The following is a 112896-nucleotide window of genomic DNA, read 5'->3' on the forward strand; positions in this document are numbered from 1 at the left end:
GTCATGCGGTTGCAGGTGGCGTTGGATGTTGTGGATTTGGGTTCGGCGTTGGGGTTGGCGCGTCGGGTGGCGGAGTTTGTGGATATTTTGGAGTTGGGGACGCCGTTGGTGAAGGCGGCGGGGATGGGTGCGGTGTCGGCGGTGAAGGCGGCGCATCCGGACAAGGTGGTGTTTGTGGATTTGAAGACGGCGGATGCGGGGGAGTTGGAGGCGGGGTTGGCGTTTGAGGCGGGGGCGGATGTGGTGACGGTGATGGGGGTGGCGGATGACGACACGGTGCGGGGTGCGGTGGCGGCGGGGCGGAAGTATGGGAAGGAGGTGGTGGCGGACATGATCGCGGTGACCGAGGGGCGGGTGGCGCGGATGCGGGAGGTGGCGAAGCTGGGGGTGTCGTTCGTGGAGATTCATGCGGGTCTGGATGAGCAGGCCCGGCCGGGGTACAGCATTGACCGGTTGCTGGCGGATGGCCGGGAGGCGGGGGTGGCGTTCTCGATCGCGGGTGGGGTGAAGGCCGCGACGATCGGGGCGGTGCGGGACGCCGGGGCGAGTGTCGCGGTGGTCGGTGGCGGTATCTACAACGCCCCCGACCCCGCCGCCGCCGCCAAGGAACTCAAAAAACTCGCCGCCTGACGGCGAAAACGCCCGATCAGCGAAGAGGAAGGGAGTCGGCGTGGAAGGCCAGAAATCAGGCGCTCGAGACGGCCGGGCACCGGCCGCGGGCGACAGCTACGGCTCGTTGATGCTTCAGGCCGCGGGCGTGCTGCGGCTGCGCTACGTGAAATGCGGCCGCGACACCGCTCTGTCGGCGGAAGCGGCGACCGAGCTGGCGACCGTCTTCGAGGGCATCGCCCAGGGGGCTCCCGCGTTCGACCACATCGATCCGAAAGAGGCGATCGCGCTCGCGCACCGCCTGATCGACGACGACAACCCCCAGCTTTCCCATCTGTGGCCGCAGACCTGACCCGCGGCGGCCGGCCGGCCCGGCCGCACCGATGATCAATCGCAACTCAACGAGGAGTACACGATGACCACTGCCGAAGCCACCGAGGCGCCCACCCGGGCCTTGCCCGAGGGCGACCCGTCCCTGATCGGCGTGCCGACCTTCATCGTCGGCGCGACCGCACTCGGCCTGGTGCTGACCGGATACGTCCCGGCCGGTGCCGTCGGCGCCTCGATCGCGATCATCCTGCCCGCCACCGGCCTCGGCCAGCTCGTCGCCGCGGTGTGGGCCGCGGCGCTGGGCCAGAGCGCCGTCGCCGCCGTGTTCGGCATCTTCGCCGGGTTCTGGCTCAGCTACGCGGTGCTGGTCCTCGGCCTGACCCACAACTGGTTCGGCATCGCCCCCGACGCCGCGGTGTCCACCCAGGGCCTGTTCCTGATCGCCTGGCTGATCATGATCGTCCTGCTGACGCTGGCCAGCCTGCGGCTGCCCGCGACGTTCACGCTGCTGTTCGGCCTGATCGACCTCGCTCTCGCGCTCGTGCTGTTCGGCACCGTGAACGGGTCCACCGGCCTCACCACCCTCGGCGGCTACGTGGTGTTCGCCTTCACCGCCGTCGGCATGTACCTGTTCGCCGGCGCGCTGTCCGCCGCGACGGGCGGCACCCCGCTGCCGCTGGGCCGCCCGGTGCTGACCTGAGCGGATCCGGGGCGGGCGGCCGGTTTCCGGGCGCCCGCCCCGCATCCGTACGTATCGCCAAAGGAGTTCATCTGTGACCTCGCCGACGTTCCTCATCATCGGCGCCGGCCTGGCCGGGGCGAAAGCGGCAGAAGCTTTGCGGGACAAGGGTTTCGACGGCGGGATCACCATCGTCGGCGACGAAGACCACCTGCCCTACGACCGTCCGCCGTTGTCGAAGGACTATCTGGCCGGCAATGCCGCCCGTGACAGCCTGTACGTCCACGACGCGACCTGGTACGCCGAGCAGGGGGTCAGCCTGCGCCCGGGCGTCCGCGCGACCGCCATCGACCGGGCGTCCCACCGGGTGCGGCTCTCCGACGGCACCAGTCTCGGCTACGACAAGCTGCTCCTGGCCACCGGCGCGAGGCCGCGCACGCTGCCGGGCGCCGCCGGGGTCCATTACCTGCGCCGGGTCGAGGATTCGGACTGGCTCAAAGGCCTGTTCACCACCGCCGCCAGCCTGGCCGTGATCGGCGCCGGCTGGATCGGGCTGGAGGTCGCGGCCGCCGCCCGTCAGGCCGGGCTGGACGTGACCGTGGCCGAAGCGCTCCCCTTGCCCCTGCTCCCCGCGCTCGGCCGCGAGCTCGGTGCCGTGTTCGCCGACCTGCACCTTCAGCACGGTGTCGACCTGCACCTCGGCGTGCGGGTCGAGCACATCGAACGAGGCAAGCGGGCCAAGCTCTCCAACGGCTGGGAGTTCGAGGCCGACGCGATCCTGGCGGGCATCGGCGCCCAGCCCAACACCGGTCTCGCGCGCGCCTGCGGGCTGCGGGTCGACAACGGCGTGCTGGTCGACGCGAGCCTGCGCACCAGCGATCCGGACATCTTCGCCGCCGGGGACGTCGCCAACGCCTACCATCCGCTGCTGGGCCGGCATCTGCGCGTCGAGCACTGGGCGAACGCGCTCAACCAGCCCGTGGTCGCGGCGGCCGGGATGCTCGGCAAGGACGAGGTCTACGAGAAACTGCCCTACTTCTACACCGACCAGTACGACCTCGGCATGGAATTCGTCGGCAGCATAGACGGCTACCACCGCGTCGTGTACCGCGGCGACGTGCCCGGCCGCGAGTTCATCGCCTTCTGGCTCAAGGACAATCGCGTCGTCGCGGGGATGAACGTCAACGTCTGGGACGTCATCGAACCGATCGGCGCGCTCATCCGCTCCGGCCGCCCGGTCGATCCGGACCGCCTGGCCGACACCGGCCGGCCGCTCGACGAGATCGGCGCCGCCTGACCGGGCCGGCCGGGCAGTCCGTTTCGGACAGTCTGTTTCGGACGGTGCCCGGCCGGTCCGCGGCTCAATGCCCGCGCGCGATCCAATCCGAGAGGTGCGGCGCCTCGTCACCGATGGTCGTGCCGTCGCCGTGTCCGGTGTGGACCTTCGTGTCGCCGGGCAGGGCGAGCAGCCGGTCCCGGATCGAGGAGATGATCGTCGGGAAGTCCGAAAAGGACCTTCCGGTCGCGCCGGGACCGCCCGAGAACAAGGTGTCGCCGGAGAACAGGGCACCGGCTTCGGGCAGGTGCAGGCAGATCGAGCCGGGCGAATGCCCCGGGGTGTGGACGATCCGCAGCTCCGTGCCCGCGACCGCGATCCGCTCGCCGTCCTGCGCGGACCAGAACTTCTGCTCGGGATGAGTGAGCTCCCAGAGCGCCTGGTCGCCGGGGTGGAGCAGCACCGGGGCGTGCAGGTTCGCGCCGAGCGCGGGCGCGACCGTGACGTGGTCGTTGTGCCCGTGCGTGCAGACGACGGCCACCACATCGCGGCCGTTGACGGCCTCGGTGATCGCCTTCTCGTCGTGGGCGGCGTCGACGATCACGACGTCGTGGTCATCGCCGATCAGCCAGATGTTGTTGTCGACCTCCCAGGTGCCGCCGTCGAGCTGGAAGACGCCCGAGGTGACGACCCGTTCGATCCGCAGCGCCCCGCTCACAACACCACCACCGAGCGCAGCACGTCGCCCGCGTGCATCGCGTGGAACGCCTTCTCGACGTCGGCGAGGCCGATGCGTTCGGAGACGAATTTCTCGAGCGGCAGCCGGCCGCCCTGGTGCAGGTCGACCAGCATCGGGAAGTCCCGCTCCGGCAGGCAGTCGCCGTACCAGGAGGATTTCAGCGCGCCGCCGCGGGAGAAGAAGTCGAGCAGCGGCATCTCCAGCCGCAGCTCCGGTGTGGGCACGCCGACCAGCACCACCGTGCCGGCCAGGTCACGGGCGTAGAACGCCTGCTTCCAGGTCTCCGGACGGCCGACCGCGTCGATGACCACGTCGGCGCCGAAACCCCCGGTGAGCTCCCGCACCGCGGCGACCGTGTCGGTTTCCGACGCGTTGACGGTGTGCGTGGCGCCGAGGTCGCGCGCCCACTCGAGCTTCCGCTCGTCCCGGTCCACCGCGATGATCGTGGTCGCCCCGGCCAGGCGGGCGCCGGCGATCGCCGCGTCGCCGACTCCCCCGCAGCCGATCACCGCGACCGAGTCGCCGCGGCCGACCGCGCCGGTGTTCACCGCGGCGCCGAGGCCCGCCATCACGCCGCAGCCCAGCAGGCCCGCGACCGCCGGGTCCACGGCGGGATCGACCTTGGTGCACTGCCCGGCGTGCACCAGCGTCTTGTCCGCGAACGCGCCGATGCCCAGTGCCGGGGTCAGCTCGGTGCCGTCGGCCAGCGTCATGCGCTGCGTCGCGTTGAAGGTGTCGAAGCAGTACTGCGGGCGCCCGCGCCGGCACGCCCGGCACTGGCCGCACACCGCGCGCCAGTTGAGGATGACGAAGTCACCGGGCCGGACGGAGTCGACGCCGGCGCCGACGCTTTCCACCGTGCCCGCGGCCTCGTGCCCGAGCAGGAAGGGGAACTCGTCGTTGATTCCGCCCTCGCGGTAGGTCAGGTCGGTGTGGCAGACCCCGCAGGCCGCCACGTCGACGACGACCTCACCGGGCCCGGGGTCCGGGACCACGACGTCGACCAATTCCACCGGGCTGCCCTGCGAACGGGCGATCACACCGCGCACCTGCTGTGGCATTCCTCTTCCTTCGTGCCGAGCGACAAACCGTGCGCCGGAGCGCATACGATCTCGAAGCTAGTCCGGCTGCGGCCGGCGGCGGCCCGCCCGACAGTCGAGGATTTACTGGTCTTCCGACCAGGTAGCCGCCGGGTTAGGCTGACCGGGATGCCCGCTGACCAGCACTCCCCCGCCGCCGTCGACCTGCCCGCGCTCCGCGACGTCGTCGACGGCCCGCTGCACGAAATCGCCGGGCGGTTCTCCCGTTTCCTCGCCGACGTCTGGCCGCACCGCGCGCTCGTCATCTTCACCCGGGAGTGCACCGGCCGGCCGCGCAAAGTCGCCGGCGAGGCCGCGTTGACCGGCAAGATCACGATCGCCGAGCTCGAAGAGCTGAAGGCCGCCATCCGGCCCGGCCCCGCGGTCGGCACGACCGCGCGCCTCGGCGGCGGCGCGGCCCGCACGGTCTGGTCCGCGCACGATCCCGGTGGCACGCTGCTCGTGCTGCTCCCCCGGTCGGCACCGAAACCGGTCCCGCGGCCCGCGCTGCTCGCCGGGCTCTTCGGGATCGTCGCGACCTCCATCCGGCAGCAGGTCGCGCAGGCCAGCCCGGACTACCTCACGGAATCCCTCGCGGCGTCGAGTGAACGCGCACGCACCATCGTCGAAATGGCCGCGGCACAGGAAAGAACGCTGGTCACCGTCCTGACCGCGTTGCGCTCGACCAAACTGGACGCCGAGGGCGCCCGCCGCGCCGCGACCGAAGCCGCCTCCGACGCGCTGGTGGCACTGCGGTCCGCGCGCGCCGCCGATCTCGCCGTGTCGGAAGAGCCCGCCCACGCCGCCTTCACCCGGCTGCGCCGGGAAGTCCGGCAGGTGCTGCGCCACCACGACGCCGAACTGGAGTTCGTGCCGCCGGCCAAGGACGCGGGCCCGCTGACCGGCGAGCTCGCGCACGCCGCGCGCGCGATGACCGGCACCGCGGTGCTGGCGTTCACCGCGCAGCCGGCCCTGGCCCGGCTGCGCATCGCGTGGTCGTGCGACGATTCGTTCCTGCGCTTGGACATCCGCGACCAGGAGTCCGGCCGCCTCGACGCCGACGAGCTGCGTTTCCAGCTGGCCGGCCGGGCGAAAGCCCTCGGCGCCACCGTGGACGTCGACGCGGTGCCGGGCTGGGGAAGCCGCGCCACGATCGCACTCCCCCTCGCCGTCGCCGCCGAGAGCACCGACGCCCCCGGACTTTCCCGGCTCAACCGGCGCGAGCTCGAAGTCCTGCGCCACGTCGCCCAGGGCTTGCGCAACAAGGCGATCGCCGCGCGCCTCGGCATCACGGAGAGCACGGTCAAATTCCACGTCGCCAACGTGCTGAAGAAGCTGGAAATCAGCTCTCGCGGGGAAGCCGCGGTAGTGGCACTGAGCGCCGGGATCACTTGACGGCGAAGCGTTTTTTGCCGGACAGGGCGCCGTCCGCCGCCACTCTCAGCCCGGCGAGAAACGACCTAGGCACCCTCGGGCCTTGGCCGAGAAAGGCATCGCCTTAGATCAGCCTCCGTGCTCGATGAGATCCTTCACTGCCTGCAGAAGCCAGGAATTGAAGTCGGGGAAGCGCGGACCACGTTGTTCCCACCCCACAGCGGCACCCATGTGGACGACGGCGACATCTCCCAGGTCCAGGTCCCAGCATGCCACGTCATCCCGGTCCTCACGCTTGGCGAACAGGACCAGACGACGTGACGGGTAAGCGGAAACAAGCCCGTGCACAAGGGTTCTCAGCAGTGTTCCGTCGATGATCCACCACGGCTCCAGGCGCGTGAGACCGAGTTCGACCACCCGAAGAAATTCCGGTGGGTAGGCGAAGTTCGCGGGCAGTTCCCCGTCGGTCAGCAAGTCCATCGCCGTTGCCACTCCATCCTGTCCACGGTGATCCCATGGGAAACCTCCCCATCGGGCATCCGAACTGTGTCGATCCGGGCCCCCGGCCCAGCCTTCCGCAGCCACGACGCCACGGACGCACCGGTCCCCTTCGTCCTTGCGGTACCGTCCGGAAATGGCCGACGCGCCGAAGGAGACCGGCCGCCGGGGTCCCGCGCCCACTGGGCGGCCGACGATGCGTGACGTCGCGATGGCGGCGTCGGTGAGTGTGAAGACCGTCTCCCGGGTCGTGCACAACTACCCGTTCATCAGCGACGACGTCCGCGGGCGGGTCCAGGCCGAGATCCGCCGCCTCGGGTTCCGGCCCAACGGGTACGCCGTGGGCCTGCGGCGGACCGACCGGATCGGCGGTGGGATCGGCGTGCTCGCCGCGGACCTGGCCGACCCGTTCTACGCGGCGATGGTCAGCGCCGTCGAAGAAGTCAGCACCGGGCGGTCGTTCACCACGCTCGTGGCCGGTTCGGGTGAGGATCCCGCCCGTGAACGCGCGCTGCTGACCTCCTTCGTCGAACGCCGGCTCGACGGGCTCGTGGTCGTTTCGGCCGACCGCGCGCACGATCACCTGCGCCCCTACCTCGATGCCGGGACCCGGATCGTGTTCGCCGACCGGCCACCGCGGCGGCTGCCGGTGGACTGCGTCCTCGCCGGGCACGCGGCCGGAGCCGCGCAGGCAGTGCGGCACCTGCTCGGGCAGGGGCACACGGCCATCGCCTACGTGGGGCACTCCCCCGCGGTGCACACGGCCGCCGAACGCCTGCGGGGTTTCCGCGCCGAGCTGGGTGCGGCCGGGCTCGAGCCGCACGCCGTCCACACCGACGCGATCGACTCGGCGGCGGCGTTCCGGGTGACCGCCGGACTGCTCGCCGCCGGCGCCGCCCCGACCGCGATCTTCGCCGACAACCCCCGGATCGTCGGCGGCGTCGCCCGGGCCATCGCGGCGTCCCGCGCGCCGGAGACGGCATTGGTCGCCTTCGACGACTCCGAGCTCGCCGAAGCACTGGGCGTGACGGTGGTCGCCCAGGACGTCCGCGAGCTGGGCGGCCAGGCCGCGCGGTTGTTGTTCGCGCGTCTCGACGGCGAACGGTCACGCCCGCGCCGAGTCGTCCTGCCGACCACGCTCGTCCCCCGCGGCTCGGGGGAAGGCCGCGGCACAACCCTGCGCTGATCCAGGCCGATCCGGCGACCTTCCCGAAGCACTGTTGGCCAGGTTTCTGTCCTGTTCAGAGCGTTGACAACGCTGACAACCGCGGCCGACACTTAGCGCCGCTGCCAACGTTGTCACCCCAGCGGGCCGACCGCCCGGCTGATCCACGAGGGAGCCCGCCGTGGCCGTTGTCCCCCACCGACCGCTGGTTGCCGCCGCGGCGGCCCTGATCGTCTCGAGCCTGCTCGCCGCGACACCGGCCGGCGCGGCCGGCTCCGCCTTCCGGTCCTCGTTCGAGGCCGGGGATCCCGCGCTGTCCTGGGAAAGCACTCCCGAACCGGGCGCGCACGACGTGGTCCCGGGCGCGGCTCTGCCGGCGGCGGCCGCGCCGGCCGCGGTGAGCGGCGACGGGACCGCACCCGGAGCCGCGGTCGACCACGACCCCGCCACCAGCTGGCAGGTTCCCGCCACCGGCGGCACCTTGACCCTGGCGCTCGGCACCACGACGGCGGTCGTCACCTACACCCTGACCTCCGCCGGGGACACCCCGGCGCGCGACCCGAAGGCCTGGACCCTGCAGGGCTCGGCCGACGGCACCCGCTGGCAGACCGTCGACGACCGGCGCGACCAGGACTTCACCCAGCGCGGCCAGACCCGGGTGTTCGCCGTCGCGCACCCCGGGGCCTACCGGCAGTACCGGCTCGCCGTGACCGCGAACCACGGCGACGCACACCTCCAGCTGGCCGAAATCGCGCTGGGTGGCCAGGGCGGCACCCCCGGGATGACCGCGGAAGTCGGTGACGGTCCGGCGGCCGGCCCGACCGTCAAACCGCACCAGGGTTTCAGCGGCACCCGCTCCCTGCACTACGAGGGCTGGCAGACCGGCGCCGGCGGGACCGTCACCGACCGGCTCTACGACGTCCGGGTGCCGGTGGGGCGCACCACGCGGCTGTCGTACGTGGTCTTCCCCGAGTTCACCGGCAACGACACCACCTACCCGAGCACCTACGCCGCCGTGGACCTGCAGTTCACCGACGGCTCGAAGCTCAGCGGCCTGCCCGTCACCGACCAGAACGGCGTCCGGCTCACCGCGCCGGCCCAGGGCGCGGCGAAGACCCTCCACACCGGACAGTGGAACCAGGTCACCGCCGACCTCGGCGCCGTCGCGGCCGGCAAGACCGTCGTCCGGATCCAGCTCACCTGGACCGGGCCGGGCGACCGCGCCCACTTCGCCGGCTGGGTCGACGACCTCGCCATCGCGGACGGCCCGGCCGGGTCGTGCGCCGACCGGCACGTCACCGAGTGCGCCGTGACCACCCGCGGCACCAACTCCTCCGGCGACTACTCCCGCGGCGCCACCATCCCGGCCACCTCGCTGCCGCACGGCTTCAACTTCTGGACGCCGATGACCGACGCGTCCTCCACCGGCACCCTCTACCAGTACTCCCGCGACAACACCCCGGCCGGACGCCCCGCGCTGCAAGCCTTCTCCGTCAGCCACGAGCCGAGCCCGTGGGTCGGCGACCACCAGACGTTCCAGGTCATGCCGTCCACTTCGGACACTCCCGGAACCGCCGACCGCGCGAAGCGGGCCCTCACCTTCAGCCACGACCACGAATCCGCGCGTCCCGACCGGTACGGCGTCACCTTCGACAACGGCCTGAGCACCGAGATGACGCCGACCGACCACGCCGCCGTCTTCCGGTTCCGCTTCCCCGCGGGCGGGGACAGCCTGATCTTCGACAACGTGGACGGCCGCTCGGGCCTCACCCTCGACCGGGCAGCCGGCGTGGTCACCGGGTTCTCCGACGTCAGCGGCTTCTGGGGCGCGCCGCGGATGTTCGCCTACGCCACCTTCGACCGCCCGATGACCGCGTCCGGCTCGCTGGCCGGCGGCGGTGGCCCCGCGGCCTACGCGGGCTTCGGCCTCGGCGCCGACCGCACCCTGACCATGCGGATCGCGACTTCGTTCCTCAGCGTCGACCAGGCCAAGCACAGCCTGGAGCTGGAGGTCGGCGCCCGCGGTTTCGACCAGGTCCGCGCCGACGCCCAGCGGACGTGGGACCGGCAGCTCGGCGTGATCACCGTCGACGGCGCGACCGAGGACCAGCTGACCACGCTCTACTCGAGCCTCTACCGCCTCAACCTGTACCCGAACGAGCTGGCCGAGAACACCGGCGACGCGCGACGGCCCGATTACCGTTACGCCAGCCCGTATTCCGGCAGCGCCGGGCCGAACACACCGACCACGACGGGGTCCGCGATCAAGAGCGGGCGACCGTACGCCAACGAAGGGTTCTGGGACACCTACCGCAGCGCGTGGTCGCTGGACTCGCTGCTCTACCCGAGCCTGACCGGGCAGATGATCGACGGGTTCGTGCAGCAGTACCGCGACGGCGGCTGGGTCGGCCAGTGGACCGCGCCCGGCTACCTCGGCTTCAGCGGCACCAGCTCGGACGTCGCCATCGCCGACGCCTACCTGCGCGGCGTCACGAACTTCGACGTCGCCTCGGCCTACGAAGCCGCGGTGAAGGACGCGATGGTGCCCTCGTCCGGGCTGACCGGCCGCCCGGACGTGCAGCACACGACGTTCCTCGGCTACACACCGGCCGAAACGGGCTCGAGCGCGTCGGCGTCGCTGGAAGACTGGATCGCCGACTACGGCATCGCGCAGATGTCGCTGAAGCTCTACAACACCGCCAAGCCAAGCGATCCGCGGCGCGACGAGTACCTGACCAACTACCACTACTTCCTCGACCGCTCCTCCGGCTACGCGAAGATCTTCGAGCCCCAAACCGGTTTCTTCCAGCCCAAGAACACCGCCGGTGAGTGGGCCCACGCGCCCGGGACGTACAACCCGCTCGACTGGAACGCCGGCGACTACACCGAAGGCGACGGCTGGACGTACGCGTTCTCCGTCCCGCAGGACGGCGCCGGCCTGGCCGGGCTCTACGGCGGTCAGGCGGGACTCGCGAAGAAGCTCGACCAGTTCTTCGCCACGCCGGAAACCGCGCAGTACGGCGGCGGCTGGGGCGGGCCGTACCACGAGATGTTCGAGTCCCGTGACGACCAGTTCGGCCAGTGGGCCTACAACGACCAGCCCGCCATGCACGTGCCCTACATGTACGACTACGCCGGGCAGCCGTCGAAGGCCGCCGGTCTCGTGCGGTCGATGCTCGCGCGCTCGTTCACCGGCAGCGGCATCGGCCAGGGCTACCCCGGCGACGAGGACAACGGCTCGATGTCGGCGTTCTACGTGATGAACGCCCTCGGGTTCTACCCGCTGCAGAGCGGTGCGCCGACGTTCGCGATCGGCTCGCCGCTCTACGACCGGGCGACCCTCCACCTGGAGAACGGCCGCACGCTCACCATCACCGCGTCCGGCAACTCCGCGCGCAACGTCTACGTGCAGGCGATGTCGGTCAACGGCCGCCCGAGCAGCCGTACCTGGGTGAACCACGACGACCTCGCGAACGGCGGCCGGATCGACTTCCTGATGGGTCCCCAGCCGTCGCGGTGGGGCACCGGGCCGCAGGACGCGCCACCGTCGGCGGACGCCGCCCCGCAACAGGACTTCGCCGCGCCGGGCACCACGACGACCGCCGCGGTCACGGACAACACTTCCGCCACCGTCGCCGATCTGCCCGCGACGGGCGGGAACGTGAGCTTCACGCTCCCGGCCGCGCACCGGGTCGAGCAGTACACGGTGACCGCGGGCCCGGCCGACGGTGTCGATCCGGCGACGTGGACCCTGTCCGGCTCCGCGGATGGCGTCCACTGGACGACGCTCGACCGGCGTCAGGACCAGAAGTTCCTGTGGCGCAACCAGACCCGCGTCTTCACGCCATCGCAGAGCGGCGCCTACCAGTACTACCGGCTCGACGTCGCCGCCGCGCCGGGCGCCGCCAAGACGTCGATCGCCGAACTCGAACTGCTCGGGCACCGCTGACCACGGAAAGGACCGGCCCATGATCGCCCGCCGCACCCTGGCGCTGTGCGCCGCCCTCACTGTTTCACTCGGCCTCGCCGGGCCGGCCGCCGCGACCGGCCGGCCGCTGCGGATCGTCGGCGCGCAGGCCGACACCGCGCTCACCCAGCGCTGGCAGGATTTCGGCCGCCGCCCCGGCGTCGGCTGGGCGGCCGCGGACGGCACCTACTCGACCCGGCTGCCCTCCGGGCTGGTCGCGTGGCTGTTCAACGACACGTTCTTCGGACCGGTGCGCGCCGACGACAGCCTGCCGGAGTCGGCGCCGTTCACCCACAACTCGGCCGTACTGTCCACATCGGACGCCAAGCACCTGCTGACGACCATCGCGCCGGGCCCGCCGGGACACCCGCAGTCACTCGTCGGCCCGACCCCGCAGAGCCCGGGCGCGCCGAACGACCACTGGTACTGGAACGGCGACGGCATCGTCGACGGCGGGAAGCTGCGCGTGATCGAGTTCGAGCAGGCGCCGACCGACGGCCCGCCGCCGTTCAACTTCGCCTGGACGCGCACGAAGCTGGCGACCCTCGACCCGTTCACGTTCCGGCTGGAGAAGCTCGCCGAAGTGCCGTCGGCCGGCGGGGTCCAATGGGGCACCGAGCTCATGCGCGACGGCGCGTGGACCTACATCTACGGCGTCGAGGGCGACGGCTTCACGAAGTACCTGCACCTCGCCCGCGCCCCGCTCGGCCGGCTCGACGGGCCCTGGCAGTTCCGCACCGCGACCGGCTGGACGGGCGACCCGGCGGCGTCGGCGCGGCTGCTCGGCAACGTCGGCAGTTCCTTCGGCGTGACCCCGGTCGGCGGCGAATACCTGCTCACGACGTTCGACTCGGGCCTGACCAGCACCATCCACGCCTACCACGCGCCCAGCCCGGCCGGCCCGTTCACCGGCGGCGAGACGGTCTACACCGCGCCGGAGGCCGGCAACGGCCGCTACACCTACAACGTCGCCGCGCACCCGGAGATCAGCCGCCCCGGGCACCTGGTCATCTCCTACAACACCAACAGCGAAAAGCTCGCCGACCTCTACGCGAACATCGACAACAACCGGCCGCGGTTCGTCGACCTCCAGCTGTCCCGATAAGGAGTCCCGCCCCGTGAGCGATGTTTCCCGCCGCCGGTTCCTCCAGTCCAACGCCGTCCTGCTCGCCGGCCTGGGCATCCCGGCCGCACTGCCCGAAGCCGCCGAAGCCCGCCCGCCGGCCACCGACCTCGCGCGCTACCGGCCGGTGTCGGTGTCCTCGACCGCGTACGCGCCGACGCCGGCGTGGTTCGCCGTCGACGGGCTGGCCGAGACCGGCGTCCGCGGCTCTGGCTGGCGCGCCGGCGCGGGCGACCCGCAGTGGCTCGCCGTCGACCTGCAGGCGCCTTGCACCGTCGAGTCGGTGGTCCTGGTGTTCGAGGCGACCGCCACCGACCCGGCCTTCACGCCCGCTTCGGGCATCAACCCGTTCCTCGACACCACCGGCTGGGAAGTGCTCTCCAGCTCCGCGGTCGCGTTCACCCTCGACGTCTCCGCCGACGGGCGCGCCTGGCAGACCGTCCACGCGGCCACCGGCAGCCCCGGCGGCCGTGTGGTGATCACCCTCGACAAGCCGGTCACCGCCCGTTGGGTACGGCTCTCCGCCACGGCACAAGCGAACGTCAATCCGCTCGGGGTCAACGCGTTCGAGGTCTACGGGCGCACCGGCCGCCCCCGCCCGGCCGCCACCGGGTGGACCGACTGGGGCCGGCACCCCGGCCCGCCGCCCGCGTTGACCACAGCGGACGACGGCACCGTCCCGCTGGAGTCGGGCTGGGCGCTGACCATGGACTCCCGCGTGAGCGCCGACGGGCCCGCGCTCGCCCGCGCCGGTGCCGACACCTCGGCCTGGCTGCCCGCGACCGTGCCCGGCACCGTCCACACGGCACTGGTCGAGCAGGGCAAGCTGCCCGAGCCGACCAACGGGTTCGGCAACATGCGTGCGCCGGAAGCACTGTCGCGGCACAGCTGGTGGTACCGCCGGGAGTTCACGCTGCCCCGCGGGTTCGACGCGGGCCGCCGCGTCTGGCTGGAGTTCGACGGCGTCGACCACCACGCGCAGGCATGGGTGAACGGGGTCTCCGCCGGCGAGCTGACCCACCCCGTGGCGCGGGCGGCCTTCGACATCACCGCGGCCCTGCACGGCCACGGCACCCACGCCCTCGCCGTGCGGATCGACCCGATGCCGCACCCGGGCAACCCCGGCGACAAGGGCCCCGACGGCGTCTCGACGTTGAACTCCAACGCCGAGCAGAAGGACCTGCCTGGCTACATCTCGATCAGCGGCTGGGACTGGATGCCCGGCGTCCGCGACCGCGGCGCGGGCATCTGGAACCACGTCCGGCTGCGCTCGACCGGCGACGCCGTGCTCGGCGAACCCCGCGTCGACACCAAGCTGCCGAACCTGCCCGACACCACGGTCGCCGAAGTGACGGTGGTCGTCCCGGTGCGCAACGCTTCGTCCGGGACTCTCTCGGTGACCGTCGCCATCGAGCTGGCCGGCGCGCGGGCCGACCGCCGGGTGGACGTCGCGGCGGGCGCCTGGGCCGACGTCACGTTCAGCCCGGCGACCGACCCGGCGCTGCGGCTGGCCCGGCCGGAACTGTGGTGGCCCAACGGTTACGGCGAACCGACGCTGCACCCGCTGACGACGACCGCCACCGTCGAGGGCCGGGTCAGCGACCGCCGCACGGTACGCACGGGCCTGCGGCAGTTCGGCTACGCCGCGACCCAGCCGATCGTGATCGACCCGGCCACCGACCACTCCCCGCCGCAGACGGTCGAATTCGACCGGACCACCGCCCGGCACGTGCGGATCCAAGGCGGGAAGCGCGCGACCGGCTACGGGATTTCCCTGTGGACACTGTCCGTTGTGGACGGTTCCGGGCCCGATCTGGCGCGCTCGAAGACCGCGACCGCGTCGTCGGAGGACAACGCGAACGACACCGCCCCGAACGCCGTGGACGGCCGCGACGACACGCGCTGGTCTTCGGGGTACTCCGACGACCAGTGGATCCAGGTCGACCTCGGCGTGCCGACGGCGTTCGACCGCGTCGTGCTCACCTGGGAGACCGCGTACGCGCTGACCTTCACCGTGCAGGTGTCCGACGACGGCGGCACCTGGCGTGACGTCAAGCAGGTCAGCAACGCCGGCACCCCGCTGCAGATCAGCGTCAACGGGGTGCGCGTGTTCGCGAAGGGCGGCAACTGGGGCTTCGACGAGCTGCTGCGCCGCGTGCTCCCCACCGGATGGCCGACACCGTCGAACTGCACCGCGACATGAACTTCACCATGATCCGCAACTGGGTCGGCGCCAGCAACCGGGAAGAGTTCTTCGCCGCCTGCGACGAGAACGGCATCCTGGTGTGGAACGACTTCTGGGCCGGTGACGCGATCTTCCCGCCCGACAACGACGTCTTCCTGGCCATCGCCGCGGACACCGTCGTGCGCTACCGGCACCACCCCTCGATCGCGGTGTGGTGCGCCACCAACGAAAGCGACCCGCCGGCGGCCATGGACGCCGGGCTGCGCGCCCTGCTCGCCCGGGAACAGCCGGAGCTGTGGTACCAGGGCAACTCCGCGGGCGGCGTCGTCACCGGGCACGGGCCGTACTCCTGGATCGACCCCGCCCGCTACTTCGACGGCGACACGTACTCGATCGGCAGCTACGGCTTCCACACCGAGATCGGCCTGCCGACCGTGCCGGTCGCGGAAAGCATGCGGCACCTCGCGGGCGATCAGCCGGCTTGGCCGATCGGACCGGTGTGGTTCAACCACGACTGGTGCACCCGCGGCGGCCAGAACCCCGACACCTATCGCGCCGCGATCGAAGACCGGTTCGGGACCGCGTCCTCGCTCGAGGACTTCTGCGCCAAGGCCCAGCTGGTCAACTACGAGAGCATGCGCGCCATTTTCGAGGCCTACAACGCGGCCCTGTGGAACGACGCATCGGGCGTGCTGCTGTGGATGTCCCACCCGGCGCACCACAGCACGGTCTGGCAGACCTACGACTACGACCTCGACACCAACGGCAGCTTCCACGGCGCCCGCAAGGGCTGCGAACCCCTGCACGTCCAGGCGCGGCTGTCGGACTGGCAGGTCCACGCGGTCAACCAGACCGCGCAGCCCCTCGACGGCGCCACGGTGCACGCCGAGCTGCTCGACCTGCGCGGCCGGTCGCTGGGCGCCCCGCTGACCGCGCCGCTGTCGGTACCGGCATCCTCGGTTTCGGCGGCGTTCACCGTGCCCTTCACCGCGGCCCTGCCACCCCTGCACCTGTTGCGGCTGCGCCTGGTCGGGCACGACGGCACCGAGCTCTCGCACAACGTCTACTGGCGCTACCGGACCCCGGCCGACGCGCGGGAGCTGGCCCGGACCCCCACCGACGTCGACCTGCGCACCGGCCCGGCCCGCCGTGCCGGCGACCGTTCCGAAGCGGTGGTCACCGTGCGCAACACCGGCCGCGCGGTCACCGCGGGCCTCCGCCTTTCGGCCCGCGACGCGCGGACCGATCAGCGGGTGCTTCCGTTGCGCTGCAGCGAGAACTACCTATGGCTGCTCCCGGGCGAGACCGCCGCGGTGACGGTCTCCTGGCCCAGCCGGGCCCTTTCGTCCGGGCGGCCGCGCTTCGTGGCGGAAGGCCTCAACCTCCCGCGTCGCACGACCTGAACAATCCGCGGTTCCCGGCGACCCGAAGGAAGACCGAAATGAGAAGAGCATTCGCAGCGGTGGCCGTCGGCGTCACCGCGTTTTCGCTGGCGGCCGCCGTTCCGGCCGACGCCCGGCCCGCGGTCCCGGCGGTGGGCGCCTGGGCGGCGGCACCGGTCGCCGGGCAGACCCTGTTCGGCTGCCCGGGCGGTGACGGCGGGCTGCAGGACCAGACCGTGCGCAACGTCGTCTACCCGAGCGTCGACGGGTCGAAGGTGCGGGTCCGGCTGAGCAACCAGTTCGGCACGTCGCCGCTGGTCGTCCCGGCCTCGTCGATCGGCGTGGTCCTCTCCGGTGCGCAGCTGGTGCCCGGTTCGAGCCACCCGCTCACCTTCGGCGGGAGCAACGCGGTGACGATCGTGCCCGGCTCGTCGGTGGTCAGCGACTGGCTCGAGATGCCGGTGCGGGCGCGCCAGGAACTCGCCGTGAGCGTGTACGTGCCGCGGTTCAGCGGCCCGGCCACCGAGCACCCGTCGGCGCAGCAGGACAACTTCGTGTCCAAGACCGGCGACTGGTCCGCCGCCGAGGACTCCAGCGGCTACCCGGCGACGATCCCGTGCTGGTTGTTCGCCAGTGGGGTCGACGTAGCGGCACCGTCCACTGTGGTCGGTTCGGTGGTCGGTTTCGGCGACTCGATCACCGACGGCGCGAACTCGGCGATGAACGCGAACGACCGGTGGCCGGACGAACTGGGCCGGCGGCTGCACGAGCGCAAGGGCAAGACGCTGTCGGTGGTGAACGAGGGCATCGGCGGCAACCAGGTGCTGCAGGACTCGGGACTGTCCGGGGTCAGCGCACTCGCGCGGTTCGACCGCGACGTGCTGGGCCAGCCGGGAGTGCGGGCCGTCATCTTGCTCGAAGGCGTCAACGACATCGGCGCCAGCGATCTCGGTACCCGGCCGCACCTCTCGCCGGCCGACCTGATCGCCGGCTATCGGCAGCTGATCGCCCGGGCGCACGCCGCCGGCGTCCGGATCTACGGCGCGACCCTGCTGCCGTTCAAGGGCGCCCTCTACTGGTCGGAGGACGGCGAACACACCCGCGCGGCAGTGAACGACTGGATCCTGCACAGCGGCGAGTTCGACGGCACGGCCGACTTCGCCGCGTCCGTGGCGAACCCCGCGGACCCCCAGGTATACGACCCCCAGTACGACAGCGGCGACCACCTCCACCCCAACGACGCCGGCTACCGCGCAATGGCCCAGGCCGTCGACCTGTCCATGCTGGTGCGCTGAGAGTCTCGATGGTGACAGTGCCATTGAGGGTGACCGTGCCGTGCATGGTGCCACCGAGACCGGAATCCAGATCGAAGTCGATCCCGTCGGGGACAGCAGGCGGCGCGGTGGTGGCCGGGCCGAACTGCTGGACGGCGGCGCACCACTCGTCGGAGTCATGGCGATGGACGACACCGCGGCCGGCAACCAGCACGACCGACGTCAGCGTGACGACACTTCGTTTCGCTACCCAGGTTTCCACGGCGCAGACCCAAACAGCCGGAACGCCGACGTTCGGGGCCACCGAGCCGAGGCTCCCTCAGCGTGCATCCGCACTGATTGCCCGGCGTCACCCACCGCAGCAACCGCGGCGACACGACCCGCGATCAGGCATCACCAGCCGGGCCACCGAATCCCGCAGCCCTGAGAGGCAGCGCGGGGCCTCCGTTCCGAGAACCCGTGAACTCAGTGCTGGGTACCGGAAGGCGTGGCCATCCCGGCGCCCTCCAGAGCCGTGGCGGCAGCAGCGCGCATGCGACGCAACAATCGCGTCGTGACCGGCCGGACGAGCGGATGCTCGCCGCCGTGGGAGGCGGCCTCGTCCTGCCAACGCCGCAGCCTCGCCTCGAACGTCGCCGAGTCGGCCAGTTCGGCGCAGTCGAGTGTGTCGTGGTCGAGGTCGACGGTGATCGTGTCCCCGTCCTCGATCAACGCGATCGGCCCACCGAGAGCGGCCTCCGGCCCGACGTGCCCGATGACCAGGCCGACCGATCCGCCGGAGAAGCGCGCGTCCGTCATCAGCGCGACAGAGATCCCCTTCTGCCGGCACAGGGCGGTGATGCGCGAGGTCGGATCCAGCATCTCCGGCATTCCGGGCGCGCCGCGCGGCCCCTCGTAGCGAATGACGACCATGTCCCGATCCGCGAATACGTCCGGCGTGTCGATCAGGGCCCCCAGCAGGTCCTGCTCGCTGTCGAACACCCGTGCCCGGCCGACGAACCGGTTGTCCACGATGCCCGTCTCGACACCGGCCAGCTTGATCACCGCACCGCCGTTCGGGGCGAGATTCCCCGAGAGCAGGCGGAGGCCACCGGTCGGTTTGAACGGCGCGGCCACGCTGAGGACGACCTCGCCGTCCGGCGCCGGCGGGTCGAGGCGCGTGACCTGCTCGGCCAGGGTCTCGCCGGTGCACGTCAGCGTCGAGCCGTCGAGAACGCCGTTGCCGAGGAGTTCCTTGACGATCACCGGAAGACCGCCGACCGCGTCGATGTCCACCATGCTGTACTTCCCGAACGGGCGGGCGTTGATCAGCACCGGCACGGTCCGGGAGAGCTGGTTGAACTCCTGCTGGGACATGACCTCGGCCCAGAAGTCGATCCCGGCGGCCCGGGCGATCTCGGGCGCGTGCAGCAGCACGTTCGTCGATCCGCCCATCGCGATGGCCACGATCGTGGCATTGCGGAACGCGGCGGGCGTCGCGAGGTCGCGGGGAGTGATGGCCCGCTGGGTCATGATCTCCAGGCAGTCCACGAGCTGCTCGGGGAACACCTCGGTCCGGCGCGGGTCCTCGGACGCGGGCGACACCATGTGCAGCGGTTCGAGCCCCAGCAGCGCGATGAAAGTCTGCATGGTGTTGTAGGTGAACATCCCGCCGCAGCTGCCGTGCCCGGGGCAGGCATTGCGGGCCCAGCGCTCGCGCTTCGCCGCATCCGGGTCTCCCGCGACCTGGAAGCAGCTGACGAGGTCGATCGTCTCGCCGGTCAGCGGATCCGTGCCCGGGCGGATGGAGCCGTCCGAGAGCACCACGGCGGGAACGTTGCGTTCCATGATCGCCGCGGTGGTACCGACGGGCGGCTTGTCACAGGCGACGACGGCGACCACGCCACGGATGTCGCTGCCCTCGAAGTGCAGTGACAGCCCGTCGTTGGTCGTCTCCCGGCCGATCAGGGAGTAGCGCATCTGCGGTGTGCCGTTGCGCTGCCCGTCCGAGATCCCGCCCGAGTAGTTCGGCGCCAGCAACCGGACCGGCAGGTCCCGCTCCGCGATCCGGCGCCCCATGGCGGCGTGGATGGCATCGACCTTGTCGTTCACGCCGACATAGCAAATGCTGTCACCCAGGGTTCCGACCACACCCCACGGCGCTCCGTGGATCCGATCCACGTCCTGGCCCAACGCCAGCGCCGTGGCCACGGCCTGACAGTCCTGCCCAGGCCGCCAGAGGTCACGACCGCTCGACTCGCTCATCCGCACGATCTCCTCGTTTCGCGTAGTTGTCCGCGAACATACCCAGGTCCGCCCGGCGACACCGCACGAACCCGGACAGCAAAAAAGCCCAGGCCATTGACCTGGGCTTTGCTCCCCCGCTTGGACTCGAACCAAGAACCCTCCGGTTAACAGCCGAATGCTCTGCCAGTTGAGCTACAGGGGATCATCGCTCTCAGTCGGATCTCTCCGGCTGATGGGAAAACTTTAGCGCACGCCCTGAGCCGGCCGGACAGGACCCCCCACCGAAGCCGATCACCCCCGCCGGGGGCGGTTTGCTGGACAATGGGGGGCGGGAGTCCGACTGAGGAAGAGGTGTGGCCGGCGATGAAGAAGTTCCTGCTGGGTGTGGGCCTGGGGTACGTGCTGGGCACCAAGGCCGGCCGGGGACGGTACGAGCAGATCGTGCGCACCTACCGCAAGCTGGTCGACCATCCCATGGTCCAGGGCGCCGCCGGGGTGGCGCGCGCCAAGGTGAGCGAGAAGTTCGGGCGGCGCTGAGGGCCTCAGCGCGGCGGGGTCTGCGCGACGAAGAAGATGCGCCGGAACTCGAACCACGTGGTGCCGTCCGGACGCGGCGGATAGGCGGCGTCCAGCAAGGGGGCGAGCTGCTCGCGGAAGGCGGCCCAGTCCGTGTCGTCCAGTGCGGCGCGGACGGGGCGCAGCGCGGTGCCCGTGATCCACTCCAGCACGGCGCGTTCGCCGGACAGCCGTTGCAGGTACGTGGTCTCCCAGGCGTCCACCGCGCAACCCTCGTCGGCCAGCAGAGTGGCGTAGGCCTGCGGATCCGCGACGGCCTCGTCTTCGCGCAGCACCAGCGTGCCCAGCCGCGAGGACCACTCCGGCGAGCCCGCCAGCTCGCGCGTGATGCGGTGCGACGGCGCCCCGAAGTTGCCCGGCACCTGCACGGCCAGGAACGCGCCCGCCGGCAGCTGCCCGGCCCACCGGCGCAGCAGGTCCTGGTGCCCGGGCACCCACTGCAGCACCGTGTTGGACACGACCACGTCGGTGTCCGGCCGCGGCGTCCAGTCGCGCACGTCGAGCACCTGGGCGTCGACGCCGCGTGAGCGGGCGGCCGCCACCATTTCCGGGGAGCTGTCGGACGCCTCGAGCACCGCGTCGGGCCAGCGTTTCGCCAGGTCGACGGTCAGATTTCCGGGGCCGCAGCCGAGATCGGCGACCCGGCGGGCGGGAGTGGCCGGGATGCGCGCGATCAGGTCGTGGAACGGCCGCGCGCGCAGGTCGGCATAGTCGAGGTACTTGGCCGGATCCCACATGGAACGTCCACCTCCGCAGTAAACAGTACAGCCGTACTAAGTACGAGCGTACTGCTAGTTCCGCGGGCCCGCCAGCTTCTCCGCGACCTCCTCGGCGATGGCCGAGACCAGCGCCGGGTCCGTGCCCGGGTCGGGGCGCACCTGCAGCACCGTGCCGTCGTGGCCGGGCACCTTGCGCTGCACGAACCAGGCGCCGCCGCCGGGCAGCTCGTGGCGGTGGCGCGTGCGCACCGAGCCGTCGACGCGCAGCCGCACCTGCTGCGGCACCTTGCCCGGGTCCGGCAGCCGGAACCGCACCGGCTCGAGGTCGCTCAGCACGACGACCCCGCCGGCGCGCTCGGCCTCCACCGACTCGGTCAGGGTGAAGACGCCGTCGGCCCAGGTCGCTTTGGCCACGAGGTGCCAGCCGACGCGCCGGGCGCCTTCGCCGTCCGGGAGCCACAGGCCGAGCGAGGTGACGAGCAGGTGCCCGCCGCCCTCGACCGCCGCCGCGGCGATCACGTTCTCCCCCGGCTCCGGGCGCGCCGGGAACCCTTCGGGGAGCCCGTTTCCGAAGATCCGGCTCAGCCAGCCCATCTCAGTCCCATCCGCTGGCGGCCTGCTGCCGCAGCGCCTTCCGGTACTGCTCCAGCGCCACCAGGTCGCCGAACAGCGCGCGGTAGTCGTCCGGCGCCTCGACCGGCGAAAGCCGCTGCAGCTTCGATTTGATCTCGCCGATCTGACGGCCGACGAGGCTCTCCTGCACGCCCGCGAGCACCCCCGAGATGTACCGGGAGTCCACTTCGCCCAAGGCGCGCAACGGTTCCACGGACAGCTCGCTGAGCACCCGCCGGACCGTCCCTTCCGGACAGTGCTGCGCCGCGGCGTCCAGCAGCGCCGGGCCGGTGAGCCCGGATGCCGCGCCGCCCGCCTTCAGCACGGCCAGGTGGATCGCGACGTACACCGGGTGCGTGAACGCCTCCTCCGGCAGCGAGTCGTACTCCGGGCCGGCGATCGCGGGCTGCTGCAGCGCGGCCTTGAGCGCCTCGCGCTGGCCGGTGAACCGCGGGTCGCCCGGCGCGGGCCGCGGCAGGTCCTGCTCCTTGGCCTCCGGCTCGGGCGCCTGCCTCGAGGCCGCCTGGCGCAACGGCGGCCCGCCGCGTTTCGCCGTGGCGCCCGCGCTGCCGCGCACCCGGTTCACCACCTGGGCCACGTCCTGCCAGCCCACCCACCAGGCGAGCCTGGAGGCATAACCGTCGCGCGCGGAGCGGTCCTTGATCGAGGCGACCATCGGCACCGTCTTCTGCAGCGCGGCGACCTGACCGTCGACCGAATCGAGGTCGAACTGCTTGAGCATGCTCTTGATCGCGAACTCGAACAGCGACGTCCGGCGCGCGACCAGGTCCTTCACCGCGGCGTCGCCCTTGGCGATGCGCAGCTCGCACGGGTCCATGCCGTCCGGCGCGACCGCGATGTAGGTCTGTGCCGCGAAGGTCTGGTCGCCCTCGAACGCCTTGAGCGCGGCCTTCTGGCCGGCCGCGTCGCCGTCGAAGGTGAAGATGACCTCACCGCGGAAGGCGTCGTCGTCCATCATCAGCCGGCGCAGCATCTTGATGTGGTCCTCGCCGAAGGCGGTGCCCGAGGACGCGACCGCGGTGGGCACGCCGGCCGCGTGCATCGCCATCACGTCGGTGTAGCCCTCGACCACGACCACCTGGTGCCGCTTCGAGATCTCCCGCTTGGCCTGGTCGAGGCCGAACAGCACCTGCGACTTCTTGTAGATCGGCGTTTCCGACGTGTTGAGGTACTTGGCCTCGATCCGGTCGTCGTCGAACAGCCGGCGCGCGCCGAAGCCCACCACGTCGTTGCCGAGGTCGCGGATCGGCCAGACCAGCCGCCGGTGGAAGCGGTCCATCGGGCCGCGCTGGCCCTCCTTGGACAAGCCCGACGCGAGCAGCTCCTTGACCTCGAAACCGTGGTTGAGCAGGTACTTCGTCAGCTTGTCCCAGCCGCCGGGCGCGTAGCCGCAGCCGAACTGCTTCGCGGCCGCCGCGTCGAATCCGCGCTCCGACAGGAAGTCGCGGGCCGTGCGGGCCTCGTCGGTGCCCAGCTGCTCGATGTAGAACGCGCTGGCCGCCCGGTGGGCCTCGATCAGCCTGGCCCGGGTGCCGCGGTCGCGCTGCACCCCCGGGCCGCCGCCCTCGTAGGTCAGCCGGAGGCCGATCCGGTCGGCCAGCCGCTCGACCGCCTCGACGAACGAGACGAGGTCGATCTTCTGGATGAACTTGATGACGTCGCCGCCCTCACCACAGCCGAAGCAGTGGAAGGTGCCGTGCGAAGGGCGCACATTGAACGACGGGGTCTTCTCGTTGTGGAACGGGCAGAGGCCCTTCAGGCTGCCTCCGCCGGCCCGCCGCAGCGCGACGTAGTCCCCGATGACCTCGTCGATCCGGTTGCGCTCACGCACCTCCGCGATGTCGCTCTCCCGAATCCGTCCTGCCACGGCATCCACTCTAGTTCTCCCGCCCCGGCGGCCGTGCGGCACACTCTCCCCTTATGCGCACACCTTCGGCTCTGACCGGTTTCGCCGACGAGTTCGCGACGCACCGCGGGCACCTGCTGGGCGTGGCCTACCGGCTCACCGGCACGCGGGCGGACGCCGAGGACGCCGTGCAGGAGTCGTGGCTGCGGCTGGCCGGGCTGGACGACGCGGGCCGCGCGGCCATCCGCGACCTGCGCGGCTGGCTGACCACGGTGGTCGGCCGGATCTGCCTCGACCGGCTGCGCTCGGCGGCGGTGCAGCGCGAGCGGTACGTGGGCCAGTGGCTGCCGGAGCCGATCGTGACGCCGTTCGGCATGCCGGTGAGCGAGGACCCGCTCGAAGCCGCCGTGCGCGACGACGGCATCCGGATGGCCGCGATGGTGGTGCTCGACAAGCTCACGCCGGAGCAGCGCGTCGCCTTCGTGCTGCACGACGCGTTTTCGGTCCCGTTCGGCGAGATCGGCGGGATCCTCGGCTGCTCGCCCGACGCCGCGCGCCAGCACGGCTCGCGCGCGCGGCGGGCGCTGGCCCAGGCGGACCCGCCGCGGCGCGTCGAGCTGGCGGAACAGCAGCAGCTGCTGGAGAAGTTCGTCGCCGCGCTGCTGGCCGGCGACATCCGCGCGATGACCGAGCTGCTGCACCCCGACGTCGTGATGGTCGGCGACTCGGACGGCAAGGGCCGCACCACCCGCCAGGTCATCGTCGGCCCGGACAAGCTGGTGCGCTTCCTGCTGGGCCTGCTGCAGAAGTACGAGCCGGGCGCGTTGACCCGCGGTGCCCCGGTGCTCGTCAACGGCGACCTCGGCCTGTGGCTCCCGCCGCTGCCGGGGCGCGACGGCTTCCTCGCCGTCGACGAGCACATCCAGGCCATGAGCATCCGCGACGGCCGCATCGTCGCCGTCTACGACATCGTGAACCCCGACAAGCTCACCCGCATCACCCGCCCCGCGCTGTCCTGAACCGGGTCAGGGCAGCGGGACGCGGCAGGCGTCGCCCGAGGTGAAGCCCTGGTCGACGATGCCGAGGGCGCTGTTCACCCGGGCGCGGGAGTTCTCCAGGCCGATCTGGTAGGTCAGCTCGACCACCCCGTCCCGGCCGAACTCGGCCTCCAGCTCGGCCACCTGCTCGTCGGTGACGGTGACCTGCGCGCCCGTCATCGCGTCGGCGTAGGCCAGGGCCAGGCGCTCGGGGCGGGAGAACGCGGGCGAGTCCGCGTAGTCGTCGATGTGCTTCAGGCGGTCGATGTCGAGGCCTTCGTGGAGCTGCAGCATGGTGCCGAAGTCGACGCACCACGAGCAGCCGATGCTCGTGGCGACGCGGTACACGGCCAGCTCGCGGACGTTCGCGGGCAGCCGTTTCGACGCCTTCTCCGCGAGCAGCTCGTGCAGCACGCTCGCGCGCAGCAGCTTCGGATGGTGCGCCACCACGGCCATCGGCGCGGGCACGGCACCGTACCGGCGGCCCGCGATGCGGTACATGAGCTTCAGCAGCGGGCCGGCCTCGGTGGTGCGCTTCGCCGGGATACGGGACATGGTCGTCTCCTCCTCTGGGGCGGTTCGGGAGGAGGACGGGACAGCGGCGGGGAATGTGACGCCTCAGCGGGCGGCGGTGATCGGGCGCACGTCCCAGATCCACACCCCGTCGACGAACTCCGCGGGCTTGCGCAGCAACAGGTCCACGGTGGCGCGGTAGGCGTCGGAGTGCTCACGCGGGATCAGCACCAGCACGCTGGCGTGCCAGTACCGCAGGTCGTCGATGGCCTGGTTTCGGGCGGCGTCGTCGACGGCCGCGGCGGTGCCCGAGTCGCGGATCTGGTCGAGCAGCGCGGAAGTGGGCCGCTGGACGGCGCCGTACCGGCCCCGCTTGTCGTCCGGGCCGCTCGGGCCGACGAAGTAGCCCTCCGGCATCGCGTAGCCGAGGCCGGCGTCGACCTGCCAGTGCAGCGGCTCCGACTCACCCGAGCTGGGCAGCGGCACGGGGACCACGGTGCCGCCCGGCGCCACGTACGTCCGCCAGGTGCCGTCGGCGAAGAACGCCGGGGTGGGCGGCCGGTCCTTCACCAGCAGCTGCGTCGGCGCGATCGGCAGCAGCACCGCGATCACGGCGCCCAGCCACAGCAGCCGCACGGGCAGCCGCCGCTGGCCCTCCCCCGGCTCGGGCAGCGCGGCCGCCGCCGTGAACACCCGGTCGGTGGCGATCGCGAGCAGCGCGCCGATCGCCGGCACACAGGCCATCGCGAGCCGCGACTCCAGCAGCGACTCGAACAGCGGCAGCTTCGCCAGCAGCTGCCACGGGCCGGGCACGCCGGTGTCCACGTGCACCACCACGAGGTCCACGCCGAGCGAGAGCCAGGCCATCAGGAACATCGAGATCGCGATCGAGCGCGCGACGACCTCCCGCCACAGCCAGATCGTCACCACGACCATCAGCACGATCAGCGGCCAGCCGAAGAACGCGTTCTCCTCGGTGCGGTTGAGCGACACGTCGGCGGCCTCGGCGGGCTGGCCGGCGATCGACTGCGTGGCGAACCGCGTGAACGCCGCGGTGTCGTTGCCGACCTGTCCGTGCTCCAGCGCCGTGTAGCTCTGCGGGCCGAAGAACTGCCACCACAGCGGGAAAGCGAGGAGCGCGAACGCCAGCACCACGGCGATCCCGCCGCCGAGCAGCGTCGGCCGGACCATCGCCTTCAGCTCGCGCGGGCGGGAAGCGCAGTAGGCGACGGCGAAGATCACGAAGCTCAGCGCGAAGATCAGCAGCGGCTCCTCGCCCAGGAAGATCTGGTACGCGGTGAGCACGCCGAGCCAGATCCCGTTGCGCACCGGCTTCACGCCCTGGGCGATCCGGATCACCTTGAGCGCCAGGAACGGCAGCAGGAACCAGGCGACGAAGTTCGGGTGCGCGTTGGCGTGCGAGATGATCGGCGGCGAGAACCCGGCGACGGCGCCGCCGATCGCCGCGGAAACGCGGTGGCGCACCAGGTGCCGTGAGAACACCCAGTACCAGGCGGCCGCCGTGCCGGCGAGGCTGCCGGTGAGCGCGATCGCCCAGGTGGCGGTGGGGCCGAACGTCAGCGTGATCGGCGTGAGCGGGATGGAGACGCCGAGCATGGCCGTGTTGGCCATCATGTTCACGCCGAGCGGGTAGTTCTGCAGGTCGGTGGTGAACGGGTTCTGCAGGTGCAGCACGGACTTCGCGGTGACGGAGAAGAACCACTCCCACATGTTCTGGTCCGACGCGCTGTTCCACAGGTAGCCGTGGCCGAGGTCGGCCCACAGCCCGCCGAACAGCACCACGGAGAACGCCAGGTACGCGCCGATGATGCCCGCGTCGGCCCAGGACCGGCGCAGCCTCGGCTCGGCCGCGGGCGGGCCGGTCACGACGGGGATCAACTCGGTCCTCGCCTCCGGTTGGAAAAGGCTCACTACGGGCGCACCACCCGCGCGAAGAAGTACACCGCACCGGTGCCGTCGTGCCGGACCAGCAGCAGGAACGGCCGGTCGACCGCGACGTCGACCGGGTCGGACATGTCCAGCGCCAGGGTGCGCATCGTGATCGCGGTGGCGGCGGCGCCCTCGAGGCCCTGCTCGTCGAGGCGGAGCACGGCCTGGTGCAGCACCTTGTCCACCCAGAACGGCTTGGTGGCGGTCAGCCCGGTCAGGTCGGCGGTGTCCTTGAACATCTCGCGGACGCCGAGCGACTTGAGCGCGCCGTCGAGATCGGTGCGGACGTCGAGCGAGATCTTGGGCAGCGAGAGGCGGACCTTGGTTCGCCGAGTGCCCGCCAGCAGCGCGGCGAGGGCCTGCTCGTCCAGCGCGGCCTCGGCGGGTTCGAGGTCACCGTCCGGGAGGAGGACGACGGCCTGGACGCCGCCGGCCGCGTTCAGCGTGACGACCTGCCAGCCGTCGGCCTGCTGGTAGCCGACGGTTTCCTGGAGGTGCATGGTCGGCACCTGGCGCGAGCCGCCGGGGCTGTGGAACGCGGCGGGCGCGGTGGCGCGTTCGGGGAACGGGAAGCGCCAGGCGGTCTTGAGGTAGAGCGCGTTGACGATGCTGGCCCGGGTGTCGATGTCGAGGGAGCCGAAGGGCAGCAGCTCCGGGATCAGGCCGCGGGTGGTGCGGCGGACGTCGGTGTTGATCAGCTCGCGGGCCGCTTCGGGGTCGGTCTCGAACGGTGCGGTCTCGGCCTTGCTGCCGGGCCAGGTGGCGAGTTCGGCCCGGAAGCCGTCCTCGACGGTGATGGCGTCGGAGGCCCAGAGCGTGTTCGCGACGGCCAGAATCGCGGCGTCGTCGTCCAGCTCCGCGGCTTCGCGCAGGAGACGAGCGTGGGGTTCGAGGCCGGCGGCTGCGTTCGCGACGCTTTCGCCGGTCTCGGCACCTTCGCCGGTGGCGGTGTTTTCCCCAGCCACGGTCAGCAGGGCGAGCAACTCGTCGCCGGTGCGCCCCCGCGCAGCCCGGCTGACCAGCCCCAACGCGCTGGCCGCGGAGTACGGCGAGAAACACGCATCAACCCCGCCTGCCACAGCGGCCCGGTGAAGTGCGAGCGTGAACCTCAGGTGGCTGTCGACGGCCATGCGGCGACCGTACCGGACCGCCCCCAGCCCGCGGCGCGGAACCGATCGGCTGGTGCCCGTCTCCGCCTGCCGGCCACCCCGGCGGCCGAGTCAGCCGGGTCACCCCGATCAACCTGGCCACCCCATCAACCCGGCAATCCAGCCAGCCCGGTCAACCGAGCCACCCGACTACCGCGGCTACCGGACCACCCGACCACCCGCTCAGCCCGGCCAGCCCGGCCAACCCGGCGACACGGTCAGCCGGACCGCTCGCTCAGCCAGACCACCCAGCGGCCGGACCACCCGGTCAGCCAGACCACCTGGGTCGCCGGTCCACCCGACCAGTCGGGCCTGCAGCGCAGCCCGGTCAGCCGGGCCACCCGGCCACCTGATCAACCCGGCCACCCAACCAACCCGATCAGCCGGACCACCCGCCGACCCCGGCCACCCGATCAGCCAGACCACCGGGCCACCCGGCCAACCGGACCACCCGATCAGCACGCTCAGCCGGACCAGCCCGACGGCCCCGGTCAGCCGGACCGCCCGACCACCGGGCCATCCGGTCAGCCAGACCACCCGATCAGCACGCTCAGCCGGACCACCCCGACGGCCCCCGGCCACCCGGACCACCCGGCCACCCGATCAACCCGGCCAACCCAGTCAGCCGAGCCCGCCGGTCAGCCGGACCACCCGGCCACCCGATCAACCCGGTCAACCGAGCCCGCCGGCCACCCGGTCAGCCGGACCGCCCGACCACCCGATCAACCCGGCCAACCCAGTCAGCCGAGCCCGCCGGTCAGCCGGGCCGGCCGACGTGCCAGCGGTGCCATTCGTGGGCTTGCGCGTCGGTCAGGGAGGCGACCTGGTCGACGAGCACGCGCAGGCGCGCGGCGTCGTCCGGGGCCGCGCGCCAGGCCGGGGCGAAGAGCGGGTCCAGTGAGTCCGGGGCCCGGCGCCCGAGCGCGGTGACCAGCTCGACGATCAGCTCGCGCTGGCCGTCCTGCATGGCGAGGCGGCGGCGGTCGCTCATGACGTACCGCAGGGCCAGCGCCTTGAGCAGCGCCACCTCCGCCGCGACCTGGTCCGGGACCGCCAGGCGCGCGCCGTACCGGGTGAGCGGGCCCTCGCCGTACACGCCGCGGGTGCCGGTGACCACGGCGGAGGCGAAGCGGCCGACCAGCTCGCTGGTCAGGCGTTTCAGGGCGACCTGCGCGCGCAGCGACCCGTCCGGGGCCGTCCGCACCAGGTCGGCGACCACGGGCAGGTCGAGCAGCTCCTTCGCCGCACCCTCCAAAGTGGACGCCGACTGCGTGGAGAAGTGCCGCGCCGCCGCCTCGGCCACGGCCGCGCGCTCGTCCGGGTCGGCGAGCACGCCGAGGCGGATGCGGCCGGCCAGCACACCGTCCTCAACGTCGTGGACCGAGTACGCCACGTCGTCGGACCAGTCCATGATCTGCGCCTCGATGCATCGCCGCTGCCCCGGCGCGCCCGCGCGGATCCACTGGAACACCGGCACGTCGTCGGGGTACACGCCATACTTCTGCTCGCCAGGGCGGCGCTCCCACGGGTACTTCATCGTCGCGTCGAGGCAGGCGCGCGTGAGGTTCAGCCCCGCCGTGGCACCGTCCTCGGCGACGGCTTTCGGCTCCAGCCGGGTGAGGATGCGCAACGTCTGCGCGTTGCCCTCGAAGCCGCCGCAGTCCTGCGCGACCTGGTTCAACGCCTTCTCGCCGTTGTGCCCGAACGGCGGGTGGCCGATGTCGTGCCCGAGCCCGGCCGTGTCCACCAGGTCCGGGTCCACGCCCAGCTCCTCGGCGATGCCGCGGCCGATCTGCGCGACCTCCAGCGAGTGCGTGAGCCGGGTCCGCGGCACGCCGCTGACCTCGGCGCCCTCACCCGGCCCGACCACCTGGGTCTTGCCCGCGAGCCGCCGCAGCGCGGCCGAGTGCAGCACCCGCGCGCGGTCACGGGAGAACGCGCTGCGCCCGTCCGGCCGCGCACCCGCCAGTGCCGCGCCCTTGGGTGTCTCGGCCAGCACCCGGGCGCGGTCGTGCTCGCTGTACCCGTCACTCACCCCGCCAGCTTAGGCGCGGGGTCCGACAATTCAGCCGAGCATCGTGTCGAACAGCTCGTCCGCCGGCGACTTCGTGAGCTTGTAGAACAGCAGCGCGCCGGTCTCGCGGAAGATGTAGCGGATCTGCGTCCCGCGCTCCTGCACGATCGGCCCGCTGTGCGTCGGCGCGGTCCAGGCGTCCAGGCCGAGGTCCTCGGCCATGGTGCGGCTGCGGAACGAGTGCCACGGGTCGCTCACCAGCACCGCCGTGTGCCAGCCGCGCGCCTGCACCTGGTCGGACACCGCGCGCAGGCTGCGCAGGGTGTCGCTGCCCTCGCCGACGGCGAGCGTCGCCGACTGCGGCACGCCGTGCTTGGTCAGCCACAGCACGCCCGCCTGCGCCTCGGTGTAGTTGTCCGCGGCCTTCTTGCCGCCGGCGGTGACGATGGTCTTCGCGACGCCCGCGTCGTAAAGCTGCTTCGCCTTCTCCAGCCGCGCGGAGAAGATGTCCGACGGCTTCCCGTTGTACTGCGCCGCGCCGAGCACCACGATCACGTCGGCCTGCGAACGGTCGTTCCCGCGCGCCACCTGCCACACCCGGAACGCCGTGCCGCCGACGACGGCCAGCAGCACCAGTACGGCGCCGAACGCGAACCGGCGCAGCCAGCTCGCGCGCGTCGGCCTCGTTCTCGGTGCGGCGGCGGAACTCATGCCCGCCATCCTGGCAGAACCACGAACGGGTGAGACGCAGACACCCCGGGCACTACAGCCAGCCGCGCTCCTCGGCGAGCCGGACGGCCTCGGCCCGGGTCCGCGCGCCCGTTTTGCCGATCGCCGCCGACAAGTGGTTGCGCACAGTGCCTTCCGAGAGGAACAGCGCCTTCGCGATGTCGGCGACGGTTCTGCCGTCCTTGGCCGTGCTGAGTGCGTCACGCTCTCGCGCGGTCAGCGGGCTCGCGCCCGTGGCGAGCGACTCCGCGGCGAGCGCCGGATCGACCACCCGAAGTCCACTGTGGACGCGGCGGACGGCCTCCACGAGCTGTTCCGGCGGAGCGTCCTTCACCACGAAGCCCGCCGCGCCCGCCGCCATCGCGCGCGCGAGGTACCCGGGGCGGCCGAACGTGGTGCAGATGATCACCCGGCAGGACGGCAGCGCCTGGCGCAGCTCGGCGGCCGCGGTCAGGCCGTCCTTGCCGGGCATCTGGACGTCGAGGAGCGCGACGTCGGGCTTCGCCTCCCGGGCCGCGGCGACCACCTCGTCGCCGGAGCCGACCTGTCCCACGACCTCGATGTCGGCTTCCAGCCCCAGCACGGTGGCCAGCGCGCCGCGCACCATCGCCTGGTCGTCGGCCAGCAGTACCCGGATCAAGCCAGTCCCCCCGCGGTCTCGGCGCGCACCGCCGGGGCGGCCGCCAGGTCCGGTTCCGGGACCTCCGCCCGGACGGCCAATCCTCCCCCGGGCCGCACGGTCGTGCGCAGCGTCCCCCCGACCGCCGCCAGCCGCTCGGACAGCCCGCGCAGGCCGTTGCCCGCCACGACTTCGGCCGCGCGGCCGTCGTCCTCCACTTCGAGCCAGCCGCAGCCCATCCGGACCTTCACCCGGCTCGCACCCGAATGCCGCAGCACGTTCGTGACGGCCTCGCGCAGCACGTAACCGAAGGTGCTCCGCAGCTCGGCCCGCACGTTGTCGACCGCGTGCGGCAGGTCCGCCTCGATCTCCGCCGCCCGCAACGCCGCCCGCGCACCGGCGATCTCCGCGGGCAGCGACACCTCGCGGTACTCCGTGACCGTGGCCCGGACGTCCGAAAGCGCGCTGCGGGTGAGCCCCTCCACCTCGCGGATCTCCTGGACCGCGTGCGGGATGTCGCCGGAGCTCTCCAGCATCCGCCGCGCGAGGCCGGCCTTCACGGTGATCGTGGTCAGGCTGTGGCCCAGCAGGTCGTGCAGGTCGCGGGCCACCCGCTCGCGCTCGGTGGCCACGGCGAGCGCGCCGATCTCCCGGTTCGCGATCTCCAGCCGCCGGATCGCGCGGATCAGGTTGGACATGAAGAACATCGCCGCCGTGACGCCCGCGACCGAGCCGAGGTCGTCGGTGCTTTCCGCCAGCCGCCCGGCCGCGAACAGCAGGGCCACGGCCAGCAGCATCCCGCCGACGTCGAAGATCAGCGCCCACGCGGCGGGCAGCAGAAACGCGATCGTGGCGGTGGCGTAGAGCAGGACGAACGAGCTGGCCCCCGGCACCATCACCGTGACGATGCCCGTCACCAGCATCGCCAGGCCGAACAGCAGCTTGGGCCGGCGCTCCTTCTCGAACATCAGCGGGAAGGCCAGGTAGAAGGCGCCGTAGCCGTAGAAGAGCAGCCACTCCAGCGCGGTCCGTGCCGTGAGCGCGGACCGGAGGAGGTCCTGCGTCGCCGGGATCAGGAACGGCAGGAGGAAGAGGATCCCGCCGACCCACCACCGCCGGCCGTTCGGCCTGCCCTCGTGCGACTCGCCGATCGGGTCGGCCCACCAGGTGTCGCGGTCGGCCAGCACCGACCGCCCCCGGCTCTGCGTCTCCGCCATGTCGGCCCCGCCCCCTCTGGTCACACCCGCGCGCTGTCCTTACGGTAACGCCTGATCACCAGCGCCCCGAGGACAACGGTCCAGGCCCCGAGCACCGCGACCGCCGCCGGGAAGCCCACCAGCATCTCGTTGCTCACGGCGGGGCGCACCAGGCCGAGCACCCAGTACGTCGGCATCGCCTGCGCCAGCTGGTGCATCCAGCCCGGCATGGTCTCGATCGGGATCCACAGCCCGCCCAGGAAGCCCATGCCCAGCATCACGATCATGTTCACCGGCTGCATCGACTCCGGCGTGCCGAACTGGCCCAGCAGCAGGCCGAGCAGCACCAGCGGGATGGTGCCGAGCCAGATCCCGGCGATGACGCGGACCCAGCCGGCCGCGTCGAGGTGCACGCCCTCGGCGAAGACCGCGAGCAGCGGCAGCAGCACCAGCGCGGGCAGGCCCACGAGCAGGCCCGACAGCGCCTTGCCGCCGAGGTAGCCCGCGCCCGAGAGCGGGGTCAGCCGCAGCTGCCGCTGCCAGCCGGTGGCGCGTTCGACGGCGAGCTTGGCGCCGTTCATGGTGGCCGCGGCGAACGCGCCGAAGGCCATCATGTTGACCATGACCCCGGCGACGATCGCCGCGTGGTCCGGGTCGCTGGCCTTCGTGAAGACGTTGGCCTGCAACAGGAACATCAGCACCGGGAAGGCGACCACGAACACGAGGAACCGCGGGGAGCGGAACAGCCGCCGGACTTCGACGGTGAGGTAGCTGAGGTTCATCGGCCTGCTTCTTCCGAGGTGGTTTCGCTCGCGGTCAGGGAAAGGAAGGCGCCTTCGAGGCCGACGGCGCTGATCTCGATGTCACGCACGTCCGGCACGGCCGCCATGAGCGCCCGCAACGTGGTGTCGGAGGCGGAACTGGAAACGGCGGCGCGCTCACCGCGCAGCTCGAACTCGGTGACGCCGGGCAGCCGCCCCAGCAGCCGGCCGGTCTCGTCGTCCGCGCCGGGCAGCACGGCGCGGATGGTGCGCCCGCCGGCCAGCGCGCGGACCTGCGCCACGGACCCGTCGGCGACGACGCGCCCGGAGCGCATCAGCACCACGCGGTCGGCGAACTCCTCGGCCTCTTCGAGGTAATGCGTCGCGAACAGGACCGTCCGGCCGGTCTCGGTGAAGGCGTACATGGACTTCCAGAACTCCCGCCGCGTGCCGACGTCCATCGCGGCGGTCGGCTCGTCCAGCACGAGCAGGTCCGGGTCGGACACCAGCGCGACGGCGAACCGCACCCGCTGCTTCTGCCCGCCGGAGAGCTTGTTGGCCCGCCGGTCGGCCAGCTCGGTGATCCCCGCGCGCTCCAGCGCCTCGGCGAGCGGCATCGGCCGCCGGTGCAGATTCGCGACCATGCCGACGGTCTCGCGCACGGTCAGGTCGTCGAGCAGCGTGCCGCCCTGCAGCATCGCCCCGATCATCCCGGCCCGCACGGCCTGGCCTGCCGTTTTGCCGAACACCCTCACGTCACCCTCGTCGGGCCGGCTGAGCCCCAGGATGAGGTCGACGCTGGTGGACTTCCCGGCGCCGTTCGGCCCGAGCAGCGCCACCACCTCGCCTGGTGCGATCGTCAAGTCGACCCCGTCGACGGCCCGCACGTCGCCGTACTGCTTCCTCAACCCGGTCAGGTGTACGGCCGCCCCTGCCGCGACGTCCTGCGTCCCGCGGTCGGCCTGTGTGGTTTCCATGACCTGAAGCCTGAGGCTTGGAGGGGACCGGGCCACAGGCCTTGCGTCATGACGTGGGCATGACAGGTGTCAGGGGTGGGTTCTCGGGCCTGCGCGGTGCCGACACAGAGAGAAACAATCGTCTTCGCGTCGGGTAGGTGCTTCACCTCCTCTGGAGCGGCTCGGCGCAAGGTCGGGACCTGGCTTTTACCACGTGGATACTGGCCGGGCAACATCATGAGGACGAATCGAATCCAACCGCGAGTTCGAACATACCGATACTGCAAGTCTCAGGGGCCCTCTGCGTGCAGTGGTTGAGCCTGCATGATCACCCGCAGCCAATTCCAGCCCGTTCGCCGAGGTCTGGCGGCGGACCTGCGAAGGCTGTCCTCGATTACCGAGACCCGAGCAGCTCAGGAAATGGCGTTGTCCTCGAACTCGAAGTTCCCCAGCCAAGCCAGTTGAACTCCGACACCGGCGTAGGTCGGCGCCTCGATCTTTTCGATCTCCGTGGTGATGAACTCCTTGATCCGCACCATGTCCGCCGAATCCACGATCACCAGTGAACGCCCCATCAGGAACCCCTCGCGAGCCACCGCCGCCTGCAGCGCCTTGGGCGTGCACACGGTGAACTGGATCAGCTCCTCAGCCTTCGCGTCGTCAGCCGGGCCGACGATGACCTGAATCGGGACCCAGAAGTCCTCCGGGTCCTCGGGACTGAAGTCGTCGAGGTCGGCATCCACCGCGTCGAAGTAGCGCACTTTTGGCTTCATGGCATGTCCGTAATGTTGAGGTGAAGGTTCTTGTACTGACCACTTTTTGTCGGCCGCCATAGGAAGTTGGCTTGATACCGGGGCCCGCCGTACTGAGGATCGAGGCTGGCCTTGAACGTGGGCGGCCGGTAAACTCGCAGCCCACTTTCACTCACCATCGCCTTCCCGTCTTTGGAGAACGTCCAGCCTGGACCGAGCCAGGTTTCTCCCATTTTAGCGGCCTCGTCCTTAGTCGCAAAACCCATCAAGTCAACCTTCTTGGTGTTGCGCGCAGCATCTTCCAGCATGCGGTCCAGCTCCGCCGCACGAGCAGCCGCCGGGCCGGTTGCCGCTCCGGCCTCCTCGGCCAGCTGGCCGACTTCAGCGGCCGATATCTCGGCCAGGTTCGCCGCCTCGCCGGCTTTCGCTGCAGCTGCGGCGCTCGCGGCGTCGAGGACACCGGCTCCCTCACTCGCCGCCTCAGCGGCTCCCAGCGCAGCATCTGCGCCGATCCCTCCGAGTTCTGCCGCGGCACCATCGAGCAGATCCAGAAGGCCGCATTCCGGGCATGCCAGAAGAGCCACGACGCCCAGCAGATTGAGGAGGTTCGAGTTCTGACCAGAGGTGACGTAGTTCGTGAAGCCGTCTCTCAGATCCGCCATGAAGTTGGGATCGAGGAGGTTGTTCGGGTCCAAGCACCGCTGCAGGGTGGGATCGTTCTGCGCGATGTGCTGACGACAGACGCCTTCGAGATTCGACAGGATCCGTTGCTGATCGGCTTGGTTCCCGGTGAAGAGCAGAACACAGTCTTGATTACTGAGGAGATTGACCGCCTCGGGATTTCGAGCGTTGTCGTCACAGTCCGACTTGCGCTGCTCAACGAGCTTCTGCTTCTCGACGTCCACCTTGGCGGCGACGCTCTGCCAGGCGGTCTGCGCGGCCTCGTAAGCCTTCTGGGCATCGTCACCGGCATCGACAGCTGCTTGGTGCGCGATACGGGCCGCCGCAGTCGCCTCTTGCGCCGACGCAGCAGCCACCGCAGCGGAGTGCTGGGCCGAGGCGGCGGATCGGGTTGCCTGGTCAGCCGAGGACACGGCTGAGGCTGCCGCCCTGGAGGCAGTGTTGGCAGATTGCTGCGCCTGGCTGGCGGACGAGGCGGCCCTGTCCGCTGCCGCCTGGGCAGTGCGCGAGAAGTCGGCCGCCTGAGCTGCGGCCGTCGCTGCTTGCTGCTCGAAACCATCGGCCTCGTCGGCGGCCTGCCGGGCACGAGCTGCTTCTGCTTGCGCGTCTTTGGCGTCGTGGGTCGCGGTAGCCGCTGAACTCGACGCTTGGGCCAGCAGAGAGTCGACGGCCGCGTTGTGCGCCGCGGTGTTCTGGTCCCGTCGCTGCGCGGCGTACTGGCCGACAGACAAGAATTCGCGCAGCAGGACGGGTGGACCGTCGAGTGCCGCTTGCGCACCGGCGACGACTTCTTGCTCGCCTGCGGCCCGAGCGGCCGACATGACCTGGTTGACCTTCAGGTTGTCGTCGATACCGAGGGCGGTGTACTGACCGGTGCCGAGGAAGTCTCGCAGTGCGACGTCGGTGTTGGCGTCGAGTGCCTTCTGGGCCTGTTGCACCACCACGGTTCTGCCGGCCGTTTGCGCAGCGGACATGATCCGGTTGACCTGCAGGGCATCATCCTGCTCACGGCCGGGGTAGCCGCGCGTGCGAAGGAACGTGCGGACGTCGGTATCTGTTCCGGCGAGGACGGCAGCTGCCCCGGCCTTGAACGCGTCCGATCCGGCGTCGCTCAGGCTGCGGAGGACGACGCGATCGTCCTGGCCCGCGGCGGCGATCAACCCGGAGGTGACGTAGTCGACGGCCTCGTCGTCAGTGCCGCTCAACGCGGCGTCCGAAGCGGCCTTCGTCCACGGACCGGCTGAGCCGTCGAGGGCAAGTGCCACCTTGCGGGCGTCCGCGACGACCGTAGCGCGGGGGATACCCGCGGTGGCGGCCTCGGCGATCAACCTGGTGGTCTCCGCGTCCCAGGTGCTGGCTTGGTCGGCGTCCCAGCGCTTCGGGGCCGGCTCCGCGGCGGATGCATCGAGGGCGGCTTTGGCCGCGTCATCCGCCGCCTGCGCCGCGAGCGCCAGCCGGTCATCATCGGCCTTGCGCGCGGCCTGCGCGATCTGTCCGGCCTGATTCGCCGCTGCGACGGCTGCGTTGGCTGCCGCCGTGGCGGCATTCGCGTGCGCGGTGGCCAGTTCTGCCGCGTTCGCAGCCTCTCCGGCGTGTGCGGCCGCGTCGTCGGCCGCCTGGGCGGCGGCGCTCGCGTCAGCCGACGCCGCCTGGGCAGCGTCCGCGGCCTGACCGGCCGCGATACCGGCCTGGTGAGCCCACGACTGACTCGCGTTCGCGGCAGCGACCGCCCGCGCGGCTTGCGCTCGAGCCGTGGCAGCCGCCGCCTGGGCCTGATGAGCGTCGGCGCCTGCGGCTGCGGCATTGTTCGCCGCATCGGTCGCGGCCGCTGCCGCGTTGCTGGACTGCAAAGCGGCCTCATGCGCATTGGCGCCGGCGTTCTCGGCCTGCTGGGACGCCGTCTGGGCGGAACGAGCGGCATTGGCCGCCAATGCAGCGCCCTGCGCGGCATCGCGAGCAGTCGATGCTGCCGCCAGCGCTATGTCAGCACCCCCCTTGCTGCGCACCGCCAGCGCAGCGGCGTCGTATGCGTGAGACGCAGCCTGCCCGGCCCGTGAAGCAGCCGCCGCCGCACGCGAGGCCGCACCCGCAGCCGTATGAGCCGCACTAGACGCGGCGTTGGCCGCACCGATCGCCTGGCGAGCGGTGACCGCCGCCTGCTCGGCGGCGAATGCCGCACGCGACGCCGCGTCCGTGGCCTGACCCGAATGCCCTTGCGCGGCAGCGGCGGCGTCTTTCGCGGCCTGCGCCGCCTTGTTCGCAGCCGCGGCTTCGGTGACCGCGCGATCAGACTCCCGCTGCGCCTCTTGCAGCTCGCTCGCCGCTTGCTCGGAAGCAGCCTTGGCCGTGGACACCAGTTGGGTGATCGTCGCCGTCTCGGCGTCACGGGCCTGCGCCACAGGCAAGTCCGTGACGAGGAACTGGTTGAGCGCGTCGACGCTGTTCGCGTCCAGCGCCTGCTGTGCCGCCTTCTGTACCTCCGGCCCACCAGCCGACATGGCCTGGTTGACCTTCAGGCTCTGGTCCATCTCGAAAGGGATCTGCCAGCCGGAGGCAAGGAAAGCCTCGAGCGCATCGTCACTGTTCGCGTCGAGCGCCTGCTGCGCGGCCTTCTTCACCTGCGGCCCGCCGGCAGCCATGATCTGGTTGACCCGAAGGCTCAAATCGTTGCCGTAAGGACCCTCCCAGCCGGAGTACAGGAAGTCCCGCAGCGCGTCGTCCGTGTTGGCATCAAGCACTTGCTGTGCTGCGGTCTTGGTCGCGGGCCCACCCGCGGACATCATCTGGTTGACGTGGATGTCCCGGTCGATGGATGCGTCCACGTCCTTCTGCGTGGCCAGGAACTGCGCGACGTCCGCGTCCGTACCGGTGAGCGCTACGGCAGCGTCGCGTTTGGTCGCCGGGCCGCCGAACTTCCACAGCAGCAAGACTCCGGCACGGCTGGAGCCTCCGTTGCCCGCGGCCGGGTCCGTTCCCGAGGACAGCGCAGTGTTCACAGGCCGTGCACCAGCCGGCGGCACATCGAGGAGGCCGACGAGCAGAACGGTGACCAGGAACACGACCAAAGCGGCGTGAATGCGGGTCTTGGCCCGGGTGTTCTTCGAGTTCCTCTGGAACCACCTCAACCTGCAGCTGTTCACCGCCGCGCTGACCGCCGTCGCGCTCGCCTGCACCTTCTGGTACGCGCCCTACGTCTTCTCCGACCCCTACCTCGTCGACCCGCTGAACAACCTGCTCTACATCGCCGCACTGTGGTTCGCGTTCAGCCGGCGCCTGACGCTGTTCACCCTCGCGGTGATCATCGGCTCGGCCAACAAGGAAACGACGCTGCTCCTCGCGCCGCTCTACCCACTGCTCGCCTGGACCCGCCACCGCTCACTGCGCCATCGCGAAGTCATCACCGGCCTCATCGCGACGGTCGTCTCCATCGCCGCCTACCTCGGATACCGCATCTGGGCCCAGCACCTCATCGGCGGCAACTACGGCCTGGGCGCCGGACAAGGCAACGGCAGCCTGCTGGAAAACTTCCGCTTCGCCCTCGCCGGCACCAAAGGCACCGTCCAGCTCAGCCTGTTCATCACGTTCCACTTCCTGTGGATCCCCTTCGCCTACGGCCTTTACCGCTTCTACCGACGCGAAGGCCTCCGCAACCAACTCCTCGTCGCCAGCCTCTGGCTGTTCGCCTGCTGCCTCGCAGGCCGCCTCCTGGCCACCGATACCGAGCGCGTGTTCATCATGATGGCGCCCCTCGTCCTCGGCGTCACCGCTGTCGTCCTCGACCGGCAACGCGGTGAAAACCGGCGCCTCTGGGCCGGGCTGCTCATCGCCACCTACATCGGACTCCAGCTCCGTTGGGCCCAGCCGCCGGGAGCACTCATCGCCGACCTCGCCGCCGCCATCGGGTTCGTACTGCTCATCCGCGAAACCCGGCCGAGTCTCCGTATCGGGAAAACCACATCGGACGGTCAGCGGGACACCGACATCTTCCTGCCGGTCCGTTCCCACGAAGAGCCGCCGAAGCACCAACCCGCGGGACGGGGCTGACGCCCGGAAGCGCCGAACGGCCCTCCCCCGATCCGGGGAAGGGCCGTCAGCGGAAAAGCGTCAGCAGCCGATCAGCCGCGCGCCCAGGTAGGACTCCACCTGGTCGATCGCGATGCGTTCCTGCTTCATGCTGTCACGCTCGCGGATCGTGACCGCGTTGTCTTCGAGGGTGTCGAAGTCCACGGTGACGCAGTACGGCGTGCCGATCTCGTCCTGGCGGCGGTAGCGGCGGCCGATGGCCTGGGCGTCGTCGAAGTCGACGTTCCAGTGCTTGCGCAAGGTGGCCGCGAGGTCGCGGGCCTTGGGCGAGAGGTCGGCGTTGCGCGACAGAGGCAGGACCGCCGCCTTGTACGGCGCGAGGCGCGGGTCCAGGTGCAGGACCGTGCGCTTGTCCATGCCGCCCTTGGCGTTCGGGACCTCTTCTTCCTCGTACGCGTCGACGAGGAACGCCATCATCGAACGGCCGACGCCCGCCGCCGGCTCGATCACGAACGGGCGGTAGCGCTGGCCCGAGGCCTGATCGAAGAACGACAGGTCCACACCCGAGTGGTTCGAGTGCGTGGTGAGGTCGAAATCGGTGCGGTTCGCGATGCCTTCGAGCTCGCCCCACTCCTGGCCCGCGTTGAACGCGAAGCGGTACTCGATGTCGACGGTGCGCTTCGCGTAGTGCGAGAGCTTTTCCTTCGGGTGCTCGAAATGGCGCAGGTTCTCGGCCTTGATGCCGAGGTCCTTGTACCACTCGGTGCGCGTGTCGATCCAGTACTGGTGCCAGGTCTCGTCCTCGCCCGGCTCGACGAAGAACTCCATCTCCATCTGCTCGAACTCACGCGTGCGGAAGATGAAGTTGCCCGGCGTGATCTCGTTGCGGAAGGACTTGCCGACCTGGCCGATGCCGAACGGCGGCTTCTTCCGCGACGCCTGCTGCACGTTGTTGAAGTTCACGAAGATGCCCTGCGCGGTCTCCGGGCGGAGGTAGGCCAGGCCCTCCTCGGACTCGACCGGGCCGAGGTAGGTCTTCAGCATCATGTTGAAGTCGCGCGGCTCGGTGTACTTGCCGCGGGTGCCGCAGTTCGGGCACGGCACGTCGGACAGGTCGTCCTCCGACGTCTCCTTGCCGGTGCGCTCCGAGTACTCCTCGGCGAGCTGGTCGGCACGGAACCGCTTGTGGCACGAAAGGCACTCGATCAGCGGGTCGGTGAACACGTTCACGTGACCGGAGGCGACCCAGACCTGGCGCGGCAGGATGACCGACGAGTCGAGGCCGACCACGTCCTCGCGGCCCTGCACCATGGTCTTCCACCACTGGCGCTTGATGTTGTCCTTCAGCTCCACGCCGAGCGGCCCGTAGTCCCACGCCGACCTGGTGCCGCCGTAGATCTCCCCCGACGGGAAGACGAAGCCACGGCGCTTGCACAGACTGACGACGGTTTCGATGGTGTTGGCGGGCACTCCACGCTCCGGACGCATGCGGGGACGGTTATCGGACTTAGAACGTCCAGCCTATCCGGCCGCCCCCGCGGCACCTCCGGCGGTGCTCAGGAGGGCTCAGGGCCGGGTCACCAGCTCGGCCGTGGCGACGCGGTTGTCGTCGTAGCCCTCGGTGCCGCCGACGTAGTCGCCACCACAGGTGACGAGCACCAGCCGGTGCGGCCCGTCGGGGGAAAACAGCTTCTCCGACTCCGCGGCGAGGCCCGACTTGTGGATCGTGCGGACGTCGTCGACCCGGTAGCCCCACTGCGCGCCCGCGGTGTCCGTGACAGTGACCGTCTGGCCCGCCTTCACCTGCCACAGCTGGTCGAACGGGCCGGTCTTGCCCTTCCAGTTGACGTGGCCGGAGAACAGCGTGACGCCCTTGTCCGCGCCCAGCCCGGAGCCCCACCACGCGGCCTCGTCCAGGCTTTGCGGGATGACCAGCGCGCCGTCGGCGCCGACGTCCTCGGCCACCAGCTTCGCGCTGCCACCGGCGGGCAGGCGGACCGTGCCGGGCGTCGTCCCGGGGTCGGCCTGCGGCTGCTGCCCGCCCTGGCCGGCGGGCTGCTGCTGTGACGACGGCGTGGGTCCGGCCGCGGCGACCTGGTCGGCCTGCCCGCACCCGGTGGCCAGCGCGGCCACCACCGCGGCCCCGATCGCCAGCCGCGCCCACCGCCGCGAGCCCGTCACGGCCTGTTCCTGTGTCCCCTGCATCGTGCTCCCTGGTTCGGCGTGTACTCGCCGGGAGACATGCCGCGGGACGCGCGGCGGGTTGCACCGAGTTGGCGCGCCGCGCGGGTCTCAGTCCGGGCGCGACACCAGGTTCGCCGTCACGATCCGGTTCTCGTCGTAGCCCTCGCTGCCGCCGACGTAGTCCCCGCCGCAGGTGACGAGTACCAGGCGGTGCGGGCCGCTTTGCGCGAACCACTGCGGGGCCTGCGCGGGCAGCTGGCCCTTCCCCACGGTCACGGCGCCGGTCACGCGGTAGAGCCACCGGCCGCCGGAGGAGTCGACGATGCTCACGTTGTCCCCGGTGCGGATCCGCCAGAGGACGTCGAACGGCCCTTTCGTGCCGGCCCAGTTGACGTGGCCGGACAGCACGGCGGCGCCCTGCTCGGCGCCGAGCCGGGCGCCCCACCACGCGGCGTCGCCGAGCCCGCGCGGGATCGGCAGCACGCCGTCGTGGGTCACCTCGGTGCGCACCAGCCGCGCCGCGGAGCCGTCCGGCAGCTGGACGGTGCCGGGCCGCTGCTGCCCCACCGGGGAGTTGTCGGCGGGCAGCACGGCGGGCGCGCCGTCTTCGCCGGGCAGCGAGCCCGGTGGGGGCTCGGCCGCCGCGACCGGCGCCGGGGCGGGGGCCCACGTCAGCACCACCACACCCGCGGCCAGCGCGAGCACGGCGACCACCGAGAACACCACGGTGAGCGCGCGGTGCAGCACGGCTACTCGCCGCGGGAGCGGGCCACGCGACGGCGGCCCAGCCAGATCGCCAGCGCGCCGAACACGAGGCCGCCGCCCAGCAGGCCGATGCCGATCGGCACCCGCGGGTCGCTCCGCGGCGCCGCCGCGGCACTGCCGAGGTAACCGGCCGGGACCTCGGTCGGCACGGACGGCTGGTTCACGGTCGCCCCGCCGCTGGTGCCGCCGGAGGCCAGCGCGACGAAGTTCTTCGGGATCGAGCAGCTGACCCCGCCCAGCACCATGGTCGTGGACACGTCCTGCAGCTGGGCGTTGGCCGCGTTGCGCACGTGCGTGGTGACCTCGACCCGCCAGCCGGCCACGGCCGTGACGTCGCCGCCGCGCCAGCCGTCCTGCTTGATCAGCTGGTCGAACGTCGACACTCGGGACACCTCGATGTCGGACAGCGTGGTGGCGTGGTCGGCCTGCGGGACGGCGCCGGGAGCGCCCAGGCGGAGATTGCTCACGCGCAGCGCGGCGGTGCCCGCGGGCATGGCGACCTGGCTCAGGGCGTCGTCCTGGCCGCGGACCCAGAGCCGGGCGACGTCCGTGGTGCCGCTGAGCTTCTTCGGCGCGGTGCAGTCGACGGCGCTGCGGGCGCCTTCGAGCACCAGCACGGTTTTGTCGATCGGATTGGCCCCGCCCCGGGCGTTGTCACGCAGCGCGTAGTTGGTCTCGGCGACGGCCGTCGGCACATCGGTGGCCTGCAACGCGGCGACGACGTTGTGGCTGCGGCTGGCGATGCCGGCCGGATACGGGCTCTGGCCGGCGTTGTAGGGGCCGAGGTCGATCTCGTAGTTCGGGCCGAGGGTGGCGCGCTCCCCGTCGTTCTTCGGCACGGACACGCGGTCGGCGCCGAGCTTCGACTGGCCGGGGGTCAGCGGTGAACGCTGGGTCTCGGTGATCAGCGCGCCGCCGTGCTGGGCGTCCGCGCCGAGCCGCACCGATGCGATGTTGGCGAACGAAACCGGGCCGGTTTTTTCGTCGACCCCTTGCCCGGTCTGGGCCGAAGCCGCGGCCGGCGCGAGCACCGGCAGCGCCAGGCAGACCGCCACCGCCGTCTTGGTCACGAAACGAGTCATGCTCTCCCCACTGCTTCCGGCTCACCACACGGCGGGTCGTCAGCGTACGAGAAGCGACGAAACGCCCCGCGACAACCTTGCACCGTCGGAGACGAGTTGCGAAGACGCAGTACCGGTTCGCCCCTGTCAATCCTTCACGAACTCACCCGGTCGGGTGAGCCCGGCCGGCGGGACCGGTGACTGCGCGCCGTCGCGAGGGGGAACACTACGATGGCGGTGACCGTTAGCGGTAATGACATCCGGCTTCGGAATCCGTCCCCCGGGTTCCCGGGTGACGAGACGTGACTGGAGGCAGCGATGGCCACGGCGACTTCGGGCGCTCTCTCGGCCGGCCCGATCCCCCCGGAGGCCGAGCCGCACTCGCCCGGCCGCCCCGCCGCCGTCCCGCCCGGCGCGCCGGCGGGCATCCTCGCCGACGCCGGCGACCTGCTGCGCGCGCTGGCCGCGCCGGTCCGGATCGCGATCGTGCTGCAGCTGCGGGAGTCGGACCGCTGCGTGCACGAGCTGGTGGACGCCCTCGACGTCGCGCAGCCGCTGATCAGCCAGCACCTGCGCGTGCTGAAGACCGCGGGCGTGGTGGAGGGCGAGCGGCGCGGCCGTGAGGTCGTGTACCGCCTGGTGGACGACCACCTGGCCCACATCGTCGTCGACGCGGTCGCCCACGTGCAGGAAGGAAAATGACGATGACCTCGGCTCCGGCCCCGGTGCCCGGCCGCCGCTCGACCAAGCAGCGCACGGCGGTGGTGGATCTGCTCAACACCGTCGACGACTTCCGCTCGGCCCAGGAACTGCACGACGAGCTGCGCAAACGCGGCGACGGCATCGGCCTGACCACGGTCTACCGCACCCTGCAGTCGCTCTCGGAGGCCGGCGAGATCGACGTGCTCCGCACCGACTCGGGCGAGGCCATCTACCGCCGCTGCTCCTCCCACCACCACCATCACCTGGTCTGCCGCGTGTGCGGCCGCACGGTGGAGGTCGAGGGCCCCGCCGTCGAGCGCTGGGCCGAGAAGATCGCCTCGGAGAACGGGTTCTCCGACATCAGCCACACGGTCGAGATCACCGGCACCTGCGGCGAGCACGCAGTCAGCGCCCGCTAGACCCGGCCCGAGCGCCGCGAGAGTCAGTACTCGTACGGGTCCTTCGGCGCCGGGATCCGCTCGACCGTCGCCAGGGTCAGGTCCGGGGTGTAGCTGTTGGCCTCGCTCGCGGTGCCGGGCACGACCTGGCCGGTCACCTGAAGCCAGGTGTCGCTCGCGAAGCGATCGGCCTCGCCGCCTTTCAGGTGGACGGTGACGGGTGAGGCGTCCGCGGCGCAGCAGCTGATCACCAGCCGAGCGAGCAGCGTCTGGCCGCCGGCGTGGACGACGAACCCGGTCATGGACACGGTGCGGCCGTTCAGCGTGCCGTTCGAATCCCAGCCGGCGCGGCTGACCACCTCGTTCATCGCCATCGGCACCACCGCGCCCACGGGCAGCGGCGGGAACGCGGCGGCGGACGTGCTGGCGGCGCTCTGCGGCACCCGGGCTTCCGTGCGGGTCACCGAATCCGCGCCCAGCGCGGGCGGCGCCACCAGGAACACCGCGAGCACCGGCACCACCAGCAGCCACGCGGACCGCACGGTGTGGCTGTGCCCGTGGCCGTCGTCGACGTGGGGACCGTGGGCGTGGCCGTCCTCGGCACCGTGGTCCGGGCCCGCCGCGGCGGCCGCACGGGCCGTGGCGCGCGCCGACAGGACGTCACTCACGATCGCGACGCCGCCGAGCACCAGCATCACCGCGCCGCCGAGGATGATCCACGCCTGCTGCGAAGGCTTGACGTAACGCAGGTAGTCGCCGTTCAGCGCGATCTTCACCAGCGCGCCGCCGAGCAGGATCAGCAGCACGTTCTGCGTCTCGCGCCTCATCGCCCGCCCCCCAGCACCAGCAGCCCGGCCACCGTGCCGCAGGCCAGCGCCACAGCGAACGTCACCGGCGCGAACCGCGCGGCGAACGAGCGGCCGAAAGTGCCTGCCTGCAAGGCGAACAGCTTGACGTCGATGGCCGGACCGACCACCAGGAACACCAGCTTCGGCAGCATCGGCACGGCCGTCAGCGAAGCCGCCACGAACGCGTCCGCCTCACTGCACAGCGCGAGCACCACGGCCAGCACCGCCATCACCAGCACCCCGACCACGACCTGGTCCGACAGCACGCCGAACCACTTCTGCGGCACCAGCACGTTCAGCGTCGAGGAGATCAGCGCGCCGAGGACCAGGAACCCGCCGGCCTCCACCAGATCCGTGCGCGCGGTCTCCGCGAACACTTTCCAGCGCTGTCCCGGCTCGACGTCCGGCAGCCGCCGCAACGCGCGCTCGGTGATCCAGGAAAGCTTGCCCCAGCGGGCCCAGATCCAGCCCATCACCATCGCGGTGGCGAGCGAACCGCCGAAGCGCGCCAGCACCATTTCCGGCCGCCCGGGGAACGCGACGGCCGTGGCCACCAGCACCACCGGGTTCACCGCGGGCGCGGCCAGCAGGAACGTCAGCGCGGCCGCGGGCGCGACGCCCTGGCCGATCAGCCGCCGCGCGACCGGCACCGAAGCGCACTCGCACCCGGGCAGCGCGACCCCGGCCAGCCCGGCCACGCCGACCGCGGCACCCGCCTTCTTCGGCAGCACCCGCTCCAGCACCCGCGCCGGCACGAACGCCGCGATCGCGCCGCTGATCAGGACGCCCAGCACCAGGAACGGCAGCGCCTGCACGCACACGGCCACGAACACCGTGGAGCCGGTGCGCAGCGCGGGCACGTTGAAGACGTCCTGCAGCCAGCCCTGGGCGAGGATGGCCACGAGCAGCACGGCGCACAGGATCTCGATGGAGCTGATCCGGAACCGACGGGCGCGCCGAGCCGGCTCGGTCGCGGTGTTGGAAAGGGTTTCCACGAGGCCCGATGATGCCAGTGCGTACCGACAAGATCACAGCCGCACACGTCGTGAACGGCCCCTTCACGACCGTTTTAGCGGTTTTCCGCCACAGAACACCGGTTCCGCGGGCGGCAAACCGAGCGAATCCGGACTCAGCCCTCGCTGTTCGGGAGCCCGGGCAGCTCCGCCCGCAGCTGCGACGCGGTCGACACCACGAGCATCAGCAGGGTGCCCAGCGGCGAGGGCTCCATGCCCTCGGCCGGGAACGCGTACCGCAGCGTCACGTCGAGCCCGTTGTCGGTGTGGCCGACGCCGAGCGTGCCGAACAGGCCCTGGCCCGCCCGCTCCGCGATCGCGACGGCGAGCGCCGGGTCGTCGGGCAGGTCCCAGGCCACCACACAGGTCAGGCTGAGCACCGTCAGCCCCTCCGCGAGCCGCGTCGCCTGGATGACACACGGCACGTCGGCGTGGGAGAAGGTGATGGCGCCGTCGTCGTCCACGTGCACGTCGATGTACCGCTCGAGCGCCTCGCGGGCGCGGGTGAGCAGCTCACCGGTTTCGGCCGCTTCCGCGGTACTCATGACGCCTCGCCTCCGGCGGCCTCGGCCGCCTGCTTCGCCTGTTCCGCTTGGTCGACCGCCGCGCCGAACCGGCGGTCGCGCTTCGCGAACTCCAGGCAGGCGCGCCACAGGTGCGTCCGGTCGAAGTCCGGGAACAGGGTGTCCTGGTAGACCATCTCGGCGTACGCGGACTGCCACAGCAGGAAGTTCGACGTCCGCTGCTCGCCCGAGGGCCGCAGGAACAGGTCGACGTCCGGCATTTCCGGCTGGTACAGGTACTTCCCGATGGTGCGCTCGTCGATCTTGTCCGGGTTGAGCTTGCCCGCGGCCACGTCCTGGCCGATCCGGCGCATGGCGTCGCCCAGCTCGGCGCGGCCGCCGTAGTTGACGCACATGGTCATGTTGAGCGCCGTGTTGTCCTTGGTCTTCTCCTCGGCGACCTGGAGTTCCTTGATCACGCTCGCCCACAGCTTCGGCCGCCGCCCGGCCCAGCGGATGCGCACGCCGATCGAGCCGAGGTAGTCCACCTGACGGCGGATGGTGTCGCGGTTGAAGCCCATCAGGAACCGCACCTCTTCGGGGCTGCGCTTCCAGTTCTCCGTGGAAAACGCGTACACCGAGAGCCACTTGACGCCGATTTCGACCGCGCCGCTGGCCACGTCGATCATCACGGCCTCACCGCGCTTGTGCCCCTCGATCCGGGGCAGGCCGCGCTGGTTGGCCCAGCGGCCGTTGCCGTCCATCACGAGCGCCACGTGCTTCGGGACCAGATCGCGTGGGATCTCCGGGGGCCTGGCCCCCGACGGGTGCGGCTCCGGCGCCCGCAGCTCGTAGCCCGACGCCCGGTTCTCGCGTCCCCTGCGCAGCACTTCGCGCCTCCCTGAAGAGTGAACTTCGTACCGACAGGACCCTACTTGCCCGGTGCCGCGACCTCCCGGGCGCGCCGCTCCACCAGCGGCAGCGAACGGAGCTGGCGTTCCAGATGCCACTGCAGATGGGCCGCGACCAGCCCGGACGCGTCGCGGCGGGTGACGCCGGGCGCCGCCTCGGCCACCGGCCACTCGCCGTGCAGCAGGGCTTCGAGCAGGATCAGCACCTCAGGCGCGGGGTGTACCGAGCCGGCCAGCCGGCAGTCCGGGCACATCGAGCCGCCCGCGGCGACGTTGAACGCGGCGTGCGGGCCCGGCAGCCCGCAGCGGGCGCACTCGGTGATGGCGGGCGCCCAGCCGGCGTAGGACATGGCGCGGAGGAAAAACGCGTCGAGCACCAGTGAGGGGTCGCGTTCGCCGCCCGCGAGCGCGCGCAGGGCGCCGACGGCCAGGAGGTACAGCTTGAGCACCGGCTCGCCCTCTTCGGCCGAAAGCCGGTCCGCCGTCTCCGCGATGGCGCTGGCCGCGGTGTAGCGCTGGTAGTCGGCGACCAGCGGCAGCGCGAACGCGTCCACGGTCTCGACCTGGGTGATCACATCGAGCGTGCGGCCGGTGTAGAACTGCACGTCGACGTGGCCGAAGGGCTCCAGCCGGGCGCCGAACCGCGACGAGGTACGGCGCACGCCCTTGGCGACGGCGCGGACCTTGCCGTGCCGCCGGGTCAGCAGGGTGATGATCCGGTCGGCCTCACCCAGCTTGTGCGTGCGCAGCACCACTCCGGTGTCGCGGTAGAGGTTCACCACCCCGACATCGTCCCACTTCCGGGCGACATCGAGGTGGTGACACCCTGGTTCAGCAGTAGTAGCCGCTGCAGTACGTGCTCACCGACGCGGCGGCCACGATCGAGATGATGATCATGATGATCGCGAACACCCAGCCGACCGCGCCGATGATCGTGGCGATCAGGCACAGCGTCTTCGTGCTCTGCGACGCCTGCTGGGCCATCGCGTAGTTGCCCTGCATCTTGTAAGTGCGGACCTCGTTGGACTTCATGATGGCGAAGATCGCGATGATCCACATCAGGAAGATGCAGCCGATCGCCCAGCCCTTGTAGTCCTTGATCTCGTTCATGTCGCCGCCGGGCATGCCCATGCCCGGGCCGCCGCCGTACGCGGGCTGGCCGAACGGAGCCGGCTGGCCGTACTGGCCCTGCGGGGCGCCGTAGGGGGCGGGCATGCCGCCGGACGGCGTGCCATAACCCGGCTGCTGCGGCTGCTGGCCGTAGGGCGGCTGCTGGCCGTAAGGCTGCTGCTGACCGTAGGGATTGGTCATGACTGGATTACCCCAACTTCTCGTGGTTCCCCGGCGAGCTCCCCCCGCCGCGGGTCTTCGGGTGGACGCGTCAGTGCTGGCCGGGCTGGCCGGGCTCGCCCGGCGGGATGTTCGGCGCCTGCTCGGACTGCCCCGGCCTCAGCATCTGCGTCCGCTCGGCCGCGTCGGACTCGCTGCCCGCGGGCTGGCCCGGCTTGATCATCTGGGTCGGCTCGGCCTGCTCGAAGCCGGACGCGCCCGGCTGCTCGAACCCGCCGCTCGGCGGCTGCTGCGGGGCGAACGGCTGCGGGGCCTGCGGCTGGCCGAAGCCGCCGGACTGCTGCGGCTGACCGTACGGCGGCTGACCCGGCTGACCCGGCTGCGGCTGACCGGGCTGCCCCGGCTGGCCGAATCCGCCCGGCTGCTGGCCGTACGGCTGACCCGGCTGCGGCTGGCCGAAGCCCGGCTGCTGGCCCGGCTGACCGGGCTGACCGGGCTGACCCGGCGGCGGGAACCCGACGGCGCCGAGCGGCTGCGGTCCCGGCTGGCCGAAGCCCGGCTGCCCGTACGGGGCCGACGCCGACGCGGCGTCCGCGGGCACGACGATGGTGCCGATGATCTTGTCGGAGAAGGTCTGGGACTTGGCGTCCCACAGCGGCCAGAGGAAGCCGAGGTAGCAGATCGCGTTGTCGAGGATGTGCGCGAGATCGCGGACGAACGCCATGCCGGGCCCGACCGGCTGGCCGCTGTCCTCGCGGATCAGCTTGATGCCGAGTATCCGCTTGCCCAGCGACTGGCCGGTGGTGCCGGCGGTGATCCAGCGGTTGTAGACGGTCCAGCCGAGGAAGCCGAGGATCGCGACGAAGTAGACGATCGTGCCCGCGGTGGTGCTCGCGATCATGACCAGGACGGCCACGATGATGCCCACGAGCAGCGGCGCGACGTCGATCAGGTAGGCGCCCGCGCGCTGGCCCCAGTTGGCGTAACCGCCGGGCGGCGCGAACTGGGTCGGTGCCCCGTACGGCTGGCCGAACGCCGGCTGCCCGTAACCCGGCTGCTGGCCGAAGCCGCCGGGCTGCTGGCCGTAGCCCGGCTGTCCCGGGGCCTCGGGCTGGCCGAAACCGCCCGGCTGGCCGTAACCACCCGGCTGGCCGGGGGCTTCCGGCTGGCCGAACCCACCGGGCTGTCCCGGCTGGGGGAAGCCGCCGGACGGCGGTTGCTGGCCGAAGCCACCCTGCTGCTGGCCGTACGGCGGCTGGGCCGGCGGCTGGCCGAAGGGCGGCTGGCCCTGCGGCTGGCCGGTGGGCTGGCCGTAGGGATCGGTCATCGGGTACTCCCCCTCGCTCGTCGTTCGCCCGCGCGGTGCCTCGCGCGCCGGGCGCCGGCCGTGCTCGCCCGAGTCCCTGGTGGACAGGCCGGTGCGCGGGAGCGTACTCGGTCCCGGCCCGGACGGCCCGGGTAGGCGCCCGCAGCCGCGGACGTGTCGGACTCCTGCGACGGGCGCGGGCCCGCGCCGGTTCCACTCGCGGGGAAACTTCAGACGAACAAGCCGGTGAACGGCGGAAACGGCAGGTTGCGAACGACGAACCAGAGGCAGAACACGATGCCCACCACCAGCGGGGTGCGCCGCCAGTGCAGCCACGACCGGACGGCGCGGCCGCGGAGCCTGCCGAGCGTCCACGCGGCCCCGCTCCAGGCGAGCAGCACGAGGAACACCAGCGAGACGGCGTTGTAGTGCAGCGCCCCGGCGAAGTCCCCGTGCATCACGCTGTACGCCATGCGCATGCCGCCGCAGCCGGGGCAGTCGATCCCGAACAGGTACTTGGTGGGGCACACCGGGAGCGGCCCGCCCGGGGTGGTCGGGTCGCCCAGCCACACGGCCGCGCAGCAGACGCCAAGGCCCGCGATCACGGCGGCCGGCGGCGCGAGGGCTCGCGCTTTCGCACGCAGCCCCCGCGCCGGGAGTCCTGTGTAGACGGTCGTCATGGCGTGTAGGTCGAAGCCGAGACACCGACGATGACGACCATCACCACGATGAAGACGATGTACAGCAGCAGGAGGATCCCGGTCGTGATGGCCGACCACATGGCCCACTTGCGCGCGTCGGCCGCTGCCTTGTGCGCCTCCGCGTGGAACCCCTGGAACCACAGGCTGTTGACCTGGCTGGACTTCACGATCGAGACGATGCCCAGCGGCAGGCAGCACAGCACCGTGCTGAGGATGGCCCACACCAGGTTGTTGTCCGGTGGCGGGCCGTAGCTCGGTGGTCCGTAGCCCGGCGGGCCGTAGTACGGGCCGCCGGGCGGTGGGTACGGGCCGGTCATGGGAATCCCCCTGCTGCTGTTCGCCGTCAGTACGTGGAGACGCTACCGCCGAAGGTGAGTGCACCCGTGACGGACAGGATCACGGCGATCACGATCCAGATCACGCCGATCACCGCCGAAATGATGGCCCATTTCTTCGCCGACTGCGCGGCCTCCTGCGCCGCCGCGCCCTGTCCCTGCGCCCACAGGCCGTTCACCTTCGCGGCCTGGACGATCGACACGATGCCGAACGGCAGGCAGCAGAAGATGGTCGTGAGAATGGCCCACACGAGGTTGTTCGACGGCGGCGGGCCGGGCTGGTACCCGCCCTGCTGGCCGCCGGAGTAAGGGGGCAGGCCCTGGTCACTGGTCATGATGGGTGCGAACCTTCCTGGTGCTTCGGTGGTTGCCTCCGCCGTTGCCCGATCAACGGCTTTCGGCACGAAGCTGCGACGTTAGGCGCCGCTGCCCGGTTCCCGCCGAGGAAAGCCGCACTCGCGATCGAATCGAGACCCGGTGGTCATCGATCGTTTCGCGCACCGGCTCAGAAGCCGAGCCGCCGCAGCTGGCGCGGGTCGCGCTGCCACTCTTTGGCCACCTTCACGTGCAGGTCGAGGTAAACTTTCGAGCCCAGCAGGCCCTCGATCTGCCGGCGCGCCGAAGCACCCACTTCACGCAGCCGCTCGCCCTTGTGGCCGAGGATGATGCCCTTCTGGCTCGGCCGCTCCACGTAGAGGAACGCGTGCACGTCGATCATGTCGTCGCGGCCCTCGTGCGGCAGCATCTCTTCGACCGTGACGGCGATGGAGTGCGGCAGCTCGTCGCGGACGCCCTCCAGCGCGGCCTCGCGGATCAGCTCGGCCACCAGCGTCTGCTCGGGCTCGTCGGTGAGCTCGCCGTCCGGGTAGAGCTGCGGGCCCTCGGGCAGCCGGGCCACGAGCAGGTCGGCCACCGTCTGCACCTGGAAACCGTCCACAGCGGACACCGGCACCAGGTCGGCGAACTCCATCACCTCCTGCAGCGCCAGCAGTTGCTCGGCGACCTGCTCCGGCGGCACGAGGTCAGTCTTGGTGACGATGCCGATCACCGGCGTCCGCTTGGCGATCTTCGTCAGCTCGGCGGCGATGAACCGGTCGCCGGGGCCGACCTTCTCGTCCGCCGGCACACACAGGCCGACAACGTCCACTTCGGACCAGGTCGAGTGCACGATGTCGTTGAGCCGCTGGCCCAGCAGGGTTCGCGGGCGGTGCAGGCCGGGCGTGTCGATGATGACCAGCTGCGCGTCCTCACGGTGCACGATGCCGCGGATCGCGTGCCGGGTGGTCTGCGGCTTGCTGGAGGTGATGGCGACCTTCGAGCCCACGAGCGCGTTGGTGAGCGTCGACTTCCCCGCGTTGGGCCTGCCGACGAAGCAGGCGAAACCCGAGCGGTGCGGCGCGGCCATCAGGCGAGCACCTCGACGACGTTGCCGTCCGGGTCGGCGAGGACGATCGGGGCCGTCTTCGCGAGGTCTCGCACGGCGTTCACCGAAGCCTCCTGGACCAGCGCATCGGCGGTGACGACGGCAGCCGCTTCGAGTCCTTCGGCCCCGCTCGACAGCGCCGCGGCCACGGCGGCCTGCAGCGCGGTCAGCTTGAACGAGGGCTGGTCGACGGTCGCGGCCGCATACGTCCGGCCGTCGGTGTCGCGCACGGCGGCACCTTCCGCCGTGCGCACGCGGGCCCGCGACGACCGGGCCAGTGTGACGAGCTTCTGGTCCTCGGCGTCGAGGTCAGGCATGTTCGACTCTCCTGTCGCGTTCTTCGGGCTGGGGCACCCTGGTGCGGCGGCGCGCACCGGATTCGGTCACCGCCTCGGCGTCGGCCGGGTGCACCACCACCGAGGTGATCCGCATCCGGCCGCGCCGGTCCTTGCCGCCTTCGGCGAACAGCCGGAGGCCGGCGACCTCGGCTTCGGCCCCCGGCAGGGGGACGCGGCCCAGCCGCTCCGCGAGCAGGCCGCCCACGGTCTCCACGTCGTGGTCTTCTTCGAGGTCGATCCCGAACAGCTCGCCGAGGTCGTCGATGCCGAGGCGGGACGACACCCGCACGGCGCCGCCGTCGAGCTCCTCGACCTCGGGGCGCTCGTCGGTGTCGGACTCGTCGGTGATCTCGCCGACGATCTCTTCGAGGATGTCCTCGATGCTCAGCAGGCCCGCGGTGCCGCCGTACTCGTCCACCGCGATCGCCATGTGGTGGTGCGTGCGCTGCATTTCCTTGAGCAGCTCGTCGAGCCGCTTGGAGTCGGGCACGAAGCTCGCCGGGTTCATCACCGCGTCGACGACCGTGCTCGGCCCGTCCGGGTCCATGAACGCCGGCATCAGGTCCTTGATGTTGACCACGCCGACGATGTCGTCCACCGACTCGCCGATCACCGGCACGCGGGTGAACCCGGTGCGCAGCGCGAGCGCGAGCGCCTGGCGGACGGTCTTGGTGCGCTCGATCCAGACGATCTCGGTGCGCGGCACCATCACCTCGCGCGCGACCGTGTCGCCCAGCTCGAACACCGAGTGGATCATCTCGCGCTCGGAGTCCTCGACGACGCCGCGCTCCTGCGCCAGGTCGACCAGCTCGCGCAGCTCGACCTCGGAGCTGAACGGGCCTTCGCGGAAGCCCTGGCCGGGGGTGATGGCGTTGCCGATCACGATCAGCAGCCGGGACAGCGGCCCGAGCACCGAGCCGAGGACCCGCACCAGCCCGGCGACGGCCGTGCCGACGCGGTACGGGTGCTGGCGGCCGATGGTGCGCGGGCCGACGCCGATGAGCACGTAGCTCACCACGACCATCACGACCGCGGAGAGCAGCACGGCGAGCCACAGCTCGCCGAACCAGTGCACGAACGACACCGTGACCAGCACCGTCGCGGTCAGCTCGCAGCTCAGCCGCAGCAGGAGCAGCAGGTTGATGTGGCGGCGGCGCTCGGCGACCACGGCGGCGAGCTGGCGCGCGCCGGCCCGGCCGATCCGGACCAGTCCGTCGGTGCGGGCCTGCGAAACGGTGCTGATGGCCGCGTCGGCCGCCGCGAACACCCCGGCGAGCAGCACGAGCGCGATCGCGATGACCAGCTGTGCCGTGGGACTGCCCATGACCGGCTGCCTAGGACGTTTCCCCGGCCGCGGGGGCGTCGAGGCCCGCGATGCCGAGCACGCGGTCGTCGGTGTTGCGCTGCGCGTTCTGCCGCTCCAGCTCGGCGACGGCCGCCTGGAACTCGGTGAGGATCCGCTTCTGCAGGCCGAACATCTCGCGTTCCTCGGCCGGCTCGGCGTGGTCGTAGCCGAGCAGGTGGAGCACGCCGTGGACGGTGAGCAGGTGCAGCTCGTCGATCAGCCCGTGGCCGGCCGTTTTGGCCTGGTCCTTCGCGAACGCCGGGCACAGCACGATGTCGCCGAGCAGGGCCGGCGAGGCGTCGGGTGCGTCGGGGCGGCGGGAGGAGTCCAGCTCGTCCATCGGGAAGGCCATCACGTCGGTGGGACCGGGCAGGTCCATCCACCGCTCGTGCAGGTCCTCCATCACCTCGAGCGTGACGAGCAGGATGGACAGCTCGGCGAGCGGGCTGACCTCCATCTTGTCGAGCGCGAAGCGGGCGGCCGAGACGATCGACGCCTCGTCGACGTTGACCCCGGACTCGTTGGCGATCTCGATGCTCATCGGCGGTTGCCCTTCCAGCCGCCGGCCGGCTGGTCCTGGCTGTCCTGCACGGCCTGCCACTTCTCGTAGGCGTCGACGATGTCGCCGACGAGCCGGTGCCGCACCACGTCCTGGCTGGTCAGCTCGCTGAAGTGCAGGTCTTCGACACCCTCGAGGATGTCGCGGACCACCCGCAGCCCGCTGCGCTGGCCGTTGGGCAGGTCGATCTGGGTGATGTCGCCGGTGACCACGATCTTGGCGCCGAAGCCGAGCCGGGTGAGGAACATCTTCATCTGCTCGGGCGTGGTGTTCTGCGCCTCGTCGAGGATGATGAACGCGTCGTTGAGCGTGTTGTGCGTGAGCAGGTAGTCCTCGGTGACATAAAGCGAGTCGGCCGCCGCCACCTGGATGCACACCGCCTCCGCACGACCGGCCGGTTCGATGCTCTCGATGAACCGCATCGGACGGCCCCCACCGCCGGCCTCCTGATAGCGCTGCCGCTTGCGGGTGAGCCGGAACGGCAGGATCCCGTCGGGAAGCCGGATCTCGACGATGTACGCATCGTGCCGGTATGCGACCTCGCGCCCCTTGGCCCGGCCCGGCGTGCGCCCCAGCGCCGCGCGGCGGCGAACGTAGGCGACCCCTCCGAGCGACTGCACCAAGCGGATGACGTCGTCCTTCAGCCGCGCCGAGGTGGTCGTGTACTGGATACGGCAGGTGCGGCCACGCTGTGCCACCGGCCCGCCGTCGGAGTCCAGCAGGCCTTGCAGGACGGCGAGGCGGACCTCCGCCGAGTTCTGGAGGTACTGCTCCGGAACGAACTTCGAATGCGACCGGGTGCCGATGAGCTCCAAGGCCCGCAACGCCTCGGTGACCGGGTTTTCGAGGGTGATGACCTCGCCCGGCTGCCGCACCCGGTTGAGGACGTAGTCGACCCCGCCCTTGTTGCGTACCCGCACTCCGGGCAAGGCCGCTTCCAGGGCGAAGGCCAGCTCCGGATCTTCGGTGGAGAAGCCCGGTGTCGTCGCGCCGGTGAGGCAGCCGTCGCCGAGCAGCAGCCCCAAGGCGTACGGGTCGAGGGGGACTTCTTGCTCGGGATGGCACACCGGCGCCGTGAGCATCGGGAGCTCGTACCGCCGGGCATGCGCGGCCCGGAGCCGGCCGATCATCTCCTTGGTTTCAAGCACTCGCCACGGCTTGTCGCGGCGCTTGTCGGAGGCGGTCCTGACCGTCCAGAGGTGCTCGCCGCAGCAGAGCGTCGAAGACCCGTCGCTCGCGGTGACCCGGTAGATGTCCTTCTCGCCCTGCGGGTACACGCCGAGGACGAGCGTCGGCTCCCCCCTCGAGCCGATGACCAGGTCGCCGATCCGCAGGTCGCCGATGGGACGCCAGCCGTCCGGTGTCAGCACGGGCGTGGTGGTCGGCTGCGCGCGGCCGCGCATGTAGGCGAGCGGGGCGATCTCGATGGTGCCGGCCTGCATCAGCCGCGGGATCGATTCGGGCTCGACCATGTCGTGCAGCGCGTCGTAGAGCGGGCGCAGGTACGGGTCGATCTTCTCGTTGAGCGTGCCGGGCAGGTAGCCGAGCCGCTCGCCGGCCTCGACCGCGGGGCGGGTCAGCACGATCCGGCTGACCTGCTTGGCCTGCAGCGCCTGGACGGCCTTCGCCATGGCGAGGTAGGTCTTGCCGGTGCCGGCCGGGCCGATGCCGAAGACGATGGTGTGCTTGTCGATCGCGTCGACGTAGCGCTTCTGGTTCAGCGTCTTGGGCCGGATCGTCTTGCCGCGGCGGGAGACGATGTTGAGGCTGAGCACCTCGGCCGGGGACGCGTCGCCGGTGGAGAGCATGCCGACGGTGCGGCGCACCGTGTCCGGGCCGACCTGCTGGCCGCCACCGGCGAGCTGCACCAGCTCGGTGAACACACGCTCGGCGAACGCGACATCAGCGGGCAACCCGGTAAGCGTCACCTCGTTGCCACGAACATGCACGTCCGCGGCGAGCAGCTCCTCGGCGACGCGCAAGTTCTCGTCACGCGAGCCCAGCAAGCTCAGCGCAGCGGCGTCAGGGATGGGAAAACGGGACTGAGCCTGAGCCACGCCGCCCTCGGCGGCAGCGGCGCCCTCATTCTTCGATGCCGAACTCTTCGACACCTTCGACGCGGGAACGTCGGGTCGGGCGGCTCCACCCTGTGCGGTTCCGGCCACGTGGCCTCTGGCCTGCTTTCTGCGCTTCTGGGACTTCTCGGACTACGGACTGATCTGCCCACGATGCTACTGGCTGCCGCCCGCCGCCCGCAGGTCGGTTTCCCTACACCCCAGGTTTGCCGAACAGCCCCAGCTGCTCCCCACCCAACACATGCGCATGCACGTGAAAAACCGTCTGCCCCGCATCCCCATCGGTATTGAACACAACCCGATACCCGGACTCCGCGATCCCCTCGGCCTCAGCCACCCGCCGACAAGCCCCCACCACATCCCCCAACAACCCAGGATCCGCTTCCGCCAACTCCCCCACATTCCGATACCGCACCCGAGGCACCACCAACACATGCACCCTGGCCTGCGGATTTATATCCCGAAACGCAAACGTCTTCTCATCCTCATACACCACATCAGCAGGAATCTCCCCACCGATAATCCGCTCGAACAACGTCTCCGCATCACTCATCCCCCCCACCCTACAAACCACCCCGCCCCCCACGCCGAAGGCGACCCTAAAACCCAACCACGCTGGTTCAGCGACAAACCGCACCGTGGGGGTCCGGGGGCTCGGCCCCCGGGAAATACGCGGAAACCGCTGCGGCGAAGGAGGTGCGCCAGCACCTACGAAGACGCCGCGGGCGGTGGAGCCTGGGGGTCGCTCCACCGCTCCGCGGCTCCGCCGGACCGAGGGGGGAGGTGCCCGGCGGGGTTTTCGGGTACGCGCACACCGGTATTCCCACCCAGTTGCGCGCCGAAACCTTGGTTTTCTTGCGCGTTGGTCACGAGCGTAGCTGCCCGGAGCGTGATCACGCCATAACTCGCCGCAAAATCCGCGCGTTTTTTCCCTGGTCCGGCTCAGTGCCAGCGGCTGGTCAGGGCGCCCAGTGCGCCCAGGGCGACGGCGGCAGCAGTGGAGGTGCGGAGCACTGCCGGGCCGAGGCGGACGGCGATGGCGCCGGCGGCGCGCAGGGTGGCGAGTTCGTCGTCGGTGATGCCGCCTTCGGGGCCGACGACGAGCAGGATGTCGCCGGTGTCGGGCAGGTCGACTTCGGTGAGGCGGCTGGTGACGCCGGATTCGAGCACGAGGGTGCGGGACATGGTGGCGGCGAGCTGGGCGAGTTCGCGGGTGCCGACGGGCTCGGTGACGTCGGGGATGTGGGCGCGGCGGGCTTGTTTGGCGGCGGAGCGGGCGGTGGCGCGCCAGCGGGCGAGGGCTTTGTCGCCGCGGGCGCCGTCTTCCCAGCGGGCGACGCTGCGGGCGGCGCGCCAGGGGACCACCGCGTCGGCGCCGGCCTCGGTGGCCAGCTCGACCGCCAGCTCGCCGCGGTCGCCCTTGACCAGTGCCTGCGCGACGTGCACGCGCAGCGCGGGCGGCTCCTCCGTCCAGCGTTCGACGACGGCGAGGGTGAGCTGGGCGTCGCGTCCGGCTTGGACGGCTTCGACGGTGCAGCGCGCCATCGCGCCGGCGCCGTCGGAGAGCACGAGCTGCTCACCCACGCGCAGCCGGCGGACGGTGGCGGCGTGCCGGGCCTCCTCGCCGTCGAGCACCGCCCGGCCGCTCTCGGGCAGGGCGGTGGCGAGGAAGACCGGCAGCGTCGTGTCGGGCACTTTCCGGCTCGGCCTAGCGGTTCTTGGCGCGGAGCTTGGAGAACAGGCCGCCGTGCTTGCTGCCGTTGGAGGCCAGCGTCGGCACCTCTTCGCCGCGCTGCTGGGCGAGGTCCACGAGCAGGTCCCGCTGGGCCTCGTCGAGCTTGGTCGGCACCACGACGTCGACGTGCACGTGCAGGTCGCCGCGGCCGTCGACGCGGCCGGACGAGCGCAGCCGCGGCATGCCCTTGGCGGTGAGCACCAGCTCGGTGTTGGGCTGGGTGCCGGGCTCGATGTCCAGCTCGTAGTCGCCGTCGACCAGGGTGGTGATCGGCACGGTGGCGCCGAGCGCGGCAGTGGTCATCGGGATGCGGAAGTTGCAGTGCAGCTCGTTGCCCTCGCGGATGAACACCTCGTGCGGCGTCTCGTCGATCTCCACGTACAGGTCGCCCGCCGGGCCGCCGCCGGGGCCGACCTCGCCCTGGCCGGACAGCCGGATGCGCATGCCGTCGCCGACGCCCGGCGGGATCTTCGCCGTGACGTTGCGCCGCGCGCGGATCCGCCCGTCGCCGCCGCACTGGCGGCACGGGTCGGGGATGACCTCGCCGAGGCCGCGGCAGACCGGGCACGGCCGGGCCGTGACGACCTGGCCGAGGAACGAGCGCTGCACCGACTGCACCTCGCCGGCGCCGCCGCAGGTGTCGCAGGTCTTCGTGGTCGTGCCCTCCGCGGCGCCGGCGCCGCGGCACAGGTCGCAGACCACGGCGGTGTCGACCGTGATCTCCCGGTCCGCGCCGGTGGCGCACTCCTCCAGCGTGAGCGCGAGCCGGATCAGCGCGTCGGAGCCGGGCTGCACGCGGCTGCGCGGGCCCCGTCCGCGGCCGCCTCCGCCGCCGGCCGCGCCGAAGAACGCGTCCATGATGTCGCCGAGCCCGCCGAAGCCCGCGAACGGGTCGCCGCCGCCCCCGCGCGCACCCGAGTCCATCGGGTCGCCGCCGAGGTCGACGACCTTGCGCTTCTGCGGGTCCGAGAGCACCTCGTAGGCGGTGGTCACCTCGCCGAACCTGTGCTGCGCGTCCTCCGACGGGTTCACGTCGGGGTGAAGCTCACGGGCCAGCTTGCGGTACGCGCGCTTGATCTCCTGATCGGACGCGTTCTTGGCCACCCCGAGGATCCCGTAGTAGTCCCTCGCCACCGTCTTCGCCTTCTCCTTCTGCTCCGCCCGGCCCGCTGCTGATCAGCGGGCGGACAGGATCTGCCCCACGTAGTTGGCCACCGCGCGGACCGCCGCGATGGTGCCCGGGTAGTCCATCCGGGTCGGTCCGACGATGCCCATGCCCCCCAGGATCATGTCGTCGGCGCCGTAGCCGATCGACACCACGGAGGTGCTTCGCATCTGTTCGTCCTCATTTTCCTCACCGATGCGGACCGTCACCGCACCGGGGTTGCGCGCCGCCGCCAGCAGCTTGAGCACGACCACCTGCTCCTCGAGCGCCTCCAGCACCTGCCGCAGCGAGCCGGGGAAGTCCGCGACGTTGCGGGTCAGGTTGGCCGTGCCGCCGAGCACCAGCCGTTCTTCCGGGTGATCGACGAGCGACTCCACCAGAACCGTACAGATACGGGTGAGGCTGTCGCGCAGGTCGGCCGGTGCCGCCTCGGGCAGCTCGGCGACGCGGGCGGCGGCCTCGGCCAGCCGGCGCCCGGCCAGCGCGCCGTTGAGCACCGTGCGCAGCCGGAGCACGCCCTCCTCGGTGACCACGTCGCCGAGGTCCACGGTGCGCTGGTCGACCCGGCCGGAGTCGGTGATCAGCACCAGCATCAGCCGCGCCGGCGTGAGCGGGACCACCTCGAGGTGGCGGACCGCCGCGTTGGTCAGCATCGGGTACTGCACCACCGCGACCTGGCGGGTGAGCTGCGCGAGCAGCCGGACCGAGCGGCGGAGCACGTCGTCGAGGTCGGTGCCGGAGTCGAGGAAGCTGATGATCGCGCGGCGCTCGGCCGGGGACAGCGGCTTGATCTCCGAGAGCCGGTCGACGAACAGCCGGTACCCCTTGTCCGTGGGGATCCGGCCGGCGCTGGTGTGCGGCTGGGCGATGTAGCCCTCTTCCTCGAGCGCCGCCATGTCGTTGCGCACCGTGGCGCTGGAGACGCCGAGGTTGTGCCGTTCGACGATGGTCTTCGAGCCGACCGGCTCCTGGTTCGAGACGTAGTCGGCGACGATCGCGCGAAGAACCTCGAAGCGACGTTCGTCCGTGTTCGCCACCCGCACCTCCCTGGTCTGGCCCCGCTACTCACAACGAGTTTACGGAAGCCTGAGTGCCCGGCGCTCAACCCGCCGGGGTCACCGCGGCCGGCCGGACCGCCCGCACTTGTTAAATGGTTGGCAAACGACACTTAATAAAGGCGAATCGGACAAATCAAAACTTCGCTTGCCGAGGGAACCGTAACCGGGTTTGCTGCCTCAGAAAGACCATGGTGGAACCGAGGACCCGAGGGCAGTTGTGGACATGAATGCAGGCGCACCCAATACCTCCGATATCGCTGAAATCGGGCAGCGGGCCGCCGAGGCCCAGGAACGGCTGAAGCACGTCGCCGCGACCGCGACGAGCGCCGACGGGGCGGTCACCGTCACCGTGAACACCGCCGGAGCACTGCAGCAGCTGTCCTTCGGCCCGCGGTCCGAGGAGATGCCGCGCGCCGCGCTGGCCGCGGCCGTGGTCGCCACGGCCCAGCGCGCGCAGGCGCAGGCAGCCCACCAGCTGACCGCGATCATGGCGCCGGTGATCGGTGAGAACAGCGACGCCATGAAATTCCTGGAAGAGCAGATCCCGGCGCCCGAGGTCGAGGAGGAAGCGCCGCCCGCCGACCCGCAGCGGCAATTCTTCAATCGCGAGGACGAATTCCCGCCGCCCCCGCCGCCGGCCCGTCCGGGCCCGCCCTCGGCCCCGCCGCGCCCGTCCCGGCCCACCCGGCCGCCGGCGGGCAACATCGATGACGACGACTACTACTACAACGGCGGCTCGATCCTGGGGAGGGGCAACTGATGCCAGATCAGAAGGTCAGTCTGGAAGCGCTGCAGACGCACAAGGGCGAGGTGCAGAGCATCGGCGACGGCGTCAAGGCGGCCGCGCAGGCGACCGCCGGCGCCGGCCAGGCGATGAGCGACAACTCGTTCGGGCTCGTCGGGGCGCCGTTCGGCGCGGCGATGGAGATCTGGACGGCCATCGCGTCGTCCTTCATCAGCGACGTCGCGAGCTCGGCCGAGGACATCGCGAACAAGCTCCAGCAGGCCCACGACCTGTACAGCGATCACGACAAGCAGACGGCCGGGCACATCAACGGCATCGGCAAGGAGCTGTAGGCATGACCGAGACGCAGGAGAACCCCCTCGTCGCGAAGTCCGAGTCGCCGACCGGCTTCACCACGAACATGGGCTCGGCGCCCAAGGAGATGGACAACCTCAACGCCCAGACCTCGGGCGCGGGCATCCTCAACGACGTCGCCTCGACGATCACCGACGCCCGCAACGGCGACTGGCTGAACTTCGGCGTGGACGTCGCCACGGACGGCCTCGACCTGCTCGGCGCGGCGATGGACCCGCTCGGCACGCTCGCGAGCGCGGGCGTCGGCTGGCTGATCGAGCACATCAGCTTCCTCAAGGAGGGCCTCGACCAGCTCGCGGGCAACCCCGAGGCGGTCACGGCGAAGGCCACGACCTGGGAGAACGTCTCCAAGCAGCTGGAGCAGAGCGCCGGCCAGTACGAGCAGGCCGCGGCGAAGGTGGCCCCGGACTTCCAGGGCCAGGGCGGGCAGGCCTACCAGGACACGGCGAAGGGCTACGCGGCGACGCTGCGCGGTGCCTCCGGGCAGGCGCACGCCGCCTCGATCGGCATGAACGTGGCGGCCGCGCTGGTCGGCACCGAGCGCGGCCTGATCCGCGACATGATCTCGTCCTTCGTGGGCGAGCTGATCATCAAGGGCCTGGCCGCGCTGGCGGCGTCGTGGTGCACCTTCGGCGGCACGATCGCGGCGTTCATCGCCGACACCGTGGTCGAGGGCGGCATCTTGGCCGAGAAGATCGGCACCCGCATCGCCAAGGTCGTCGAGCAGCTGGAAAAGCTCGCCAAGAGCGCCGGCAAGTCCAAAGCGGCCATCGAGGACGCCGCGAACGCGCTGAAGAAGCTCGGCAAGGCCGCGGACAAGGTGACCGACAAGAGCGTCGACCTGGCCGCGAACATCGAGAAGAAGGGCAACGAGCTCACCGACTCCGCCCGCGCCGCCGGGAAGTCCCATGTGGACGAAAGCGTCGGCGACAAGGCCGAACGCTGGAAGGAATCGACTGCGGAGAAGGTGCCCTTTCACGACAAGCTCGAGGGGGCGGGCGACAAAGTCTCCGAGCACGGGCGCAATTTCCTCAGCCCCGAAGGCTGGCAGAAGGCCGGCGGGGACGTGCCGAAGCCGAGTTCCGCGGACTGGGTCGGCGCCGGCACGGAGGCGCGGCGTCAGGAGAACGAGCAGGTCGACCGTCAGCGTGAAGGCGCAGAGGCCTACAAGAAGGAGCACGAAGGCGAAAAGCCCGAAGGGGGCGAAAAGCCGCAGGGCGGCGGCGAAGGAAAGCCCGAGTGACGGTAGAGCAGGATGAAGTCGCCCGCTTCAGCCGGAGTGGGCGGCTTCACTCTTCCCCGCGCAGCTAAGGATCCTGATGAATCTGCCGTACAGCAAGCAAGGCTCACCGGAAGGTTGCGGCGCATGACGACTCCGGTCAGCCCCGCGGAGGTGGCCGCGGCCAATCTCGCCGGCCGACTGCACCCGTCCCAGCGCGGCAAAGTGCTGGACGTGGTCTTCTGGATCCTGCTCATCGTGGGTGTCGCGATGGTGTTGCTCGCTGTCATCCTTCCGCTCACCACCGACGTCTTTTCCAGCGCAAAGTCCGGGCAGTCTCTGGCAGCCATGCCCTTTGTCGTCCTGCTGGCGGTGCTGTGCCTGTTCTTCTGCTGGCGGCGTTACCGAGATCTCCACCGGCCTTTGATTCTCATCACCGGCTGGACTCACGACTTCGGGAAAGCCAGCTGCACGGACGAGTACCCCATCGGCATGAGGTTCCAGAGCCAAGGCATCATGACGGCCGAACGCCGAGAACTGCGAGCAGGTGGGAAAACCTACCTTCCGAGCAGGGAAATGTGGGCACTGATCCAACCCAACCGAAACAACACGCTGTGCCTCCTGCCCAGGAGCAAGGTGCTGGTCAACGTCATTCCCTCCTGAATCCTCCGCACAGCAAGGAAAAGCCCGAATGACGACGAGCCCGGACGTGGAGTTGGCCAATCGCAACGGCCGGCTCCACCCGTCCCAGCGCTGGAAGATTCTGGACCTGAACTTCTGGGCGGCCGCTGTGCTCGTGGTCGCCGGGATCGTCGGAATGGTGGCTCTTGCGGTCAAGGCCGTCGGCGACGTCGGCGATGCGAATCAGCTGAACGAAGTCACCGGCAAGACCACCATTTCGCCGGTGTTCATGCTGATCCCCGATCTCCTGCTGATGGTCCTCGCGCTCGCGTTGACCGGCTGGTTCGCCTTCGTCTGCCGGCGGAGGCTGGCGGAGGTGCGTGACGGGCGGCTCGTCGTGGTCACCGGCTGGACACACGACTTCGGGAAGGTCTCCGTCAGGCCCACGGCACCGGAGCAGTACCCGATCTACCTGTATTCGATGATGAAGCGGATCTGGTTCACCTACCTCGTCGTGAACGGACACAGCTACCGCATCGACGACATGAAGCTGCAGGGCCGGCTTCAGGGCGAGCGCACCAACATCGTGCTTTCCACGCCCCGCACCAAGATCCTGATCAACGTGCTGCCCGCCTGAACCGCTCAGGAGTTGCCGGGAAACCCGAGGTTCACCCCCGCGTGCGAAGTGTCCGGCCACCGCGAAGTGACCACCTTCGTCCGCGTGTAGAAGTGGAAACCCTCCGGCCCATACGCGTGGCTGTCGCCGAGCAATGAGTCCTTCCAGCCGCCGAAGGAGTAATAGCTGACGGGGACCGGGATCGGGACGTTGACGCCGATCATGCCGACCTCGGCCTCGTTCTGGAAGCGGCGGGCGGCGGCGCCGTCGCCGGTGAAGATGGCGGTGCCGTTGCCGTAGGGGTTGGCGTTGATCAAAGCCAGGGCGTCGTCGTACGAAGCCGCGCGCGCCACCGACAGGACCGGGCCGAAGATTTCGTCGGTGTAGATCGACATTTCGGGGCGGACGTGGTCGAACAGGGTGGGGCCGAGCCAGAAGCCGTCGCCGGGCACCTCGATTCCGCGGCCGTCCATCACCAGGGCGGCACCCGAGGCGACGCCGGCGTCCACATAGGACTTCACGCGCTCGTGGTGGGCCTTCGTGACCAGCGGCCCCATCTCCGACGCCGGGTCCCGGCCGTCGCCGACGCGCAGGCGGGCCATCCGCTCGGTGATCTTCGCGACCAGCTCGTCACCCACCGGGTCCACGGCGACCACCACCGAGACCGCCATGCACCGCTCCCCCGCCGAGCCGAACCCGGCGGACACGGCGGCGTCCGCGGCCAGGTCCAGGTCCGCGTCGGGCAGCACGACCATGTGGTTCTTCGCGCCGCCGAGGGCCTGGACGCGCTTGCCGTGCCGGGTGCCGGTTTCGTAGACGTAGCGCGCGATCGGCGTCGAACCGACGAAGGAGATCGCCTTGACGTCGCGGTGCTCCAGCAGGCCGTCGACCGCCGCCTTGTCGCCGTGCAGCACGTTCAGCGCGCCCGCGGGCAGCCCGGCTTCGGCGAACAGCTCCGCGATGAACACCGCGGCCGACGGGTCCTTCTCACTCGGCTTGAGGACCACGGTGTTGCCGCACGCCAGCGCGTTCGGCACGAACCACAGCGGCACCATCGCGGGGAAGTTGAACGGCGAGATCACGCCGACCACGCCCAGCGGCTGTGCGATCGAGTAGACGTCGACACCGGTGGACGCGTTTTCGCTGAAGCCGCCCTTGAGCATTTGCGCCGCGCCGCACGCGTACTCCACGTTCTCGAGCGCCCGCGCGATTTCGCCGGCCGCATCGGATTCGACCTTGCCGTGCTCGGCCGTGACGATCTTCACCAGCTCGTGCTTACGCGCGGAGAGCAGCTCCCGGAAGGCGAACAGCACACGCGTGCGCCCGGCCAGCGACGTCCCGCGCCAGCCCGGCAACGCGGCCGCGGCGGCGGCCACCGCCTGGTCCACCTCCGACGGGCCTGCGAAGTCCACCTTCGCCCGCACCTCGCCGGTCGCGGGGTCGAACACGTCCCCGCTGCGCCCGGCCGGGCCGGTGAACGGCTTGCCGTCGATCCAATGGCTGATGCGGTCGGTCACGGCGTGCGCTCCTTCTCGTCCCGGGCTCGCTGTCCACCCGAGTCTCCGGGCGGGCGCCACGCGGGCGCCATCGGCAACGTGTACGGACTGCCCGGCCCGGCCGTACAGTCTGTGCCTGCCGTCCGGAAGGAGGCCCGGGAACCCGATGTACCCGACCGTCGCCGAGGTGCTCGCGCTGCCGGTGCTGCGCCAGGGCCGTCCCCACGTCGTCGCGGGCAGCGCCGGGCTGGAGCGGGCCGTGCGGTGGGCGCACGTCGCCGAGATCGCCGAAATCGCGCCCCTGCTGCGCGGCGGCGAGCTGGTGCTGACCACCGGCGTCGCGCTGCCGGACGACGGCGCCGCGCTGGCCCGGTACGTCACGGACCTGGCCGAGGTCGGCGTCGCCGGAGTGGTGGTGGAGCTGGTGCGGCACTGGAGCGACCGGCTGCCGCGCGCGCTGGTCGAGGCCGCCGAGAAGTGCGGGCTGCCGCTGATCACGCTCTCGCGGGAGACCCGCTACGTCGCCGTCACCGAGGCGGTGAACGGGCTGATCGTCGACGCGCAGGTGGCCGAGCTGCGGGCGGCGGAACGCGTGCACGAGACGTTCACCGCACTCACCGTCGCGGGCGCCGAGCCGGGGGTGGTGCTGGGCGAGGTCGCGCGGCTGACCGGGCAGCCGGTGGTGCTGGAGACCCTCGAGCACGAGGTGCTGGCCTACGACGCGGCCGGCCTCGACCCGGGCGAGCTGCTCACGGGCTGGCCGGCGCGCTCGCGCGTGGTGCAGCTCGGCGAACGCACGGGCTATCACGCGGCGGCGGGCTTCCTGGTCACCGTCGTCGGCGCGCGCGGGCACGACTGGGGCCGGCTCGTGCTCGTCTGCGCGGAGCCGCCGCCGCACCGATTTCGCGTGGTCGCCGAGCGGGCCGCTTCGGCGCTGGCCGTGCACCGGCTCGTGGCCCGCGATTCCGACACGCTCGAACGCCAGGCCCACCGCGCCGTGCTGACCGAGCTGCTGGCCTCGCCCGCGCCGTCGGCCGAGGCGCTGGCCCGGGCCTCGGCGCTGGCCGTGCCGCTCACCGGACGGCGGCTGATCGGGCTGGCCGTGCGGCCCCGGGTCACCGCGACCACCCGGCCCGCGCTGTCCACCCCGCCGCTGCGGCGTGAGCTGGCCGAGGCGACCGCATTGGCAACGCGGCGGGCGAAGGTCTCCGCGCTGGTGTCCACGGACGAAACCGGGGTACGGGCGTTGATCGCGCTTTCCCCCGAGGCCGCGGCCGAAACGGTGCTGTCGCGGCTGGCGACCGACATCCACGAGGCCCGCGCGAGCGCGCCCTGCGTGATCGCCGTCGGCACGACCGTGACCGGCTCCGCGGAGGCGCGCCGCACGCTGGTCGAGGCCGCCCAGGTAGCCGCCGCCGCGCTGGGCGAGGGCGTCGAACGGCCGCTGCACCGGCTGCGCGACGTCCGGCTGCGCGGGCTGCTGCACCTGCTCGAAGGCGACGAGCGGGTGAGCGCGTTCGCCGCTCGTGAGCTGGGGCCGCTGTTGCAACGGGACACCGCCTCGGGCAGCCGGCTGGTGCAGGCATTGCGGCACTACTGCGAACAGGGCGGCAACAAGTCGGCCGCCGCCGTCGCCGCGCACACCTCGCGCACGGCGTACTACCAGCAGCTCGCGCGGATCGAACAGGTGCTCGGCGTGCGACTGGAGGACCCGGAGTCGATGCTGTCGCTGTACGTCGCGTTACTCGCGCACGACCTGGCCGCGGCCACCCGTACGAGCGAGGAAAACTCACCCGGAAGAGCAGCACAGTGAGCGGCTTCCGGCTGCCGATATCCGAAGTATGGTCTTCTCTTCTTTCGCTCCGATCGCCGCTTGTGTGCTCGGCCTGAGCGGTGTCGTCTCGCCGGTATCCACCGTGCCGATATCCACTGTGCCGGGGTCGATGCTGCAGCTGAGCACGCACGAAACGTCCGGCCGGACCGCGGCCGCCTCGCTGACCTGCCGGCCCACCGGCGGCAGCCACCCGGAGCGCGAAACCGCGTGCGCCGCGCTGATCGCCGCGGACGGCGACTTCGCCCGGATCAAGCCGCGGCTGCAGCGCTGCACGATGCTCTACGCGCCGGTGGACGTGTCCGCCGTCGGCACCTGGGCGGGCAAGCCGGTGTCGTTCCGCACGACTTACCCGAACCGGTGCACGGCGGACGCCCAGTCGTCCAGCGTCTTCGCGTTCTAGCGGCAGTCCGCCGCGGGCAGGCGGACCTCCCGCGCACTGGCCCGGCTGAGATTCCAGCCGGGCCAGTGCTCGTCCGGCAGGTCCCGCAGCACCGGGCGGAGCACGCAGCCGGCGTCCGGCAGCCGCTGCGCCACCACGGGCACGATGTCGGCGGAGAACCCGCCGAGGTAACGGGTGTCGAGCGGCTTCCCCTGCGCGGCCCGGTCGATGTCGGCCCCGGCGATCAGCGCCTCCGGATCGGCCACGGCCAGTGCGAGCAGCGCGGCCGCCGCGGTCGCGATCGCGGCCCGCGGCAGCCAGGCCGAGCGCAGCCGCACCAGTGCGACGCCGACCAGCAGGAACACACAGCCGAGCCAGATCTCGCAGACCTCCACCAGCAGCCGCAGCACGGTGAAGCCGTACGCCTCCTGGTAAGTCCACATGCGACTCAGCGCGGAGAGCACCAGGACCAGGCTCAACGCGGCCAGCGCGCCGAGCAGGATCCGCTGGCCGATCCGGTCGCCCTTCAGCTCACGCGGGCCCCAGCGCAGGGCGGCGGCGATGATGCCGAGCGTCAGGACCGTGCACGCGCAGAGCTGCCAGAAGCCGCCGCGGGCGTACTCGGCGGAGGTCAGTCCCCCGGTGCGGAGCACGTAATCCTTGCCCCCGAACAGAACCACGATCCGGACGGCGACGAAACCGGCAAAGATCACCACCAGCGTGGCGAGCGGGAGTGTCCACAGCAGACGGTCACCCCGCGCGGTCCGCGGCCCGTCCGTGGCGGGGAACGGCGGCGACGCGAGCAGGTAACACGCCCCGGTGACACCGAACAGCGCGACGCAGAACAGGAAGCCCCAGCGGAAGATCGCGCCGGCCCCCAGGTCGGGCACCATCTCCCCGACGAAGTGCGCGAAGGTCGCGTCCGCGCTGGTCAGCAGCGGCAGGAACACCACGATCACCGCCAAGGCGGCGAGCACGGCGCCGAACACCCGGCCGCGCTGCCGGCCCGCCCCGCGCAGCCCGCGAGCCACCCACGGGATCGAGCCGAAGGCCTCGATCGGAACCGCGAGCACGTCGTAGAACGTGGTGTTCATGGTGCGCCGCCCGACCACCGCGAGCGACCCGGTGACGGCCGCCGCTAGTCCACAAAGGATGAACAGCCAGCCGGACGCCCGCACCGCGCCCACGGCCAGCAGCGCCAGCGAAAGCGCGGCCCACCCGGCACTGGCCCGGGTGAAGTGCCGGGGCGCGTCACGCGGCCGCGCCCGCCGGTCCACCGCGAAGATCGCCCCGGCCAGCACCGCACCGGTCAGCACCCAGCCGATCCCGGGCCGGTCCAGCGGCACCACCACCGCGGCCACCAGCCCGGCCGCCCCCGCGGCGGGCAGGACCGCCGACGCCATCGGCACCACCTCGGACCTCGGCGGGGTCGCCGGGAGCAGCAGCACCGGGACCCGTGGCCCCGTCGCCGCTCGGGGATCGGTCCCGCCTTCCGCCGCGTCCTGCGTCTTCGCGGCCTGCAGCACGGACTCGGCCCAGCCCCGCGCCGTCCCCGCGGCACCCGGCGGAACGGCGTGCGCCGGACGGCGGGTGGATTCGGGATCTGTTTCGGACAAGGGTTCCTGCCTTTCTCCACAACAAACTCACGCGGCGTCGAATCGGACGCGGCGTTGTTCGCTTTCGCGAATTCACGACGGCAGAGCCGGCAAACCCCAGCGATACAGCGAAGTCAGGCGGGCAGGGTCACCCGGATCCGGCAGCCGTCCTGGCGAGCGTCCGGGGAAACCCCTTCCGCGCCAGCGGAAGCCGGCCCTGAAACGAGGGCGGGCGTCTCCGGCGCGACGACCGCGATCGAGCCGCCGTGCAGTTCCACCACCCAGCGGGCGATGGCCAGGCCGAGGCCCGTCCCGCCGCCGCCGGCGCGTTCGCCGCGGGTGAAGCGTTCGAACACCCGCGCACGGTCCGCCGGCGGGATGCCGGGGCCTTCGTCGCGGACCTCGATGTGGGCCACGCCCGCGTCGACCACCGCGCGGACCTCCACCGAACTGCCCGCGGGGCCGTGGCGGGCGGCGTTCTCCAGCAGGTTCACCACCACCTGGTACAGCCGCGCGCGGTCCGCCGTCAGTGCCGCGCCCGGCGGCGACACCGACACGTCGAACCGCACGCCCCGGCCCGCCGCGGCGGCCATCGCCTCGGCTTCGGCCGCGACCTCGGCGAGCAGTTCCGCCAGGTCCACCCGCGCGAGGTCCAGCGAAAGCGTCCCGCCGTCGATGCGCGAGAGGTCCAGCAGCTCGGTGACGAGCCGGCCCAGCCGTTCCGTCTGGTGCAGCGCCGTGCGCAGGGTGGCCGGGTCCGGCGAGGCGACGCCGTCCACCAGGTTCTCCAGCACCCCGTTCAACGCGGTGATCGGCGTCCGCAGCTCGTGCGACACGTTGGCGATCAGCTCGCGGCGCTGCTGGTCGGCGGTGGCGAGGTCGGCCGCCATCTGGTTGAACGCGTGGGCCAGCGAGCCCACCTCGTCACGGGCGGTGGCGCGGACGCGGCGGGTGTAGTCGCCCCGCGCCATCGCGCGCGCCGCCGCCGTCATCTCACGCAGCGGGCGGGTCATGCCGTGGGCCAGGATCTGCGAGGTGGCCAGCGCGATCAGCATCGCCGTGACCGTGGTCTTCGGCGGCAGCCAGCCGATCCGCCAGTTGAAGAAGGCGAACGCGATCCCGCCCGAGGCGAGCAGCAGGATGGCCAGCTTCAGCTTGATCGACCGGATCGGGTCGAGCGGGCGCGGCAGCAGGTCCACGAGCTTGCCCAGGAACACCCTCATGCCGGCACCTCCAGCGCGTAGCCCACCCCGTGCACCGTCCGGATCAGGTCGGCGCCGAGCTTGCGCCGCAACGCCTTGATGTGGCTGTCCACCGCGCGCGTGGTGGCGCCGCCGGCGTGCACGTCCCAGTCCCAGACCTCGGCCAGCAGCCGTTCACGCGGCTGCACCGAACGCGGCCGCCGCGCGAAGTGCACCAGCAGGTCGAACTCGATGGGCGTCAGCTGCGCGGGCTCCCCGGCGCGGGTCACCCGGCGCTCGTCGATGTCGATCTCCAGGTCCCCCAGCACGATCCGCTCCGGCCCGCGCTGGGCGGACAAGCGCTCCACGCGCCGCAGCAGGGCGTGCACCCGGGCCGTGAGCACGCGCATGGAGAACGGCTTGGTCAGGTAGTCGTCGGCGCCGACGCCGAGCCCCACCAGCAGGTCGGTCTCGTCGGCGCGCGCGGTGAGCATCAGCACCGGCACCGCCCGCCGCGCCTGGATCCGGCGGCACACCTCGAGCCCGTCGAAGCCGGGCAGCATCACGTCGAGCACCACCAGGTCCGGGCCGGTCGCGGCCTCCGCCGCCACCGCGGCCGGCCCGTCGTGGGCCAGCTCCACGGTGAACCCCTCGGCCCGCAGCCGGGCGGCGATCGACGCGGCGATCGTGAGGTCGTCCTCGACGACCAGCACCCGCCGTCCCCCTCTGTCCATGCCGACGACTCTAGGGAACCACCGTGGAAGCCATCCGGGTGAGCTGTGGAGATCCTGTGGAGAACGCGACCGTGTTTCGCTCACTTTGCGCCGACGCTACCGGCGGATTGTGACGCAGGTCATGCACCGTCGGGGCCGTTCGCGCAATCGACAGACTGCGCCGAGGGCAGCCGAACGGTGAACAGTCTGCCTCTGCCACCCGCCCGCACCCGGCGCGCAGGATTCCGCAATGGAGCCGACCTCACAGGTGCACGCCGACGGGCGGGTGGAGCTCGCCGACGTCCGCTCCCTGCACGGCAGCCGGTTCTTCAACGAGGAACTGGCCCCGGTCCCGATCGGAAAACGGACCTGGAGCACGTACAACTACTTCGCGCTCTGGATGGGGATGGCCCACAACATCCCCAGCTACGCGCTGGCGGCGTCGCTCATCGCGCTCGGCATGAACTGGCTGCAGGCACTCATCACGATCACCATCGGCAATCTCGTGGTGCTCGCCCCGATGCTGCTCAACAGCCACGCCGGCACGAAGTACGGCATCCCGTTCCCGGTGTTCGCGCGGGCCTTCTACGGCCTGCGCGGCGCCAACCTGGCCGCGCTGCTGCGCGCGTTCATCGCGTGCGGCTGGTTCGGCATCCAGACCTGGGTGGGCGGCGAGTCGATCTACGTGATCGTCGGCAGGCTCGCCGGGTCCGGCTGGCGCGATTCGACCGTGGTGCTCGGCCAGCACTGGACGCTGTGGCTGAGCTTCGCCGTGTTCTGGCTCGTGCAGATGCTGATCATCTGGCGCGGTATGGACGCGGTCCGGAAGTTCGAGAACTGGACCGCGCCGCTGGTGTCGGTCGGCTTCCTGATCCTGCTCGGCTACGTGCTGGTGAAGGCGGGCGGCTTCGGCCCGATCCTGGCCGACCCCGGCAAGCTCGGCTGGGGACCCGGCTTCTGGAAGGTGTTCGCGCCGTCGCTGATGGCGATGATCGCGTTCTGGTCCACGCTCTCGCTGAACATGCCGGACTACACGCGCTTCGGCGGCAGCCAGCGCAAGCAGGTGCGCGGGCAGATCCTCGGCCTGCCGACCACCATGACGTTCATCGCGGTCGTGGCCATCCTGACCACTTCGGGCGGGCACGTGCTCTACGGCCAGGACATCTGGGACCCGGCACAGCTGGCGGACAAGTTCTCCAGCCCGGTCGTGGTGGTCGTCGCGCTGGCCGCGCTGGTGCTGGCGACGATCTCGGCGAACCTCGCGGCGAACGTGGTCAGCCCGTCCTACGACTTCTCCAACGCCTTCCCGAAGCGCATCACGTTCGCGCTCGGCGGCCTGATCACCGGTGTCGTCGGCATCCTGATCCAGCCGTGGCGGCTCTACTCCGACCCGAGCATCTACATCTTCGCCTGGCTCGGGTTCTACGGCGGCCTGCTCGGCGCCGTGGCCGGTGTGCTCGTGGCCGGCTACTGGGTGATCGCCCGGACCGAGCTGAAGCTGAAGGACCTCTACACACCCGATGGGGTGTATTGGTTCGCCGGGGGCTGGAACTGGCGCGCGGTGGTCGCGACGCTGGTCGGCGCGGTGCTCGCGGTCGGCGGGGCCTACGGCGGCCCCTTCCCCGCGAACGGCCTCATCCCCTTCCTGAAGCCGCTCTACGACTACAACTGGGTGGTGGGCCTGGTCGGCGCGTTCGCCGTCTACGCCCTGTTCTCCCGGTCCAGCACGAAGGAGGAGACAAGTGAGCGACCTGGTCCGAGCCGGATTGATCCAGCAGCGGTGGACGGGTGACAAGGAGTCGATGATCGCGAACGCCGTCGAAGCCATCGGCAAAGCGGCTTCGCAGGGCGCCCAGGTCGTCTGCCTCCAGGAACTGTTCTACGGCCCGTACTTCTGCCAGATCCAGGACGCCGACTACTACTCCTACACCGAGGGCATTCCCGACGGCCCCACCACGAAGCTCATGCAGGAGGTGGCCGAGCGCCACGGCGTGGTGCTGGTGGTGCCGATGTACGAGCAGGAGCAGCCCGGCGTCTACTACAACACCGCTGCGGTGATCGACGCCGACGGCACGTACCTGGGCAAGCACCGCAAGAACCACATCCCGCAGGTGAAGGGGTTCTGGGAGAAGTTCTACTTCCGGCCCGGCAACCTCGGCTACCCGGTGTTCGACACCGCCGTGGGCCGCATCGGCGTGTACATCTGCTACGAGCGGCACTTCCCCGAGGGCTGGCGCGCGCTCGGCCTGGCGGGCGCGAAGATCGTGTTCAACCCGTCGGCGACCAGCCGGGGACTCTCGGAGTACCTGTGGCGCCTGGAGCAGCCCGCGGCCGCCGCGGCGAACGAGTACTTCGTCGGCACGATCAACCGCATCGGCGTGGAACCCTTGGGCGACAACGACTTCTACGGCCAGTCCTACTTCGCCGACCCGCGCGGGCAGCTGGTCGGCGAGGCCGCTTCGGACTCCGAGGAGGAGATCGTCGTCCGCGACCTGGACATGGGCCAGCTCGCCGAGGTGCGCGACCTCTGGGCGTTCTACCGCGACCGTCGCCCGGACAGCTACGGCCCCCTGACGGAGGCCTGATGACCACCCTTATCAAAGGCGGCCAGGTCGTCTCCCCCGCCGGCGCCGTCGAGGCCGATGTGCTGGTGGACGGCGAGCGCATCGCCGCCGTCGCCGCGCCCGGCGCGCTCACCGGCGACGAGACGATCGACGCCACCGGGAAGTACGTGCTGCCCGGCGGCATCGACGCGCACACGCACATGGAAATGCCCTTCGGCGGCACGCATTCCGTGGACACCTTCGAGACCGGCACCGTCGCCGCGGCCTGGGGCGGCACGACCACGATCATCGACTTCGCCGTGCAGGCCAAGGGCACCTCGCTGCTGTCCACACTGGACAAATGGCACAGCAAGGCCGACGGCAACTGCGCCGTGGACTACGGCTTCCACATGATCGTCTCGGACGTCAACGACGCCTCGCTCAAGGAGATGCGGGCCTGCGTGGACGCCGGCGTGGGCAGCTTCAAGATGTTCATGGCCTACCCCGGCGTCTTCTACTCCACCGACGGCGAGATCCTGCGGGGGATGCAGCAGGCGCGCGAGATCGGCGCCACGATCATGATGCACGCCGAGAACGGCATCGCGATCGACGAGCTGGCCGCGCAGGCGTACGCCGCGGGCCGGGTCGACCCCGTGGAGCACGGGCGCACCCGGCCGCCGGAGCTGGAGGCCGAGGCGACCTCGCGCGCGATCCGGCTGGCCGCCGTCACGGGTGCGCCGCTCTACATCGTGCACCTGTCCGCCTCGCAGGCGCTGGCGGCGGTGGCGGAAGCGCGTGACGACGGGCAGAACGTGTTCGCCGAGACCTGCCCGCAGTACCTGTACCTGTCCATTGAGGACTTGGCGAAGCCCGGCTTCGAAGGCGCGAAGTACGTCGCTTCGCCGCCGCTGCGGGAGAAGTCGCACCAGGCCGACCTGTGGCGCGGGCTGCGCACCAACGACCTGTCCGTGGTGTCCACCGACCACTGCCCGTTCTGCTTCAAGGACCAGAAGGAGCTGGGCCGCGGCGACTTCCGGGCGATCCCGAACGGCATGCCCGGCGTCGAGCACCGGATGGACCTGCTGCACCAGGGCGTGGTCGCGGGTGAGATCTCGCTCGGCCGCTGGGTCGAGACGTGCTCGGCGACGCCGGCCCGGATGTTCGGGCTGTACCCGCGCAAGGGGGTCATCGCCGCGGGCTCGGACGCGGACATCGTGGTCTACGACCCGGCGGCCACGCAGACGCTGTCCGCCGAGACGCACCACATGAACGTGGACTACTCGGCGTACGAGGGCTTCGAACTGACCGGCAAGGTCCACACGGTGCTCTCGCGCGGCCGGGTCGTGGTGTCGCCGTCGGGTTTCAGCGGCGGGGCCGGCCACGGGAAGTTCCTCGCCCGCGCCCTGAACCAGTACCTGAACTGAAGGGCGGAAGCGTGGACTTCGGGATCGTGCTGCAGACCGACCCGCCGGCGTCCGACGTCGTCCGGCTGATGAAGGCCGCCGAGGACCAGGGTTTCCGCTACGGCTGGACGTTCGACTCGGCGGTGCTGTGGCAGGAGCCGTTCGTGGTCTACTCGCGGATCCTGGCGGAGACCTCGTCGCTGGTGGTCGGGCCGATGGTGACTTCGCCGGGCACGCGGGACTGGTCGGTGATGGCGTCGACCTTCGCCACGCTGAACGACATGTACGGCAACCGCACCGTGTGCGGCATCGGCCGGGGCGACTCGGCGCACCGGGTGGTCGGCAAGCCACCGTCCACATTGGCCACGGTGCGGGACTGCATGCGGGTGGTGAAGGACCTCGCCGAGGGCCGCGAGGTCACGATGAACGACACGGCCGTGCGAATCCCGTGGGTGCGGGGCGGGCGGCTGGAGATGTGGATGGCCGGCTACGGCCCGAAGGCGCTGAAGACCGTCGGCGAGCACGCCGACGGCTTCATCCTCCAATGCGCCGACCCGGCCATCGCCCGCTGGACCATCGGCGCGGTCCGCGACGCCGCCCGCGCGGCCGGCCGCGACCCGGGCGGCATCACGATCTGCGTGGCGGCCCCCGCATACGTCGGCGAGGACCTGGCCCATCAGCGTGAGCAGCTGCGCTGGTTCGGCGGCATGGTCGGCAACCACGTCGCGGACCTCGTTTCGCGCTACGGCTCCTCGGGCGCGGTCCCCCGCGAGCTGACCGACTACATCCGCGAACGCGAGGGCTACGACTACCGCCACCACGGCCGCGCCGGCAACCCGTCCACGGATTTCGTCCCGGACGAGATCGTGGACCGCTTCTGCCTGCTGGGGCCCGCTTCCGCTCACATCGCCCGCCTCCAGGAACTCGCCGAGCTGGGCGTCGACCAATTCGCCCTGTACTTGATGCACGACGAACGGGAAGCGACGCTGGGCGCGTATGGGAACCAGATCGTCGGCAAGCTGACGGCTTGAATTCGGCTTGGCTGCGAACAGATCTGCTCCCAGGCAAGGACATCGCGGAGCGCGCTCAGGCATTGGCACTGAAGATCCGCCAGCACAAGAGCGTGATCTAGACCGAGGAGGCGACCAAGAATGCCTTCGTCATGCCGTTCATCAGCACGGTCCTCGGCTACGACGTCTTCAACCCCGCCGGGGTGATCCCGGAGTTCACCGCGGATGTGCCGGAACTGGCGAAGCTGACCAAGGAGTCCTTCGACCTCGACTCGGTCATCAGCGCCGCCGGCGAGCTGAAGGCGCCTTCACCCAGCGCGTACGGGAGCAGTTCGTGCCGCTCGTCGAAAAGGCGACCCGGCAGTTCCTGAACGAGCAGGTCAACGATCGGCTCAAGAACGCGCTCGGTGCGCCGGACTCCTACACCGAGGAGGAGCTGGAGGGTTACCGGGTCATTCGCGCGATCGTCTGCGCGGAGGTGCCCGCCTCGCGGATCACCGCGCGGGACAACCAGACCTATTTCGGGGTGCTCCTCGACAACAACAACCGGAAGCCGATCGCGCGGCTGTGGTTCAACCGGGCTGCCCCAAGCCGAACCCGCCGCGCAGCCCGTCGACGCCAAGGCCTCCTAAGCCGAGGGCAACGGGACAACCGGGGGGAAACCACCACCGCCGGTTCCCGTCGCTTGCGGTAAGCCGACAGAAAGTCCCAACCATCTATACAAACGTGTGAAAGATTCGTAGTCTCGCCTCGCCGCCGCTGTCCTGTCCGCATCGTCGCGACGAGGAGTCCCGTCATGGGCGTGTCCCGCCGTACTTTCCTGTCTCTGGCTGCCGCCGGTTCCGCGGCTGCCGCACTGCCGTCGCTGGGCGCCGGGCCCGCGTCGGCGGCCAGTCCGCCCGGTGACGTGGTCGGCAAGATCACCGTCGGCTACCAGGGCTGGTTCGCCTGCATCGGCGACGGCGCGCCGATCAACGCCTGGTGGCACTGGGCGCACGACGCGAGCAAAGCGCCGTCGCCGGACAACACCGGGATCAAGTCGTGGCCCGACGTCCGCGATTACGACCACACCTACAAAACCGCGTACGGGAACCTCGGCAACGGGCAGACCGCGAACCTGTTCTCCTCTTACGACCAGCAGACCGTCGACACGCATTTCGCCTGGCTGCAGCAGTTCGGCATCGACACCGCGGCGCTGCAGCGGTTCAACCCCAACGGCGCCGAGGGCCCGACCCGCGACGCGATGGCGCAGAAAGTGCGCAGCGCCGCCGAATCGCACGGGCGGAAGTTCTACGTGATGTACGACGTCACCGGCTGGACGAACATGCAGCAGGAGATCAAGGACGACTGGACCTCGAAGATGTCGGTGCACACCGCGTCCGGCGCCTACGCCCGCCAGAACGGCAAGCCGGTCGTCTGCGTCTGGGGCTTCGGCTTCAACGACGGCAACCACCCGTGGGACGCCGGCCCCTGCCTCGACGTGGTGAACTGGTTCAAGGGCCAGGGCTGTTACGTGATCGGCGGCGTGCCGCGGGAATGGCGCGTCGGCGGTTCGGGCACGCGCACCGGGTTCTCCGACGTCTACCACGCGTTCAACGCGCTCTCGCCGTGGATGGTCGGCGCGATCGGCAACGCGGGCGACTCCGACAACGTCTACAACACCATCACCGTCGGCGACCAGGCGGACTGCAACTCCCACGGCATCGACTACCAGCCCTGCGTGCTGCCCGGCGACACCCAGGAACGCCAGCGCGTGCACGGCGACTTCATGTGGCGGCAGTTCTACAACATGGTCCGCGCCGGCGCCCAGGGCATCTACATCTCGATGTTCGACGAGTACAACGAGGGCAACCAGATCGCGAAAACCGCCGAGGACTCCTCGATGGTCCCCGCGGGCTCCGGCCTCTGGGCCCTCGACGAGGACGGCACGCGCTGCAGCTCCGACTACTACCTCCGGCTCACCGGCGACGGCGGCCGGATGCTGCGCGGCGAAATCGCCCTGACGCCCAACCGGCCGACCCCGCCGGTCGCCTGAACGAGCCCCGCGTACGTCCTCAATGGACGTACGCGGGGTCAGTCGTTCGGCTGAACCGGCGGGCTCAGCCGACCAGCGCCTGGTAGACCAGCTGACGCAGCTGCTGCCGGATCGGGTGGGTGCTCGACGGCAGCAGCTGCGTGTAAAACGCCGCGGTGAGGTCCTCGTCGGGGTCCACCCAGAACGCGGTGGACGCCGCGCCGCCCCAGGCGTACTCGCCCGCGCTGGAGAGCGTCTTCGCCTTCACCGGGTCCTCCAGCACCGAAAAGCCCAGCCCGAAGCCGAATCCGTTGAACGGCATCTCGGCGAACAGCGGCCGGCCGTAGGCCTCGAGGTCCACGTGCCCGGGCAGGTGGTTGCTCGTCATCAGCTCCACCGTGCGCGGGCCGAGCACCCGCGCGCCGTCGAGTTCGCCGCCGCGCAGCAGCATCTGCGTGAAACGGTGGTAGTCGCCCGCGGTCGAGACGAGGCCGCCGCCACCGCCGAGGAACTCCGGGCGGGCGGTGCCGAGTTTGCCGAAAACGTCGTTGCGCACGGCCCGCTTGGTTCCCGGCTCCGGCAGGTACAACGCGGCGAGCCGGTCGGTGTCCGGGGTCCAGAAACCGGTGTCGGTCATGCCGAGCGGGCCGAAGACCCGCTCCGCCAGCACCTCGTCCAGCGGCTTCCCGGCCAGCACCTCGACGAGCCGGCCCAGCACGTCGCTGGACACCGAGTAGTTCCACTCGCTGCCGGGCTGGAACACCAGCGGGAATTCCGCCCACTGGCGGCAGCACGCGGCGAGGTCCAGCCCCTTCGGCGTGCCCCACTCGTGCCCCGCCGCCCGGTAGATCGCGTCGACCGGGTGCGTGTGGTGGAAGCCGTAGGTCAGCCCGGAGGTGTGCGTGAGCAGGTGCCACAGCCGGATCGGCTCGGTCGCCGGCTCCGTGACCGGGGCCAGCGCCGAGCCCTTGACGTAGACCCGCGGCGTCGCGAATTCCGGCAGCCACTGGGAAATCGGGTCGGTGAGGTCGATCAGGCCCTCTTCGACGAACGTCATCGCGGCGACCGAGGTGATCGGCTTCGTCATCGAGAAGATGCGCCAGACCGTTCGGGCTCCACCGGCGCGCCCGCCTCGACGTCGCGGCTGCCGTGCGACGCGACGTGCACGATCCGCCCGTGCCTGCTCACCACCGCGAGGTAGCCGGGCAGCAGCCCATCGTCGACATACCGGGCGAAATGCCGGTCGATGCGCTGCAGCCGTCCACTGTCGAACCCGGCCTCGGCCGGGTCGATGTCCACCTTCACCTCAGTCGCCATGCGGCGAGGTTACGCTGATTCGCGCGCCCGTTCGGCCGCCTTCTCCTCGCGCCAGGCCTCGTCGTTCTTGCCCTCGCGCCAGTATCCGGACAGCGACAGCGAGCCCCGCGAAACGGCGCGCTCGTCGAGCAGGTACCGGCGCAGCTCCCGGACGAAACCGGCCTCCCCGTGGACAAACGCCTGCACTTCGCCTTCGCGCCACGGCAGCGCCTTCACCGCCGCGGTGAGGTCACCGCCGTCCGCCCGGTGCAGCCAGGTGATCTGCGCGTCCGCCTTCGTGACGAGCGGCTGCTCCTCACCGGCGTCCGCCACGAGCAGGAAAACGTGCGCGGGCACGCCGGCGGGCATGGCCTCGAGCGCCGCCGCGATGGCCGGCAACGCGGCCTCGTCGCCGACCAGCAGGTGCCAGCCCGCGTCGGCACGCGGCGCGTAACCGCCGCCGGGACCGCCGAACAGCAGCTCGTCACCGGGCTCGGCGCGCATCGCCCACGGCCCGGCCAGCCCCTCGTCCCCGTGCACGACGAAGTCGATCACCAGCTCGCCGGCCGCCTCGTCGTAGGAGCGGACGGTGTAGGTGCGCTGCCGCGGCGCGTGCTCGCGCGGCAGCTCGGCGCGGATCCGCTGCAGGTCGAACGGCTCCGGGTACTCGACCCCGGGCACCTTGAAGATGACCTTCACGTACGCGTCGGTGAACTCGTTCGGCGAAAAGTCCCGCAGGCCTTCGCCGCCCGCGACGATGCGGATCATGTGCGGGCTGAGACTTTCCTTGCGGAGGACCTGGAGCCGCACCGCCGGCCTCCCCTTGCGCGCCGGAGCATCGGCCATCGAAAACCACCCATTCAGTAAGGGTTACCTAATCTGGGTTCCACCGTACGCGCCTGTCACCCGTTCCGCCTAGGGGCTGTCCGGTAAGCCATCGGAGCCAGAGGACGATGGCCGCGATGGCGAGTTCGGCCTGGTGGCAGACAGCCCACCTGATCCGCCAGTCTCGTCTGGCACGGCGGGCCGAGGGATGAGAGCAGGCCCTGTCCGCGATCACTGACCAGGCGTGAGCAGGAACAGCATCGGCAAGCCACGCCGGTCGGCAGCGAGGTGGAACTCGGCACTCAGCCCGCCCTGGGACCCCTGAGCTCTTTTAGGATCCGATCCCAGGTGCCGTCCTCGGCCCACACGACTACCGGACGCACAACCCAACCACTTACAGGACGCGGCCTAGTACTGCAACGGCAGTTGGTGTGCGTGTGGTAGATCATCGTTGTGGTGGTTGATGTGGTGATGGAGCAGCTGGACCGGGTGCATGAGCGGATCGGTGGCCGGTTCGCGCGGTCGGAACCGCGGGCCCGTGCGCGGGAGTACGTGTCTGGGCTGGTCGCGGGGTTGGAGCGGAAAAACGGGTGGACGCTGGCCGAGCAGGCCGGTGAAGTTTCGCCGGATGGGATGCAGCGGCTGCTGCGCTGGGCGGACTGGGATATCGACGGTGTCCGCGATGACGTTCGCGACTACGTCGTCGAGCACCTCGGCGAGCCGGGTGGCGTGCTGATCGTGGACGACACGGGCTTCCTGAAGAAGGGCACGCGCTCGGCCGGGGTGCAGCGGCAGTACTCAGGAACCGCCGGCCGGATCGAAAATTGCCAGATCGGGACGTTCCTGGCCTATGCGTCTCCTCGTGGGCATGCGCTGATCGACCGTGAGCTGTATCTGCCCGAGCCGTGGATCGCCGATCCCGCTCGGTGTCGGCGGGCGGGAATCTCGGAGGGCACAGAGTTCGAGACCAAGCCGCGCCAAGCGATGGCGATGCTGGCGCGGGCGTTTGAGGCGGGGGTGCCGTTCGGGTGGGTCACCGCTGATGAGGCGTACGGGCAGGTCAAATACCTGCGGTTGTGGCTGGAAGCCCACGATGCCGCACACGTGCTGGCCACCAAGGTCAACGACACCCTGGTCACCACCGGCGGTCGCGAAGCCCGAGCCGACGAGCTGATCGCCGGCCTGCCCGCCCGGGCGTGGCGGCGGTTGTCGGTCGGGGCCGGCGCGCACGGGCCCCGCGAGTACGACTGGGCGCGGGTGCCGATCCGGATCGGCTGGCAGCCTGGGCGCGGGCATTGGCTGCTCGCCCGCCGTTCACTCTCGGATCCGACGGAGGTCGCTTACTACGTCTGCTACGGACCGCGGCGCTCGACGCTGCTGGACCTGGCCTGGGTCGCCGGGACACGGTGGCGGATCGAGGAGTGTTTCCAGCAGGCCAAGAACGAAGCCGGCCTCGACCAGTACCAGGTCCGGTCCTGGCGGGCGTGGTATGCCCACATCACCTTGTCGATGCTCGCTCACGCCTGGCTCGCGGTCTCTCGTTCCCTTGCTATAAAAGGGGAACTGGTGCCGACGAGCCGGGCATGATCGGATTTACGCTACCGGAGATACGGCGCCTGCTCACCAGGCTGGTCCTGCGTGTCACCGACGCCGCCGATCACGTCTGGGCCTGGTCCCGCTTCCGCCGCCGACGACAACATCAAGCCCGTCTCAGCCACTACAAACGCCGCGGTTACCCACTTGCTTAACCGCCGTTGCAGTACTAGGCGATCCCTTGATCCAGCTCGGCCAGTAGCGCGGCGAAGCCGGCCCGGACGCGGGGCCGGAAGCCGATCAGGAACCGGTTGGCCGGCAGCACTGCCCACCACTGGCCCTCGGCGGCGTTGAGCACCCGGTGGGTCACGCGCGCGCCCGCCGGGTCGGCCGTGACGTGGTACTCCCCGCGGTACCACCAGCCGCCCTGCGACACGAGCGTTCGCCGTTCCCGGTCCGCTTCGGCAGGCGCCGAGTGCTCCTTCAGCCACCGCTCGATCCCGGCGAAGGCCTCCGGCGCCGTGGTCGCGACGACGCCGGAGACCTCCACGATCGTTCTCACGCCGCGCGCGGATCGGACACGCGGGTGTTCTGGAACGCCGTGATCAGCCAGCCTTCGTCACCGCGCACGAGCACGAAGGTCACCGTCACTTCCCGGCCCTCCTCGACGACGTCGCCGCCGGACAGCGAGGAACCGCCGCCGGAGACGACGATCGCGACGTCCTTCGAGGGGAAGCGGACCCGCGCCTCGCCGTAACCGTTGACGAGCTTGGAACCCCGCAGCGGGCCCTCGAACAGCGCGCGGTGCGAACTCTCGATCAACTCCCGGCCCGGGAACTGCATGCCGAAGAACGTCACGTAGTCGGCGTCTTCGGTGAAGAGCCGGCCGTACGCGGCGGCGTCGCCGGCATTCCAGGCGTCGTTGAGGCGGCCGAGGACGGCGAGGACTTCTTCACGGTCAGTCATGGTTTCTCTCCTTAGCGAACGCGGTTCGTTAAGTTCAGTTGTACTCACGAACGTCGTTCGCGTCAAGGACCGCGCGCGTCTAGGCTGAGCGGCATGACCGTCCCGCCCCCGCCCTGGCGCCGAACCCCCAGCCCGCGGCGGCGCGCCGCGAAGCCCCTGCTCTCCCAGGAGCTGGTGGTGAAGACGGCGCTGGAGATCCTGGCCGCCGAGGGCATCGAGGCCGTGACGATGCGGAAAGTCGCGCAGCGGCTGGAAACGGGCCCGGCCTCGCTGTACGCGTACGTGTCCAGCAAAGAGGAGCTGGACGAGCTGATGCTCGACGCGGCGCTGGGCGACGTGCCGCTGCCGGCGCCGGACGCCGAGCGGTGGGACGAGCAGGTGAAGGACCAGGTGCGGCTTCAGGTACGCGCGATGATGGCGTACCCCGGCATCGCGCGGGTCGCGTGGAACACACCGGTGCCGGTCACGCCGAACGCGCTGCGGCAGGCCGAGGCGATGCTGGTGCTGCTGCGCGCGGGCGGGCTGAGCCTGGAGCAGGCGATGTTCGCGGGTGACGCGCTCAGCCTGTACGCGAAAGCGCACGCGTACGAGGCGAGCAGCTGGACGTTCGGCGACTTCGACCAGGCCGAAGTCGCCGGACGCAGCCGTCAGATGGACGAGTACATGCGGTCGCTGCCCGCCGGCGCCTTCCCGAATCTGCTTCGCTCCGGGGAGTTCTTCAACGCCGAGACGAGCGAGCCCCGCTTCGAATTCGCCCTGGAGATGTTCGTGGCCGGGCTGAGGACCCTGGTCAGGGCTTGAGCACGATCTTGCCGCGGGTGTGGCGCTCCTCCAGCTCGCGGAAGGCGTCCTGCACCTGCGCGAGCGGGTAGACGGCGGCGATCGGGACCTCGAGCAGGCCCTTGTCGACCAGCGCGACGAGGTCGCGCATGACCTCGGCGGACGCGGCCTCGGTGTTGCCCTCGGACTTCACGCTGTACGTCTCGGCGGCGGCGAAGTCGATCACGGTGTTGATCCGTCCCGTGTAGACACCCAGCCGCAGCGCCAGCTCGACGTAACCGTCGCCGAAGTTGTCGATGAAGGAGTCCACTTTTCCGCTCGTGGCCACGCGGATCCGCTCCTCGACGCCTTCGCCGTAGGCCACCGGGATCACGTCCTGCTCACGCAGCCACGCGTGGTTCGCTTCGCTCGCGAGGCCGACGACGGTCGCGCCGGTGAGCTTCGCCAGCTGCACCGTCAGCGCGCCGACGCCGCCCGCGGCGCCCGAAACCACCACGGTGTCGCCTTCGCGGACGCAGACGGCGCGAACCGCGGCGTACGCAGTGGTACCGGCGACGAACAGCGCGCCGGCCGCCTCCCAGGAGACGCCACTGGGCTTGGGAACCAGGTCCGCGGCCTCGGCCACGACGTACTCGGCGTGGCTGGAGCGGCTGTTGACGAAGCCGACGACCTCGTCGCCCACCTCGATTTCTTCGACCTCGGAGCCCAGCTCGACGACCACACCGGCCAGGTCACTGCCCTGCCCGGACGGGAAGTCCGACGGCCACCGCCCGGCGAACGCGCCGCGCCGGATCATGGCCTCGCCGGGGTTGATGCCGGCGGCTCTGACCTCGACGAGCACCTGGCGGGGTCCGGGTTGGGGGCGGGGCACTTCTTCCACCCGCAGCACGTCGATCCCGCCGTGTTCGCTGTACCTGACCGCCTGCGGCATGCGCGACTCCCTCGCTCGTGGACACTTGCATCAACCAACCATCGGCCCGGTTTATGCCCGCGAAGCGAAAATTTCCGCGTGATTCCCGCCGGTTCAGCCGGCCAGGCGACGCACGACGCCGTCGGCGAGCAGCCGTCCGCGATCGGTCAGCACGGCCCGGCCCGGACTGTCCAAAGCGGACTCGTCCAGCAGCCCTTCCGCGGCGGCGGCGCGTGCCTCGGCCACCCCGGCGGCGTCGAGAGCCGACAGCGGGAGCCCTTCCGCGACACGGAGTTCGAGCATGATCCGCTCCAGGTGGCGGTCTTCGCCCGTGAGCAGCTCACGGCCCGCTTCGGGGCTTTCGCCCGCGGCGAGCTGGGCCGCGTACCGCGCCGGGTGCTTGACGTTCCACCAGCGCACGCCGCCGACGTGGCTGTGCGCGCCGGGGCCCGCGCCCCACCAGTCGCCGCCCTGCCAGTAGCCGAGGTTGTGCCGGCAGCGCGCGGCTTCCGAAGACGCCCAGTTCGAAACCTCGTACCAGCCCAGGCCCGCCGCGGCGAGGGTGGCGTCGATCAGCTCGTAGTCGGCGGCCAGCACGTCGTCGTCCGGGGCGGGCAGCTCGCCGCGCCGGACGCGCCGGGCCAGCGCGGTGCCCTCCTCGACGATCAGCGCGTACGCCGACACGTGGTCGACCCCCGCGGCGAGCACGGCGTCCAGCGACGCCCGCAGGTCCTCCGTGCGCTCGCCGGGAGTGCCGTAGATCACGTCGAGGTTCACGTGCTCGAAGCCCGCGGCCCGCGCCTCGCGCGCGGCGTCCACCGGCCGTCCCGGCGTGTGGACGCGGTCGAGCACCTGCAGCACGTGCTGCGCCGCGGACTGCATGCCGAGCGACACCCGGGTGTACCCGGCCTCGCGGATCCCGGCGAAGAACTCCGGCGACGTCGACTCGGGGTTGGACTCGGTGGTCACCTCGGCGCCGGGCGCCAGCCCGAACGCCCCGCGGACGATCTCGAGCACCTCGCCCAGCCCGTCCGCGCCGAGCAGCGAGGGCGTCCCGCCGCCGACGAACACGGTCTCCGCGGCGGGCGGCGCCTGCAGCACCCGGGCGGCCAGCTCCAGCTCACGGCGCAACCCGTCCAGCCACGACCGCGGCGACGCGCCCGAGCCCAGCTCACCGGCGGTGTAGGTGTTGAAATCGCAGTAGCCGCAGCGGGTGGCGCAGAACGGCACGTGCACGTAGACCCCGAACGGCCGGGTCCCCAGCCCGTCGAGGGCGCTCTCGGGCAGTCCGGTGGCGGTGGGTTCGGTGGTCTGGCTGGTCACGGGCACGACGTCCATTGTCCACCGGCTCCCGCCGGGCCCGGCACAGGGACTCGGCGGCGAAGCGCGCTTGTACCGCCCCACCGCACCGCATTGTCCCCTCACAGTGAGCCCTCTCCCACCATCCGGGCAAGCCTGGACCACATTGTGGACGCGTGGCACCCTCAGGCCTGTGAGTCCTGCCGGTGTCCTGCTCGTGGCGCGCCGCCACGTCGACCTTGTGCGCGTCGCGAGCGCGCTCTGCCGGCCGGTCCGCTGACTCCCGACGCCCGACCAGCCCACCACACTGGACCGCCGGCGCCGGACCCGCCGCGAACCAGCCTGCCCGCCGGAAACTCCCCCGGGCGTCGCGGTGGCCCCGGTGCCACGACCGCCTCCCGGAGGACCCCCAAATGGCCTCACCCACGCGTGAAACCCCCGCGCCCGGCCGCGCCCCCCGTGCCCGGCAGAAGCGCGGCGAGGGCCAGTGGGCGCTCGGCTACCGGGAACCGCTGAACCCGAACGAGCGCTCGAAGAAGGACGACAACCCGCTCAACGCCCGCGCGCGCATCGAGAACGTCTACGCCCACCGCGGCTTCGACTCGATCGACCCCGGTGACCTGCGCGGCCGGTTCCGCTGGTTCGGCCTCTACACCCAGCGCAAGCCCGGCATCGACGGCGGCCGAACCGCCACGCTGGAGCCCGAGGAGCTGGACGACCGCTATTTCATGCTCCGCGTCCGGCTCGACGGCGGCATGCTCACCACGCAGCAGCTCGCCGTGCTGGCCGAGATCTCGCAGACGCACGCACGCGGCACCGCCGACATCACCGACCGGCAGAACATCCAGTACCACTGGATCCGGATCGAGGACGTGCCGGCGATCTGGCAGAAGCTCGAGAACGCCGGGATGACGACGATGGAGGCGTGCGGCGACAGCCCGCGCGTGATCCTCGGCTCCCCCGTCGCCGGCATCGCCGAGGACGAGGTGATCGACGGCACCCCGGCGATCGAGGAGATCAAGCGCCGCTTCATCGGCGACCCGCGCTACTCGAACCTGCCGCGCAAGTTCAAGACCGCGATCTCCGGCCAGGCGGACGTGGCGCACGAGATCCACGACATCGCGTTCGTCGGCGTCGACCACCCCGAGCACGGCCCCGGCTTCGACCTGTGGGTCGGCGGCGGCCTGTCCACCAACCCGATGATCGGGCAGCGGCTCGGCGCCTGGGTGCCGCGCGACGAGGTGCCCGACGTGTGGGAGGGCGTGATCAGCGTCTTCCGCGACTACGGCTACCGGCGGCTGCGCGCGCGGGCCCGGATCAAGTTCCTGGTCAAGGACTGGGGCGCCCAGAAGTTCCGCGAAGTGCTCGAATCCGAGTACCTCAAGCGCAAGCTCGTCGACGGCCCCGCGCCCGAGGTGCCGCCCGCCCCGATCGACCACGTCGGCGTGCACAAGCAGGTCGACGGCCGGTTCTACGTGGGCGCCGCGCCGGTCGCCGGCCGGGTCAACGGCGAGACGCTGCTGGCCGTGGCCAAGGCCGCCGAGCGCGCGGGCTCCGAGCGCGTCCGGCTGACGCCGCAGCAGAAGCTCGTGGTCCTCGACGTGCCCGAGCCCGAGGTGCCCGCGCTGGAAGCCGAGCTGGCCGAGCTGGGCCTGCACACCCGGCCCTCGCCCTGGCGGCGCAGCGTGATGGCGTGCACCGGCCTGGAGTTCTGCAAGCTCGCGATCGTCGAGACGAAGGCCCGCGCGCAGGCGCTGGTGGCCGAGCTGGAAACCCGCCTGGCCGACATCCAGGGCGACCTCGACACCCCGGTGAGCGTGCACCTCAACGGCTGCCCCAACTCCTGCGCCCGGATCCAGACCGCGGACATCGGGCTCAAGGGCCAGATCGTCACCGACGGCGAGGGCCGGCAGGTCGAGGGCTTCCAGGTGCACCTCGGCGGCGGCCTCGGCCTCGACGCCGGGTTCGGCCGGAAGCTGCGCGGCCACAAGGTCACCACGACCGAGCTGACCGCGTACGTCGAGCGGGTGGTCCGCGCGTACATCGACGGCCGCGAAAGCGGAGAGCGGTTCGCGCAGTGGGTCGCGCGGGCCGAAGAAAGCGTGCTGCAGTGACCTCGACCGAACGGGCGGTGCCGTACTACTGCCCGTTCTGCGGCGATGAGGACCTGCGTCCCGAGGAGAGCGGCGGCTGGCTGTGCACCGGCTGCCGCCGGACGTTCTCGGTGAAGTTCCACGGACTGTCCCTACCGGAGGTGTCGCACGGATGACCGCCACAGCGGATTACCGGACCCTGGCCGAACGAGCGTCGAAAGAGCTGGCCGAGGCCACGGCGGAGGAAGCCCTGCGCTGGACGGCCGAGACCTTCGGCGACGACTTCATCGTGGCGTCCAACATGCAGGACGCGGTGCTGATCGACCTGGCCACCAAGGTCAAGTCCGATGTGGACGTGCTGTTCCTGGAGACCGGCTACCACTTCGCGGAGACCATCGGCACCCGTGACGCGGTGCAGACCGTGTACCCGGACGTGACGATCGTCAACGCCCAGGCCGAGCAGAGCGTCGCCGAGCAGGACGCGGAGTACGGCGCGAAGCTGCACGACCGCGACCCGACGCTGTGCTGCAACCTGCGGAAAGTGGTGCCGCTGCGCAAAACCCTCGCCGGCTACTCCGCGTGGGTCACCGGCGTCCGCCGCGTCGACGCCCCGACCCGCGCGAACACCCCGATCGTCACCTGGGACGAGCGCAACGGCCTGGTCAAGATCAACCCGATCGCGCCGTGGACCGACGAGGAGTTCGCCGGCTACATCCGCGAGCACGGCATCCTGGAGAACCCGCTGGTCTCGGTCGGCTACCTGTCCATCGGCTGCGCGCCGTGCACCGCGAAGGTCGCGCCGGGGCAGGACCCGCGCAGCGGCCGCTGGGCCGGCCAGGCGAAAACCGAATGCGGGCTGCACGGCTGATGGCGGAGGCAGAAGGAAGCATGACCACTCTCGCTGAACCCGCGGTGGACGCCGCGCAGGACAATCTGGCGGCGCTGGAGTCCGAGGCCATCCACATCTTCCGCGAGGTCGCGGGCGAGTTCGACCGCCCGGTGATCCTGTTCTCCGGCGGCAAGGACTCGACCCTGCTGCTGCACCTGGCGATCAAGGCGTTCTGGCCCGCGCCGGTGCCGTTCCCGCTGCTGCACGTCGACACCGGGCACAACTTCGACGAGGTGCTCGACTTCCGGGACCGGGTGGTGGAGAAGCACAATCTGCGCCTGGTCGTGGCGAAGGTCCAGGACTGGATCGACGACGGCCGCCTCGAAGAGCGCGCCGACGGCCTGCGCAACCCGCTGCAGACCACGCCGTTGCTGGACACCATTTCGGGCAACAAGTTCGACGCCGTGTTCGGGGGCGGGCGCCGCGACGAGGAGCGGGCCCGCGCCAAGGAGCGCATCTTCAGCCTGCGCAACTCCTTCGGCCAGTGGGAGCCGCGCCGCCAGCGCCCCGAGTTGTGGAACCTCTACAACGGCCGCCACCGCCCCGGCGAGCAGGTCCGCGTCTTCCCGCTGTCCAACTGGACCGAGGCCGACGTCTGGAACTACATCGCGCGCGAGAACGTCGAGCTGCCCTCGATCTACTACGCCCACCAGCGCCCGGTCTACCAGCGCGACGGCATGTGGCTCACCGAAGGACCCTGGGGCGGGCCCCGCGACGGCGAAGCGGTCCACGACCTCACCGTCCGCTACCGCACGGTCGGCGACGGCTCCTGCACCGGCGCCATCGAGTCCACCGCGGCCACGGTCGCCGACGTGATCGCGGAGGTCTCCGCGTCCCGCCTCACCGAGCGCGGCGCCACGCGCGCCGACGACCGGATGTCCGAAGCAGCCATGGAAGACCGTAAACGAGAGGGCTACTTCTGATGTCCAGCCTCCTGCGGCTCGCCACCGCCGGCAGTGTCGACGACGGCAAGTCCACGCTCGTCGGACGGCTCCTGTACGACACCAAGTCGGTGCTCGCCGACCAGCTGGACGCCGTCACCCGCGCGTCCGTCGACAAAGGACTGTCCACCCCGGACCTCTCCCTGCTGGTCGACGGGCTGCGCTCGGAGCGCGAGCAGGGCATCACCATCGACGTGGCGTACCGCTATTTCGCGACGCCGAAGCGCTCGTTCGTGCTGGCCGACACCCCGGGCCACGTCCAGTACACCCGCAACACCGTGACCGGCGCCTCCACCGCGCAGCTCGCCGTGCTGCTGGTCGACGCGCGCAAGGGCGTCATCGAGCAGACCCGCCGCCACGCCGCCGTGCTCGCGCTGCTGGGCGTCCCGCAGCTGGTGCTCGCGGTCAACAAGATCGACCTCGTCGACTACGACGAGGCCACTTTCGCCGTCATCGCCAAGGAATTCGCCGCCCACGCCGAATCACTCGGCTACCGGACCGGCTCCGTGACCACCATCCCCGTCTCCGCGCTGCAGGGCGACAACGTGGCCACGAAGTCCGGGCGGACCCCGTGGTACACCGGTCCGACGCTGCTGGAGCACCTGGAAAACGTGCCGGTCGCGCCGGACCCGCACGAGGCCGCGTTCCGCTTCCCGGTGCAATACGTGATCCGGCCGCGCACCGCCGAATACCCGGACTACCGCGGGTACGCCGGGCAGATCGCCGCGGGCACCGTGCGGCCCGGCGACGAGATAGTCGTTCTCCCGCAAGGACTCCGCACTCGCGTGGAGGGAATCGACACCGCCGACGGGCCACTGGCCGAAGCGGGTGCGGGCACCTCGGTCACCCTGCTGCTCGCCGACGACCTCGACATCTCCCGCGGCGACCTGATCGCCACGGCCGACCGGCCGCCGCGCGTTACCGACGAGCTGGCCGCCACGCTGTGCTGGCTGTCGGCGAAGCCGCTCAAGGCGGGCGCGCGGGTGCTGGTGAAACACGGCACGCGCACCGTGCAGGCGATCGTCGAGGAGCTGACCGCCCGCTTCGACGAGCAGACCTTGTCCAGTGTGGACTCGCCGGACTCGCTGGCGCTGAACGACATCGGCCTCGTGGAGCTGCGGCTGGCCGAGTCGCTCGGCGTCGACGACTACACCGACAGCCCGCGCACGGGGGCGTTCCTGGTGATCGACCCGAAGGACGGCGACACCCTCGCCGCCGGCCTGATCGGCGAACGGTTCCGGTGACCGCCCCCCTGGTGCCCGTCGCGCACGGCAGCCGCGACCCCCGTTCGGCGGCGACCGTGCGGGGGCTCGTGGAGCGGGTCCGCGAGCAGGCACCGGGCGCCGGGGTGTACGAGTCCTTTTTGGACCTTTCCGAGCCGCGGGTCACGGACGTGCTGCGGCGGCTGTACGAGCAGGGCCACCGCTCGGCCGTAGTGGTACCGCTGCTGCTCGGCAGCGCCTTCCACGCGCGAGTGGACCTGCCCGCGCTGGTCGCCGAGGTCCAGGCGGACTGCCCGGGCTTCGACGTGCGGGTGTCCGACGTGCTGGGCGTCGACCCGGTGCTGGAGGAGGTCGCACTCGACCGGCTGGCCGGCGCGGGCCTCGGCGGACCGGGCAGCGGCCTGGTGGTGAGCGCCGTCGGCTCGTCGAACACGGGTGCGAACGCGGCCGTCGCGGACCTGGCCGCGCGGTGGGAGGCCCGGCTGGGCATCCCCGTGACCGAGGCCTTCGCCAGCGCGGCCCAGCCGGACGTCCCGGCCGCCGTCGAGCGGCTGCGGGCCCGCGGGGTCGAGCGGATCGCGGTCGCCTCGTGGTTCCTGGCCCCCGGGCTGCTGCCCGACCGCGTCGCCGCGCTGGCCCGTGAAGCCGATCGGGGTGTCTACCTCGCCGCCCCGCTCGGGACGGAGCCCCGCGTCGCCGCCGCCGTGCTGCGCCGCTACGAGGCGGCACACCGCCACGTGCCGGCCTGACGCACGTCACACCGGACCGCCCGCGCGGATATGCGAGGGTGATCGCATGGCTGACGAACTGGTGCACTACGACGTGGTGGGCGGCACCGCCACGATCACCCTCGACTCCCCGCACAACCGCAACGCGCTGTCCGCGCAGCTTCGCCGCGAGCTGGGCGCCTCGCTGGAGAAGGCCCGCGACGACGACGCCGTGCGCGTGGTGCTGCTGACCCACACCGGCCCGGTCTTCTGCGCCGGCATGGACCTCAAAGAGGCGCGCGGCGCGGGGGCGGGCGACCAGGGCGTCAACGAGTTCCCGAAGATCCTGGACCAGCTGTGGACCAGCCCGAAGCCGGTTGTCGCGTGCCTGGCCGGGCCGGCGCGCGCGGGCGGCATCGGCATGGTCGCCGCGTGTGACATCGCGGTCGCCGCGACCGAGGCGACGTTCGCCTTCTCGGAGGTGCGGATCGGCGTGGTCCCGGCCGTCATCTCGCTGACCGTGCTGCCGCGCCTGAACCCGCGCGCCGCGCACGAGCTGTTCCTCACCGGCGAGGTGTTCGACGCCCGGCGCGCGGTGGAGATCGGCCTGCTCAACGCCGCCGTCCCGGCCGAAGAGCTGGACGCGAAGGCCGCGTCCTATCTGAAGTCCCTCACTCTGGGCGGCCCAAAGGCGTTGGCCGCCACCAAAACACTGCTCAGCCGGCCCCGCCCGGCCACTCCCGGCGACGGCTTCGCCGCGATGAACGAGCTGTCGGCGGGCTTCTTCGCCAGCGCGGAAGGACAGGAAGGAATCCTGGCCTTCGCCCAGAAACGCAAGCCGGACTGGGTGCCCGCCGGCGAATGAGCCGTCAGGAATCCGTCAGCACCACGGTCAGCCGACGGGCGCCGGGCATCCCGGCGTCGGGCCCCAGCGCCCGTTGCGCGTCCGACAGCACGCTCCGGATCGCCAGGTACGTCTTGGGCTCCGCCCCCCGCAGCCCCTCGGACCCGGTCCAGATCAGCACGTGTTCCCCGGCGGGCAGCCACGAGAGGTCGGTGAGCATGTCGTACAACGCGTCGAGATTGCGCCCGAAGTAGTCCGGAAAGGACATCGCCTCGGCGATCGCGGCCAGCGTGCCCGGCTTGTCGAGCGTGCGGCTCCCGTCGACGTAATGCGGGTAGGCGCCTCGCGCGAAGGCGTCGTCCGCGGCGGCCTTCGCCTCGCTGCCCGCGGTCATCGGCTCGGGTCCACGACGACGAACGACGCGTAGTGGTCGCCGGTGTAGAACAGCTCCTTCGCCTGGCCCGTGACGAGCCGCCGCGGGCCGCGGTCCGGGCTGTTCGGGGTCTTCACGGTGTACTCGTGGTAATAGCCGGACTGCTTGCGCGGCAACACTTTCTCGCGATTCTCGAAGACGACGTCGTCGTTGCGCGGATACGGGAACGGCCCACCGGACTGGATCAGCTTCCAGGTGTCGCGCGCCTGCGAGGGCAGCGCGGACAGCGCCTCGACCCGCAGGCCGGAGTCGGCGCCTGCCGGCTTCGCCCCGGCCGCGCCACCGCTGACCGAGCCGGCCGGGGCCGGCGCCGATGAGGAAGAGGACCCGTCGACGGCGTCCTTGACCAGCCAGCCCCCGAACACGAGCACGAGGAGACCGACGAGTGCGGCGGTGATCCGCCTACGGTTGACCATGGTGTGCCAGCTTAAGAGGAGTGGCCGTCGTCGTCGCGGGCCGGGCCGAACCAGTGCGACAACCGTCCCACCAGCTTGTCGATGGCCCAGGCCGCGAGCAGGCACAGCGGCACCACCACGACCATGACCAGCACGAACTGCACCGGGAACCAGGCCTGGGCGAGCCACAGCTCGACCCCGTCCCACCAGTCGGCCAGCCCGTTCACCACGAATGTGAGCCTACGCGCGGTGTGCTGCGCGGGCGCGCCCAGGGGCGGTACGTTGCAGGCATGTTCGCCGTTTACGCGAAGGAACCCAACGCCGATTCCCCGCTCGACTCGCTCGTCGTCGGCGAACGGCCGGAACCCGAGGTGCCCGAAGGCTGGGTCCGGGTGCACGTCAAAGCCGCGAGCCTCAACATGCACGACCTGTGGACGCTGCGCGGGGTCGGGATCAAGCCGGAGCAGTTCCCGATGATCCTCGGCTGCGACGGCGCCGGGACCCTCGACGACGGCTCCGAGGTCGTCATCCACGCCGTGGTGAACGCCCCCGGCTGGCAGGGCGACGACACCCTGGACCCGAAGCGCACGCTGCTCACCGAGAAGCACCAGGGCACTTTCGCCGACCAGGTGATCGTGCCGGCCCGCAACGTCGTGCCGAAGCCGGCCGGGCTGAGCTTCGCCGAGGCCGCCACCATGGGCACCGCGTGGCTCACGGCGTACCGGATGCTGTTCGTGAAGTCCGGGCTCCGCCCCGGCCAGACGATGCTGGTGCAGGGCGCCTCCGGCGGGGTGTCGACGGCGCTGATCGCGCTCGGCCGCGCCGCCGGGTTCCGCGTCTGGGTCACCGGCCGCAGCGAGGAGAAGCGCGCGCTGGCCGAGACCGTCGGCGCGCACCGGACGTTCGAGACCGGCGCGCGGCTGCCGGAGCGGGTCGACGCGGTGTTCGAGACCGTCGGCAAGGCCACCTGGGCGCACACGCTCAAGTCGCTGAAGCCGGGCGGCATCGTCGTCGTTTCGGGCTCCACTAGCGGGCCGGACCCGTCGGCGGACCTGCAGCGGGTGTTCTTCCTCCAGCTGCGCATCGCCGGCTCCACCATGGGCACCCGCGACGAGCTGGCGGACCTGCTCAGCTACCTCGACCTGAAGGGCATCAAGCCCCAGATCGGCAGCGAGCCGGCCTTCGAGGACGCGGCCGAGGGGTTCCGCGCGATGCTCGACGGGGAGACCGCGGGCAAGATCGTCTTCACGCGCTGAGTGACCGACACGGCCCTGGTCTGGACCGATCCTTCCCGGACGGCCCAGGCCAGGGCCCTTTTACGCGACGTTTCGTGACCCGTCAACACCCCGAGTTCGCAATCGGCTTGTTACCCCCGAAGTTCCACCAGAAGTCGACCTTCGGCGGTTAACCTGTAGATATGACCGCGACGAAGCGGCCCGCACCCGCTGCCCGCGGCGGCCGGCCCAGCAGCGAACCGGACCCGATCCGGGTCTCCTTCCGGCGTTTCGCCGGGGTGCGCACCCGCGTGCTCGAGGTGGGCCCGCCCGTGGCCGAAGCCGAGGCGCCCAAGCGCATCCGCAAACGCGCGGCCGAGAAGCCACGCGCGCCGCGGCTCGTCCTGCTGCACGGCTACTGCGACAGCGCCGACACCTGGCGTCCCGTGCTGGCCGAATTCGCCGCCGCGGGCGTCGCCGCGATCGCGGTGGACCTGCCCGGCTTCGGCGACGCGCAGCCGCTGCGTCCCGGCCCGATGCTGCCCCAGCTCGACGCCTTCACCGCCGCGGTGGTCCGCGAACAGGCCGTGCTCGGCCCGGTGGTGCTCGCGGGCAACTCCCTCGGCGGCACGATGAGCCTGCGGGCGGCGCAGAACCCGCGGCTCCCCATCGCCGGCGTCGTCTCGATCGCCGCCCCCGGGTTCGTCGACTCTTGGCTGGTCCGCACGGTCGCGCGCAACCCGTTGCCGCTGCGCCTGTTCTCCGCGCTGCCCGTGCCCGTGCCGGGTTTCGTGGTCCGCGCGGTGGCCGAGCAGGTCGTCCCGCGGCTGCTGTACGCCGACGCGGCCGCGGCCGACGTCAGCCAGGTCCGGCGCTTCACCACGCTCTTCCCGGACTACCGCGCCACCACCAGCCGGCTCGAAGAGGCGCGTCAGCTCGTCACCGAACTGGCCGACGCCTACCAGCTCGACCAGGTCCACGCGCCGTTGCTCGTGGTCGCCTGCGGCAAGGACAAGCTGGTGACGTCGGCGTCCGGGCGCCAGCTGCACACGCTGGTCCCGCACAGCCGGCTGCTGGTGCGCGAGGACTGGGGCCACTGCCCGCAGCTGGACGACCCGCCGGAGATCGCGGAGCTGCTCACGTTCTTCGCGGCCGGCGCGATCCGCGTGGCGGGCGGGAAGGACAGCGTCTCCGAGGTCGCGAGCGAGGACACCGCCGCGGGCTGAACGGGCAGCATCGGCGCCGTGTCTGCGCCCTGTCGAACGGGCATCGATGACATAGAGGACAGCGCCTAGTACGGTGCCCTGCCAGAGCCCGTTGACCCGGGCTCTCTTCACAACCGTATGAGGAGACACCGATGTCCGCTCCCCGCATGCTGGGCACAGGCTCCGGGATATTCCGGCGCAAACCGATCGAGACGATCGAGGGAACCGGGGACACCGGTCTGCAACGGACGCTGGGGCTGCGTCAGCTGACGGCGATCGGCGTGGGCGGCATCATCGGCGCCGGGATCTTCTCGCTGGCCGGTGCGGTGGCGAACAAGACCGCCGGGCCCGCGGTGCTGATCTCGTTCCTGATCGCGGGCATCGCGAGCGCGGCGGCGGCGTTCTCCTACGCCGAGTTCGCCGGGCTGATCCCACGCGCGGGTTCGGCGTACACCTACGGTTATGCGGTGCTCGGCGAGATCGTCGGCTGGTTCATCGGCTGGGACCTGCTGCTGGAGTACACCGCGATCGTGTCGGTGGTGGCGATCGGGATCTCGGGCTACTTCAACGACCTGCTCGGTTTCCTGCACGTCTCGCTGCCGGCCTGGATGTCCGGCGCACCGGGGACGGAACCCTCGGGGGTCGCGTCCGGCTCGTACAAGGTGAACCTGTTCGCGGTGCTGCTGTGCCTGATCATCGCGTTCGTGCTCAACCAGGGCATGAAAAACGCCGCCCGGTTCGAGACGCTGCTGGTGTACCTGAAGGTCGCGCTGGTGGTGCTGGTGATCGTGGTCGGCGCGTTCCACATCAAGACCGGCAACTACAGCAACTTCTTCCCCTTCGGCCTCAGTGGCGCGTTCACCGGCGCCGCGACGGTGTTCTTCGCGGTGTTCGGCTATGACGCGATGTCCACCGCGGCCGAGGAGTCGAAGGACTCCCAGAAGCACATGCCGAAGGCGATCCTGTACTCGCTGGCGATCTCGATGGTGCTCTACGTGCTGGCCTGCCTGGTCCTCACGGGCATGGTGAACTTCAAGGACATCGACCCGGAGAGCGCGTTCTCCAGCGCGTTCGCCTCCGTCGGCCTCGGCTGGCTGGGCGCGGTCATCGCGGTCGGCGCCATCATCGGCATCCTGACCGTGCTGTTCACCTTCCTCATGGGCGCCACCCGCGTCGGCTACTCGATGAGCCGCGACGGCCTGCTGCCCAAATGGTTCTCCGGCACCCACCGCACCCGCCAGGTACCGCACCGGATGACCTGGGTCCTGGGCATCGCGTCCGCGGTGATCGCCGGGGTGCTGCCCATCGAGGAAGCCGCGGAACTGACCAACATCGGCATCCTGCTCGCCTTCGTGGTGGTCTGCATCGCCGTGGTCGTGCTCCGCTACAAGCGCCCCGAACTGCCCCGCACCTTCAAAACCCCGGGCATGCCCGTCGTGCCGATCATCGGCGTCGTGTTCTCACTCTGGCTGATCACCTTCCTCCAATGGCAAACCTGGCTCCGCTTCGCCATCTGGTTCGTCATCGGCATGGCCATCTACTTCGGCTACAGCCGCCGCCACTCACTGCTCAACCGGCCGGCTTCGCCGGAAACGGAGTCCACTTCGGACTGACCTCTTGGAACGGGCCGCCCTCGGATCTCCGGGGGCGGCCGTTTCACGTCCGCGCCAAGCGGTGATCGGCACGATCCTGGCGGATCCGGCCTCGCCCAACGGTGACCAGCCCTGCACCGCGCCCCCCGGCCCGGCGCTACCCAACGGTGACCAGTCCCTCGCTGCCCAGCCCCGCGGTGGTCGACCCCCGCTGCCCAGACCTCTTGCTGGCCAGCGCAGCCCGGCCCCCGTATCGCCCAGCGCAGCCCGGCCCCCGCATCGCCCAGCGCAGCCCGGCCCCCGCATCACCCAGCGCAGCCCGGCCCCCGCATCACCCAGCGCAGCCCGGCCTCCTCGCTGCCCAGCACAGCACACCCGAGCGCTGATCGGCCCGCCGCTGCCAGCCCAGCGCTGATCGGCTCGGATTTGGCCGACCCAGCGGCGACCGAACCAGCAGGCCAACCCGGCCTCGCCCCACGGTGACCAGTCCCTCTCTGCCCAGCCCGGCGGTGGTCGACCCCCGCTGCCCCGCCCTCTTGCTGGGCAGCGCAGGCCGGCGTCGCCCCACGGTGACCAGCCCCTCGCTGCCCAGCTCGGAGGTGGTCGGCCCGGACGTGGTCAGGCCCGGAGGTGGCCGGGCCCGCGCGTGGCAATAGCCCCGACCGCAGGAGGGCAGGCCGGGCTCGTTGCGGTGGGATCAGCGGAGGCGGTCGAGCCGTTTCGCGGCGGTGCGGGCTTCGCCGCGGAGGCGTTCGATGATCGAGGCCGCCGGGCCCTCTGTGGTCAGCGGGTAGGTCTGGCCGGCCCACAGCGACATCGCTTCGGGGTCACCGGCCTTGGCCGCGGCCGCGCGGATCGGCTTGCTCAGGTGGTGCAGCTGCGGGTACGCGGCCGGCGCGTGGGCGGACAGGTCATTCAGCACGCGGTTCACCAAACCCCGCGCGGGGCGGCCGCTGAACGCGCGCGTGAACGCCGTCGCCCGGTCCGCCGCGGCCAGCACACGACGGTACGGGGCCGCCGTCCCGGCCTCGTCCGCTCGCAGGAACACCGTGCCCAGTTGCGCGGCGGACGCTCCGGCGGCGAGCACGGCCGCGACGTCGGCGCCGTGCACCAGCCCGCCCGTCGCGATCAGCGGGAGGCTGGTGCGCGCACCGATCAGCCGCAGCAGCGCGAGCAGGCCGTACTGCTCACCGCCCGCCGGGCCGGTCGCGTCGTCGGTGAACAGGCCGCGGTGCCCGCCCGCCTCGAAACCCTGCACCACCAACGCATCCGCGCCGCGGGCGGCCGCGAGGTCGGCCTCGTGCGGGCTGGTCACGGTGACCGCGACCCGGCCGCCGGCCTCGTGCACCCGGTCCACCTCCGCCGACGTCGGCGCCCCGAAGGTGAACGACACCACGGGAACCCGCCGCGCCACCACCAGGTCGAGCTTGGCCGGGTACTCGTCGTCGTCCCAGCGCGGCTCCCCCGGCTCGACGCCGTAGCGCCGTGCCTCGGTCAGGAGCCGCTCGCGGTGCGCCGTGAGGTCCGCCGCCGAACGGCCGCCCGGCACGAACAGGTTGACGCCGAATCGCCCGCCCGTCAGCTGCGTCGTGTGGGCGATCTTGGCTTCCAGCGTCTCCGCCGTGAGGTATCCCGCGGCGAGGAACCCGAAGCCGCCGGCCGCCGTGACCGCGGCGACCAGCTCGGGTGTGGTGGGACCGCCCGCCATCGGCGCCGCGATCACCGGGAAATCGAGGTCTTCGAACATGCCTCCGAGCCTAGCTCGCGGGCCGGCCCGGGCAGCGGCCTCGCGATCCGCCTGGACCGGCGCCGAGCCCGGCCGGGGCCGGTATCGGGTTAGGCTGCGTCATGAACGCTGACCTCGAGCACACCCGTGCGCTCGCCTTGCAGGAGAACGGGCTCGCGACCATCGCCACCGTCCGCGCGGACGGCACTGTGCACGCGTCCGTCGTCAACGCCGGCCTGATCGACGACCCGGTGACGGGCGCCCCGTCGATCGGCTTCGTCGCTCGCGGCGACGCGCACAAGCTGACCCTGCTGCGCCGCGCCGGCCACGCGACGATCACCTTCCGCCGCGGCTGGGACTGGGCCTCGGTGACCGGCGCGACCCACGTGATCGGCCTGGACGACCCGGACCCGGCCTTCGATCCGGCCGGCCTGCCGGAACTGCTGCGCGCCGTCTTCAAAGCCGCCACCGGCTCCCACGACAACTGGTCCGAGTACGACCGCGTAATGGCCGCCGAACGCCGCGCGGCGGTTTTCGTCAGCGCGGACCGGATCATCCGCAACCGCTGAACCGGCCAGGACACCCGGCGCCGCACCACCCCCGGCACGCGGGCCGTTGCGAACGGTGACCACTCCGGCGATGGCCGCCCGGCTCGCACGGACAATACGAAACAGTGTCTGCACTTGCGATAGCTGCGCGGCTCACATCGACAATGCGCACGGTGGCTCCACGGGCGACGACCGGGCAGTCTGCGCAGACCGTGGCTGCACGAGCCGGATCGTGCACCCGCGGTCCGCACGACGCGACGCGCCACCACCGTCATCCGGGGCGCGCCGAGACCCACGGGAACAAGCCCGTGCGGCGCGGGTGCCCGCACCACGGCCCGCCTCAGCCGAGGCGGCCGAGTAGTTCCGCGGGTACCACGCGTACCGGAAATGGTTGGCGGGCCTCGAAAACCTCGTCGACCGCGGCCTTCGCCACCTGTTGGTAGACGCCGTCGCCGTCCAGTTCGAAGACCGCCAGTGCCGGCTCGGCCGGGTCCACGACCCAGTAGCTCGGCACGCCGAGGCGCTCGTACACGGCCTTCTTCGTGTTGAGGTCGTGGATGGCCGTGCTGGGCGAGAGCACCTCGACCGCGAGCACCGGTGGCTCCGGGAGGTCCTGTTCGGTGAAGCCCTCGCCGCGGCCGACCAGCAGGTCGGGCTGCAGCTCGAGGTGATCGCCGATGCGCACGGCGAACGGCGCGCCGGCGACGAAGTACCCGAGTGGGCAGGCCTGGTCGAGCACGGGGTACAGCCGGTAGGCGATGGTCTGGTGTCTCAGCCCGGGCGCGGGGCTCACGACCAGCACCCCGTCGATGAGCTCACGGCGGCGGCCGTCATCCGGCATCTCCTCGAGGTCGCGCACCGTCATGGGGCGCGCCCCCTCGGGACGCCGGGTGTCTGTCATGACCGTCATGGTGCTCTCCTTCCGTCGGTCACACCAGAGGAGACCAGGGGGTACCGACAAGAAAGCCGCCTGCGGCGTCGCGGGCGGCTTCCTTCACTCGAACGTGTGGTCGAACGGGTTACTTCTTGTTCTTCCCGCTGTCCTCAGTGGACAGTGCCGCGACGAACGCCTCTTGCGGCACCTCCACGCGGCCCACGGTCTTCATCCGCTTCTTGCCTTCCTTCTGCTTCTCCAGCAGCTTCCGCTTCCGCGAGATGTCACCGCCGTAGCACTTGGCGAGCACGTCCTTGCGGATGGCGCGGATGGTTTCGCGCGCGATGATCCGCGAGCCCACCGCCGCCTGGATCGGGACCTCGAACTGCTGGCGCGGGATCAGTTCGCGCAGCCGCGTCGCCATCCGGTTCCCGTAGCTGTACGCGGCGTCCTTGTGGACGATCGCCGAGAAGGCGTCCACCGTCTCGCCCTGCAGCAGGATGTCGACCTTCACCAGCTCCGACACCTGTTCGCCCGCTTCTTCGTAGTCCAGCGACGCGTAGCCGCGCGTCCGCGACTTCAGCGTGTCGAAGAAGTCGAAGATGATCTCCGCGAGCGGCAGGTTGTAGCGCAGCTCCACGCGGTCCTCGGACAGGTAGTCCATGCCGAGCAGCTGCCCGCGCTTGGTCTGGCACAGCTCCATGATCGTGCCGACGAACTCCGCCGGCGCCAGGATGCTCACCTTGGACACCGGCTCGTACACGTCCGAGATCTTCAGCCCGGTCGGCCAGTCCGACGGGTTGGTGACCACGACCTCGCTCCGGTCCTCCAGCACCACCCGGTAGACGACGTTCGGCGCCGTGGAGATCAGGTCGAGGCCGAACTCGCGCTCCAGCCGGTCGCGCGTGATCTCCAGGTGCAGCAGGCCGAGGAAGCCGCAGCGGAAGCCGAAGCCCAGCGCCACGGACGTCTCCGGCTCGTACGCCAGCGCGGCGTCGTTCAGCTGCAGCTTCTCCAGCGCCTCGCGCAGCTCCGGGTAGTCCGAGCCGTCGACCGGGTACAGCCCGGAGTAGACCATCGGCTTCGGCTCGCGGTAACCCGCCAGCGCCTGGGTCGCGCCGTGGCGCTCGGACGTGACGGTGTCGCCGACCTTCGACTGGCGGACGTCCTTCACCCCGGTGATCAGGTAGCCCACCTCGCCGACGCCGAGGCCCTTGCTGGGCTTCGGCTCCGGCGAGATGATCCCGACCTCCAGCAGCTCGTGCGTGGCGCCGGTGGACATCATCCGGATCTTCTCGCGCGGCGTGATCTTGCCGTCGACCACCCGGATGTAGGTCACGACGCCGCGGTAGGTGTCGTAGACCGAGTCGAAGATCATCGCCCGCGCGGGCGCGTCGGAGTCGCCGACCGGCGCCGGGACCTGCTTGACGACCTCGTCCAGCAGCGCGCCGACGCCCACGCCGGTCTTCGCCGAGACCCGCAGCACGTCGCCCGGCTCGCAGCCGATGATGTGCGCGATCTCGCCCGCGTACTTGTCCGGATCGGCCGAGGGCAGGTCGATCTTGTTCAGCACCGGGATGATGGTGAGGTTGTTCTCCAGTGCCAGGTACAGGTTGGCCAGGGTCTGGGCCTCGATCCCCTGCGCCGCGTCCACCAGCAGGATCGCCCCTTCGCACGCTTCGAGCGCGCGGGACACCTCGTAGGTGAAGTCGACGTGGCCGGGGGTGTCGATCATGTGCAGCACGTGGTCCCGGCCGTCCACCTGCCAGGGCAGGCGGACGTTCTGGGCCTTGATCGTGATGCCGCGCTCACGCTCGATGTCCATCCGGTCGAGGTACTGAGCGCGCATCGCCCGTTCCTCGACGACACCGGTGAGCTGCAGCATGCGGTCCGCCAGCGTCGACTTGCCGTGGTCGATGTGGGCGATGATGCAGAAGTTGCGGATGAGCTCCGGCGGCGTGAAGGTGGTGTCGGCGAACGTCTTGGGCGCTGTCACTCGTGTGGTCCTCGGGAACGTGGTTCGGGGCTGGCCACCGTCCATGGTCCCATGGAGCTCCGGGTGCGGGTGGGGGTCATCCCCGATGCGAGATCACCGTGACTCGTGGTGACCTCGAAGTATGAGCACTTCGCACCAGCCCGCGCCGGTTCCACAGGCCGCCACGGGCACCCTCGGCACCGCGCTCGACCGGGCGTTCGGCCACCCCGCCGGCCTGCTCGGGCGCCTGGGCGGCTGGGTCATGGCGCGCGGCAACGCCGCCACCGAGCACCGGGTCGTCGACCTCGCCCGGCTGGAGCCGGACGAAACCGTGCTGGTCGTCGGCCCCGGCCCGGGCGTCGGCCTCGACGCCGCCAGCCGGCTGGCCGGCGAGGTCATCGGGGTCGAGCCGTCGGCCGAAATGCGCTCGCTGTGCCTGGAACGCTGCGGCGACCGCGTGGAGCTGCGCGACGGCACGGCGGCCCGCACCGGGGCGGCCGACGACTGCGTCGACGTGGTCCTGACGGTCAACAACGTCACGTTCTGGGAGGACCGGCCGGCCGCGTTCGCCGAGCTGTTCCGGATCCTGCGCCCCGGCGGCAGGCTCCTGCTCTCGGCGCACGAGAAGTGGCTGCCCGTGTCCCGCCACGAACTGGCCGACGAGGCCGCCGCCGCGGGCTTCACCGACCTGCAGACGTGGACCTGGGAGCCGCCGGGCTTCGCCGGGCTGGCGGCCCAGCTGAAGGCCCTCAAGCCCGCTTGACCCGCGGCTACCGCGGATCGGTCCGGAGGGGATGGCCCGACGGCACCTCCACCAGCACGATGCGCGTCCCGTCGGGATCGGCGATCCAGGCCTCGTCCAGGCCCCAGGGCTCCCGCTGCGCGCCGCGGACCGGCGTGACGCCGCGTCCCGCCAGCTCGGCCAGCGCGGCCGGCAGGTCGCGGACCTGGAGCCACAGCGCGACGTCGGGCGTCGGCCCGGATTCGGCCCGCCCGACCACTTCGATCGACCCGCCGCCGGCGAAGAAGACTGTGCCGCCGGGGAACTCCTTGTCGATCGCGAGCCCCAGCGTGTCGCGGTAGAACGCGGTGGCGGCGTCCGGGTCACGGGGGTGGATCAGCACGCGGCTGCTCAGTACTTCCATGCCTACTCCCTACCCGAGCGGTTCAGGCCACCGCAATCGCGGCGATGCCGGCCAGCACCACCAGCGAACCAGCCAGTCGGCGCGCGGCGTTGCGCTCGCCGAGGACCAGCCACGCCGCGACGCCGCCCACCACGATCGACAGCTCCCGCGCCGGGGCGACCAGGCTGACCGGCGCGATCCGCAGCGCGTACAGCACCAGCAGGTACGCCGCCGGCGACAGCAGCCCGACGATCAGCACCTCCTTGCGATGCTCGCGCCACAGCCGGCCGACCTCGGCGCGACCCCGGTACGCCGACGGCGCCAGCAGCAGGCTCTGGCCGATCGCACCGCCGCCGAAGTAGACGAGGGGCGGGACGCCCAGGGTGGTCACGGAGTGGGCGTCCCAGAGCGTGTACGCGGCGATGACGGCGCCGGTGAGCACGCCGTAGAAGACGCCGGCGCGGCGCGCGGCCCGGTCCGCCGTGCCGCCGCCGACGCTGATCACCAGCACCCCGGCGATCACCAGGAACGCGCCGACCAGGCCGAGCACGCCGGGGTGCTCGTGCAGCACCAGGACGGCGGCGAGCACGGACAGCAGCGGCCCGGTGCCGCGCGCCAGCGGGTAGACGATCGACAGGTCGCCGACGACGTAGCCGCGCTGCAGCACGATGCCGTAGGCGATGTGCATCACGGCCGTCACCGCGGCCGCGACCAGCCAGCTCCACTGTGGACGTTCCGGCTCGACGAAGAGCGCGACGACCACGGCGGGCAGCAGAACGACGGCCGAAACGGTGTAGTAGAGCCAGACGAAGCGCGGCCCGCCGAAGGTGACGCGCTTGGCGGCGAGGTTCCATGCCGCGTGCACGAAGGCGGCGACGAGGACGAGCGACAGAGCTGTGGTGTTCACCGGACCCCTTAGGGGTCTTTCGCGCGCGCGAAAGACCGGGTCCTCCAGGCTTTTGTCCCGTCAGATGAACGGCAGGGCTTCCGGCTCCGCCGATGGTGCCGCTCGGACCTGTCCCACCGGCCCTCGTTGTGGGTGGACCCGCGCGGGGCGGGCCGCGGGCCGGTGGCGGAACCCTAGGCACTAGCGGCTCCCACCGTAGCCGAAGCGATCACCGCGGGGCGGCCGCGGGGGCTCGGAGCAGGGCTGTTAGGCTTTCTCGCTGTTGCCGTGCGGCATTCCGTCATGGAGGAAACCCGGCCGCGCCCCTCGCGGGCGCACGGGGCCACTTCGACGCGGCAGCGAACTCACCGAGAGACACAGGAGCGCCCCCGTGGCCAACATCAAGTCCCAGATCAAGCGCATCACCACCAACGAGAAGGCCCGCCAGCGCAACCTGGCGATCCGGTCCTCGGTGAAGACCGCGATCCGCAAGTTCCGCGACGCCGCCGACTCGGGCGACAAGGCCAAGGCCGTCGAGGCGCAGCGCGACGCCGCCAAGAAGCTGGACAAGGCCGTCACCAAGGGCGTCATCCACGCCAACCAGGCCGCGAACAAGAAGTCCGCGATCGCGAAGCGCGTGAACTCGCTCTGATTTCCGCTTCGGAGGGCCCGGTGACCACTGGTCGCCGGGCCCTTTCGCATGTTCCGGGGGGCTTCGCCTGGGCCGGTAACGGGGCGCTCGAGGCTGGCTGGATCGGCCTCGGCCGGTAGGCGGGGTCAGTGTTCGCCCTTCGCGGCGACCACCTCGGTGACCGCGCGTTCCAGCGCGTAGCCCGCGTCGGCGGCAGCGCCCTTGACCTCGGCGTTCAGGCGGGCCACCACGCGCATCGCGGTGGCGAGGCCGTCCTGGCCCCAGCCGCGGGACTGGCCCTGCGCCTTGCGGATCTTCCACGGCGGCATGCCCAGCTCGCCCGCCATCTGGTTCGGGTTGCCGCGGCCCGCCGCCGAGACCCGCGCGATGGTGCGGACCGCGTCCGCCAGCGCGTCGGCCACCAGGACGTGCGGAACGCCGAGCTGCATCGCCCAGCGCAACGACTCCAGCGCCGCCCCGCGATCGCCCGACACAGCCTTCTCCGCCACCGCGAAGCCGGTCACGTCGGCGCGGCCGGTGTGGTAGCGCCGGACTGCCTGCTCGTCCACCACGCCCCCGGCGTCGGCGACCAGCTGCGTCGCCGCGGAGGACAGCTCGCGCAGATCCGAGCCGACGGTGTCCAGCAGCGCCATCAGCCCCGCGGCGTCGATCTTTCCGCCGGAGCGGCGCACTTCGTTGCGCACGAACGACTCCCGCTCGGCGGGCTTCGTCAGCTTCGCGCACTCGATGATCTCCGCGCCCGCCTTTTTCAACGCCGCGGGCAGCGCCTTCGCCGCCTTGCTCCGGCCCCCGCCGCTGTGCACGACGACCAGCACGATGCCCTCCGCCGGCGAAGCGAGGTACGCCAGCACGGCGTCGGCCAGGTCCTGCGAAATGTCCTGCGCCGAGTCCAGGACGATCACCCGTCCTTCGCTGAACAGCGAAGGGCTCACCAGCTCGGCCAGTACCGGCGGTGTGAGTTCGGACACCCGGTTACGCGTCAGATCGGCCGTCGGGTCGGCCGCCCTCGCGGCGTCCAGCGCGGCCCGGACGGCCCGTTCGATGAGCAGTTCTTCCTCGCCGATGACGAGCTGGAGCGGCGCGGGGGCGGTGGTCACCCGGTCATCTTCTCACCCGTCCGGCCGCAGGCCCGCCCCGGTGACGGGGCGGGCACCGTGGCACGAGGTGATCGCCATGTCGTACGGTGTAGCCGAGGCAGCGCCCGCGAGCGCGCGCCGACAACTGAATACCGCTCATCCAGAGGGGCAGAGGGATACGGCCCGACGAAGCCCCGGCAACCGGCGTACAGCCTGTCATTCCGCGATCGCGGGATAGCTGACGACCACGGTGCCAATTCCGGCCCGCTTCGGCGGGGCAGATGAGGAAGGAACCTCGTGATGACCGTTACCCTCGGAACGACCTCCGCCAGCAAGACCGTGGACCTCGGGCCCGCCGTCGAACTGGTGTCGAAGGAAGAGGGCCACCGGCAGCCACTCGCCCCGGAGTTCGTGTCCGCCGAGGACTTTTCGCCGCTCGAGGTCGCCTACGACTTCGGCCGCGTGCGCCGCGAGGACATCGAGGGCGGCCCGAACAACATCTGGCGCTACAAGAAGCTCCTGCCCGTCCCCTCGAACGTTGAGGAGATCCCCAACACCGAGCCCGGCGGCACGCGCCTCGTGCGCGCCGACCGCCTCGCGAAGGCGCTGGGCCTCAAGCGCGTGTGGGTCAAGGACGACACCGGCAACCCGACGCACTCGTTCAAGGACCGCGTGGTCGCCGTCGCGCTGGCCGCGGCCCGTGAGTTCGGCTTCGAGGTGCTGGCCTGTCCGTCCACCGGCAACCTCGCCAACGCGGTCGCCGCCGCGGCCGCGCGCGCCGGCTGGCAGTCGGTGGTGCTGATCCCGAAGACCTTGGAGCGGGCCAAGATCCTCACCACCGCGGTGTACGACGGCGCGCTGATCGCCGTGGACGGCAACTACGACGACGTCAACCGCCTCGCCACCGAGCTGGCCGCCGAGCACGCCTCGTGGGCCTTCGTGAACGTCAACGTCCGCCCGTACTACTCCGAGGGCTCGAAGACGCTCGCCTTCGAGGTCGCCGAGCAGCTCGGCTGGCGCATCCCCGAGCAGATCGTGGTGCCGATCGCCTCGGGCTCGCAGCTGACCAAGGTGGACAAGGGATTCCGCGAGCTCGGCCAGCTCGGCCTGGTGGAAGCCAGCCCGTACAAGGTGTTCGGCGCCCAGGCCACCGGCTGCTCCCCGGTCTCGGCCGCCTTCCGCGCCGGCCACGACGTGGTCCAGCCGGTGAAGCCGGACACCATCGCCCGCTCGCTGGCGATCGGCAACCCGGCCGACGGCCCGTACGTGCTCGACGTGGTCAACCGCACCGGCGGCGCGATCGAAGACGTCAGCGACGAGGAGGTCGTGGAGGGCATCCGGCTGCTCGCGCGCACCGAAGGCATCTTCACCGAGACCGCGGGCGGCGTCACCGTCGCCACCGCGAAGAAGCTGGTGGAGACCGGCAAGCTCGACCCCGACGCCGAAACCGTATTGCTCATCACCGGCGACGGCCTCAAGACCTTGGACGCCGTCGAGGGCCGCATCGGCCCGAAGGCGACCGTGCCGCCGTCCGCCGAAGCGGTCAGCAAGGCACTCGGCTTCTGACCTCCGGGCCCGCGAGCCACCTCGCCGGTCGGGGTTCTGGTCGTGGTTCACACCTCCTGACTCGTTGCGGGATAAGGGTGATCGTGGCCCGCGCGCCGGGTGGCTCGTGGGATCGGTTGTGGCGCTGGGCATCTGTGGGGCACGGAGCGTGCGAGCCCGGCTGAGCGGGAGACGGATCATCGGTCTCCCGCCCAGCCTTCGCCCAATCCCCGGCGAGCCGGGGTGCTCGGCCAGCCCGGCCTCCGGTGGGGCTGGCGTCCCCGGACGAGCTGGGGTCCCCGCGGGCCGGGGTCATCTACAAGCCAGGGTCCCCACGGAGCTCGACCTCCAGCGGGGCCAGTGCCCCACCAAGCCTGGCCTCGAGCGGGCCAGCGTCCCCACCAAGCCCGGCCTCCAGCGGGCTAGCGTCCCCACCAAGCCCGGCCTCCAGCGGGGCCAGCGTCCCCACCAAGCCCGGCCTCCAGCGGGCCAGCGTCCCCACCAAGCCCGGCCTCCAGCGGGCCACCGTCCCCATCAAGCCCGGCCTCCAGCAGGCCACCGTCCCCACCGAACCCGGCCTCCAGCAGGCCACCGTCCCTACCGAACCCGGCCTCCAGCGGGCTTGACTCACCTCTCGGCGAGCCAGGAATCCGGCTAGCGGGGTGGTCCACGGGGCTCGCCTCGGCGCGCGATCGCCGGTCCTGCCTCGCCCGGCAGCACCGCGGTGTCACCGTCCACATCGGTCCGGGTCACGAGCGCGCCCAAGGACTTCAGCACGTCCATAGTGGACTGGCTCGGGTGGCCGTAGCTGTTGCCCGCGCCCACGCTCACCAGCGCTGCCCGGGGCGCCGCCGCGGCGAGGAAGCCCGGCAGTGAGAACCTCGAGCCGTGGTGGGGCACCTTCAGCACGTCGGCGCGCAGGTCCGCGCCGTCGCTCAGCAGATCGGCCTGTGCGGCCAGTTCCACGTCCCCGGGCAGCAGCACCCGGCCCGCCGGGGTCTCCGCCCGCAGCACCACCGAGCTGTTGTTGATCATCGTGCCGTCCTGCTCCGCGGGCGAGCGCGCCGTGACATAGCGCGGGCCGAGCACCTCGAGCGTGAGGCCCGGCCAGGACAGCCGCTGCCCCTCGCTCAGCTCCAGCAGCGGAACGCCGCGTCGCCCGGCCTCGCGTGAGACCTGCTGCCACGCCCATCCCGGCGCGCGGCCGGGGCCGACCGCGATCGCCCCGACGGCCCGGCCCTCGAACACCGACGCCAGCCCGCCGGTGTGGTCGGCGTGCAGGTGGGACAGCACCACCAGCGGGACCCGGTCGACCCCGAGCCGCCGCAGGCATTCGTCGACCGGCCCCGGCTCCGGCCCGGTGTCGACGACCACGGCCCGGCCGGGCTCGGAAGTGGCCAGCACCAAGGCATCACCCTGGCCGACGTCGCACTCCACCATCGCCCAGCCCGCCGGCGGCCAGCCCGGCGCGAGCACCCGGGCCGGCACCACGGTCAGCAGGACCGCGACCAGCGCCACGGCGACCAGCAGCCGCACCCGGCGGAACCGCAGCGCGAAGACCGCGACGACCACCAGCCCGGCCGCGCAGAGCCCGCCCCACCAGCCGCCGGGCCAGTCGAGCACGGCCCCCGGCGCGCGGGCGCCGTGCCGGGCCACGGTGATCAGCCAGCGGGCCTCCGGATCGGCGAGGTGGACCAGCAGGCGCCCGGCACCCGGCCACCACGGGCCGACGACGGTGGCCAGCACGCCGAGCACCGTCACCGGTGCCACGACCGGTGCGGCCAGCACGTTGGTGACCACTGAGACCAGGCTCACCGTGCCCGCCATGCCGGCGATCACCGGGGCGGTGACGACGAACGCGGCCAACGGCACCGCCATCCCCTCCGCGTACCCGGGCGGAATTCCCCGGCGTACCAAGGAATCCGCCCAGCGTGGCGCGAGCAGGACCAGCCCGGCCGTGGCGAGCACCGACAAGGCGAAGCCGAAGTCCGCCGCCATCGCCGGATCCCAGGCCACCAGCAGGCACACCGCGAAGGCGAGCGCGGGCAGGGCGGATCCCCGCCGTCCGAGCGCCAGCGCCAGCAGCCCGACCCCGCCCATCAGCCCGGCCCGCAGCACACTGGGCGCCGGGCCGACGAGCACGAGGAAGCCGAGCAGGCACGAGCCGGCCGCGAACGCCGACAGCCTCGGACCGGCGCGCAGCAGGCGGAACAGCAGGAGGACCGCGCCGCAGATCACGGCGACGTTTCCCCCGCTCACGGCCATCAAGTGAGTGAGCCCGGAGTCCTTGAACTCGCGCTCGACCTGCTGCGGCAACGCGCTCGTGTCGCCCAGCACCAGGCCCGGCAGGAGGCCGGCGGGCTCCTCCGGCAGCACCGCGCACAGCCGGTGCAGCCCGGACCGCAGCGCCGAAGCCGCGCGTTGCCACCACGGCGCTTCGCCGACGCCCGCCGGAGCCTCGCGCACGTACAGCACCGCCGCCGTGAGATCGCCGCCGCGGGCCGGGGCCAGCCGGCCGGATGCCGTCACTTCCTGCCCTGGCAACAGATCCGCCCACCCGGCGGTGGGAGCGAGCAGCAGCACCCGCCCGGTGGACCCGGCCGGGTGACCGTCCACTGTGGCCGATCGAACCCCGGCTTCCACGACCACGGAACGGGTTCCCGCCTGCTGGTCGGCGTATCCCGCGCGGTGGATCGGCCGCGGCCGCTCGGTGACCTCCACGCGCAGCACGGCGGTGGGCCCGTGCTGCGCCTCCGCGCCCAGAACGTCCTGCTCGGCGGCCCGGATCCGCAGCGCGCCGGGGCCCGCCACCACGAGCCCGAGCAGCAGCAGCGCGCCCGCGGCCCCCAGCCGACGGCCGCGCACCAGCAGCACCGCCGACAGGGCCACCGCCACCACGCCGGTGACGAGCGCCGCCCACCAGCCCAACCGGAGGCCGGCGAGCGTGCCGCCCCAGGCGGCCACCGCGGCCGGGACCAGGCGGAAGTCCTGATCGCGCCACGCCGGGACGACGTCGGACTCGGTCATCCGACACTCACCTGCTCGCGCAGCTTGTCGAACTTGCTCGCGCCGATGCCGTCGACGTCGCGGAGCTGCTCGACGCTGCTGAAGCCGCCGTGCTGGGTGCGCCAGTCGACGATGCGCTTGGCGGTGACCTCGCCGACGCCGGGCAGGGTGTCGAGCTGTTCGGGGGTGGCCGAGTTGAGGTCGACCTTCCCGGGCGCGGCCCCGGCCCCGGCCGGGCCCGCAGGGGCGGGGGCAGCGGCCACGGTGATGCCGACCGCCAGCTGCTCGCCGTCGGTGAGCTTGCGGGCGAGGTTGAGACCGGTCAGGTCGGTGCCCGGGTCCGCGCCGCCCGCCGCGCGCAGGGCGTCGTCGACCCGTGCGCCGGACGGGACCGTGATGAGCCCGGGCGCGCGCACGTGGCCGACCACACTGATCACGAGTTTGCCGGAGCTGGGCGCCGCGGCCGAAATCTGGGCGCGGGCGACCGGCAGCGGCGGCGGTGCCTCCGCCGTCGGCGCGCTGCCGCCGAAGATCGCGAAACCGGCCACACCCAGCGCCACTACGGCGGCGAACACCGCCGCGACGAGGACCCAGCGACGCCCGAGCCTGCCGGGCAGGCCGGACAGTCCGGGCAGGGCACGCCGGCCGGGGAGGGAGGTCCCGGCCGGCAGCCAGCGTCGCACGAGCCGGCCGCCGGGCCCGACCGTCGTCGGGCCCGCGGCCAGCTGGTCGGCCAGCCAGGCGAGCCTGGCGTTCACGGGGGAGCCCGGGTCCCGGGCGGTCTGCTCGAACACACGATCGACGCTAGGGCGGGGGTGGTGGGTGTGCGAGGCCGGGTTGGC

General features: G+C 71.2%; 107 protein-coding genes, 1 tRNA gene, 4 pseudogenes and 1 riboswitch. Of the genes and pseudogenes, 47 read left to right on the top strand and 65 right to left on the bottom strand.

Annotation, left to right across the window (positions count from 1 at the left end):
* From hxlA to BMY97_RS22355, 4 genes are all read left to right on the top strand, one after another.
* On the top strand, positions 1 to 630 hold a 630-nt coding region (gene hxlA / locus BMY97_RS22340), incomplete at its 5' end, for a 3-hexulose-6-phosphate synthase (protein WP_245787438.1).
* A gap of 40 nt (positions 631 to 670) precedes the next feature.
* Entirely contained in the window at positions 671 to 961 is a 291-nt protein-coding gene (locus tag BMY97_RS22345; protein ID WP_091619200.1) for a hypothetical protein, read from the top strand.
* Between the two features lie 63 nt (positions 962 to 1024).
* Complete coding sequence (locus BMY97_RS22350) at positions 1025 to 1639, top strand: GPR1/FUN34/YaaH family transporter (protein ID WP_091619202.1); 615 nt, start codon at positions 1025 to 1027, stop codon at positions 1637 to 1639.
* 73 nt (positions 1640 to 1712) lie between these two features.
* Positions 1713 to 2915 carry an NAD(P)/FAD-dependent oxidoreductase gene (locus BMY97_RS22355; protein ID WP_091619204.1) on the top strand — a complete coding sequence of 401 codons (1203 nt, stop codon included), beginning with the start codon at positions 1713 to 1715 and terminating at the stop codon, positions 2913 to 2915.
* A gap of 64 nt (positions 2916 to 2979) precedes the next feature.
* On the opposite strand, the gene BMY97_RS22360 is transcribed toward BMY97_RS22355, so the two are convergent.
* Positions 2980 to 3612, bottom strand: a complete 633-nt coding sequence (locus BMY97_RS22360) for an MBL fold metallo-hydrolase (RefSeq protein ID WP_091619206.1) — start codon at positions 3610 to 3612, stop codon at positions 2980 to 2982.
* A complete protein-coding gene (locus BMY97_RS22365; RefSeq protein WP_091619208.1) occupies positions 3609 to 4694 on the bottom strand; it encodes an S-(hydroxymethyl)mycothiol dehydrogenase in 1086 nt (361 codons plus the stop codon). The genes BMY97_RS22360 and BMY97_RS22365 overlap by 4 nt, the downstream gene beginning before the upstream one ends.
* A 147-nt stretch (positions 4695 to 4841) precedes the next feature.
* On the opposite strand from BMY97_RS22365, the gene BMY97_RS22370 reads away from it, so the two are divergent.
* Positions 4842 to 6107: a helix-turn-helix transcriptional regulator gene (locus tag BMY97_RS22370; RefSeq protein ID WP_091619210.1), complete on the top strand. Its 1266-nt coding sequence runs from the start codon at positions 4842 to 4844 to the stop codon at positions 6105 to 6107.
* Positions 6108 to 6215: 108 nt separating this feature from the next.
* Here BMY97_RS22370 and BMY97_RS22375 read toward each other — a convergent pair whose 3' ends face one another.
* Positions 6216 to 6566 carry a hypothetical protein gene (locus BMY97_RS22375; RefSeq protein ID WP_091619212.1) on the bottom strand — a complete coding sequence of 117 codons (351 nt, stop codon included), beginning with the start codon at positions 6564 to 6566 and terminating at the stop codon, positions 6216 to 6218.
* 154 nt (positions 6567 to 6720) lie between these two features.
* On the opposite strand from BMY97_RS22375, the gene BMY97_RS22380 reads away from it, so the two are divergent.
* The 6 genes from BMY97_RS22380 to BMY97_RS22400 all read left to right on the top strand — a co-directional run bounded on the left by BMY97_RS22380 (position 6721) and on the right by BMY97_RS22400 (position 17701).
* On the top strand, positions 6721 to 7770 hold the full coding sequence (locus BMY97_RS22380; RefSeq protein ID WP_218156840.1) for a LacI family DNA-binding transcriptional regulator: 1050 nt from the start codon (positions 6721 to 6723) through the stop codon (positions 7768 to 7770).
* Positions 7771 to 7930: 160 nt separating this feature from the next.
* Positions 7931 to 11698, top strand: coding sequence for a GH92 family glycosyl hydrolase (locus BMY97_RS22385; protein WP_091619214.1), 3768 nt, complete (start codon positions 7931 to 7933; stop codon positions 11696 to 11698).
* 19 nt (positions 11699 to 11717) lie between these two features.
* A complete protein-coding gene (locus tag BMY97_RS22390) occupies positions 11718 to 12821 on the top strand; it encodes a glycoside hydrolase family 183 protein (protein ID WP_091619216.1) in 1104 nt (367 codons plus the stop codon).
* Between the two features lie 13 nt (positions 12822 to 12834).
* The gene (locus tag BMY97_RS47805) at positions 12835 to 15042 is read left to right on the top strand and encodes a discoidin domain-containing protein (RefSeq protein ID WP_218156841.1); all 2208 of its coding nucleotides are present in this window, start codon (positions 12835 to 12837) and stop codon (positions 15040 to 15042) included.
* Entirely contained in the window at positions 15009 to 16427 is a 1419-nt protein-coding gene (locus BMY97_RS47810) for a glycoside hydrolase family 2 protein (protein ID WP_218156842.1), read from the top strand. Before BMY97_RS47805 ends, BMY97_RS47810 begins: the two co-directional genes overlap by 34 nt.
* Before the next feature lie 38 nt (positions 16428 to 16465).
* Positions 16466 to 17701 carry an SGNH/GDSL hydrolase family protein gene (locus BMY97_RS22400; RefSeq protein WP_177231494.1) on the top strand — a complete coding sequence of 412 codons (1236 nt, stop codon included), beginning with the start codon at positions 16466 to 16468 and terminating at the stop codon, positions 17699 to 17701.
* 444 nt (positions 17702 to 18145) lie between these two features.
* Here BMY97_RS22400 and BMY97_RS22405 read toward each other — a convergent pair whose 3' ends face one another.
* Both BMY97_RS22405 and BMY97_RS22410 read right to left on the bottom strand, forming a co-directional pair.
* Positions 18146 to 19924, bottom strand: a complete 1779-nt coding sequence (locus tag BMY97_RS22405; RefSeq protein ID WP_091619218.1) for a dihydroxy-acid dehydratase domain-containing protein — start codon at positions 19922 to 19924, stop codon at positions 18146 to 18148.
* Positions 19925 to 20035: 111 nt separating this feature from the next.
* Positions 20036 to 20108: transfer RNA gene (locus BMY97_RS22410), tRNA-Asn, on the bottom strand.
* A 161-nt stretch (positions 20109 to 20269) separates the two neighbouring features.
* On the opposite strand from BMY97_RS22410, the gene BMY97_RS47145 reads away from it, so the two are divergent.
* A complete protein-coding gene (locus BMY97_RS47145; RefSeq protein ID WP_177231495.1) occupies positions 20270 to 20443 on the top strand; it encodes a hypothetical protein in 174 nt (57 codons plus the stop codon).
* Positions 20444 to 20448: 5 nt separating this feature from the next.
* On the opposite strand, the gene BMY97_RS22420 is transcribed toward BMY97_RS47145, so the two are convergent.
* Genes BMY97_RS22420 through dnaG form a run of 3 tightly spaced genes read right to left on the bottom strand, consistent with a single transcriptional unit; the run spans position 20449 to position 23710 of the window.
* Positions 20449 to 21219 (bottom strand): trans-aconitate 2-methyltransferase, encoded by a 771-nt coding sequence (locus BMY97_RS22420; RefSeq protein ID WP_091619221.1) that lies wholly within the window; start codon positions 21217 to 21219, stop codon positions 20449 to 20451.
* A gap of 54 nt (positions 21220 to 21273) precedes the next feature.
* A complete protein-coding gene (locus BMY97_RS22425; protein ID WP_091619223.1) occupies positions 21274 to 21795 on the bottom strand; it encodes a hypothetical protein in 522 nt (173 codons plus the stop codon).
* Between the two features lies 1 nt (position 21796).
* Positions 21797 to 23710, bottom strand: a complete 1914-nt coding sequence (gene dnaG / locus BMY97_RS22430; RefSeq protein ID WP_091619225.1) for a DNA primase — start codon at positions 23708 to 23710, stop codon at positions 21797 to 21799.
* Between the two features lie 44 nt (positions 23711 to 23754).
* On the opposite strand from dnaG, the gene BMY97_RS22435 reads away from it, so the two are divergent.
* Entirely contained in the window at positions 23755 to 24699 is a 945-nt protein-coding gene (locus tag BMY97_RS22435; RefSeq protein ID WP_091619227.1) for a sigma-70 family RNA polymerase sigma factor, read from the top strand.
* Positions 24700 to 24705: 6 nt separating this feature from the next.
* Here the strand turns inward: BMY97_RS22435 and BMY97_RS22440 are convergent, their stop codons facing one another.
* The 11 genes from BMY97_RS22440 to BMY97_RS22490 all read right to left on the bottom strand — a co-directional run bounded on the left by BMY97_RS22440 (position 24706) and on the right by BMY97_RS22490 (position 39095).
* Entirely contained in the window at positions 24706 to 25272 is a 567-nt protein-coding gene (locus tag BMY97_RS22440; protein ID WP_091619229.1) for a carboxymuconolactone decarboxylase family protein, read from the bottom strand.
* A gap of 63 nt (positions 25273 to 25335) precedes the next feature.
* Entirely contained in the window at positions 25336 to 27162 is a 1827-nt protein-coding gene (locus BMY97_RS22445) for a glycosyl transferase (RefSeq protein ID WP_425425313.1), read from the bottom strand.
* A complete protein-coding gene (locus tag BMY97_RS22450) occupies positions 27162 to 28310 on the bottom strand; it encodes a serpin family protein (RefSeq protein ID WP_091619231.1) in 1149 nt (382 codons plus the stop codon). Before BMY97_RS22450 ends, BMY97_RS22445 begins: the two co-directional genes overlap by 1 nt.
* A 775-nt stretch (positions 28311 to 29085) precedes the next feature.
* Entirely contained in the window at positions 29086 to 30363 is a 1278-nt protein-coding gene (locus BMY97_RS22455) for a deoxyguanosinetriphosphate triphosphohydrolase (RefSeq protein WP_091619234.1), read from the bottom strand.
* Positions 30364 to 30393: 30 nt separating this feature from the next.
* A complete protein-coding gene (locus BMY97_RS22460) occupies positions 30394 to 31062 on the bottom strand; it encodes a YdcF family protein (RefSeq protein WP_177231496.1) in 669 nt (222 codons plus the stop codon).
* A gap of 43 nt (positions 31063 to 31105) precedes the next feature.
* Positions 31106 to 31711, bottom strand: coding sequence for a response regulator transcription factor (locus tag BMY97_RS22465; RefSeq protein WP_091619238.1), 606 nt, complete (start codon positions 31709 to 31711; stop codon positions 31106 to 31108).
* Positions 31708 to 32907 carry a sensor histidine kinase gene (locus tag BMY97_RS22470; RefSeq protein WP_091619240.1) on the bottom strand — a complete coding sequence of 400 codons (1200 nt, stop codon included), beginning with the start codon at positions 32905 to 32907 and terminating at the stop codon, positions 31708 to 31710. Before BMY97_RS22470 ends, BMY97_RS22465 begins: the two co-directional genes overlap by 4 nt.
* 20 nt (positions 32908 to 32927) lie before the next feature.
* A complete protein-coding gene (locus BMY97_RS22475; protein ID WP_091619242.1) occupies positions 32928 to 33668 on the bottom strand; it encodes an ABC transporter permease in 741 nt (246 codons plus the stop codon).
* Positions 33665 to 34624: an ABC transporter ATP-binding protein gene (locus BMY97_RS22480; protein WP_091619244.1), complete on the bottom strand. Its 960-nt coding sequence runs from the start codon at positions 34622 to 34624 to the stop codon at positions 33665 to 33667. The genes BMY97_RS22475 and BMY97_RS22480 overlap by 4 nt, the downstream gene beginning before the upstream one ends.
* A 392-nt stretch (positions 34625 to 35016) precedes the next feature.
* The gene (locus BMY97_RS22485; RefSeq protein WP_177231497.1) at positions 35017 to 35376 is read right to left on the bottom strand and encodes an Imm8 family immunity protein; all 360 of its coding nucleotides are present in this window, start codon (positions 35374 to 35376) and stop codon (positions 35017 to 35019) included.
* Entirely contained in the window at positions 35373 to 39095 is a 3723-nt protein-coding gene (locus tag BMY97_RS22490) for an ALF repeat-containing protein (protein WP_245787452.1), read from the bottom strand. Before BMY97_RS22490 ends, BMY97_RS22485 begins: the two co-directional genes overlap by 4 nt.
* A gap of 16 nt (positions 39096 to 39111) precedes the next feature.
* Here BMY97_RS22490 and BMY97_RS22495 point away from each other — a divergent pair, with 16 nt between their 5' ends.
* The gene (locus BMY97_RS22495) at positions 39112 to 40080 is read left to right on the top strand and encodes a hypothetical protein (RefSeq protein WP_091619248.1); all 969 of its coding nucleotides are present in this window, start codon (positions 39112 to 39114) and stop codon (positions 40078 to 40080) included.
* Positions 40081 to 40140: 60 nt separating this feature from the next.
* On the opposite strand, the gene BMY97_RS22500 is transcribed toward BMY97_RS22495, so the two are convergent.
* The 4 genes from BMY97_RS22500 to BMY97_RS22515 all read right to left on the bottom strand — a co-directional run bounded on the left by BMY97_RS22500 (position 40141) and on the right by BMY97_RS22515 (position 44090).
* A complete protein-coding gene (locus BMY97_RS22500) occupies positions 40141 to 41529 on the bottom strand; it encodes a glycine--tRNA ligase (RefSeq protein ID WP_091619250.1) in 1389 nt (462 codons plus the stop codon).
* A 96-nt stretch (positions 41530 to 41625) separates the two neighbouring features.
* Complete coding sequence (locus BMY97_RS22505; RefSeq protein ID WP_091619252.1) at positions 41626 to 42264, bottom strand: class F sortase; 639 nt, start codon at positions 42262 to 42264, stop codon at positions 41626 to 41628.
* 87 nt (positions 42265 to 42351) lie between these two features.
* The gene (locus BMY97_RS22510) at positions 42352 to 42990 is read right to left on the bottom strand and encodes a class F sortase (protein WP_091619254.1); all 639 of its coding nucleotides are present in this window, start codon (positions 42988 to 42990) and stop codon (positions 42352 to 42354) included.
* A 2-nt stretch (positions 42991 to 42992) separates the two neighbouring features.
* Entirely contained in the window at positions 42993 to 44090 is a 1098-nt protein-coding gene (locus tag BMY97_RS22515) for a hypothetical protein (RefSeq protein WP_091619256.1), read from the bottom strand.
* A gap of 297 nt (positions 44091 to 44387) precedes the next feature.
* On the opposite strand from BMY97_RS22515, the gene BMY97_RS22520 reads away from it, so the two are divergent.
* Both BMY97_RS22520 and BMY97_RS22525 read left to right on the top strand, forming a co-directional pair.
* The gene (locus tag BMY97_RS22520; RefSeq protein WP_091619258.1) at positions 44388 to 44771 is read left to right on the top strand and encodes an ArsR/SmtB family transcription factor; all 384 of its coding nucleotides are present in this window, start codon (positions 44388 to 44390) and stop codon (positions 44769 to 44771) included.
* The gene (locus tag BMY97_RS22525; RefSeq protein WP_091619260.1) at positions 44768 to 45190 is read left to right on the top strand and encodes a Fur family transcriptional regulator; all 423 of its coding nucleotides are present in this window, start codon (positions 44768 to 44770) and stop codon (positions 45188 to 45190) included. The genes BMY97_RS22520 and BMY97_RS22525 overlap by 4 nt, the downstream gene beginning before the upstream one ends.
* Before the next feature lie 23 nt (positions 45191 to 45213).
* On the opposite strand, the gene BMY97_RS22530 is transcribed toward BMY97_RS22525, so the two are convergent.
* The 21 genes and pseudogenes from BMY97_RS22530 to hrcA form a co-directional block, all read right to left on the bottom strand.
* On the bottom strand, positions 45214 to 45996 hold the full coding sequence (locus BMY97_RS22530; RefSeq protein WP_091619261.1) for a TIGR03943 family putative permease subunit: 783 nt from the start codon (positions 45994 to 45996) through the stop codon (positions 45214 to 45216).
* Entirely contained in the window at positions 45993 to 47012 is a 1020-nt protein-coding gene (locus tag BMY97_RS22535) for a permease (RefSeq protein WP_091619263.1), read from the bottom strand. Before BMY97_RS22535 ends, BMY97_RS22530 begins: the two co-directional genes overlap by 4 nt.
* A 134-nt stretch (positions 47013 to 47146) precedes the next feature.
* On the bottom strand, positions 47147 to 47575 hold the full coding sequence (locus BMY97_RS22540; protein WP_091619265.1) for a hypothetical protein: 429 nt from the start codon (positions 47573 to 47575) through the stop codon (positions 47147 to 47149).
* Complete coding sequence (locus BMY97_RS22545) at positions 47572 to 48423, bottom strand: isoprenyl transferase (RefSeq protein ID WP_091619267.1); 852 nt, start codon at positions 48421 to 48423, stop codon at positions 47572 to 47574. Before BMY97_RS22545 ends, BMY97_RS22540 begins: the two co-directional genes overlap by 4 nt.
* A gap of 41 nt (positions 48424 to 48464) precedes the next feature.
* Positions 48465 to 49226 (bottom strand): DNA repair protein RecO, encoded by a 762-nt coding sequence (recO, locus tag BMY97_RS22550; RefSeq protein ID WP_091619269.1) that lies wholly within the window; start codon positions 49224 to 49226, stop codon positions 48465 to 48467.
* Positions 49227 to 49275: 49 nt separating this feature from the next.
* Entirely contained in the window at positions 49276 to 49755 is a 480-nt protein-coding gene (locus BMY97_RS22555) for a CD225/dispanin family protein (protein ID WP_091619270.1), read from the bottom strand.
* Between the two features lie 70 nt (positions 49756 to 49825).
* Complete coding sequence (locus BMY97_RS22560; protein ID WP_091619272.1) at positions 49826 to 51061, bottom strand: RDD family protein; 1236 nt, start codon at positions 51059 to 51061, stop codon at positions 49826 to 49828.
* Between the two features lie 209 nt (positions 51062 to 51270).
* The gene (locus BMY97_RS22565; protein ID WP_091619274.1) at positions 51271 to 51720 is read right to left on the bottom strand and encodes a DUF2752 domain-containing protein; all 450 of its coding nucleotides are present in this window, start codon (positions 51718 to 51720) and stop codon (positions 51271 to 51273) included.
* Positions 51717 to 52058, bottom strand: a complete 342-nt coding sequence (locus tag BMY97_RS22570) for a CD225/dispanin family protein (protein WP_091619276.1) — start codon at positions 52056 to 52058, stop codon at positions 51717 to 51719. Before BMY97_RS22570 ends, BMY97_RS22565 begins: the two co-directional genes overlap by 4 nt.
* A gap of 26 nt (positions 52059 to 52084) precedes the next feature.
* Entirely contained in the window at positions 52085 to 52411 is a 327-nt protein-coding gene (locus BMY97_RS22575) for a CD225/dispanin family protein (protein WP_091619278.1), read from the bottom strand.
* Between the two features lie 170 nt (positions 52412 to 52581).
* Positions 52582 to 53481 carry a GTPase Era gene (gene era, locus BMY97_RS22580; protein ID WP_091619280.1) on the bottom strand — a complete coding sequence of 300 codons (900 nt, stop codon included), beginning with the start codon at positions 53479 to 53481 and terminating at the stop codon, positions 52582 to 52584.
* On the bottom strand, positions 53481 to 53816 hold the full coding sequence (locus BMY97_RS22585) for a cytidine deaminase (protein ID WP_091619282.1): 336 nt from the start codon (positions 53814 to 53816) through the stop codon (positions 53481 to 53483). The genes era and BMY97_RS22585 overlap by 1 nt, the downstream gene beginning before the upstream one ends.
* Positions 53809 to 55161, bottom strand: coding sequence for a hemolysin family protein (locus tag BMY97_RS22590; protein ID WP_091619284.1), 1353 nt, complete (start codon positions 55159 to 55161; stop codon positions 53809 to 53811). The genes BMY97_RS22585 and BMY97_RS22590 overlap by 8 nt, the downstream gene beginning before the upstream one ends.
* A gap of 10 nt (positions 55162 to 55171) precedes the next feature.
* Positions 55172 to 55723 carry an rRNA maturation RNase YbeY gene (gene ybeY / locus BMY97_RS22595; protein ID WP_091619286.1) on the bottom strand — a complete coding sequence of 184 codons (552 nt, stop codon included), beginning with the start codon at positions 55721 to 55723 and terminating at the stop codon, positions 55172 to 55174.
* Positions 55720 to 56052 (bottom strand): annotated as a pseudogene (locus tag BMY97_RS48505) (PhoH family protein); the annotation flags it as partial. The pseudogene BMY97_RS48505 and the gene ybeY, both read right to left, overlap by 4 nt.
* A 282-nt stretch (positions 56053 to 56334) precedes the next feature.
* A pseudogene (locus BMY97_RS49365) lies at positions 56335 to 57144 on the bottom strand (LAGLIDADG family homing endonuclease); the annotation flags it as partial.
* Positions 57133 to 57906: pseudogene (locus BMY97_RS48515) on the bottom strand (PhoH family protein); the annotation flags it as partial. The pseudogenes BMY97_RS49365 and BMY97_RS48515, both read right to left, overlap by 12 nt.
* Positions 57907 to 58009: 103 nt before the next feature.
* Positions 58010 to 58369, bottom strand: coding sequence for a histidine triad nucleotide-binding protein (locus BMY97_RS22605; RefSeq protein WP_177231498.1), 360 nt, complete (start codon positions 58367 to 58369; stop codon positions 58010 to 58012).
* A gap of 389 nt (positions 58370 to 58758) precedes the next feature.
* Positions 58759 to 59511 carry a 16S rRNA (uracil(1498)-N(3))-methyltransferase gene (locus BMY97_RS22610; protein ID WP_091619290.1) on the bottom strand — a complete coding sequence of 251 codons (753 nt, stop codon included), beginning with the start codon at positions 59509 to 59511 and terminating at the stop codon, positions 58759 to 58761.
* 13 nt (positions 59512 to 59524) lie between these two features.
* Positions 59525 to 60685 (bottom strand): molecular chaperone DnaJ, encoded by a 1161-nt coding sequence (gene dnaJ, locus BMY97_RS22615; RefSeq protein WP_091619292.1) that lies wholly within the window; start codon positions 60683 to 60685, stop codon positions 59525 to 59527.
* A 42-nt stretch (positions 60686 to 60727) separates the two neighbouring features.
* Positions 60728 to 61753 (bottom strand): heat-inducible transcriptional repressor HrcA, encoded by a 1026-nt coding sequence (gene hrcA, locus BMY97_RS22620; protein ID WP_091619294.1) that lies wholly within the window; start codon positions 61751 to 61753, stop codon positions 60728 to 60730.
* A 244-nt stretch (positions 61754 to 61997) separates the two neighbouring features.
* On the opposite strand from hrcA, the gene BMY97_RS22625 reads away from it, so the two are divergent.
* The 5 genes from BMY97_RS22625 (at position 61998) to BMY97_RS22645 (ending at position 65350) form a co-directional block, all read left to right on the top strand.
* Positions 61998 to 62534 (top strand): YbaB/EbfC family nucleoid-associated protein, encoded by a 537-nt coding sequence (locus BMY97_RS22625; protein WP_091619825.1) that lies wholly within the window; start codon positions 61998 to 62000, stop codon positions 62532 to 62534.
* Positions 62534 to 62851: a type VII secretion target gene (locus tag BMY97_RS22630; RefSeq protein WP_091619296.1), complete on the top strand. Its 318-nt coding sequence runs from the start codon at positions 62534 to 62536 to the stop codon at positions 62849 to 62851. The genes BMY97_RS22625 and BMY97_RS22630 overlap by 1 nt, the downstream gene beginning before the upstream one ends.
* Before the next feature lie 2 nt (positions 62852 to 62853).
* The gene (locus tag BMY97_RS22635; protein WP_091619298.1) at positions 62854 to 64116 is read left to right on the top strand and encodes a WXG100 family type VII secretion target; all 1263 of its coding nucleotides are present in this window, start codon (positions 62854 to 62856) and stop codon (positions 64114 to 64116) included.
* Between the two features lie 123 nt (positions 64117 to 64239).
* A complete protein-coding gene (locus BMY97_RS22640; protein ID WP_091619300.1) occupies positions 64240 to 64755 on the top strand; it encodes a hypothetical protein in 516 nt (171 codons plus the stop codon).
* A gap of 28 nt (positions 64756 to 64783) precedes the next feature.
* The gene (locus BMY97_RS22645) at positions 64784 to 65350 is read left to right on the top strand and encodes a hypothetical protein (protein ID WP_091619302.1); all 567 of its coding nucleotides are present in this window, start codon (positions 64784 to 64786) and stop codon (positions 65348 to 65350) included.
* A gap of 5 nt (positions 65351 to 65355) precedes the next feature.
* On the opposite strand, the gene BMY97_RS22650 is transcribed toward BMY97_RS22645, so the two are convergent.
* Positions 65356 to 66846 carry a CoA-acylating methylmalonate-semialdehyde dehydrogenase gene (locus tag BMY97_RS22650; protein ID WP_091619304.1) on the bottom strand — a complete coding sequence of 497 codons (1491 nt, stop codon included), beginning with the start codon at positions 66844 to 66846 and terminating at the stop codon, positions 65356 to 65358.
* Positions 66847 to 66991: 145 nt separating this feature from the next.
* Here BMY97_RS22650 and BMY97_RS22655 point away from each other — a divergent pair, with 145 nt between their 5' ends.
* Positions 66992 to 68638, top strand: coding sequence for a PucR family transcriptional regulator (locus tag BMY97_RS22655; RefSeq protein ID WP_091619306.1), 1647 nt, complete (start codon positions 66992 to 66994; stop codon positions 68636 to 68638).
* A gap of 28 nt (positions 68639 to 68666) precedes the next feature.
* Positions 68667 to 69059 (top strand): SSI family serine proteinase inhibitor, encoded by a 393-nt coding sequence (locus BMY97_RS22660; protein ID WP_091619308.1) that lies wholly within the window; start codon positions 68667 to 68669, stop codon positions 69057 to 69059.
* Here BMY97_RS22660 and BMY97_RS22665 read toward each other — a convergent pair.
* From BMY97_RS22665 to BMY97_RS22675, 3 genes are all read right to left on the bottom strand, one after another.
* Positions 69056 to 70654 (bottom strand): DUF4153 domain-containing protein, encoded by a 1599-nt coding sequence (locus BMY97_RS22665; RefSeq protein WP_342744048.1) that lies wholly within the window; start codon positions 70652 to 70654, stop codon positions 69056 to 69058. The genes BMY97_RS22660 and BMY97_RS22665 overlap by 4 nt on opposite strands.
* Positions 70655 to 70767: 113 nt before the next feature.
* Positions 70768 to 71856, bottom strand: a complete 1089-nt coding sequence (locus BMY97_RS22670; RefSeq protein WP_177231499.1) for a HAMP domain-containing sensor histidine kinase — start codon at positions 71854 to 71856, stop codon at positions 70768 to 70770.
* Positions 71853 to 72527 carry a response regulator transcription factor gene (locus BMY97_RS22675; protein ID WP_342744050.1) on the bottom strand — a complete coding sequence of 225 codons (675 nt, stop codon included), beginning with the start codon at positions 72525 to 72527 and terminating at the stop codon, positions 71853 to 71855. The genes BMY97_RS22670 and BMY97_RS22675 overlap by 4 nt, the downstream gene beginning before the upstream one ends.
* A gap of 250 nt (positions 72528 to 72777) precedes the next feature.
* Between BMY97_RS22675 and BMY97_RS22680 the strand changes: the two genes are divergently transcribed.
* The 7 genes from BMY97_RS22680 (at position 72778) to BMY97_RS22705 (ending at position 79518) form a co-directional block, all read left to right on the top strand.
* A complete protein-coding gene (locus tag BMY97_RS22680; RefSeq protein ID WP_091619312.1) occupies positions 72778 to 74319 on the top strand; it encodes an NCS1 family nucleobase:cation symporter-1 in 1542 nt (513 codons plus the stop codon).
* A complete protein-coding gene (locus BMY97_RS22685; protein ID WP_091619314.1) occupies positions 74270 to 75112 on the top strand; it encodes a nitrilase-related carbon-nitrogen hydrolase in 843 nt (280 codons plus the stop codon). The genes BMY97_RS22680 and BMY97_RS22685 overlap by 50 nt, the downstream gene beginning before the upstream one ends.
* Positions 75112 to 76494 (top strand): dihydropyrimidinase, encoded by a 1383-nt coding sequence (gene hydA, locus BMY97_RS22690; RefSeq protein ID WP_091619316.1) that lies wholly within the window; start codon positions 75112 to 75114, stop codon positions 76492 to 76494. Before BMY97_RS22685 ends, hydA begins: the two co-directional genes overlap by 1 nt.
* A gap of 11 nt (positions 76495 to 76505) precedes the next feature.
* On the top strand, positions 76506 to 77504 hold the full coding sequence (locus BMY97_RS22695; protein ID WP_091619318.1) for a TIGR03842 family LLM class F420-dependent oxidoreductase: 999 nt from the start codon (positions 76506 to 76508) through the stop codon (positions 77502 to 77504).
* Positions 77505 to 77635: 131 nt separating this feature from the next.
* The gene (locus BMY97_RS48520; protein WP_245787439.1) at positions 77636 to 77854 is read left to right on the top strand and encodes a hypothetical protein; all 219 of its coding nucleotides are present in this window, start codon (positions 77636 to 77638) and stop codon (positions 77852 to 77854) included.
* The gene (locus tag BMY97_RS48525) at positions 77818 to 78177 is read left to right on the top strand and encodes a hypothetical protein (RefSeq protein ID WP_245787440.1); all 360 of its coding nucleotides are present in this window, start codon (positions 77818 to 77820) and stop codon (positions 78175 to 78177) included. Before BMY97_RS48520 ends, BMY97_RS48525 begins: the two co-directional genes overlap by 37 nt.
* 102 nt (positions 78178 to 78279) lie before the next feature.
* Complete coding sequence (locus BMY97_RS22705; protein ID WP_091619320.1) at positions 78280 to 79518, top strand: glycoside hydrolase family 99 protein; 1239 nt, start codon at positions 78280 to 78282, stop codon at positions 79516 to 79518.
* Between the two features lie 64 nt (positions 79519 to 79582).
* On the opposite strand, the pseudogene BMY97_RS22710 reads toward BMY97_RS22705, so the two are convergent.
* Positions 79583 to 80814: pseudogene (locus BMY97_RS22710) on the bottom strand (serine hydrolase domain-containing protein).
* 9 nt (positions 80815 to 80823) lie between these two features.
* The gene (locus BMY97_RS22715; protein ID WP_091619322.1) at positions 80824 to 81639 is read right to left on the bottom strand and encodes a siderophore-interacting protein; all 816 of its coding nucleotides are present in this window, start codon (positions 81637 to 81639) and stop codon (positions 80824 to 80826) included.
* A 432-nt stretch (positions 81640 to 82071) separates the two neighbouring features.
* Between BMY97_RS22715 and BMY97_RS22720 the strand changes: the two genes are divergently transcribed.
* The gene (locus BMY97_RS22720) at positions 82072 to 83205 is read left to right on the top strand and encodes an IS701 family transposase (protein ID WP_091619324.1); all 1134 of its coding nucleotides are present in this window, start codon (positions 82072 to 82074) and stop codon (positions 83203 to 83205) included.
* Between the two features lie 175 nt (positions 83206 to 83380).
* Here the strand turns inward: BMY97_RS22720 and BMY97_RS22725 are convergent, their stop codons facing one another.
* Both BMY97_RS22725 and BMY97_RS22730 read right to left on the bottom strand, forming a co-directional pair.
* Positions 83381 to 83713 carry a hypothetical protein gene (locus tag BMY97_RS22725; RefSeq protein ID WP_091619326.1) on the bottom strand — a complete coding sequence of 111 codons (333 nt, stop codon included), beginning with the start codon at positions 83711 to 83713 and terminating at the stop codon, positions 83381 to 83383.
* The gene (locus BMY97_RS22730) at positions 83710 to 84117 is read right to left on the bottom strand and encodes an SgcJ/EcaC family oxidoreductase (RefSeq protein WP_091619328.1); all 408 of its coding nucleotides are present in this window, start codon (positions 84115 to 84117) and stop codon (positions 83710 to 83712) included. Before BMY97_RS22730 ends, BMY97_RS22725 begins: the two co-directional genes overlap by 4 nt.
* A gap of 93 nt (positions 84118 to 84210) precedes the next feature.
* Between BMY97_RS22730 and BMY97_RS22735 the strand changes: the two genes are divergently transcribed.
* Positions 84211 to 84918: a TetR/AcrR family transcriptional regulator gene (locus BMY97_RS22735; protein WP_091619330.1), complete on the top strand. Its 708-nt coding sequence runs from the start codon at positions 84211 to 84213 to the stop codon at positions 84916 to 84918.
* On the opposite strand, the gene BMY97_RS22740 is transcribed toward BMY97_RS22735, so the two are convergent.
* Together BMY97_RS22740 and hemW are read right to left on the bottom strand one after the other, a co-directional pair.
* Complete coding sequence (locus BMY97_RS22740) at positions 84908 to 85828, bottom strand: NADP-dependent oxidoreductase (protein ID WP_091619332.1); 921 nt, start codon at positions 85826 to 85828, stop codon at positions 84908 to 84910. The two genes, BMY97_RS22735 and BMY97_RS22740, sit on opposite strands and share 11 nt — an antisense overlap.
* Before the next feature lie 93 nt (positions 85829 to 85921).
* The gene (hemW, locus tag BMY97_RS22745; protein ID WP_091619334.1) at positions 85922 to 87145 is read right to left on the bottom strand and encodes a radical SAM family heme chaperone HemW; all 1224 of its coding nucleotides are present in this window, start codon (positions 87143 to 87145) and stop codon (positions 85922 to 85924) included.
* 154 nt (positions 87146 to 87299) lie between these two features.
* Between hemW and BMY97_RS49605 the strand changes: the two genes are divergently transcribed.
* From BMY97_RS49605 to BMY97_RS22780, 8 genes are all read left to right on the top strand, one after another.
* On the top strand, positions 87300 to 87386 hold the full coding sequence (locus tag BMY97_RS49605; RefSeq protein WP_369805942.1) for a putative leader peptide: 87 nt from the start codon (positions 87300 to 87302) through the stop codon (positions 87384 to 87386).
* A gap of 133 nt (positions 87387 to 87519) precedes the next feature.
* Positions 87520 to 89220 carry a nitrite/sulfite reductase gene (locus BMY97_RS22750; RefSeq protein ID WP_091619336.1) on the top strand — a complete coding sequence of 567 codons (1701 nt, stop codon included), beginning with the start codon at positions 87520 to 87522 and terminating at the stop codon, positions 89218 to 89220.
* Complete coding sequence (locus BMY97_RS22755) at positions 89217 to 89375, top strand: eL43 family ribosomal protein (RefSeq protein ID WP_091619338.1); 159 nt, start codon at positions 89217 to 89219, stop codon at positions 89373 to 89375. The genes BMY97_RS22750 and BMY97_RS22755 overlap by 4 nt, the downstream gene beginning before the upstream one ends.
* Entirely contained in the window at positions 89372 to 90067 is a 696-nt protein-coding gene (locus tag BMY97_RS22760) for a phosphoadenylyl-sulfate reductase (protein WP_091619340.1), read from the top strand. Before BMY97_RS22755 ends, BMY97_RS22760 begins: the two co-directional genes overlap by 4 nt.
* 20 nt (positions 90068 to 90087) lie before the next feature.
* Complete coding sequence (cysD, locus tag BMY97_RS22765) at positions 90088 to 91011, top strand: sulfate adenylyltransferase subunit CysD (protein ID WP_091619342.1); 924 nt, start codon at positions 90088 to 90090, stop codon at positions 91009 to 91011.
* A complete protein-coding gene (locus BMY97_RS22770) occupies positions 91011 to 92273 on the top strand; it encodes a sulfate adenylyltransferase subunit 1 (protein ID WP_091619344.1) in 1263 nt (420 codons plus the stop codon). The genes cysD and BMY97_RS22770 overlap by 1 nt, the downstream gene beginning before the upstream one ends.
* A complete protein-coding gene (locus BMY97_RS22775; protein ID WP_091619346.1) occupies positions 92270 to 93001 on the top strand; it encodes a sirohydrochlorin chelatase in 732 nt (243 codons plus the stop codon). Before BMY97_RS22770 ends, BMY97_RS22775 begins: the two co-directional genes overlap by 4 nt.
* 46 nt (positions 93002 to 93047) lie before the next feature.
* Positions 93048 to 93824 (top strand): enoyl-CoA hydratase-related protein, encoded by a 777-nt coding sequence (locus BMY97_RS22780; RefSeq protein WP_091619348.1) that lies wholly within the window; start codon positions 93048 to 93050, stop codon positions 93822 to 93824.
* Positions 93825 to 93828: 4 nt separating this feature from the next.
* Here BMY97_RS22780 and BMY97_RS22785 read toward each other — a convergent pair whose 3' ends face one another.
* From BMY97_RS22785 to BMY97_RS22795, 3 genes are read right to left on the bottom strand one after another with little or no spacing between them, the layout of a single operon-like run.
* Positions 93829 to 94197, bottom strand: coding sequence for a barstar family protein (locus tag BMY97_RS22785; RefSeq protein ID WP_091619350.1), 369 nt, complete (start codon positions 94195 to 94197; stop codon positions 93829 to 93831).
* Positions 94194 to 94652, bottom strand: a complete 459-nt coding sequence (locus tag BMY97_RS22790) for a guanyl-specific ribonuclease (protein ID WP_091619352.1) — start codon at positions 94650 to 94652, stop codon at positions 94194 to 94196. The genes BMY97_RS22785 and BMY97_RS22790 overlap by 4 nt, the downstream gene beginning before the upstream one ends.
* An 11-nt stretch (positions 94653 to 94663) precedes the next feature.
* Complete coding sequence (locus BMY97_RS22795) at positions 94664 to 94861, bottom strand: hypothetical protein (protein WP_091619355.1); 198 nt, start codon at positions 94859 to 94861, stop codon at positions 94664 to 94666.
* Positions 94862 to 94921: 60 nt separating this feature from the next.
* Between BMY97_RS22795 and BMY97_RS22800 the strand changes: the two genes are divergently transcribed.
* The 3 genes from BMY97_RS22800 (at position 94922) to BMY97_RS22810 (ending at position 98663) form a co-directional block, all read left to right on the top strand.
* Positions 94922 to 95887 (top strand): zinc-binding dehydrogenase, encoded by a 966-nt coding sequence (locus BMY97_RS22800; RefSeq protein ID WP_091619357.1) that lies wholly within the window; start codon positions 94922 to 94924, stop codon positions 95885 to 95887.
* A gap of 161 nt (positions 95888 to 96048) precedes the next feature.
* Positions 96049 to 97071 carry an alpha/beta fold hydrolase gene (locus BMY97_RS22805; RefSeq protein ID WP_091619359.1) on the top strand — a complete coding sequence of 341 codons (1023 nt, stop codon included), beginning with the start codon at positions 96049 to 96051 and terminating at the stop codon, positions 97069 to 97071.
* A gap of 131 nt (positions 97072 to 97202) precedes the next feature.
* On the top strand, positions 97203 to 98663 hold the full coding sequence (locus BMY97_RS22810) for an amino acid permease (RefSeq protein ID WP_091619361.1): 1461 nt from the start codon (positions 97203 to 97205) through the stop codon (positions 98661 to 98663).
* Positions 98664 to 99339: 676 nt separating this feature from the next.
* On the opposite strand, the gene BMY97_RS22815 is transcribed toward BMY97_RS22810, so the two are convergent.
* Positions 99340 to 100389, bottom strand: coding sequence for an NAD(P)H-dependent flavin oxidoreductase (locus BMY97_RS22815; RefSeq protein WP_091619363.1), 1050 nt, complete (start codon positions 100387 to 100389; stop codon positions 99340 to 99342).
* Positions 100390 to 100490: 101 nt separating this feature from the next.
* Between BMY97_RS22815 and BMY97_RS22820 the strand changes: the two genes are divergently transcribed.
* Complete coding sequence (locus BMY97_RS22820) at positions 100491 to 100937, top strand: pyridoxamine 5'-phosphate oxidase family protein (RefSeq protein WP_091619365.1); 447 nt, start codon at positions 100491 to 100493, stop codon at positions 100935 to 100937.
* A gap of 319 nt (positions 100938 to 101256) precedes the next feature.
* On the opposite strand, the gene BMY97_RS22825 is transcribed toward BMY97_RS22820, so the two are convergent.
* Positions 101257 to 101826, bottom strand: a complete 570-nt coding sequence (locus BMY97_RS22825; RefSeq protein ID WP_091619367.1) for a Uma2 family endonuclease — start codon at positions 101824 to 101826, stop codon at positions 101257 to 101259.
* A 109-nt stretch (positions 101827 to 101935) separates the two neighbouring features.
* Entirely contained in the window at positions 101936 to 103831 is a 1896-nt protein-coding gene (lepA, locus tag BMY97_RS22830; protein WP_425425315.1) for a translation elongation factor 4, read from the bottom strand.
* 76 nt (positions 103832 to 103907) lie between these two features.
* Here lepA and BMY97_RS22835 point away from each other — a divergent pair, with 76 nt between their 5' ends.
* Positions 103908 to 104528 (top strand): class I SAM-dependent methyltransferase, encoded by a 621-nt coding sequence (locus BMY97_RS22835; protein ID WP_091619371.1) that lies wholly within the window; start codon positions 103908 to 103910, stop codon positions 104526 to 104528.
* Between the two features lie 7 nt (positions 104529 to 104535).
* On the opposite strand, the gene BMY97_RS22840 is transcribed toward BMY97_RS22835, so the two are convergent.
* Positions 104536 to 104910, bottom strand: coding sequence for a VOC family protein (locus BMY97_RS22840; RefSeq protein WP_091619373.1), 375 nt, complete (start codon positions 104908 to 104910; stop codon positions 104536 to 104538).
* Between the two features lie 22 nt (positions 104911 to 104932).
* A complete protein-coding gene (locus BMY97_RS22845; protein ID WP_091619375.1) occupies positions 104933 to 105796 on the bottom strand; it encodes a DMT family transporter in 864 nt (287 codons plus the stop codon).
* Between the two features lie 370 nt (positions 105797 to 106166).
* Between BMY97_RS22845 and rpsT the strand changes: the two genes are divergently transcribed.
* Positions 106167 to 106427: a 30S ribosomal protein S20 gene (gene rpsT / locus BMY97_RS22850; protein ID WP_091619377.1), complete on the top strand. Its 261-nt coding sequence runs from the start codon at positions 106167 to 106169 to the stop codon at positions 106425 to 106427.
* A gap of 125 nt (positions 106428 to 106552) precedes the next feature.
* Here the strand turns inward: rpsT and holA are convergent, their stop codons facing one another.
* Entirely contained in the window at positions 106553 to 107524 is a 972-nt protein-coding gene (gene holA, locus BMY97_RS22855) for a DNA polymerase III subunit delta (protein ID WP_091619379.1), read from the bottom strand.
* A 132-nt stretch (positions 107525 to 107656) separates the two neighbouring features.
* Positions 107657 to 107791: riboswitch (SAM riboswitch) on the top strand.
* 12 nt (positions 107792 to 107803) lie between these two features.
* Here holA and thrC point away from each other — a divergent pair.
* Positions 107804 to 109069, top strand: a complete 1266-nt coding sequence (gene thrC / locus BMY97_RS22860) for a threonine synthase (RefSeq protein ID WP_091619381.1) — start codon at positions 107804 to 107806, stop codon at positions 109067 to 109069.
* Positions 109070 to 109702: 633 nt separating this feature from the next.
* Here thrC and BMY97_RS22870 read toward each other — a convergent pair.
* Both BMY97_RS22870 and BMY97_RS22875 read right to left on the bottom strand, forming a co-directional pair.
* Entirely contained in the window at positions 109703 to 112075 is a 2373-nt protein-coding gene (locus BMY97_RS22870; RefSeq protein WP_091619385.1) for a ComEC/Rec2 family competence protein, read from the bottom strand.
* Positions 112072 to 112848 (bottom strand): ComEA family DNA-binding protein, encoded by a 777-nt coding sequence (locus BMY97_RS22875; RefSeq protein WP_091619387.1) that lies wholly within the window; start codon positions 112846 to 112848, stop codon positions 112072 to 112074. The genes BMY97_RS22870 and BMY97_RS22875 overlap by 4 nt, the downstream gene beginning before the upstream one ends.
* Positions 112849 to 112896: the final 48 nt, after the last annotated feature.

This window comes from Amycolatopsis saalfeldensis, assembly GCF_900110575.1.
Classification (GTDB): Bacteria; Actinomycetota; Actinomycetes; order Mycobacteriales; family Pseudonocardiaceae; genus Amycolatopsis; species Amycolatopsis saalfeldensis.

Excerpts from the sequence above, each read along its gene's own strand:
- BMY97_RS22520 (WP_091619258.1), top strand. The coding sequence starts at position 44,388 with ATGGCCACGGCGACTTCGGGCGCTCTCTCGGCCGGCCCGATCCCCCCG.
- BMY97_RS22350 (WP_091619202.1), top strand. The coding sequence starts at position 1,025 with ATGACCACTGCCGAAGCCACCGAGGCGCCCACCCGGGCCTTGCCCGAG.
- BMY97_RS22625 (WP_091619825.1), top strand. The coding sequence starts at position 61,998 with ATGAATGCAGGCGCACCCAATACCTCCGATATCGCTGAAATCGGGCAG.
- hydA (WP_091619316.1), top strand. The coding sequence starts at position 75,112 with ATGACCACCCTTATCAAAGGCGGCCAGGTCGTCTCCCCCGCCGGCGCC.
- BMY97_RS22735 (WP_091619330.1), top strand. The coding sequence starts at position 84,211 with ATGACCGTCCCGCCCCCGCCCTGGCGCCGAACCCCCAGCCCGCGGCGG.
- hemW (WP_091619334.1), bottom strand. The coding sequence starts at position 87,145 with ATGGACGTCGTGCCCGTGACCAGCCAGACCACCGAACCCACCGCCACC.
- BMY97_RS22420 (WP_091619221.1), bottom strand. The coding sequence starts at position 21,219 with ATGTGGGATCCGGCCAAGTACCTCGACTATGCCGACCTGCGCGCGCGG.
- ybeY (WP_091619286.1), bottom strand. The coding sequence starts at position 55,723 with ATGAGCATCGAGATCGCCAACGAGTCCGGGGTCAACGTCGACGAGGCG.
- BMY97_RS22740 (WP_091619332.1), bottom strand. The coding sequence starts at position 85,828 with ATGCCGCAGGCGGTCAGGTACAGCGAACACGGCGGGATCGACGTGCTG.
- BMY97_RS22435 (WP_091619227.1), top strand. The coding sequence starts at position 23,755 with ATGCGCACACCTTCGGCTCTGACCGGTTTCGCCGACGAGTTCGCGACG.
- BMY97_RS22815 (WP_091619363.1), bottom strand. The coding sequence starts at position 100,389 with ATGTTCGAAGACCTCGATTTCCCGGTGATCGCGGCGCCGATGGCGGGC.
- BMY97_RS22365 (WP_091619208.1), bottom strand. The coding sequence starts at position 4,694 with ATGCCACAGCAGGTGCGCGGTGTGATCGCCCGTTCGCAGGGCAGCCCG.
- BMY97_RS22475 (WP_091619242.1), bottom strand. The coding sequence starts at position 33,668 with ATGAACCTCAGCTACCTCACCGTCGAAGTCCGGCGGCTGTTCCGCTCC.
- BMY97_RS22400 (WP_177231494.1), top strand. The coding sequence starts at position 16,466 with ATGAGAAGAGCATTCGCAGCGGTGGCCGTCGGCGTCACCGCGTTTTCG.
- BMY97_RS22440 (WP_091619229.1), bottom strand. The coding sequence starts at position 25,272 with ATGTCCCGTATCCCGGCGAAGCGCACCACCGAGGCCGGCCCGCTGCTG.
- BMY97_RS22660 (WP_091619308.1), top strand. The coding sequence starts at position 68,667 with ATGGTCTTCTCTTCTTTCGCTCCGATCGCCGCTTGTGTGCTCGGCCTG.
- BMY97_RS22485 (WP_177231497.1), bottom strand. The coding sequence starts at position 35,376 with ATGAAGCCAAAAGTGCGCTACTTCGACGCGGTGGATGCCGACCTCGAC.
- BMY97_RS22575 (WP_091619278.1), bottom strand. The coding sequence starts at position 52,411 with ATGACCAGTGACCAGGGCCTGCCCCCTTACTCCGGCGGCCAGCAGGGC.
- BMY97_RS22370 (WP_091619210.1), top strand. The coding sequence starts at position 4,842 with ATGCCCGCTGACCAGCACTCCCCCGCCGCCGTCGACCTGCCCGCGCTC.
- BMY97_RS22800 (WP_091619357.1), top strand. The coding sequence starts at position 94,922 with ATGTTCGCCGTTTACGCGAAGGAACCCAACGCCGATTCCCCGCTCGAC.
- BMY97_RS22780 (WP_091619348.1), top strand. The coding sequence starts at position 93,048 with ATGGCTGACGAACTGGTGCACTACGACGTGGTGGGCGGCACCGCCACG.
- BMY97_RS47810 (WP_218156842.1), top strand. The coding sequence starts at position 15,009 with ATGGCCGACACCGTCGAACTGCACCGCGACATGAACTTCACCATGATC.
- BMY97_RS22460 (WP_177231496.1), bottom strand. The coding sequence starts at position 31,062 with ATGGCGGGCATGAGTTCCGCCGCCGCACCGAGAACGAGGCCGACGCGC.
- BMY97_RS22565 (WP_091619274.1), bottom strand. The coding sequence starts at position 51,720 with ATGACGACCGTCTACACAGGACTCCCGGCGCGGGGGCTGCGTGCGAAA.
- BMY97_RS22590 (WP_091619284.1), bottom strand. The coding sequence starts at position 55,161 with ATGGGCAGTCCCACGGCACAGCTGGTCATCGCGATCGCGCTCGTGCTG.
- BMY97_RS22530 (WP_091619261.1), bottom strand. The coding sequence starts at position 45,996 with ATGAGGCGCGAGACGCAGAACGTGCTGCTGATCCTGCTCGGCGGCGCG.
- BMY97_RS22585 (WP_091619282.1), bottom strand. The coding sequence starts at position 53,816 with ATGCCTGACCTCGACGCCGAGGACCAGAAGCTCGTCACACTGGCCCGG.
- BMY97_RS22425 (WP_091619223.1), bottom strand. The coding sequence starts at position 21,795 with ATGGGCTGGCTGAGCCGGATCTTCGGAAACGGGCTCCCCGAAGGGTTC.
- BMY97_RS22705 (WP_091619320.1), top strand. The coding sequence starts at position 78,280 with ATGGGCGTGTCCCGCCGTACTTTCCTGTCTCTGGCTGCCGCCGGTTCC.
- BMY97_RS22405 (WP_091619218.1), bottom strand. The coding sequence starts at position 19,924 with ATGAGCGAGTCGAGCGGTCGTGACCTCTGGCGGCCTGGGCAGGACTGT.
- BMY97_RS22655 (WP_091619306.1), top strand. The coding sequence starts at position 66,992 with ATGTACCCGACCGTCGCCGAGGTGCTCGCGCTGCCGGTGCTGCGCCAG.
- BMY97_RS22570 (WP_091619276.1), bottom strand. The coding sequence starts at position 52,058 with ATGACCGGCCCGTACCCACCGCCCGGCGGCCCGTACTACGGCCCGCCG.
- BMY97_RS22790 (WP_091619352.1), bottom strand. The coding sequence starts at position 94,652 with ATGGTCAACCGTAGGCGGATCACCGCCGCACTCGTCGGTCTCCTCGTG.
- BMY97_RS22840 (WP_091619373.1), bottom strand. The coding sequence starts at position 104,910 with ATGGAAGTACTGAGCAGCCGCGTGCTGATCCACCCCCGTGACCCGGAC.
- BMY97_RS22645 (WP_091619302.1), top strand. The coding sequence starts at position 64,784 with ATGACGACGAGCCCGGACGTGGAGTTGGCCAATCGCAACGGCCGGCTC.
- BMY97_RS22630 (WP_091619296.1), top strand. The coding sequence starts at position 62,534 with ATGCCAGATCAGAAGGTCAGTCTGGAAGCGCTGCAGACGCACAAGGGC.
- BMY97_RS22515 (WP_091619256.1), bottom strand. The coding sequence starts at position 44,090 with ATGACTCGTTTCGTGACCAAGACGGCGGTGGCGGTCTGCCTGGCGCTG.
- BMY97_RS22750 (WP_091619336.1), top strand. The coding sequence starts at position 87,520 with ATGGCCTCACCCACGCGTGAAACCCCCGCGCCCGGCCGCGCCCCCCGT.
- BMY97_RS22505 (WP_091619252.1), bottom strand. The coding sequence starts at position 42,264 with ATGCAGGGGACACAGGAACAGGCCGTGACGGGCTCGCGGCGGTGGGCG.
- BMY97_RS22820 (WP_091619365.1), top strand. The coding sequence starts at position 100,491 with ATGAACGCTGACCTCGAGCACACCCGTGCGCTCGCCTTGCAGGAGAAC.
- BMY97_RS22870 (WP_091619385.1), bottom strand. The coding sequence starts at position 112,075 with ATGACCGAGTCCGACGTCGTCCCGGCGTGGCGCGATCAGGACTTCCGC.
- BMY97_RS22560 (WP_091619272.1), bottom strand. The coding sequence starts at position 51,061 with ATGACCGATCCCTACGGCCAGCCCACCGGCCAGCCGCAGGGCCAGCCG.
- BMY97_RS22770 (WP_091619344.1), top strand. The coding sequence starts at position 91,011 with ATGTCCAGCCTCCTGCGGCTCGCCACCGCCGGCAGTGTCGACGACGGC.
- BMY97_RS22555 (WP_091619270.1), bottom strand. The coding sequence starts at position 49,755 with ATGACCAATCCCTACGGTCAGCAGCAGCCTTACGGCCAGCAGCCGCCC.
- BMY97_RS22450 (WP_091619231.1), bottom strand. The coding sequence starts at position 28,310 with ATGGCCGTCGACAGCCACCTGAGGTTCACGCTCGCACTTCACCGGGCC.
- BMY97_RS22470 (WP_091619240.1), bottom strand. The coding sequence starts at position 32,907 with ATGGCGGAGACGCAGAGCCGGGGGCGGTCGGTGCTGGCCGACCGCGAC.
- BMY97_RS48520 (WP_245787439.1), top strand. The coding sequence starts at position 77,636 with ATGCCGTTCATCAGCACGGTCCTCGGCTACGACGTCTTCAACCCCGCC.
- BMY97_RS22380 (WP_218156840.1), top strand. The coding sequence starts at position 6,721 with ATGGCCGACGCGCCGAAGGAGACCGGCCGCCGGGGTCCCGCGCCCACT.
- BMY97_RS22635 (WP_091619298.1), top strand. The coding sequence starts at position 62,854 with ATGACCGAGACGCAGGAGAACCCCCTCGTCGCGAAGTCCGAGTCGCCG.
- BMY97_RS22495 (WP_091619248.1), top strand. The coding sequence starts at position 39,112 with ATGCGGGTCTTGGCCCGGGTGTTCTTCGAGTTCCTCTGGAACCACCTC.
- cysD (WP_091619342.1), top strand. The coding sequence starts at position 90,088 with ATGACCACTCTCGCTGAACCCGCGGTGGACGCCGCGCAGGACAATCTG.
- BMY97_RS47145 (WP_177231495.1), top strand. The coding sequence starts at position 20,270 with ATGAAGAAGTTCCTGCTGGGTGTGGGCCTGGGGTACGTGCTGGGCACC.
- BMY97_RS22525 (WP_091619260.1), top strand. The coding sequence starts at position 44,768 with ATGACGATGACCTCGGCTCCGGCCCCGGTGCCCGGCCGCCGCTCGACC.
- BMY97_RS22810 (WP_091619361.1), top strand. The coding sequence starts at position 97,203 with ATGTCCGCTCCCCGCATGCTGGGCACAGGCTCCGGGATATTCCGGCGC.
- BMY97_RS22715 (WP_091619322.1), bottom strand. The coding sequence starts at position 81,639 with ATGGCCGATGCTCCGGCGCGCAAGGGGAGGCCGGCGGTGCGGCTCCAG.
- BMY97_RS22605 (WP_177231498.1), bottom strand. The coding sequence starts at position 58,369 with ATGAGTGATGCGGAGACGTTGTTCGAGCGGATTATCGGTGGGGAGATT.
- BMY97_RS22480 (WP_091619244.1), bottom strand. The coding sequence starts at position 34,624 with ATGGAAACCACACAGGCCGACCGCGGGACGCAGGACGTCGCGGCAGGG.
- BMY97_RS22835 (WP_091619371.1), top strand. The coding sequence starts at position 103,908 with ATGAGCACTTCGCACCAGCCCGCGCCGGTTCCACAGGCCGCCACGGGC.
- BMY97_RS22825 (WP_091619367.1), bottom strand. The coding sequence starts at position 101,826 with ATGACGGTCATGACAGACACCCGGCGTCCCGAGGGGGCGCGCCCCATG.
- BMY97_RS22730 (WP_091619328.1), bottom strand. The coding sequence starts at position 84,117 with ATGACTGACCGTGAAGAAGTCCTCGCCGTCCTCGGCCGCCTCAACGAC.
- era (WP_091619280.1), bottom strand. The coding sequence starts at position 53,481 with ATGGCCGCGCCGCACCGCTCGGGTTTCGCCTGCTTCGTCGGCAGGCCC.
- lepA (WP_425425315.1), bottom strand. The coding sequence starts at position 103,831 with ATGGACGGTGGCCAGCCCCGAACCACGTTCCCGAGGACCACACGAGTG.
- BMY97_RS22375 (WP_091619212.1), bottom strand. The coding sequence starts at position 6,566 with ATGGACTTGCTGACCGACGGGGAACTGCCCGCGAACTTCGCCTACCCA.
- BMY97_RS22680 (WP_091619312.1), top strand. The coding sequence starts at position 72,778 with ATGGAGCCGACCTCACAGGTGCACGCCGACGGGCGGGTGGAGCTCGCC.
- BMY97_RS22760 (WP_091619340.1), top strand. The coding sequence starts at position 89,372 with ATGACCGCCACAGCGGATTACCGGACCCTGGCCGAACGAGCGTCGAAA.
- BMY97_RS22670 (WP_177231499.1), bottom strand. The coding sequence starts at position 71,856 with ATGAGGGTGTTCCTGGGCAAGCTCGTGGACCTGCTGCCGCGCCCGCTC.
- BMY97_RS22390 (WP_091619216.1), top strand. The coding sequence starts at position 11,718 with ATGATCGCCCGCCGCACCCTGGCGCTGTGCGCCGCCCTCACTGTTTCA.
- BMY97_RS22785 (WP_091619350.1), bottom strand. The coding sequence starts at position 94,197 with ATGACCGCGGGCAGCGAGGCGAAGGCCGCCGCGGACGACGCCTTCGCG.
- BMY97_RS22805 (WP_091619359.1), top strand. The coding sequence starts at position 96,049 with ATGACCGCGACGAAGCGGCCCGCACCCGCTGCCCGCGGCGGCCGGCCC.
- BMY97_RS22540 (WP_091619265.1), bottom strand. The coding sequence starts at position 47,575 with ATGAGTACCGCGGAAGCGGCCGAAACCGGTGAGCTGCTCACCCGCGCC.
- BMY97_RS22640 (WP_091619300.1), top strand. The coding sequence starts at position 64,240 with ATGACGACTCCGGTCAGCCCCGCGGAGGTGGCCGCGGCCAATCTCGCC.
- thrC (WP_091619381.1), top strand. The coding sequence starts at position 107,804 with ATGACCGTTACCCTCGGAACGACCTCCGCCAGCAAGACCGTGGACCTC.